Below are 99,423 nucleotides of genomic sequence, written 5' to 3' on the forward strand. Positions count from 1 at the left end.
TTTTTATAAAAATACAAAACAGGTGAAAAAAAGAGGTCGTCTACTTCTAGACGACCTCAATATATTGTAACTAAATTAAATCTTAGTTTTTAACTAATTTAAGTGTTCTAACAGCATCACCAGAATATAGTTTTGCTAAGTAGATACCTGTTTTTAATCCAGCAGCATCAATTGTTACTTCTTGACTATTAGGACTAAGAGTTTGTACTCTTTTTCCTAAAATATCATACACCTCGATAGTATCGATATTAGTATTTGCACCTTCTATGGTCCATGTACTATTTGATGGGTTTGGATATACTCTGAAGCTATCTAAATTAAAATCGTTCGTACTGAAAGCAGAACCACTTGCTCTAACAGTAAATCCTGTTCCCGGAGCTCTGGTAGTGCCATCATCATTTAAACGGATGTAGTACGTACTACCCATCATCACAGTTATAGCACTAGTACCAGGGTTACAGGCAATTTCTGTACCTGAACAATCACTAAATACAGAAACTTGAGGAGCAGTCGATTCTATAAAAAGTTCATTAGAATCCGCTACTACTTCGTACCACACATCATTTACGGTACCACTATCACATGAAGCACTTATTCCTGAATTTCCTGCACCAACATTTCCAAAAGGTACTGGTGTACCATCTAATGCTAAAGGAATAGCATCAGCACAGGTAGCGTTTACAACTGAAGAGCTATAGAAATAAAAATTATCGAAATAAATTGGACCAAAAGCAGAAGTACCACCAGCAGTTGCAATTTGAACGATTCTAATTTCATCTCTAGCTGCTGTTCCATTAGTAAAAGTACTAATATCTAAGTCTAATGTTAACCAATCTCCTACAGCAGCATCAACAGTTGCTAATGTTTCTATAGGAGGAATACCCGCACAATCAGAATTAGGACAATTTATAAGTAATAACTTTAAGAATTGTCCAGGCTCTAAAGAACCTTCAATATAAACGTCAAAAGCGAGTCTATCATAATCAGTTAAATCTAATCCTGGAACTCCAAAAAATTCATAGCCAATACCGCCACCAGCTCCATCAGCAGTTACTCGTCGAGTATCATCTGGTTCATCTATGGTAATATTTGTAAGTGCGCCACCGCCAAATGTTTGAATTCCAGAAAATACTACATCAGTATATTCTCCACTAAAAATAGAAACCACATCTTGAGCATTACGATCTGGCGCATCTGGTGCAGCAGCAGCAGGCGGCACAGGGCAAGCATCACAATTTGGCCCACCACAATCAACTTCTGTCTCACCATTATTGAGAATACCATCATTACATGTCTCTAGTGGCAATGCCTGACCGGCTACGGCAGTTATATTATCTATGTATAAGGTGAAATCTGTACCGTTATTCCATATTGGATTTGGTGCATTACCACCACTACCTGCCCAATTTGGGAAGAAACTAATTTGATCATATTCACCATTTGCAGTTGCCTGACCATCTAACATTTCATTAAAAGTAAAAGTAAGCGTAACCCATGAATCTGGGTCAGTATCAGTGTAAGTAGCCGCGGCTGTAGCATCAGGTGCTGTATCAATTAAATTGTCAAATACACGAGCTAACAAATTAAAGGTGTTACCTTCTGAATATACATCAACAGTTACTGTTAAATCCGATGTTAAATCCATCAAGTTATCTTGCATAATTAAGTTTGCCTGTTGCCAAGGGTCACCAGCAGATGAGGAAATAATTCTACCAACATTTGCAGAGGTATTTATTCCACTTGGGTTAGGATTGGTAACTACATCAAATCCACCAAGGCCATTTGCTGTAGACTGACTTACAGCTCCTTCAAAATCTTCTAAGTTGACTTGCGAAAGCCCGAAAAGTGGAACTAGCAGAATTAATAGAAAAGTAATTTTTTTCATAAAATTTTTGTGTTAAGTTAATTACGAACATCAAATATCATCAATTTGATAAAAAATCTCTACTTACGGCACCTATACAAAAACTATACAAAGGCGATTTATTTGTAGTTTTTACATTATGAAAAACCTTACGTCTGATTTATACGCCCATTCGTCGATTAAGTTATAAAAACAAGCATTAAACATAGGAATCAGAGTATGTTTTAATTTTTCAACAACTTAAGCTTGTCGTTATTATTTGCCACAACAAAAAGATTACCATTTGGGTTTTCTACAACATTTATATTCCTACTATCTGACGGTATATAAACACCGCTTTCTGTGGCAGGCATAAATTCGAAGTTGTTTTTACCATCACCTAAAAATAAAGCACCAAATCCTGCATCGTATCTTGTGGTTTCAACTTCTACTCCATAATGATTTCCTACTGTAATAATATCATTATAACCATCATTATTTACATCCATTACTAAAGATGATTTTATGGGCGAAATTTGCCCTTCAGACGGTAATGATTTCATAATAAATTCGCCATCTTCATTAATTAAAATAATACTTTCAAAACTTTTAATTTCGTAAACTACTGCGTCATCTACTTTATCTTCAGGCAGTATATCTATAAGCTTGGATGAGGCAAAACTGTGATAATCTTCAAACTTTTCTGCTACATAAGGCATTTGCTCACTTGTACATTCTCTTCCTCTTACTGGTACATAATCATTTTTATAAAATTTAGCTAAAACCACATCATTAGTTCCATTATTGTCAAAATCATTAGTGTACACTTTGAATGGATGTTCTTCGCTTGCTTTGAATTTATTATTCTTACCCAAATTCCCTATGATATAATCATCGTCACCATCACCATCTAAGTCTGAAGCAGTAATAGACCACCAAATACCTCGGGTATCATTCAAATTGTAATCATCAGATTTATCTATATATTTTCCATTTTCATTTCTAAATAACTTTATCTGCATCCATTCTCCTACAACAATTAAGTCTTCATCTTTATCGCCATCAACATCCGTAAATACTGCGTCTGTGACCATACCTATATTTTCTAATTCAGGCGCTATTTCCGTGTCAGCTTTTTTGAAATTCCCCTGATCATTTAAAAGTAAATAACTGGTAGCTGGAAATGTATATTTACCTGGGATCAATCGAGTACCAACAAATAAATCCAAATCTCCATCTCCATCAACATCAGCAGCTTTAACACATTGCGAACTCTGCTTTATATTTGGAAGTGCATTTAAGTTTTTTGTAAACACACCACTTCCGTCATTAATGTAAAGTCTGTCTCTAAAAGCATTATTACCAACCTGAAATTCATTACCGCCACTTGCTATATATAAATCCTTGTCTCCATCACCATCTGCATCAAAAAACAAAGAGCCTAAATCTTCAGAAATACTATCTTCTTTCCAAGGTTGAGAAACATTTAATAAAAATTTACCTTCGATAGTTTGAGTATATAAAATACCTGATTGATCCTTGGCTCCGCCAATAAATATATCTTCTAAACCATCACCATTGACATCAGCTGTGGCTGTAAAAGGTCCGTTTTGTGATAATCTATGAGGTAATAATATTTGTTCTTGCCAATCATCAAACTCATTTTCCTTGTGTTCAAAATCTAAACCAATGGATTTTGAATCTACTTCTTTAAATAATGTTTTCTTATTTTCTTTTGAAAGATTCACAGACTTTGCATCTGATATATTTGCCGTTATGGTTTCATTAGCTTCTACATCTTCAAAAATATTTACTTTACCATTAGGCCAAGTAACTTCAACTCTTTCGACTTCAGTATCCTTCCCAAGCCCAAAGAATAAGTCTGGTTCTACCGAAGAAATAAAACCTCTTGTAACTGTATTTTCTGCAATCTGGACACCTCCATTATGATATATTTTAGCTTTAGCGCCAATACCAAATTTATTATTGCCATCACCAACAATTTTTATTTTTAAAAAATTACCGTTGGCTTTATTTTCATAAATAAATGCTGGAGCATCTATATTGTTAGTTACTACATCTAAATCACCGTCGTTATCCAAATCGCCATAAGCCATTCCATTTGAAAAACTCGGTGTATCAAACCCCCAATTTTTAGCTACTTTTTCGAATTTGAAATTCCCTTTATTCTTAAACGCATAATTTGATACAGCTTGTGAAGGGGTTTCTTTACTCAACTTAAACAAATCTTCGGCAGTTGCAGTTTTACTTAAATCCCTTACTTTATTTCTATAGTCATTATTATCTACATCTTTTTTAATCCCATTTGAAACTAAGATATCTTTTAACCCATCATTATCAAGATCTACAAGTAAGCTCGCCCAACTCCAATCTGTATATGCCATACCAGCCATATTACCAATATCTGAAAACGTACCTAGACCTGTATTTATCTGTAGGGTATTTGCCATATATTGGTAATGAGCTCCAGCTTCAACCATAGTATTAAAAGCCTCTGTACTCATTGAGGCCATATTTGTTTTAGACCTGTAATGATCTTCTGGAGTCATATCGGTAGTGATTAAGTCAATCAATCCATCATTATTGATATCACCAGTATCTGAGCCCATACTTAATTGAGTAATATGTTTTAGTTTCTCATTGATTACATTAGTAAATGTGCCATCTCCATTATTGTAATACATAAAATCTGGCTCAGCATAATCATTTGCAACATATAAGTCCATCCACCCATCATTATTAAAATCTGATGCGTTAACACTTAATCCATAGGCAACATCTCTAGAAATTCCTACCTCTTCAGACACATCTCTATATCTTCCATTTTCATTTCTATACAAGCGATCTCTGAAATATTTGAATTGACTTCTTGGGATTTTATTAATCAATAACAGTTTTTTATCAGCAAGCTGATTTACCTGATACATATCTAAATCACCGTCATTATCCATATCAAAAAATACGGCTTGAGTTGAAAACCCAACATCGGCGAGACCATATCTTTGCGCCGATTCTGTAAAGGTTAAATCTTGATTATTAATGTATAGTAGATTTTTACGGTCTTTAGGTTTATCAGATGTTCCGTTGCGACTAACATAGATATCCAAATAACCATCAGCATTAACATCTGCCATAGTAACACCCCAAGTCCAGCCTGGGTTTATTGCAACTTTAGATTTTTTTGTAATGTCTTCAAATTGAAAATTACCTTTATTAAGATATAACCTATCATTTACTTGATTACCGCCAAAAAACACATCTGATAATCCATCATTGTTAATATCACCTATAGCTACGCCAGAGCCTACATAGATCTGACTATAATAATAATGGTTGAAATAAGTAGTCTCGTTAATTTTATTATTAAAATCTATACCTGTTTGTTCAGCTGGAAGCAAATTAAAACCACCAACTAATTCTTCAGGATATAAATTTCTTTTGGAATTATTGCAGGAATTAATAATTAAAAATAGAGTTGTAATGTATAGGAAATTCGGTTTTATACTCTTCATTCTCAAATGGCTTTTTATAACTAGTAAATATAATGAATTATGACGCTTTAAAACTTAAAAAAAGCCTAATTACTATTCATTAATATAGCAATTAGGCTTTAAAAAAATATAATAATTGTTTTACTAAAATTTTAAGTTCTCATGCTTATCCCATAAGCCCCAATATGCACCTACTTCGCCTTCTGGACCTACTTTCCACGACTCATCAAACGAAGAGAAATAGTAAATAGGAATATCGTTGGCATTTGTCCAATTTATAGTATCTATAAAGTATTTCATTGCTGCTTCTCCTCCAGCAATAGCACCTCGTAAACCACCACCTTGACTTGGCCAACCAGTTTCAGTAATGATGATTGGTTTTCCTTGTGCCGCATCTACGACTTGACCATACATGGCTTGCATATGCCCTAACGCATATTCGATTGGACAACCTTCCCAATATGGATATAAGTTTGCTAATACTACATCTGTGTTTTCAACTATAATAGGGTGGCGTGAAAACTCATAGTACGCATCAACATATCCCACAGGAATATCTAGGCCTGCCAAAGCCTCTTTTACTCTTCTTATGTAACCGATTAGCTCATCAAGTGTTAAGTCATTTCTATACAACACTTCATTACCAACTGCTGCTACATCAACATGACCCGCTTTTGCTAAAGCAATTAGTCCTTCAATTTCTCTTTCATTATCCTCTTTATCATCACCTAACCAGGCACCAACAAGTGTATTCATACCATGCTTCTTTGCCGCTATTGGTACAAACTCATTCCCTTCTATACAAGAAAACGAGCGAATAGCACCAGCATATGGTTTTAAAATTTTAACACGACGCTCTACTTGCTCCATACTGATATCATCTCCAGGTCTTTGACCATCTTCGTACATGCTGAAGCATATACCATGAATACCGTCTTCAAGCGTTTTACGCCATAGGGCTTTTAGTTCTTCTAATGAATATTTTGATAAATCAATACCTTGAGTAGCTATCTGACTATAGCCATCTTTTTTAAAATAGTATCCTTCTCTATATGACATTTTGTTTTATTTATTTGTTAGGGTAACTCTATTTAACTGTTACTAAATTTTCTCTATTTTTTATAAGTTGTGTTTTAATTTCTTCAGCTCGTTGTTCTGTAACACCATAATCTCGCATAACATACATTGCTATAATAGTTCCTACCATTGGGAAGAAACAGAAAAATGCATGTAAACCATCCACAGCAGATTGTTGTTCTATAGTTGGTAAATCTGGATTAAATCCTACTAACGTTACTATAAGACCACTAAGTCCACCAGCAATAGCAAAACCAACTTTCACCATCCACCAGTAAATGGCCCCAAAAACACCTTCGCGACGTAAGCCTGTATTTAATTCGTCTATATCAATGACATCTGCTGTCATTGACATCATTATTGTAAACAAGCTGCCTATTCCAAAAGAAAAGAATGGCAATGCAATAATATACATCCATGGTTTACCAGGTATAAATAAAAACCATAATAAAATATAGCCTATAACAGAAATCCCTTGAGAGATCATGAACGCCTTTCTCTTACCAAAAACTTTAGACATCCAAGTAACAACTGGTATCACGATAAATGTAGTACCAAGTGCACCGAGACAACCAAATAACGACACCCAATACCCACTTGCGGATGCGTCGCCATTAAATAATTTATATACTATTACAAAAAATGTTAGTGCAGCAACAGTATTGAAGGCGTTAAAAATAAAGAAGGTAGCTACACATAACTTTTTAAACTCTTTTATTTTGAATGCTTCTCTAAAACTCGAAAATATCTTATTTAAGCTCTTGGAGATATTTTTAATATCTATAGGTTCATAATCTTCATTAAGTGTTGATTTACTCTTAATGAATAGTGCCGGAACCATAGCACATATAGCACATGGTATTGCAACCCAAACTGCTAGTTGTCTCGCAGCTACTTCAGCTGAAGGGAACCAATTAGGGTCGTACATGATAATCCAAAATAATGGTGCAATTACCCAAGCCCATTGCCCTATCCATTGTGCCACTGCCATTATGTTGGTACGTTCATGAAAATCACTACTCATTTCATAACCCATGGCAACATATGGAACACTAAATATCGTAAGCCCAAAGTAAAATACAATTGACCATAAAAAGAAATACCAGAAATTATATTGTAAGGAGTTTTCTTTAAAAAGTTGCCACATGAAGATATACGAAATACCCATTAGGATTGCTCCTATAAAGACATATTGTCTTCTACGTCCCCATTTAGATTTTGTATTATCAGAAATGAAACCCATTATAGGGTCTGTGATAGCATCAAATATTCGTGGTAAGAAAAATATAATTCCCCACATCCATCCAGGAAAACCAAGGCTTTCAACTAATACAATCATGAAAATCCCAAGGATTGCAGGAAACATTTGATTGGCAAGCATGCCAATACCAAAGGCTATTTTTTGGCCTAAAGGAACTTTACCTTGATACATAACCGTTACTATTATGCTTCATTAATTTCTTTATAGTTGTTGTTTGAAAAATTTGATTAAAAAACACCTCTACAGTTTTTCTTAGTGTAAATTTTAATACGATCTACTTCTGTAGCTCCTGATGGAATTTCTTCTAGCTTTAGACCAGGGAAATTTTCTTCTTCATTCCATTTTTCAATAGTGGAGCTAAAAAATGAAGATGTGGAAGCATCTGCCTCATAGATAATTAAATCATACGCTTCACCTAAGTCTCCTCCAAAACGCGTTACTACTTGCCATTCTCCATCTCTTTTATAAGATGTATTTGTATGATCGGATTGTGGATAATATCTATCATCAGTAGGTCTAATCATTACCCATATGTCTTTACTATGATTCTCAGGGTAAACGCCCATAGTGAGAATACGACAGTTCACTGAATCCTGATCTATTGGTGAAATTACTTTAACTGAATTCACCGGACCACTTATTTCTAGCTTGTTACCCGTTGTAATTTGCTCAATTTGGCTATGACTATATCCAGCACCAGAATAACTTGTATACATTACCATTAAAACACCTAATATGCCTAATGGTACACCAACTTTAGTACTTACTAATCTAGCCTCAGAGCCTTTTCTTTTTATACTGCTTAATATTGCAATTATTATTAGAATAATTCCAATTAATAATATGATTTCCTTTGTTGACATTTTGATTTCGTATTTGTTAAAGGCAAAAAAACTACCTTTTATAATTTGTTACTTAACACTCACACTTTAGACATACTCTACAAATAATTTATAGTTTACCACGTCTTTGTTCAAGTTCTTCTTTAATTTCTTTAGCACGTGTTTCAGACAGACTGTATTTCCACATCACCCAAATTGCTAAGGCTGCTGTAACTACTGGAAAAACAATATCTGCAATTCTAAGGCTTACTAAAGTTTCTTCAGATTGTGTTGCTAAACCACCATCGAAACCAATAAATTGCAATACAAGACCTCCAAATACCAATGCTAAACCTTGGCCTAATTTTACAACCCACCAGTACAATGCACCAAAAGTTCCTTCTTTACGAGGCATACCATTTACCAATTCATCCAAATCACATACATCAGCCGTCATAGACATCATAAGTGTAAACAAACTTCCTAAACCAAAAGACATTAACGGAATAGGAATAAACATTAACCAAGGATTTTCTGGTGTGAAAGTCCACCATTTTATAATATAACCTACAATAGAAATTGCCGTTGCGATTATAAAGGCTTTCTTTTTACCCCATTTAGTTGCCATTGCAGATACTATTGGAATTACGAAGAAGGCGGAAACCAAAGCACCTATAGAACCAAACCAAGCCGGCCATGTTCCTGTTGCTCCATAATCACCATTAAATAGATAAAAAACAATGATGAAAAAACTAAAAGACGCTACGATTTGATAGCCATTGAATACTAAGAATGTAGCGCCACAAAGCTTCATAAATGGTTTGTTTTTTACAGCTTCACCAATACTAGCTATTAAATCTTTGAGGTTACTAAAGATAGAAGTTAATGACAGTTTTTTTCTGTCTTCCATATTTCCTGCATCAATTCCTCGGCAAAATATAGCTGGGAGTAATCCTAAAAGCAAACAGCCTAAACCAACATATAGTGCTAATGTTCTTATACCAATAGCCTGACTTTCAAAAAGGTTTTCATTTGGTATCATAGGCCAAAACCATGGTACAATAACCCAAGCAATTAAACCTACGGTTTGAGAAAACGCCATTAACTTGGTACGTTCATTATAATCTGTAGTCATTTCAAAACCAAGACCTACTAAAGGTGTAGCAAACATGGTATTACCAATTAAAAAGACTAAAGACATTATTAAGAAATACCAAAAATTAAAAGTCGCAGTATTATTTTCATCCATTTGCCAAAGCAAAACGAAAAATACAGCACTAAGAATAGCACCGGCGAATATATATGGTCTTCTACGTCCATATTTTGAACTCGTATTATCTGATATAAAACCCATTACAGGATCAGTAATGGCATCAAAAATTCGTGGCAATCCTCCTAATATACCAGCTTGAACAGGGTCCATTCCAAAAACTGTTAATAGGAAAAACATGAATACACCTAATGCACCAGGCAATAGGTTAAGCACTAAATGACCTGCACCGAAAGCAGCCTTTTGGCCTAAAGGCACTTTATCTACTGCAGCTGTTTTTTGGTTTGACATAGTTATTGATTTTTTAGTTAGTTAACATTATGGTTTGTAGTGCTTGCGCACTTATATGGATTTCTTTGATTTTGCCATTGAATGTGAGGTTAAATTTTTGGGGAGATTTGCCTTCATTGAAAGCAATAACTGCTATACTACCATCTGGATTTTGGGCAGCAGTAACTTGAAGTTGCTGATTTGGATTATCAACTTTTACCACTTCAGCATCAGGGCGAATATACTTGCTAAAATGAGCCATTACATAATACAATGGCGTATAGTAAACCTCATCTTTATCAGGATCTACTATTATTGGAGCGATACACCAATTCTTGAACCAATTTGGGCCACCTTGTTTGTCTAAAACCATATTCCAATCAACCCAACCGTCAACCCAATTGTTTAAACAACCAATTATATCGCGCGCATAACGGTTTACAGGTGAGTATTTTGGATGAAGGTATTTTTCTTCTTCACCAGCCCAATCCCAGCCCCAATCTGTTGCTTCTTTTTTCCAGTACCAAGGATCGTCTTGCCATACTGGTACCTCTGCGTCGATACAGCCTTCAGTTTCTATAAGATACTTGTTTGGTGCTTTAGCATGCGCATATTGTAAATCTTCTGGAAAGACCTCAAATGTACTTTCGTACCAATGTATTGCTGTACCATCATAATATTTAGAAGACGCTTCAGTCGCATACATTACATCTACCCATTCTTTAATACCGGCTCTATTTTGGTCATATCCTAAAATGATTTTATCGCCTTTACCATCTGCTTCAAGTTTTGGACCTAAATGATTTTGGACAAAATCGGTCATTTCTTCTGGTGTAAAGTGCATGCTTTCCCAGTTATTTCCGTTTCCATGTGGTTCATTTTCTACTGTAAAACCCCAAAGTGGAATTCCCTGCTCTTCATAAGCATCTACATATTTGGAGAAAAATAGTGCCCATGTGTCGTAATATTCTGGTAATAATTTTCCACCAACCCATTCATTATTATCTTTCATCCATGGCGGTGCAGTCCAAGGAGAAGCAAACAGCTTAAATCCATCTTTAGATGATGCCATGGCTTCTTTAATCATAGGGATTAAATCATCCATATCTTCTTTAACCGAAAAATCTTTAAGCTCTTTATCTGGTGTTGGTGTGTAAGAATATTGGTTTAATGAGAAGTCGCATGAATTCATATGTGTTCGACATAGTGAATAGTTTGCACCATCTTCAGCAAAATAGGCATTTATGATTTCGTCTCTATTTTTTTTGCTTAAACGGTTTAATAAATATGCCGAAGACTCAGTAAATGCACCTCCAAATCCGGTAATTTTTTGAAACCTTGTAGTTGTATCAATCTTAATGGTATCCGCTACGCCTTCTATGTCAGCTTTAAATTCGGTAATCTGGGTTAATTTATTTCCACTTTCGGAAGTTTCAAAAACTGTAACTTCTAATTGATTATCCTTTTCGCTACAACTCATTACTAATGCTAATAAACAGATGATGTGATACTTAATTGGTTTCATTTTATTAAAATTTTGGGCGAGTATTAATGTGTCGCCATGATTTCTTCTTTGGTTGGTGGCACCAATACATCTTTCATCAATTCTTCTTTGTCTCCATTATAGGTCTTTGTAATTGGCTTTCCACCTCGTGTTAATCCTTCAAAAATTCCCTTATCTACCAAATCCCAAATTGCATATTTCGCTTTACCCTCTAGTGTAAATAATCCGAAGTGGTTTTCTGATCCTTTTGAATTACGGGCATCTTTCCAACGTTCATTAAAAGCTTCGAAATAAAAACAAGAAATACCTGCTCTGTTAGTCCACTCACGCATTTGTTGATGGAATAAGCCTTCTTTGTACTCATCAGTTGCTCTTGACCCATTATTACCATAATGTCCATTAGATATTGAAGCCCATCCAGTTTCGCCAATATGCACTGGTTTATTTGCACCTATACTTTTCATATAATTGGTAACACTATCGTACTGGCGTTTTGAGAATTTAATAGAGCGTTCCATTGCCATCTCAATCTTGGTGATATCTGGCACATCTTTGTGTGCATCCGGAACACCCCAAAATTCAGGATTGTAATGTGTATTATGATAAGGGTAAGTATGCATTGAGATATAATCTACGGCTTTAATTAATTCGTCTAAAGCCTCTACGTGATATTTAGAATCTCCGCCGCCCCAAGATGAAAAATCATCCGAGCTTGTAATCCATAAATCTTTTGATAACTTACCTTCTGCTTTTAAATCTTGTAAATAATTAACCCATTTTAGGATTACATCAGGTTGAACATAATAGCTTGTTGCCCATTTTACCATGGCTTCATTACCTACAGCAATCACCTTAACAATATCTGGATACTTATTAGCCAAGGCAACAGCTCTATTGATTTCTCCTTCGTTATTAGGACTCTCAATATCATGGTTAGGTGCTTTATCTGTCCAAGCGTTTAAACAATCTATCCATGCACCTAGCATTACGTACATTTCAAAATTTGGATCTTCAGCTTTCAACTCTGAAATAGCTTTTAGAACATTAGATGCATGTGGTAATTTTGGCTGAACATTGTATGTTCTTAGCACTTTAATACCCATTGCTGAAAGAATCTTCATATCTTCCTTTAATTGCGGAATTGTAGGTTGACTATCTCTGGATTTCTTTCGATAACCTCCATAGGAAATAGCTAAATAATCTGGATTTCCTAATATATCCTTAGCACTCACTTTTTTTGTTGTCGGCATAATCTCCTCTTTTCGTTTTTGATTGCAAGCCATGATGAATACTACTAACATTAAATAAATTGGTATGTTGAGCTTCATCTTTTTCATCTTACTTTAGTATTTGTGGGTTGATATTTACTTTTATAGTTTCTATTTCTTCTGTTCTGCTGAATAGTTTATCACTCAATTCAGCATTTAACACTAAGCCATCTATAACTTCTGCCGAATCAGTATTGGCAATACTTATTTCTATACTATTAGCCTCAGAAATATTGTAAACTATTGGTACTTGACAATATGTAAATGCCAAATTATTCTTAGTTAACTCTAATGATTTTGATTCACCAGAAACAGTAATATATTGGAATGTTTTGCTAGACTCTAAGAACTCTTCTTTTCTTAGCAAGCAAGGGTTAAATGTTAGTTGTCCTTTGATGACAAATACACCTAACTCACCTATTCTACTCAAAATATCTTCTTTCACTTGTCCTGTCATTCCAGGTTGTTGTGCACCTTTGCCAGCAGGAGTGTGAGAATATGGATCTGTTGGGAACGCACCATATAACTGTGGTGGTTTATGAGCGCCAATTCCTTCATTGATTTCGTAATAGTGCTCTAATAATCGTCCTATAGTTTCTGCGCTTTCATTGTCTTCTACAGCTTTAATACAGCACTCAAATACTGCTAGTTGTAATTTTGAAACCATATGCCAGTAGATAGAACCTAAACCTTCATAGCCATAAAATGTCCCAGAACGACCGGTAAACGCTTTATGATTAAATGCTTCTTCATAGATGTCAAGAATATCTTCTAACTCTGCATTAACCAATTCAGTATAATTCTCGTTTAAGCCTTCAAGACCTTCTTTTAAGCTACCGCCATTATTAAAGTTTCCGTTAAAATGATAATCACCATTAACATCTTTTGTAATTACTTGACGATTACCATCTTCAATGAGGCTCATTAATAATTTTGAATTCTCCACTCGACTCTTGGAAATATTATTCTTTTCCATGAAACGTGGTAAATCTTTATTTGGATATAATAAGTAACTGTATTGATCAGGCCTAAATATTTTACTATTCTTCATACTGTCTAATGCTTCAAGAGCTTCAACAGAACTTAAATACCCTGAGCTTAAAGCTGCAACTTGACCTTCTAACATTTCTTCTAAATACGAAACTTTAACTTCGTCATCGTATATAGTAATTAGATTATAAGCGTGATGCATATTATCTTCTCTTCTATTCGCATCAATAGTGTGCTCTAAAAAGTTTAAGGTTGTATTAATAAAACTTAAGAGCTCTTCTTTATTTATAGATGTTTTGTAACCAGAAAATGCGTTATCGTAAATTTTGGTTCTATAATCACCACCTGCGTTACCTAAACCATCTAGTACAGATTTTCTGTCTTTATCTGATATACTATTAGCCAGAAGGTATTCATTATTTTTTAGTGTATTGTTCGTAGCGTCGAAGAATAGCTTTAATTCTTCAGAGATGTCAAATTCACTTGAATTTGAATCCTCAACTGTAGTATTAAAAAACTTTAGGAACCGTCTCAAATAATTTAGTGTAACCATTGATACACCATTACCAACTAAAGCATTATTTGCATCATTCCATTCAGGCCGTTGTGTATTTAACCAAATACCAGCTTCAGGAACAAAGTTAGAAACCTTTGCAAGTACAGTAGCTAAAATCTTCTCAATAAAATTTACTTTATGTATAAAGAAATTCTTATCTCTTAACAACGCACCATCAGCACCCAATTGCTCTCTTTTAACATGAATTTGCTCATCCGAAGCGTCATCAAAATCTATGGTGTCTTTAGGGTTTTTAAGTATGTCTGCATACGGTTTAATCCTGTAAGGTACGTTAGCGTAAACGAATAAATCCTTTTCGAAAAAACTAGATAATTTGCCTGGCTTATGGTCTTCAATAAACTCTAAAAATTTTAATAGGTAGATGATTTGGTGGTCACCCCAATAACCAATGTAAGACCATGGATCATCTGGTTCTATAGTTTCCCAATCAAAACCGTCTTTAGTTACACGGTATGGATTGTATCCATCAAAAGTTGTAGCATTAAGAAACTTGTGAATCATACTTTCTACAAACTCCGGATAAGCGTGTGCTAAAGCTTCCCAATTTTGAAAAATATCTCTCCAGTTACCCTCGTAATCTAAAACTTTAGAGCCATCTATTTCATTTCTGGTATTAATAGAAAACTTGTTCCAAGGTCGACTTGGATCTCCATGTCTTCTACTAAACTTAAGTGGCATATATTCTAGACAGAGCCTTCTGAAGTTTTTATCATCACTTGCATAGGCTATATCTCTTAAGTAAAATAAACTAAATGTCTCTGGTAAATCATTTAGTAAACCTTCTGATTTTGCAAATACTTTTTTATTGGCTTTTGCGATATAATTTTTAAAATCCCACTTTTCGATGGTATAGTTATCATCAAAGATTCCACCACGCATGATATTAAAAAGTGTATTTGAAAAATGTCTTGTATCTCTTTGACTATCTCTAGTTAATTGCAATGCGTCTGATGATGCATTAAGTGCTATTAATTTTTTTGTACCAGAATCTATATCATTATCTACTTTGTTAGAAAGAGCATCATCATTTTTAATTTCATGAATTAATTTTACTACATCACTATGGTCTTGGTTTACATTAGCGACAGTAATCCATTGTTCATGAGATTTACCTTGTAGTTGAATTTGAGCATTAATAAAATATGCTCCTTTTTCTGCTTTTACATCTATCTCTTCATTAATCTCACCTTGTGTTCTAAAATCGTCTAATTGTAATGACGAAACCAAATACTTAGGGTTTTCGAGACCTCTTGACCAAATCGTGTTTGCTTTAAGTGCTTCACTTGGTTCAGCTTTATCTACAATTATAGCACTAAGAGCAAAAATACCTAACCCGTATTCTTTTTCTAATTGATTGCGTTTGTAAGCATCAACAAGATTACTCACTCGTGTTTGGGTATCAGAAGGCACACCATATGGCAATACATTTTGTAATCCATCAAGAATTTTAATTCCCATTGATGAGTTACCGGTATTACTTAGTGTAGACTTTTTTACAAATCCGTAGATGTCACTAGAATTCCATTCGTAACGAAAACTAAGATTAAGACTATGGTTTATCTCTTCGAAAATAATTTTGTTGCCATAAATATTTTTGTAGAGATTACGAGACACATTATAAAGCCCTTGCTGTCTCATCGAGAAAGGCTCCCACAAATATTGATTGTCAATCCAGAAAATAGATTTGCTACCTGTTATTTCTGCCGATTCTGTAATCTTATCATCAGTATAATATGGAAATAAAGAGTATTCGCTATTTTTTCTTCCTGCAGAGACACCTCCATTACTTGATATAAACATCCAGTGGTTCGAATCACTAACGATACTCATGAAAAAAGGTCTCATTCTATCAACATTAGGGATTTTGAAAAACTCCTCGTTATTGATATTTACTATAGCTAGATTAGCTTCTTTATTCAATTCACCTAGTTCTTTTACAGCCAATGCCATTCTTTTAATTATAGATTTTGGATTATGAGAGATGAAATACGGCTTCAATAATGTGTTATTGTTAAAGCCGTATTTAATTTATTATTTGGTTATTGTTTTTTACAGTTGAATTATGTCATCAAAGTAATATATATCACCATCGCATGGTGCATTTCTTTCAAAGTAAATAATCATACTTTTAAAAGTTCCTGTAACCCCGGTAAAGTCGAAAGTTAATTCCTGCCATTCACCGACTTGCGTTATAGATGCTACCCTATCGAATGCTGGATTAACATTTGGGAAAGGCATAAACTCTAATCGCAATGTAACGTCAGTAATTTGAGTTTCAGCAAATACTTTCATTGTAAAAATTTTGCTAACTGCTGGATCGTTAAAATCTAAAGCAGTATTTAATTCTTGACCAAGACCAGCAAAAGTGAAACAGCCTGGTGTCTTTTCATATCTTTGAACACTACAACTAGGGTTAACAGCATCTTGAAGCGGATTAAGTACTACAAAACCAGCTGTATTTCCAAAAGCATCAAAAGTAGTAGCATCGTCAGAAGATAAGAATGTCCAATTTAAATTCCCATTTGCTGGATCAATATTTTCGGATGCTTCACAGTTAATAGTAAATGTATCTTCGAAAGTATCGGAGTTTCCATTATCATCAAAAGCGGTAAGCCTCACTGTAAATGTTCCGTTATCAAAAGTCACCTCTGGGCTTTCAACAGTAGATGTGGTACCATTACCAAAATCCCATAAGTAACTCGTGGCGTTATTAGAAATGTTACTAAACGTTATATCACGAGCAACAACTTCGCTAGTAAATAATGCTTCTAAACCTCCAAGGTTTACACCACTTTCGTTCTCTTCACATGACACAGCAAGTAGCGAAATTGAAATTGCAATTAAAAAAAGCTTTTGTATTGAATATTTATATAATTTCATGATTCTCTCTTTTTTTAGTTATAAACTCTTACATAGTCCACAAACATGCTTTGAGGAAATATCGTATCAGCATTAGGTGGTCCTGGTAAATTACCTCCAACAGCTACATTAAGCAGCATATAAAAAGGTCTATCAAACACCCATTCTCCCAATCCATTTGTTTCATCAGCTACGTCTTCTGGAGTAAGAGATTGATATAATACGTCATCTACATAAAAATTGATGCGCCCTGGACCCCATTCTATACCAAATATGTGAAAATCAGTATCAAAACGATTACCTTCTAAGACATATTCTTTTGATATAGATTCACCACCAGAGTACTCAGGTCCATGAATGGTACCAAAAATCTCACTTGGACTATCACCTAAGTATTCCATGATGTCTATTTCTCCTATAAAAGGCCATACTTCCGATGGACTGTCTGGTACACCAAGCATCCAAAATGCTGGCCAATACCCTTGTCCGTAAGGAACACGAATTCGAGCTTCAAATCGACCGTACTGCTGCTCAAATAAACCTTCAGTTTTTAACCTTGCTGATGTATAATCTGAACCTTCAAAACTCTCTTCTCGAGCCGTAATAATTAGTACTCCATTTTCTACTCTTACATTTTCTGGTCTATCGGTGTAGTATTGTAATTCGTTATTTCCCCATCCAGGTAGTCCTTGAGCAGAACCATCTCCTAAATCAAAAGTCCATCGCGATCTGTCTACAGAGCCTTCTGTATCAAAATTATCTTCCCAGATTAAGTTATTCAATGTTACTACTTCCTGAGTTTCGTCTAAATCACATGTAAAAAGTATCGTTAGTGAGGCTAATGCCAGTATACTTAGTGATTTGCTTTTATTAAATCTTATTTTCATTTTTAAATGTTTATCAAATTACCTTTTTACATACTATAGAAATACACATTATCAACCCATATGTCTGATATCGTACCATCAGAAACGAAGAATAATTGTCCTATACTTGAAAAATCAACTGCTCCTGAAAAGCTAGATAGAGGTATATCTAAGCTCAACCAACCATCACTATTTGTATTAGACAAGGCCGTAGAATTCAATATAAAATCTCCTCCTGCAACTGGTCCACCTGAGAAAGTTCCACTTTCTAATGATATTCTCATAAAATCAGATGCATCAACGTTTTCTCTAATATTAATATCTATATGTAAATGTGTTGTTGCACTAACATCTACTAATGGTACTGTTTCATATGTCCCTATACTTACAAAGTTTAATTGGGTGTAGTTGATTATATTATCTGGTGATCCATCTGGGAAATCTACACTAATATCTACATTATTTGGATCATTACCAGCACCTCCTTGTGTTGTTGCAAATAGGAAGAAGCCATTATAATGTCTTACTGGTTCATTTGTATAAGCATCACTAAATAATGATACTACATTTTGTGCATTTGCTGGCGGAATTGGAGCATGAGGAAATACACCGTTAGATGTTAACTCTATAGACCCATTCGCTTGAACACTCTGTAATGTAGCGTTTATTGTCGTAGTGCCTGATGAACCAACCACTGTGACTAATCCTGTTTCATCAACTGTTGCTACAGAACTGTTTGACGACTCATAATCAAAATATGATGGTGATGTATTCACAGTTATATTTTGCCCATCACTAGTGTTAAATGTTGATGATGTACCATCAATTTGCCTAGTAGTATCAACAAAAGATTGAATAACTTGATCTTGCCCATTAAGAATCTCTGCCTCAACTAAAAGATTTGTTCCTAAGGTTTCGAATCTAATTTCATCTAACCAAAACGTCCACCCAACTTCATTTCCATTTGGTCCATCACCCAAAATATCGAATCCACCTGCCGCAAATAAAAACATTCCTTTTTCCTGAACTAACTTAGAAGCATCAGGTATAGGAATAATATATTTTTGCCAAGTTGTCGTTAATTGAATATTGCTTCGGCTTGCTGGGAATTGACCATCTAAGAAATCAGTTCCAAAACCTACTTCACCAAGTGTTCCAGAAACTGAACCTCTTGCATAGAATGTAAGCGCATCATATTCTGTTAAGTTTCTTCCATTTCCACGGTCACGGAAAATACCTCCGATAAAACTACCATTTGGGTCATTAGAAGCGGGAACATCTATACGAATAGATGATGTGCCTTCAAATGCTACATTATCATCGGTTCCAAAACCTTCAGTATTTGCTCCACCAGCTGGGTCAAATGATATAAAAAACTCATCTGTTAATCCCACTGGGTTATCTGTGTATACTTCTGCAGTATTTGGGAAAGTTGCTAAAACCGCATCATCAGATATATCTCTATCGCAACTTACCACCGTAAATATTAAGGCTATCGCACTTAAAATCGTGTAATTTAAATTCTTCGTTTTCATTGCTTTTTATTTTCCTATATTAATATGTACATATGTTCTTATCTCCCATTCAGATCCATCAGGAAAACCAACAGGGCTTAAAGGCGGCACAGCATTGAAAGTTCCTGCAGGTACCGCTGTAGGCGAATATCTGTTAGAAAACTCATCTAAAGAACGCCATGTACCTCTGATACCGATTTTTGTACTAGGTAGTAAAAACCAATCAGGCTTTCCTACATTCAGTGATACATCTAACATTAATTGTAGAGGATACGTTAAGTTAAAATCTCTATGGTAATCAAATGGTCCCCAATCGTTAACCTTAACATGAGAATCAAAACTAAATTTCTTATAGATACCTCTTATGTTTCCTCCAAATCTCTTAATTAATCTGTCGCTATCTCCATTTGCTTGTCCATTTCCGTAGTAGAAGTTTCCAATAAGTCCTAAATCAGGGCTTAACTTAGATACCATTCTTGAGTGTACTTCCCATAAATCTTCAGCAGGCGCTGAATTTGGGAAAGCAAAGAATTGACGCGTAGCTAGGAAACCAATATGTGCATCCATCTGAGTTGGTAAATGACGATAAACAAAACCAAGATTCATTGCAAATTTCGCATCCTCTGATCTATCATTATCCCATTCGTACATCCAAGTACCTGGTGTTGGATCATATGTTAAAAGTATCTCACCTGCTGTTGTTTCTCTATTCCAACGCACTGCAAAAGGATCGTCAATTACATTACGTAATCTACCTGCTCCACCTACATTATTAGGCATTGGATCAACAAGTGGTTTTTGATATAAGAAGTTTGGTGCTATTTGGAATTTACCAGTACTATACGTCAAACCTGATAAAACGTTTACTTGGTTTCCACTTCCTGTATCTTTAAGTTTCCATCCGGTAAAAGTTTGAGTTTGGTCAGCTCCACCATTTGCAACTAGACCCATGTAAGCAGCTTGACCATACCAATTAAACTTTCCTCCTTGGTACATCACTTTGAACTTTCCACCCCAGTTATCGCTAGATTTAACTCTGTCTTGAAAAACAGTATAATTTCCTGGAGTTCCTGTAAAGTCTTGATAAGTCGTTCCGTTTAATGGACTACCAGCCCAGATACCACCTACCATGATGTCAAATTTACCTACCTCGCGTTCAACAACTAAGGTCGCTCTTTCTGTTGGGAAGGCAGGAATTATACCAGATCTAACTTGATTAGCGTCCAAAACACGTCTTCCACTGCCGTCTAATGTTATATCTGTTTCAAAATCTCTATGGTAAATACCTGTTACATCATAATTACCAAGTTTTTTATGGTACTTGAATAACATTGTTGGGTTAGCACCCCACCATAACTGTGGTCCAATTGCAGCTTTTAAACCATCAAAAACACCTTTACCATCTATCTCTGCACCTAAAATTTCACCACCATAAATGTCTAAGTTTGGACCATAATTTGCCTCTGGATATAAACCGAAGAAATCACCTTCATAACCCCAATGGTAATGACCAGTTCTGTAGAATGCTCTTAAATCGAACTCTTGAGTATTCCACTCAGCTTCAGCTTGGTAAAGTGTTACTCTATCCCCTTCATTTGTTATTTCATTAGTATTAGAATCTACAGTTAATCGTCTAGTGATTGTTTCGTAAAATATTTCGTCTATAGGATTTCTTGCCACATTTCCAACTGCATTAAACACTACCTCTGCTCTAACATTAGAAGCAGGCTTTCCTTCAATTCCAATGAAAAAGGATTGCATATGATCAAATCCTAATTGGTTAGGGTTAGCTTCTGGTTGTGTAGGATCTGGCGTTTCTGGTGTAGAGATTAAGCTTCCACCTGTACTGTATGTAGAAAAATTAGCAGATAATCTACTTAAACTTAGTTTTTCAGCATCTCCACCGCCAAGTGCTGCTTTATCACCTCTTGCTTTTAGAACAGCACCCATTAGGCTAATGTTCTTGAAATAGTTTTCCACAAAACCAGCGTCTACACCTTCATCATATGGATTAAGGTTATGAGCTTCTTTTAACGCATAATATGCTGCTCTTGGATATAATGTGTATAGACCTCTACTATTAGTTGGTCCTTTAGCACAAATACCAAACCACTCTTCGTTCATGTTATTTGCTCCAGGATAAGCTTCGTCTAACTTATAACCTCCTGCATTCCAAGTCGATTCTGTTTGATGTGTGTCAGCATCTTTTCTATCATCAAATCCAGCTTTCCACCATCCGTCTGAAAATTGGAACGTGAAACCACCTAAAGAATTCTGAGCTCCACCAACTCCTGCGGCATTAGCATAGATTTCTTCCCAATTTTTCACCATATAGTATGCTTGCATTTTTTGGTCTTCTTGTCTTTCTATTGCATTGAACGCATCAGAACCAAACTCAGTAAACATAATTGGCTTACCATACTCTTTCTTTACTCTATCGAAAGCATCGCCAAAAGATTCACCTCTATACATATTAGTACCGTAAATATCCACATCTGGACATTCTTCGGCAATTATATTTAAGAACAATAAATCACCATTACAAATTGCAACTGGGTGATTAGGATCAATCGCCTTCATTGCTTTGGTAGCCTCATTCATTAACTTGTACATAGGACGTCCTCTCAACTCACCAACAGCATTAATCTTTTCTTCACCATCAGGGAAATCTTCTGTCTCTGCACCTTGCCAAAATAAACCATAGTTATTTTCATTACCTATGAGATATAAAAGGATACCTGGCGTATTTTTGTACTCGGTAACCATATTGGTAATTTCAGACATTAGTATTTCTTTTGTGCGCTCATCGTTGTAGTCTGTGATTGGAGTCCACACTCCATCAATAGTTAATCCGTAACGACCAAAAGAGTCATTTAACATGGTGTAAATACCATAGTTTTCATAAATGTATTTTACCCACTTTGCAGGCACCCCAGTATACTGACGTATAACATTAACATTCATGTTTTGTAAAAGTGACATCTCGGCATCTAGGCCAGCCTTAATTATGTCATCTGATTTTTTGTAAAATTCTGCATTTACAACATTGGTACCGATAGGAACATAATCCCAATTCATACCATTCATCATAAAGTCTTTGCCGTCGACAACTAACTTAGCTCCATCTGGACCTTCCACTACTCTAACCTGTGATGATTGAGCAAAAACAGAAACTGTAATTAGCGTCAGTAATAAGCCAATGATTTTTTTCTTCATTATGTAATAGTTTAATTTGATTTTATTCAATCTTTACGTATCAACTTTGAGGTATTGATAATTTGATTGATTGATTTTTGCCGTATTGGTAAATTTAGAATAAAGTATTGCGAATTTGTCAAGATTATACCTCAATAAAAAACATACACTTTATTTTAATGTTTCAATTTATTTAAATTTCATTAAACAATAATTATAAACATCTGTTAAACAAACATTTACATATGTTAAAAAAAATAAAAAATTCCACATTTTTACCTTTTGTATAGGTAAAGTTGTGGAATTTTTGCAAAATGTTGTTGTTTTAGATTTCTAAAATATAATTTGTTAAGCTTGCTTCATGAGGTAATTCTATCTTTTTTCTCAATCGATATCGTTTAACTTCAACACTTCTATGTGAGATATTTAATAGTGGTGCAATTTCTTTAGAAGATAAATTTAATCTTAGATACGCACACAATTTTAAATCATTAGGGGTTAGCGTAGGATGCAGCTTTTTAATCTTCTTAAGGAAGTCTTTATCAGCATTATTAAATGCTTCTTCAAAAAATTTCCAATCTTCAGTATTATTTATGTTTTTATCAATAATTCTGATAATCTTATTTAGTTCTTTTCCGCCATTAAGACCATTTAATTCTTTCTTTAAGCCATTTAAAAATTCATTTTTACGAATCAAATTCATCGTAGATAAGCCAAGCTCTCTATTTTTGCTTTCAATATCCTGCCTTAGAGACTCATTCTTAAATTTCATTATTTGTCTTTCATTCTCCAATTCTCTTATCTCGAACTCTTTTTCTTTTGCTATTAATAATTTTTGCTTTTGCTTTTTGTAATAGATTCTATTAAGGTATTGAATTACTGCAGCTATAAGAATAAAAAACACAATGTATCCTATAATTGCTAAAGGTTTTAAGTGCCAAGGTTTTTCAATCTCGAACGGATAGGAGGCTGTGTTAGAGGACAAATTATCTCCTACTTTAGCATGAACTAAGAAGTTATAGTTACCATATGGCAAATTTTCGAACAGTGTATTAGATTTAGCACTCCAATCGCTCCAGTTATCATAAATACCTTCTAATTTGTATCGATATAGTGTAGGTGAAAATTTATTAAAGTTTGAAACACTATAGTCAAAGAACACATTATTCTGATTATTAAGTAAAACCGGTGAATCCTTTAATTGCAATGGCTTACTATCCTGATGCAATGTAGAATATTCCACACTGTTTAGAGAAATAGTGTGGTTTTTTTGTTCAAAATTATCTATATCTACCACAAAATATCCAAATGTGGTACCCAGTAAATAATTATTATCACCAATATGAAGTATGTTTTCAAACCCAAGTTTATTACTACGAAGATTACTTGGAAGATTTATCGTATTAACAATTGGGTTATCGGTTAACTTACCTGGTTCAATATATATTAATTGATTTCTAATAAAGCTCCATAACCTATTATTATCTTCATCATAAACAAATTTCCCTGAGACATAGTTCTCAGACTTAAATAAATCATTCAATAAATTGCTAACCTCAAATTCCATTTTTTCGGAATCATACTGGAATAATCCACCAACAAAACCGTAAAAAATCGTGTTATTAAATTTAATTAGACTTGAACCAATACCTTTTTCTACATTAAGCTTTTTATACTGTTTTATACTTAACAGGTCTTGTTCAAGATTTAGTTTATAGACACCCTTATATTCATGACTTACTAGCAGCTCATTATCACTGTTAAACTCGAAGTATCTTGAAGAGATGTCAAATCCATTGATTCTTTGTTTAAACTTCCAGGCATTGTTACTCGCTTTTTCTAATAGGCTTAAACCATTATAATTACCTTGAATGATTATATCATTCCTGCCAGGAATTGGTTTAATATTCCAAGTCCCTTTTTCAAAAGATATCTGTTTGGATGTATCATTATCAATTACAAAAGTTCCTTTATCATGACCACAAAACAACTGCCCTTGTAAGCGTTTTAAAAACCAAACTTGCCCCTTTGTTCCCTCTACTAATTTAAAATCGCCATTGCCATTTAAGGGTTTGTAAAACAGACCCTGATTTGTACCTATGTATAAATTATCTTCTGTTTTTTCTGCAGCATAAATAGTTCCTAGTTTTCCTTGACCATCTGTATAAACTCTGTAAGGTGAATTTAAGTTCAAAACATTAATACCATTATCTAGAGCTAACCATATATTACCAGAAATATCTTGATAAGTTGAGAGCACAGTATTATTTGATAAGCCATTATTTTTATTTATTTGAAATAATAAATCCCCGTTTGAACTTAATTTGATAACACCATTAGAAATTGTACCAAGTATAAAGTTACCATTGCGTAATCTTATACTATTATATACACTTACCTCTGAAAGCAAATCATTTGCAGAAATTTCCCATTTTTCTATTTCACCATCACTGTAGATATAGAATCCGCTTTCCTTAGTTTGAAATAAGTAGTTATTATCCTTTGTAAATATGTTTACAATTTCATTATTTGTGATTGAAGGCGCATCAGTGAATAGTTCGGCTTTGCCATTTTCGATTTTAAAAACCCCTTTATTCGCCTTCTGAAAATATATGGTAGATAGAACTTTAAATGCCTTAGTTATTCTGGTCTCAGATTCTATAACACTAAACGCATTATTAATCTTATTATATATGTAAATTCTATCTAATGATTGAAAAACAACAAACTCACTTAATGGTATAATATTCCAAAACTCTTCATCTTCTTTTAGCTTATTGTCAAATTTCTTTACTAAAGATGTATATCCAAGTTTTCCGAATTTGTCCTTTTCCCAATATCCAAAATCCATGTAGGAACCTGTATAAACTCTATTATCAATAACAGCAACTGACCTAATAATTGTATTGTTAGGTGATGCGTAAAGATTCCATTTCGCTCCATTATACTCAAGAAGTCCTTTATTATTAGCGATGTAAATACTCTCATCTTCTCCTTGACTAATGGACCAGTTTTGATCATCAGCCAAATACTGTTGAGGAGAAAATCTTTGAATTGGAGGGAGCTCTTGAGAATAAGTCGTCAAGAAAGAACAAAGAAAAATGAGAAGATATATGTATCTATTCATAACACCTTTTTAAATCTAAATAATTTTTGTTAAGGTAGTGAAAATTTGAAAACCCTTTATTAAATAATGCTTCAGAGAAAAGAAATAACGTTTTGTATAGTTATAGAAAAGTACATCAATTACCTATACAGTTTACAGGAGTTGTTAAAAACAAAAAAGCCGAAAACAAATGTTTTCGGCTTTTTGTACTGAAGGCGGGACTTGAACCCGCACGGCCATAATGGCCATTGGATTTTAAGTCCAACGTGTCTACCAATTCCACCACTTCAGCATTTTTGTTGCGGACAGCAACTTTAATTGGTATATATTTTAAAGAATAGAGCGAAAGACGGGATTTGAACCCGCGACCCTCACCTTGGCAAGGTGATGCTCTACCCCTGAGCTACTTTCGCAGTTTTTAAAGAACTATTCGCTATAAAAGCGGATGCAAATTTAAACTATTTCTTATAAATGCAAAGATTTTTTTAAAATAAATTAAACTTACTTAAGCTTGTTTTTTCTTTACTAACATGCGCTTAATTTCATTAAGCTTCATTAAGGCTTCTACTGGTGTGAGTGTATCTATATCCGTGTGAAGTATTTCTTCTTTTATTTCTTCGAGTAAAGGATCATCTAAATTAAAGAAACTCAATTGCATATCATCTTTAAGCGATTTAACTTTATCGGTAAGCTCTTCGCTAGAATGTGATTTTTCCAATTTAGACAAAATTTTATTGGCGCGTCTAATAACCTGCTGTGGCATGCCAGCCATCTTTGCAACATGAATACCAAAACTATGTTCGCTTCCACCTTCAACTAACTTGCGTACAAAAAGAACATTATCTTTTAATTCTTTAACTGCCACATTAAAATTCTTTATTCTATCAAAAGTATCGGTCATTTCATTCAACTCATGATAATGTGTAGCAAATAATGTTTTAGGCTTTGCAGGATGCTCATGCAAATATTCGCTAATTGCCCAAGCTATAGAAATGCCATCATAAGTACTTGTACCACGCCCAATCTCATCTAAAAGTACTAAACTTCGATCTGAAATATTATTCAAAATAGAGGCTGTTTCATTCATCTCTACCATAAAAGTAGATTCGCCCATTGAGATATTATCACTAGCTCCAACACGTGTAAATATTTTATCCACTAGTCCTATTCTAGCCTCTTTTGCTGGCACAAAACTTCCTATCTGAGCAAGAAGAACAATTAATGCCGTTTGTCTTAATATAGCTGATTTACCTGACATGTTTGGCCCAGTGATCATAATGATCTGCTGGGATTCTCTATCGAGATAAACGTCATTGGCTATGTACGATTCCCCTAATGGTAATTGCTTTTCTATTACAGGGTGACGCCCATCTTTAATTTCTAAATCAAAGCTATCATCAATCTGTGGATAATTATACTTATTTACTTTAGCAAGACTTGAAAACCCACACAAACAATCCAGCTGACCTATGAGTTGAGCATTCTGCTGAACTTGAACTATAAATTGGTGCATCCAAACAATTAATTCTGAAAATAGTTGTTGTTCGATAGCCAAAATACGTTCTTCAGCGCCTAAAATTTTTGCTTCGTATTCTTTTAATTCTTCGGTAATGTATCGTTCAGCATTTACTAAAGTTTGTTTGCGTATCCATTCTTCAGGTACTTTGTCTTTATGCGTATTACGGACTTCGATATAGTAGCCAAATACATTATTTGAAGCAATCTTTAAAGACGGAATACCTGTGCGTTCACTTTCACGTTCAAGCATGCTGTCTAAATAGTCTTTCCCAGATTTTGACAAACCTCTTAGTTCATCCAGTTCATGCGAAAAACCTTCGGCAATAGTTTTACCCTTCAATATATTTACTGGCGCTTCTTCATTAAGTGTTTGCTTAATTTTTTCGCGAAGCAAATCACAGTTGTTTAAATTATCACCTAAAACTTTCAAAGATTCGTTATCACAAGTTTCGGCCATAGATTTAATAGGCACAATAGCTTCTAAAGAATTTTTAAGCTGTATTACTTCTCTTGGGCTTACTTTGGTTGTTGCAATCTTTGATATTAAACGTTCTATATCACCAATATGCTTTATTTGCCCTTGAATCTTTTGAAGAATAGCCTCATTATCCAGTAAAAATTTAACGACTTCATGACGCTGCTTTATCTTGTCTGCATGCTTTAGAGGTAAGGCTAGCCATCGTTTTAAAGTACGACCACCCATGGCAGAAATGGTCTTATCAATAACATTTATTAAGGTTACTGCATTGGCGTTAGTAGAATGGTAAAGCTCAAGGTTACGAATAGTAAACTTGTCCATCCAAACGTATTCATCTGTTGCAATTCTTGATATTGAAGCAATATGCTCTAGTTTATTATGACGTGTTTCACTTAAATAATGTAATACTACACCAGAGGCAATAATGCCTTCATATAAATCTTCAATACCAAAACCTTTTAGGGTTTTTGTATTAAAATGTTTGGTTAAGGTTTCGTTTGCATAATCTGCCTGAAACACCCAATCTTCCAAATAAAACGTATGGAAATCTTCACCAAAAACCTCAGTAAACTCCTTTCTACATTTTTTTGAGATTAATACTTCACTTGGCCTAAAATTTTGAAGTAGCTTATCTACATATTCAGCATTGCCTTGTGAGGTTAAAAACTCACCTGTAGAAATATCTAAAAATGAAACACCAATATATTTTTTATCGAAATGTACCGCAGCTAAAAAGTTATTTGACTTTGAATGTAAAATGTCATCATTTAATGCTACACCAGGTGTTACTAATTCTGTAACACCGCGTTTCACAATCTTTTTAGTTTGTTTTGGATCTTCGAGCTGGTCACAAATAGCAACTCGCTCTCCTGCTCTTACCAACTTTGGCAAATAGGTGTTTAAAGAGTGATGCGGAAAACCTGCCAATTCAGTTTCGCTCTCACTTCCTGCACCACGTTTGGTAAGAATAATATCCAAAATCTTAGACGCCTTAACAGCATCACTCCCAAAAGTTTCATAGAAATCGCCAACTCTAAACAATAACAGAGCATCAGGATACTTTGCTTTAATGGCATTGTACTGCTTCATTAATGGTGTTTCTTTTTTTACTTTTTTTGCCAAGAGTTTTGTTTATTTTTGCCTCAACAGTTATGAGGAATGTAAGATTGCTAATGTAGCCAAATACCCTTGTTTTATAAAGCGAAAAAGACATAAGTTATCTACAAAATAGGTAAGATTTCAACATGAGAAAATTAAAAAATAGCGAATTAGACCGGTTGGATGTTTCTGCTTTTAAAAAAGCTAAGAAATCACCTATTATTATTGTACTCGATAATATAAGAAGTCTTAACAATATTGGTTCGGTATTTCGAACTAGTGATGCTTTTTTAATTGAAAAAATATATCTCTGTGGTATTACTGCTGCACCACCACATAACGATATACGAAAAACAGCTTTAGGCAGCACTGAAACTGTAGATTGGGAATACGCTGAATATACAATTGAGGTTATAGAACAACTAAAATCTAACGGTGTCAAAATTTGCGCTATTGAACAAGCAGAAAATGCCACAATGCTTAACGATTTTACTCCTGAATCAAATACTAAATATGCTTTTGTTTTTGGTAATGAAGTTAAAGGTGTACGGCAAGACGTTGTTAGTGCGAGTGATTATGTTATTGAAATACCACAATTTGGCACCAAACACTCTTTAAATATTTCCGTAAGCGTTGGTGTTGTGTTATGGGACGTGTTTTCGAAAATAAAAAATCTAAAATCTTTAATATGACTCACAAAAAATTATTCGCCATTTCATTGGGTATACTTGGTGTAGTAGTTATTCTGTTTTCAACTGGTTCTTCCGTATTAACCTATAACCTATTTGGAATTCCAGCAGGCAATCTCATCATTTGGATTGGTTTTATAGCCATTCAACTTGCAGTATTCAGTTTTCACAAAGGTTTTAAAGCTAGCAATTCTGTTGTGGGTAAATTAATTCGGAATTTGATGCGCATTTTAATCGGAATTTCGATCTTATGGTTTGGCATTGCATATATACTCTCTGGTAATATAGGATTTAATTTTAGTTGGGAAGCCTCGGGTTATCTTGGCAGCCCTAAAGCTTCAATACTATATTGGAAAATCATATACGTGTTAGTTGTAGCACCTGTAGTTCTCATGATCTCGTACTCTTTATTGCTATACTTTGAACGTCTTAAAGACACTAAATAATGTCTTCTGATAAACAGCCTTGGCCAACAAATGATGTCATGCAACAAATTTACGAGCAACATCTTTGGGGCGGCAATGATTTTGATTTTTATTCTGGTGAAGGTTCACATAATTTGGCTATTGTAAAGCCGTATATTGATTCAGTTATTACATTTCTTAAAAGTCATAATCAAGACCTAGCTATTTGTGATTTAGGTTGCGGTGATTTTAATATAGGTAAACAGCTTGTAGACTACTCTAAAAAGTACATAGCTATTGATATCGTCAAACCTCTTATTGAGAGAAATAGGTCATTATTTGAAGCTGATAATCTAGAATTTTTATGTTTAAATATTGCTAAAGATCAACTTCCAAAAGCAGATTGTGTGATTTTAAGACAAGTGCTTCAACATTTGTCAAATGCTGAAATTAAGGCTATTGTCGATAAGCTTTATAATTATAAATACATCATCTTAACGGAGCATATACCAAACGGTAATTTTATACCAAACAAAGATAAAATAGCATCTCAAGGTATTCGCTTAAAACAAAATAGTGGTGTGGACCTTTTGGTTGAACCTTTTAATTTGAAAATTGCAGACAAACACATATTAAATGAAGTTAAACTCGAAAATAATAAAGGTCGAATATTGACAACTCTTTTCTTTAGCAATTAGGTTTCGACTGCACTTCGACAGGCTCAGTGACCACGCTCAACCTAACTCAAAGATTTAATCACTTTATAGGAATCCAAATTTCCTCGTCGTTGTCTTGATTAGCGGGATTGTAACTCGGTGGTAAACGTTCAAAATGTGGTCTATGATCTAACTCAAATTCAGATTTCGGCAGCCAAGTAGAATGTATATACTGCCATTGCTTTATGAACTCCGGGATTGAGCCTTTAAAATCTATAACTAAATAATTCCCCGACGGTATTGTTAGAGTTTCTAAATCTTCTGGAATCGCATCAAAAGTATCTACCTCAACACCAATCCATTTTTCAAAAGACGTGCTGGGGTTGAAGTTCTTAAAATTAAAATCTTCATATTTTTGTAATGACAATGTATAAGGATCTTTTAGGGACTTTATGTCTTTTAGTCTTGGCATAAATCCCCGAGCTAATTGCGATGTCACTTGACCATTAGTTACAAAATTCGCATCAGCCTTTAATCCAACAATATTAAATGCTCTAGCTTCAACAATTTTATACTTCATCATTAATCTCATTTAGTATCCACAGATAATCTCCTCTATTTTTCACAAAATCTTTATCAGAAATATCAATAATTTTCACATTTAAATCGGTCTGAGATTTAAGGAACTCTAAATAACCCGAATTTATTTTTTCCAAATATTCGTTTTCAATATCCTTTTCGTATTTACGACCACGTTTTTTGATGTTTTCCTGAAGTCGTTTTGTGTTTTGGTAGAGATAAACGTATAAATCTGGTTTGGCAATATCCTTATATACTTGGTAAAACAGCTTTCTGTATAACAAAAATTCGTCCTCTGGCAAGGTTACTTTTGAGAATATCAGTGACTTATGTACATCATAATCGCTAACTATGAAATCTTTAAACAAATCCAGTTGAGATAAATCGTCGCTTATTTGCTGATAACGGTCAGCTAAAAACGACATTTCTAAAGTAAATGCATAACGCTCAGGTTCTTTGTAAAATTTTGGCAAAAACGGATTGTCAGCAAAGCGTTCTAATATGAGTTTTGCATTAAAATCTTGGGCGATTTTGCCAGCCAAACTCGTTTTTCCTGCCCCTATATTTCCTTCTATTGCTATGAAATTAAATTTGCTAAAGCTATACTCTTTCTTAGGGTTTTTCAACCAAATATTAATGGGTTCAATCTGAGAATCATCTTCGCATTCATCAAGTAAATCTCCAATCGATTTATTTAATGTAGGATGCTCAAAATCTTTAATGATATCATGTAATGGTTGTAAAACAAATTTGCGATTTTGCAATTCAGGATGCGGAATTGTTACTTGTTTTTCCTCTACTATTTCAGCATCATAAAACAAAATATCTAAATCAATTTCACGAGACTCGTAAGTAGTCTTCGTTCTTTTTAAACGTCCTAAATCGGACTCAATATTTTGTAATACTTTGAGTAACTTTTTGGGTTTTAAAGTGGTACTTACCTTAATACATGCGTTGTAGAAATCGTCACCTTCAAACCCTAAAGCAGGTGTATTGTACACCTTAGATATCTTCTGAATAATACCAACTTTTTCAAATATTGCGTTCAGAGCAGATTGCAAATACTGCAATTTGTTTCCTTTATTGCTGCCTAATGCGATATAAACTGTTTTGGTTGGTGTCATTAAAAACAAAATAACTAAAAGAAATATTATTAGTTTATCTTTACTTAAACTATTTATTAACCATTTTCAATGCCTCTTAAAGACAAGCTATTAGCACAGCGTATTTATTTATTACTTGGCGCGTTATTTATTACATCATTAGTTGTCTCTAATCTTATCTTTCAGAAGTTTTTTTACTGGTATCCTGTAGATATAGAAATCTTTGGGAGCAAACTTTTTGAAATATCTGTTGGTATTTTACCGTATCCTATTACATTTTTAATTACAGATTTAATAAGTGAAATCTATGGTAAAAAGCGTGCTAATGATGTTGTAATTGTTGGTATTTTCGCCTCTATATTTTCCCTACTCATTATATATGTGGGTAATATTGTGCCAGCTACTTCATGGTCTTATGTAGATGATGAGATGTATAAAACTGTTTTTGGCAACTCCGTCATAGCAGTATTTGCAAGTATGCTTACGTATTTGTTTGCTCAATTTGTAGATATTCAGATTTATCACTTTTGGAAGCGGTTAACAAAAGGTAAACACTTATGGCTGAGGAATAATTTTTCGACCTGGTTTTCACAATTTGTAGATACATTCACTATTGTATTTTTGCTTTGCTCATTCGAAATCATAGATTGGGCAAATTTTAAAGGACTATTGATAAGTGGGTTCCTTTTTAAAGTTCTTGTGGCTTTATTTGACACACCGTTTCTTTACCTTGGTGTGTATGTCTTTAGAAGGCGATTTAAGCTTGAAATAAACGAAGAGATAGAACTTCTTTAGTTTTACAAAAACCTCAAAATCTTTACAAACAATACTATTAAGACAACTATTCTTAACAACTGTGCGTAGATATTACTAAAGCTATAACTAATATCCTATGAAGAAAGTTCTCAAAATCGTTGTAATATCATTACTCATTTTTATCACAATTCTTATTGCAATTCCATTTTTCTTAGAATCTAAAATAGAAACTATTGTCAAGAATTATGCAGATAAAAATCTCAATGCTGATTTAAGTTTTGACACTATTAGTTTAAGCCTAATCAGTAGTTTTCCTAAGGCCGAAGTTAACATTGACAATCTCATAATAAATACTTACAGTCCATTTGAAGAGGAAACCCTAGCGACTGCAAAATCATTGTCTTTAGATATGGCAATAAAAGAACTATTTAAAGGTTCTGATGAGGCTTTAGTGGTTAATGAAATTATAGCCGATGAATTATTACTTTCCTTAAAAACAAATGAAAAAGGCTCAACAAATTATGATATTTTAAAAACTGATGAAAATGAAGTTTCTAAATCAGAATCTTCATCAGCTTTTAGTTTTGACATCAAAAACTACAAGATTAACAATAGCGCATTTACGTATATAGATGAAGGTGCTAATACCAATATTCATCTTACCGAAATAAATCATTATGGAAAAGGAATTTTCTCAGCAGAGCAATCTGAATTAGACACTAACACCGAAGCCAGAATTAGCATTTCTATTGACAGCACAGAATATTTAAGTAATAACACCTTAAAACTTGCTGCTTTAATCGGTTTGGATTTAGAAGAAGAAACATATTCCTTTAAAGAAAATGAAGGCTTCATTAATGCACTGCCATTAGAATTTCAGGGTTTTGTACAAATAGTTGAGAATGGACAACAAGTAGATATTAGCTTTAAAAACCCTGAATCGTCTTTTAAAGACTTTCTTGCAGTTATCCCTAAAGAATATGCTAAGAATATTGAAAATGTAAGCACCACCGGAAACTTTAAAGTAAATGGCACAATTAAAGGTTTAATTTCTGAAGAAACCATTCCAACTTTAGACATAAATATGCAATCTCAGGATGCATCATTTAAATATCCCGATTTACCAAAACGCGTGACCAATATTAATATTGATGCCTCAATTAAAAATAAAACTGGCAAAACCGAAGACACTTACATAGATGTAAATAAACTTAATTTTAGAATAGATGAAGATGTCTTTAAGTCTGAAGCTCATATTAGAGATTTAACAGGCAGCGTATTGGTCAATGCTAATTTAGATGGTGTATTAAACTTAGCAAATATTACAAAAGCGTATCCTATAGAGTTAGATAATCAGCTCAGCGGAATTTTAAAAGGGAAATTGAATACCGCTTTTGATATGGATGCTATAGAAACTAGTGCATACCAACGTATTAAAAACAACGGAAGTGTCTCTGTTAGCAATTTTATTTTTTCCTCTGAAGATATTGTAAACCCCATCCAGATTAACAAAGCTGATTTAACCTTTAATCCTAAAACCGTAAGTTTAAACAATTTTGATGCCTTGACGGGTAAAAGTGATTTTTCAGCTACAGGAACAATTACTAATCTATTAGGGTTTTTGTTGAGTGATAAAAAGCTGCAAGGAAATTTTAAAGTCAACTCTAATGTATTTGCTATTTCAGATTTTATGGTCGAAGATACCGCTGCGACAGAAACTTCGAATAAAACATCATCTGATGATGAATCATTAAAGATTCCTGATTTTTTAGATTGCACGATAACTGCTGATGCTAAGACAGTAATCTATGATAATTTGAACCTTAAAAACGTTAAGGGTCAATTATTAATTAAAGACCAAAATGCCACACTAAAAAATATGACTACAGACTTGTTTAAGGGTCAGTTTGGTATTTCGGGCAATGTATCTACAAAAGAGACTAAGCCTAAATTTAATATGCAGTTAGGGATGCAAGAGTTTGATATTTCTCAATCTTTCAAAGATTTAGAACTGTTAGAAACTTTAGCCCCAATTGCTAAAGTCTTACAAGGAAAATTAAATTCCACCATCAATATAAGTGGTTTATTGGATCAAGAGTTTAGACCAGATTTAACTACTATATCAGGTGATGCTTTAGCAGAAATCTTAACAACAAAAATCACCGCTACACAAAGTAAGATATTGTCTGCTTTAGGTAAAGAGTTAGGTTTTATTGACCTTGATAAGATTGATTTAAAAGACTTAAAAACCAAACTAAGTTTTGATAATGGTCAAGTGTCTGTAAAACCATTCACTATCAATTATGAAGATATTCCTATTACGGTATCTGGAACTCATAGTTTCACAAACAACATTAATTATAAAGCCGAGTTGCAAGTACCTGCTAAGTATTTGGGCTCTGAGGTTAATAGATTAATTGGTAAAATAAATGATTCGGAAGTCGATAAAATTTCAATACCTGTTATTGCTGATATTAGTGGAACTTTTAAAAGTCCTAAAGTAAATACAGATTTAAGTAGTGGCATCACGAATCTCACTAAGCAACTTATCGAAATTCAGAAAGACAAACTAATTGGTAAAGGCAAGGACAAAATTAATGACTTGTTAGGTGGTCTTCTAGGCGACAAAAAACCTGATGATTCTGAAGCCGTAGATTCAACAAGCCTTAATAAAATTGACACCACCAAAACCTCTGTAAAAGACCCAATAAAAAATGTTCTTGGTAATATTCTAAAAGGTAAAAAGAAAGGAAAAGATTCAACTGAGAATTAATTCGGTTGTTATCCTCATCAATTTCTTTTACAATAATTCGTTTATTTCATAAAAGATAGTATCTTTGCAAACTCTTTTAGAGATTATTAAAATAATTAAAGGATATGATCAAAATAGAAATCAAAGAAGGCGAAAACATAGAAAGAGCTCTTAAAAGATATAAGCGTAAGCATAGAAATGTGCAAATCATGCAAAATTTAAGAGAATCTCGTTATTTCACTAAACCTTCTGTTAAGCGTAGAAGAGAAATTCAAAAAGCGCAGTACATCCAAACTCTAAGAGACCAAGAAGATATATAACTAATATTACCCTCAATATATAAGCGACCACTAGTTGGTCGCTTTTTTTTGCACTAATTTTTGCTAACCCTGTAAGGATGTTTTTGCTTTTACTACAAAAGCAACATGATTTTACTATTTGCTTTACTCGGAATTTCTACCTCTATTATTGGAGCACTACCATTAGGAGCTTCAAATATTGCTGTAATAAATACAACCATAAAGCAAAATCTAAAGCAAGCTTTAAAAATTGCAATTACTGCAGGTGTAGCAGAAGTTTTATTATCTGTTTATGCACTTAACTATAATATGATGGTTAAGGATTTCTTTAGCACCAATCAATGGGTACAAGTCTTACTTGCCATTACTTTATTGGGTATCGGTGGTTTATTATTCTTTAAAAAAGATAAATCTAATAGTACACCTAAATCAAAATCGTCAGCTTTAAAGTCTAAGTATGCAACTGGCTTTTTACTTGGCTTATTAAATCCGCCAGTATTAATATATTGGTTATTGGTTTATGGTATTATTAATAGTAAAGTAGCTATGCTTACTATCTCTTCGCCAGTAGCACAATTATTTGGCTTTTTTATAGGTGTATATCTTGGTAAGACTCTTACACTTTACTTTTATGGAAAGTTTAGTGTTTATATGATGAGAAAGTTTAGTAATGTCAACCAAATTATAAATAAAGTTACTGGTTCATTATTAGTCTCGGTCGGTATGCTACAATTTGCAAAACTGTATTTTGTCTAAATACCTATTTCAACTACCAAGCCTTCATTAGCTCGAACATTAAAAACGGTAGCATCGTCAAAGATTAAGTATTGCCCTTTTATACCAACAAGTTTACCTGAATATTGTAATAGCTTTTTAAGATTTAGACTATTTGGTTTTTCGGGATATTTAATGACCGGAAAATGTAATAGTGTCTCTTCATTATAATCTATAAAAAATTCCTTTGCCTCATCAGGTATATAAGCTTTCAATTTTTCTCGCCAATTTTTAAGATCTACATCTTCGATATCGTTCTTCAACATTTTTCGCCAATTCGTTTTATCAGCGACATGATCTTTTAAAGCTACCTCAGTAATACCTGCCAAATACCTATTTGGCACTTCAACTATTTCAATAGCTTCATGGGCACCTTGGTCAATCCATCGTGTTGGTACTTGGCTCTTACGCGTCACTCCAACTTTGACATTACTTGAATTTGCTAAGTAAACGATATGAGCCTTCAATTGAACTTTTTTCTCGTACTCTAGATCTCTATCTTCTATACCTAAATGCGCTTTACTTAATTCTGGTCTCATTATCCATTCACCTGCATCAGGCTTATCAAAGAAGCAACTTCTACAAAAGCCCTGTCTATAAATAGGTCTGTCTAAACCGCAACTTAAACACTGTTCTCCAACCAGCCTAAGACTAATAGATTTATCTAAAAGCTGATTCATATGGATGAAGTCATTCTCAAAAACCAAATAATACTGAATTGGCTTAAGAAATTCTGTTTGCATTTTGGTTAGTACACCTGTGTAAACCATAGAAGAATTTTAGTATTTTTAGCACTGCTAAATTAGCCAAAAAATGCCAATTCCTATTGTAAATTCTATTGCTTCGTGGTTTTTAAAAAAGCGATTTCATCAGATTGAATTGTTTTTAAAATACCCTAACGAAGTGCAAAACGAATTACTCTTTAGCTTATTAAAACACGCTAAGGATACTGAAGTTGGTAAGCAATACGATTTTGCTTCAATCAAAACATACAAAGAGTTTAACCAACGTGTGCCTGTAGTAAATTATGAAGACATACAACCAAATATTGAACGCTCAAGATTAGGAGAACAAAACATTTTTTGGCCAAAACCTATTAAGTGGTTCGCGAAATCTAGCGGAACAACAAATGCTAAAAGCAAGTTTATACCTGTAAGTACTGAATCTTTAGAAGATTGCCACTACGCTGCAAGCAAAGATTTGCTTTGCATGTATTTGAACAACAATGAAGATTCACAGTTATTTACTGGAAAAAGCTTAAGACTTGGTGGCAGCAAAGAACTCTACAAAGAAAATGGGACTGTCTTCGGCGACCTTAGTGCAATTTTAATTGACAATATGCCCTTTTGGGCTGAGTTTAGCAGTACACCAAGTAGTAAGGTGTCTTTAATGAGCGAGTGGGAAACTAAAATGCAAGCTATAGTTGAAGAAACTATTGAAGAAAATGTTACAAGTCTTGCTGGCGTGCCTTCTTGGATGCTGGTACTACTTAACAATATTTTAGATCGTACAGAAAAAAATAACCTCTTCGATATATGGCCAAACCTTGAAGTCTATTTTCATGGCGGTGTTAGTTTCAATCCATATATTGAACAGTATAGAGCGATACTACCGTCCAAAGAATTTAAATATTACGAAATCTATAATGCCTCAGAAGGTTTTTTTGCTATTCAGGACCAAAACTATTCTGGAGATTTATTGCTAATGCTCGATTACGGTATTTTTTATGAATTTATTCCAATGGATACTTATGGTACAAAACACCAGAAGGTAATTCCGTTAAGTGATGTTGAGCTCCATAAAAACTACGCAGTTATTATTACCACAAATGCAGGCTTATGGCGCTATAAGATTGGTGATACAGTACGTTTTGTTAGCCTAAAACCACATCGTATCAAGGTGTCTGGCCGAACAAAGCATCATATTAATGCTTTTGGTGAGGAGTTAATTATAGAAAACGCAGAAGACGCTTTAAAAAAAGTATGCAAACGAACAAAGGCTGAAATCGTCGATTATACTGCTGCTCCTATTTTTATGCAAGGCAAAGAAAAAGGTGCACATGAGTGGATTATTGAATTCAAAAAACCACCAGAGAATATGGCATATTTTGAAGAGTTATTTGACAATGCATTGAAAGCTCTAAACTCTGACTATGAAGCTAAGCGTTATAATAATATGACCCTCAAAAAGCCAAAAATTCATAGTGCAAGAGAAAATCTTTTTTATGATTGGCTTAAAGCCAACAATAAACTTGGTGGTCAACATAAAGTTCCTAGATTATCTAACACCAGAAATTATATTGATGAGCTTCTAAAGATGGACAAATAAAACAGTTTATCCTGAATATTTACCTCTTAATTTTTTATACCGAATAATTCTACATCTCGACTAAGATAATTTGAAGAAAGAATTTCAACCAATACTTTTATCATCATACTGACCGCATTTATTACAGTTAATTAATTCAACAATAAAAAACCCATGAAAATTTTCATGGGTTTTTAGTTTTTATACTTCAATTTATACTAAGAAACTGCTTTTAACTTTTTAAGTGTTGACTTCGTTAATTTTTCTTCAGCATAATTTTTAGTAACGCTTAATTTAGTTTCACCAGAACCTGGTAAATTAAACATTGCATCTGTTAAAATTTCTTCGCATAACGATCGTAAACCTCTTGCTCCTAGCTTATATTCAATGGCTTTAGACACTATAAATTCTAAAGCACCTTCAGTAATAGACAGCTCTACATCATCCATTGCAAACAACTTTTTGTATTGCTTAACAATGGCATTTTTAGGCTCAGTCAAAATAGCTCTTAACGTTTTACCATCTAATGGGTCCATATGAGTTAATACTGGAAGACGGCCAATAATTTCAGGAATTAGACCAAAATCTTTTAGGTCTTTTGGTATAATATATTGTAGAATGTTATCATTATCTACATTATCATCCGAGCTAATAGAACTATATCCTATGGCTTGCATGTTTAGACGCTTAGTAATAACACGTTCAATACCGTCAAAAGCACCACCTGCAATAAATAAAATATGCTCTGTATTAACCTCTATAAACTTTTGATCAGGATGTTTACGACCACCTTTTGGCGGCACATTAACAACTGTACCTTCTAATAATTTTAATAATGCTTGCTGAACGCCTTCACCTGAAACATCTCTAGTAATTGATGGGTTATCACTTTTGCGTGCAATTTTATCTATCTCGTCGATAAACACAATACCGCGCTCAGCTTTTTCTAAGTTATAATCTGCGGCTTGTAATAAACGTGTTAGGATACTTTCTACATCTTCACCAACATATCCAGCTTCTGTTAATACAGTAGCATCAACAATAGCCAAAGGTACATTAAGCATTCTAGCCACTGTTTTTGCCATTAGAGTTTTACCAGTTCCGGTTTGTCCAACCATAATGATATTACTCTTCTGAATCTCTATATCGTCATCAGTTGGTGCTTGTAATAATCGTTTGTAGTGATTATATACAGCAACAGACATAACGCGTTTGGTATGCTCTTGACCTATAATGTATTCGTCTAAAAATGCCTTGATTTCTTTAGGCTTCTTAAGCATTAACTCTGCGCTTAAGTCAGAATTATTACTTTGCTTAGACTCTTCTATAACAATCCCATTTGCTTGAGTAATACAACGATCACAAATGTGAGCATCTAACCCAGCGATGAGTAAATTTGTTTCTGGCTTTTTCCTACCACAAAATGAACATTCTAATTCTTCCTTTGCCATAATTTTAATTCAATTAGGTTGTTTTAGTCGTAAAAGCTATTATTACTTTCTACCTAAAACCTCATCAATCATACCATATTCTAGAGCCTCGTCGGATTTCATCCAATAATCTCTATCCGAATCTTTTTCAACCTGTTCATAAGGTTTACCTGAATGACTAGATATAATATTATATAATTCTTCCTTTACCTTTATAGTCTCACGCACAGCTATCTCCATATCTGAAACTTGACCTTGAGTTCCACTCATGGGTTGATGAATCATGACTCTTGAATGTTTTAAAGCCGAACGCTTACCTTTTTCACCAGCACACAATAAAACAGCTGCCATAGATGCTGCAATACCTGTACATATTGTAGCTACATCTGGTTTTACAAACTGCATAGTATCGTAAATACCTAACCCTGCATACACTGAACCACCTGGCGAGTTAATATAAATTTGAATGTCTTTTGAAGCATCTACACTTTGAAGAAATAGCAATTGTGCTTGAATGATATTAGCCACTTGGTCATTTACTCCAGTACCTAAGAAAATAATACGATCCATCATTAGCCTTGAGAATACATCAAAAATGGCGATGTTCATTTGACGTTCTTCTATAATATTTGGCGTCAAATTAGTTGGATACATACTTTGTATAATCTTACTGTAATAATTACTATTTATTCCTTGATCTTTGGTTGCAAATTTTTCAAATTCTTTTCCGAAATCCATATTTTAAATTCTGTTTGTCGTTAAATTATTAAGGCGTGGGATCAATTGATTCCACGCCTTAAAGATACAATTTATATTACTAAATGATTAACTGTAAAATTCTTTTACAAAATCATCATAACTTATTTCTTTTGTCTTAAGATTAGCTTCTTTTTTGTAAAGTTCTAATAGTTTTTGACTCATTAATTGTTCAGATAAACGTTTTACCTCATCTTGGTTAGAAAGGATACGAGCCGCAATATCTTCTAATTCTTTTTCTGAAGGATTCATCTGACCAAATTGTGCCATTTGCGCCTTAATCATATCCATAGAATACGCTTTTAAGTCTTCAAACTGAACTTGAAGCTTATTATCATTAATAATTTTAGCCTCGATTAATTGATAACGCATACTTTTTTCAGACTTCTCATATTCTTCTTTAGCCTGCTCTTCAGTCATTGGCTCTTCACCAGAAGTTTGCATCCATTTTTGTAAGAATTCTGATGGCAAGTCAAATTTTGTACTATCCACCAGATATTCGGTTACATCATTCAATAACTTTTGGTCACCTTGTTGCGCAAATTGTTTTTCAGAATCTTCCTTGATTTTAGCTTTTAATTCTGTTACTGAGGTTACAACCTTTGCTCCAAATATCTTATCGAACAACTCTTGGTCTAAATCTGCAAGCTCTCTTGTATTAACTTCTGAAACTTCAAAATTAACCTCAACGTTTAAGCTGTGCGCATCATCATGAGACACTTTTAAGAATGTCATTAAATCATGACTATCGTTAAATAATCCTTTCGTTTTTAAAGTAATAACATCACCAACTTTAGCTCCAACGAACTTCTTAGCATTAGTCTTTCCTTTTACTTTGTCTAAAGTTATTGTAGCAACGTTTTCTATACCTTCTGCTTCATTAGTAAACTTTCCAGTAATTTCAGAATCTTCTGCAACTTCTGTTTGAGACACTAACTTACCATATTGCTTTTGAATGTGCTCCACTTGGTTGTCAATCATCTTTTTATCGGCGATGATGTTATAATGTGTTATAGCTTTTTTGCCTTTTAGTTTCACATCAAACTCTGGTGCAAGACCAAGTTCAAATTCAAAAGAAAAAGAATCAGCATTCCAATCTAAATCGTCTTGTGGTTTTGGCAATGGATTACCTAATACATCTAGTTTTTCTTCAACTAAGTATTTTCCTAGCGCATCTTGAAGCAATTTATTTACTTCATCAACTAGCACAGCTTTACCATATTGCTTTTTAACCATTCCCATTGGTACATGACCTTTACGAAATCCTGGAATGTTAGCAGACTTACGATAATCCGATAAGATTTTTTCTACTTTATCGCTATAATCTTCTTTCGCGATATCAACTTTAACAACTGCATTTAAAGCATCAATGTCTTCTCTTGTAATATTCATTGTAATACATACTAAAATTGGGGTGCAAAAGTACATATTTTTTCACAAGCCAACAATAGAATAAGTAATTGATTTTAAATGATAAAATCAATTACGGCTTCAAAAAAGTCTTTTGAATTTTCGGCATGCAACCAATGTCCTGCATTTGCAATAGTCTGAATTTTAGCATCGGTGAAATGACGATGTATTAATGCTTCATCAGAAACACCAATATACTCTGACTTATCGCCTCTTAAAAATAGTGTCGGTTTAGAAAATGTTGCATGAATGTCTAACGCCTCACCTACTTCTGACACATTATCTTTTAATACAGGTAAGTTAATACGTAATCCTAGCTGTCCTTTTTCTACCCAATATAAGTTTTTAAGTAAAAACATGCGTGTGCCTATTTCTGGCACATAATTTTCTAAAACTTTATCTGCTTGCCCTCGAGATTTTATCTGAGAAAAGTCTAATGAAGATAATCCTTCTAAAATAGCATCATGATGAATTGGATAATAACGTGGTGAAATGTCTGCAATAATTAATTTATCTACAAGACTAGGATATTTTGTAGCAAAAGCCATAGCAGTTTTGCCACCCATAGAATGCCCTAAAAGTATAATTTCTTTGAGGTCATTTTCATCGCAAAAAGCCTTTAAATCTTCGACCATAAGATCGTAATCAAACTTATCAGAATGAAAGCTTCTACCATGATTACGCTGATCTACTAAATGTACTTGAAAATTATGCTCAGAAAACTTTCGGCCTAGGGTTTTCCAGTTATCACCCATACCTAAAAACCCATGCAAAATCACGAAGGGTTTACCTTCTCCAAAACTATTGCTGTGTAACTTCATGACAATCTATGCAAATACATTTGTATTACATTTTCAACACCCAGATAAAGACTTTCAGAGATTAAAGCGTGACCAATTGAAACTTCTAATAAGCCTTCAATATTATCTTTAAAGAACTTGATATTATCTAATGATAAATCATGACCTGCATTAACACCTAAACCAATCTTATTTGCTAGTTCAGCACAATCTGTATAAGGTTTTATTGCGTCTTCATTTCCCTGTTGGTATTCATGTGCAAATGCCTCAGTATATAATTCTATACGATCTGTACCTGTCACTTTTGCACCTTCAATCTGTTCCAAAACTGGGTCTACAAAAATTGAAGTTCTGATATCATTACGCTTAAACTCAGAAATAACTTCTATTAAAAAATCTTTATGTTTTAGTGTATCCCAACCTGCATTAGAGGTTATTGCATCAACACTATCCGGAACCAAGGTAACTTGTGTAGGTTGAGTTTCCAATACCAAATCTATAAACTTTGGTATAGGATTACCTTCAATATTATATTCGGTATGTACAATTGGTTTTAAATCTCGAGCATCTTGATAACGTATATGTCGTTCATCTGGTCTTGGATGTATCGTTACACCTTCAGCTCCAAATCGTTGAACATCTTTTGCAAATTGAACAACATTTGGCACATCGCCACCTCTACTATTTCTTAGCGTTGCTATCTTATTAATATTAACACTCAGTTTGGTCATTTTTCTTGGTATTGAATCACAAAAATACAAAGTACAACACGCAATTTCTCTTTATTTTTAATTAATTTGCAGTTGTATATTTAAGCCTTATGCAGTTAGAGAAATTTATAATAAATGATATTAAACCTTTACATGTTGATGAAACAATTGGTGACTTACAGCAACTGTTTAATCAGCTTACATATTCTCATATTCCTATTAAAAAAGAAGACGTTTATATTGGCTGCATTCCTGAAACTGACGCCCATTGTTTTGACTCCAATAAATCTATAACCGACTGTTTATATACAGCAGAAGGCTTTTTTGTTAGAGCATCAACGAACTGGTTAGATGTACTAGAATCTTTTGCACAAAACAACAGTAATATCATGCCTGTTTTGGATGCGAACAACAAATATCTTGGGTATTATGAACTTAATGATATCATTGGTCTTTTTAATGACACACCCTTCTTTTCAGAACCTGGTGGTATTTTAATTGTGGAAAAAGGAATTCAGGATTATTCTTTTAGTGAAATAAGTCAAATCGTTGAATCAAACAATGCGAAATTACTTGGCGCATTTATATCTAAAATCGAAAACGACCTTGTTCAGATTACGCTAAAGATTAGTAATACGAGTCTTAATGACGTTATTCAAACCTTTAGACGTTACAGTTATAATATCTTGGCCGGTTACGAAGACGATAGTTATATAAAGAGTTTAAAAGACCGCTCGAAATATCTCGATAAATACCTAAATATTTAACTTATGAAGGTTGCAATTTATGGTCAAAATTACGCTAACGAAAACAATACTAAAGCTTTCGAAGTACTTGTTACCGCTTTAAAGAATTATAATGTTAACACTTTTGTTGAATCTCAATTTTTAAGCCTTCAGAAGAATATACTCCATAATGATAGGACATTAGAATCGTTTACTGTACTTGACAATTCTTATGATTTACTAATAAGTATTGGTGGTGATGGTACAATACTAAGGGCAATTACCTTTGTAAGAAATTTAGATATCCCTATTGTTGGTATTAACACAGGAAGATTAGGATTTTTAGCAACTGTACAAACCAATGAGATTGAAGATGCATTAGTTGATATTTTCAATAAAAAATACAAGTTATCTGAGAGATCTGTATTATCTGTTGAGGTTGATCCAATAAATAATATGCTTATTGAGACAAATTTTGCTTTAAATGAAATTACCATAAGTCGAAAAAATACCACCTCGATGATAACCGTTGAAACTCACTTAGATGAGGAGTATCTTACATCGTATTGGGCAGATGGTCTTATTCTTTCTACTCCAACTGGTTCTACTGGATATAGTTTAAGTTGTGGTGGTCCAGTAATTTCTCCAGAAGCTAATAATTTTGTACTTACACCCATTGCACCTCATAATCTAAATGCAAGACCCTTAGTAATTCCTGATAAGACAGAAGTTAAATTAAAAGTTAACGGTAGAGAAGATCAATTTCTCTTATCTCTCGATTCACGTATTATTACGCTCCCCAACACTTCAGTAGTTAAAATAAAAAAGGCATCATTTTATATAAAAATGGTAGAACTTTTAGATGAAAGCTTTATAGATACGCTCCGAAAAAAAATGCTTTGGGGCGAAGATCGAAGAAATTAGGCAATAAATAGCCATAAATCCAGTTTTCTGTAAGACAATTTGTATCAAATTGTTAAAGACTCATCTTAATTATTATATTTGCAAACTTTTGAAGATTTATGAGGTATTTACTGCTGTTTTTAACCATTGTGTTTAGTTACCAAACTAGTAGTGCACAAATCTATGAGATTGGTGTTTTTGCTGGTGGAAGTAATTTTATTGGTGATGTAGGTTCTACAAACTATATTTCTCCAAATCAAGCAGCTATTGGAGCAATTTTGAAATGGAATCGAAGTCCTCGTCATTCTTTCAGAGTATCCGCAATTTTTACTAATATTGAAGCTGTAGACTCAAAATCAGATGACCCTAGACGCCAACAGCGTAATTATGGTTTTAGAAATGGATTGTTTGAAGTTTCAGCAGGTATAGAGTTTACATTTTTCGATTTTAACTTACATGAAATAAGCCTTAAAGGTACGCCCTACTTGTACACTGGGATATCTTTAGCTAGACACGAGAATTTTTTCTTTGATAACAATGGTGTTTTAACATCAGAAAATACAAATAGCTGGGCTTATGGAATACCTATGGTACTTGGTTATAAAGTACTAATTAGTCCACATTTAGTCTTAGGCGCCGAGATTGGAGCCCGTTTTACATTTTCAGACGAGTTAGACGGAAGCGTGCCTGATGCAGATTTTAGGCAGCAATTTAGTTTTGGTAATACAAATAGTAATGACTGGTACACGTTTACAGGTTTGACATTAACCTATACATTTGGACAAAAACCTTGTTATTGTAACTTTTAATGCATGAATCTAAGAGACCTCGTTGATATCACCAAATTACCTAATCACATTGCAGTGATAATGGATGGTAATGGTCGTTGGGCTAAACAAAAAGGTTTGATGAGAGTAATAGGTCATGAAAATGGCACAAAGGCTGTTCGTGAAACAGTAGAAGCATGTGCGGAGCTTGGTGTAAAACATTTAACACTTTATGCATTTTCTACAGAAAACTGGAATAGACCTAAATTAGAGGTTCAAACCTTAATGAAACTTTTGGTTAAATCATTAAAAAAGGAAATCAAAACACTTCAGGACAACAAAATTAAGCTTACAGCCATAGGATCATTAAAAGACTTACCTAAAAAGGCTTTTGAAGAGTTGAAATATGTTCAAGAAAAAACAAAAGATAATGAACATATGACATTAACTCTAGCACTTAGCTACGGTTCTCGGGAAGAAATTGTTAATGTTGTTAAAGAATTGTCAGTTAAAGTTAAAAATAATATAATTTCATCTGAAAGTATTGATGAATCAATTATAAATAAGCATCTTTACACGCAAAATTTACCAGATGTAGATTTGCTAATTCGCACTAGTGGAGAGCAACGGATTAGCAATTTTTTATTGTGGCAAATTGCATACGCGGAATTATATTTTACAGATATTTTTTGGCCCGATTTTAAGAAAGAACATCTTATTGAAGCTATTAAAAATTATCAAAATAGAGAACGAAGATTTGGAAAAACAAGCGAACAGCTTACTTAAAAGCATCACTTTGGAGCCTTTGAAGAAACTATACACCATAATTATACTTTTTATTTTATTCTCGACCCAAAATACATTTGGTCAAGATGATAAAAAATATACCATCAACGATATCATAGTGACAGGAAATACTGCTTTTAATGCACGTACAATAATCACTTACTCAAGACTCAAGAAAGGACAAGAAGTTTCATTTGGCGGTGACAAAATTGGAGATGCTGTTAAAAAACTTTGGGGCTCTAACCTTTTTAGTGAAATTGATATTTATTTTACAAATATTACAGATGATGATAAAGTTGATATAGAAATTAATCTTTCGGACTTACCAGAATTAAAAGAAGTAAAAGTTCAGGGTGTTAAAAAAGGAAAAATTGACGAAATTCTTGATGAAAACAATTTAAAACAACGTGTTAAAGTTACCGAAAATCTGATAACTACAACTCGAAACTATCTCACTAATAAGTATAAGAAAAAAGGGTTTCTCAACACCAAGGTTAATGTTACAACCTCAGAAGTGAAAAATGATTCTGTTGAGAAAAAGCAAGTAAACATGCTTATAAATATAGATAAAGGTAACAAGGTTAAGATAAAATCTATAACATTTAATGGCAATGAAAAGCTTAAAGCCAAAAAGCTTAGAAAAGCCATGAAAAATACTAAAAAGAAGAATCCTATAAGATTGCTCAAACGCTCCAAATACGTTGAAGAAAATTATAAAGAAGATTTAGTTAGTATAATAGACAAATACAAGGAAAATGGATTTAGAGATGCACGTATTATTAAAGATTCTATAATATATAATAATGATAAAACTATTAGTCTTGTTATTGATGTTGAGGAAGGTGAAAAATACACGTTTGGTAAAATAGATTTTGTTGGTAATACCGTGTACACGGATGAGTTCTTATCTCGAATACTTAGAATAGAAGAAGGCGACACATACAATGGAATTGAATTAAAGAAGCGTATTGCAAATGAAGAAAAACCAGACGGCATTGATTTAACTAATGTCTATCAAAATACGGGTTATATGTTCTCATCAATTAACCCTGTTGAAGTAAGTGCAGATGGCAATGTGATTGATTTGGAAATAAGGATTACAGAAGGAAAACCAGCATATTTTAACAGTGTTACTGTAAAAGGTAATGATATTACCAATGACCATGTTATTTATAGAGAGATACGTACAAGACCTGGTGAACTTTACAGTAGAGCAAATATAATTAGAACAATCAGAGAACTAGGTCAACTAGGTTTCTTTAATGCTCAAGCCATTGTACCAGACATAAAGAATCCTAACCCAGTTGATGGCACGTTAGATATTGAGTATACGGTTGAAGAACAAGGTTCTAGCCAGATAGAGCTTCAAGGCGGATATGGCGGAGGAGGTTTTATAGGAACCCTTGGACTATCATTCAATAATTTTTCTTTAAGAAATATTTTTAATGGTGAGGCGTACAGTCCTGTTCCGAGAGGTGATGGACAAAGCGTAGCATTACGATTACAGGCAAGTCAATTCTTTCAGACTTACAGCCTTTCCTTTACCGAACCATGGTTAGGCGGAAAAAAGCCGTTTCAACTGTCAACATCATTATCCTATTCACGTCAGTTTTTATTTGATCCTAATACTAGACGTGCGGACCGTAGTAGAAGTTTTAATATTATTGGTGCAACGCTTGGGGTTTCTACTAGACTTAAATCACCAGATGATTATTTTCTGCTATCTCAGGCATTGAGTTTTCAAAATTATGATTTAAATAACTATAACACAGGGTTATTTACTTTTGGAAACGGTAGTTCTAATAACTTGTCGTACACTATTGGTCTCACTCGTAATAACACTTATAATGACCCGATATTTCCAACTGGTGGATCAAACTTTTCTGCATCTGTAAAATTATCCTTTCCATATTCATTATTAAATGGTGTGGATTATGAAGCACTTAAAAATGAACGCGATGGTCTAGATCCAATTGCAGATTCTGAAAGAATTGCAGAAATAGATCAGCAGCGATTTAATTGGTTAGAATTTTATAAAATAAAATTTAAAGCGGATTGGTATACATCAATTACTAAAATAGGCAAATATGATTTAGTCCTAAGACCTAGTGCTGAGTTTGGATTTTTAGGTGCTTATAATAATGATAGAGGTGTTATCCCATTTGAGCGTTTCTTCTTAGGCGGTGATGGACTTGGTAATTTTGCCCTTGATGGTCGAGAAGTTATACAATTAAGAGGTTATCCAAACCAATCCTTAACTCCATTGAACGAAGAAACTGGTGGAGCTTCAACTGATGGAGGTTCTATTTATAATAAATTTTCACTTGAGCTTCGCTATCCAGTTACTTTAGGTCAAGGTGCCAAAATATATTTGTTATCCTTTGTTGAAGGTGGAGTATCTGTAAATAACTTTAGAGATTTTAATCCATTTAATCTAAAGCGCTCTGCGGGGTTTGGTGTGCGGATTTTTATGCCTGCATTTGGATTATTAGGTATTGACTTTGGTCATGGATTTGACCCATTACCAGGTTTAACACAAAAAAATGGCTGGGAAACTCATTTCATTATTGGGCAACAATTTTAACTTTGGCACGATATTTTCTAACAGCTTAATAACATTTCGTAATGGTGTTAAAATTTTTAAGAATATATTTCGTTTATTTGAAGTACCATCTATGTTTAATAAACATGGAGTTATCAAAAAACCGAATCAATTAAATAAAATATACATCTATGAAATATAGAGTTCTTTACATATTGGCAATAGTTGGTCTAATTACATATAGTAGTTATGCGCAACGCGGTGTTAGAATTGGTTATATCGACACGGAATATATTCTTCAAAATATTCCGAATTATCAAGAAGCTACTTCTCAGTTAGAGACTAAACTAACAAAATGGAAATCAGAGATTGAAAAACAGCTTGCAGATATAGAAACAAAGAAAAAATCTTTGGAAAATGAAAAAGTACTTTTAACCAAAGAACTTTATGAGGAAAGACTTGAAGATATATCTTATGAAGAAGCAGAAGTTCTAGATTATCAGCAAAAAAGATTTGGCCCTGGCGGAGATATGGTGATTCAACGTAGACAATTAGTTCAACCTGTTCAAGATCAAATTTATGCTGCAGTTAAAGAAATTGCAGAAAATAGAAAATACGATTTTATTTTTGATAAAAATGCTGATTTTTTAATGTTATACTCAGCAGAGCGCTACGATATAAGTGAGCAAGTTTTAAAAATAATTACGCGAGCTAATAAGAGAGAACAAGCAAAAACTAAGCAAGAAAGACGCGAGTTAGAGAAAGAAGAAGCAGTACCTGAAGTAAATGATTCGAAAGATGAACGTGCTAAAGCACTTGAAGAACGCAAAGCACAACGTAAAGCAGAGTTAGAAGAAAAACGTTTAGAACGCGAAAAAGCGTTAGAAGAACGCAGACAAAAACAAAAAGAAGCTAGAGAAGCTAAAAAGAGAGAAGCTGAAGAAAGACGTCAGAAAGTAATTGATGCAAGAAATAAAAAGAATTCAGATAAAGAGACTGCAACGCAGGTAAAAGATTCTGCAACAAGTAAACTAAATGAAAAATCAGCAAGTGTTAAGAAGACAGACTCAACAAATGCGAAATCTGGCTCAACAAAACCATTAACAGCTGAAGAGAAACGACAGAAAGCTTTAAAAGATAGAGAGGCTAGAAAAAAAGCACTTGAAGACCGTAAAAAGAAAATTTTAGAACAACGTAAAAAAGCCAGAGAAGAACGATTAAAGCAGTTGAGAAAAAATGATTCCATCAGAAAGGCAAAAGCCAATGGAAACGATGGTAATTAAGGATTAATAATAACATAAAAACACGTAAATACTAAATTAAAAATGAAACGATTAAAAACACTTTTATTAGCAATTGTACTTTTTGTTGGAGGAACAAGTTTGAGTAGTGCTCAAAGTAAGATTGCGCATATTAACCTTGGAGAGGTTATTACTGCTATGCCTGAATACAAGACTGCTCAAGCTGAAATAGAAAAGTTGAATAATACATACAATACTGAAATTCAAGCATCTTTAAAGGAATTGCAAGATAAGGTAAAGCAATATACTGCAGAAGGTCCTACTCAAACTGACGAAGAGAATAAAAAGCGTCAGGCTGAAGTTCAAGGTATGGAGCAAAGTCTAGCTGTGTATCAACAGCAAGCTCAACAAGACATCCAGAAACAAGAGCTTGATAAGATAAAGCCTATTAGAGAAAAAGCTCAAGCCGCTGTTAAAAAAGTAGCAACTGCATTAGGATATGATTATGTACTAGACTTAACAACTTTAGTTGTTGCTACTGGTAAAGATATTACTGCTGATGTAAAAAAAGAATTAGGTATTTAAAAATAAATACTTTTTAAAACATTAATATCAAAGCCGCTTTTTTGAAAGTGGCTTTTTATTTTTGTAAAATGCAAAATAAACCTATTGGCATATTTGATTCTGGTGTTGGAGGCACATCTATTTTTAAAGAAATACATGCGTTATTACCAAATGAAGATTGCATTTACCTAGCAGACAGTAAAAATGCACCATACGGCAATAGGTCGAAAGAAGATATACTACAACTTTGTATCAAGAATACCGAATTTCTACTTCATAGAAATTGTAAACTCATAGTTGTGGCTTGTAATACCGCCACAACAAATGCTATTTCATATTTAAGAGAACATTACGATATTCCTTTTATAGGAATTGAACCTGCTATCAAACCAGCTGCTCTAAACACAAAAACTAAGACGGTAGGTATTTTAGCAACTAAAGGCACACTAAGTAGTCTACTGTTTCACAAAACCAGTGACTTATATGCTAGCGGCATTACCATTGTTGAGCAAATTGGAGAAGGTATTGTACCACTTATAGAATCTGGTCAATTACACTCTGATAGAATGGAAAGCTTACTGGAAAAGTACTTAGAACCAATGTTAGAGCAACAAATAGATTACTTAGTGTTAGGCTGTACTCACTATCCATACCTTATCCCTATCCTTAATAAATTACTGCCGGAAAATGTTACAATTATAGATTCTGGTTTGGCAGTCGCAAAACAAACCAAAACCATTTTAGATGCAAATGATTTGCTTAATGGAAGTAATAATAAACCTAATATTCAGTTTTATTCTAATACAGATACAGAAGTTCTAAAATCTATTTTAGGAGGTAGTTTTAAGGTTGAATATTTAGACTTTTAAGCATCTTTTTATTCTTCCTTAAACCAACTTGAATATTTCACATAGTTATTGGCGATTCTGTCTATTTCTCCTGAGATAAGTTCTTTACTAATATCTTTTACTTTTTTAGCAGGGACACCAGCATAAATACTTCCAGATTCTACAATTGTATTTTGAGTAACAACCGCGCCAGCAGCAATTATACTATTAGATTCAACCACGCAATCGTCCATTACAATGCTACCCATACCTATTAAAACATTATCCTTTATGGTACAGCCATGCACGATTGCATTATGTCCTATAGATACATTATTACCAATAGTTGTTGGTGATTTTTGGTATGTAGCATGTATTACTGCTCCATCTTGCACATTAACTTTATCACCTATTTTGATATAATGTACATCACCACGAATTACAGCATTAAACCAAACACTGCATTCTTTTCCTATAGTTACTTCACCAACTATAGTAGCATTATCAGCAATAAAACAATCTTTTGAAATTTCTGGATGGATTCCTCGTACAGGCTTTATAATTGGCATAGTTAAAAATATATGCTTAAAATTATTTAAAATATGCTAATAACTCGGCTTTTTTAGAGGCAGATACCATAATTTCCTTTCCATTGCTTAAAATAACGCTTCCTCCTTTGCCTTTTACATATTTTACTACCTCATTTACATTTACCAAATAACTTTTATGTACACGCGCAAAATTGGCATCTTTTAGGCTTTCTTGAATGTACTTAAGTGTCTTGCTAACGAGTTTTTTCTTATTATTATTAAGATAGATTTCTGTATAATTATCATCGGCCTTACAATACATAATACTTGCTGTTTCTAATATTTCAAATCCATCTTGTTGAGGGATAGTAATCTTAGTAGTTATTGGGTTTGTTTTCGGAATTAAAACCTGGTCTTGTAATTCTTGCTCTTTGGTATGTATTTCTGTAACATAGTCAACCGCTTTTATAAGTTCATCGATAGAAATTGGTTTCATTAAATAGTAAGATGCATGAGCATTTAATGCATCCATTGCATAGTGATTATAAGCTGTTACAAAAATGGTTTGAAAATCTACATCGCCAACTTTATCTAGTAAATCAAATGCATTACCATATGGCATTTCTACATCTAAAAACACAACATCCAAATCGTTATTTCTAACTAAAACTAATGCTTCATTTACATTTTCTGCTTCACCAACAACATTAATATTTGGGCAATACTTCTCCAAGTAGTTTTTTAAAATATCTCTACTTGTTTTTTCGTCTTCGACAATAATTGCATTAAGTTTCATATATCAATCAATCTTTTTTTAAAGTTACAATGACTTTAGTACCTACATCTTCTGTTTGCCGATAATCTTCTATTACCACTGCAACTCTATCCTGATACATCGTATTAAGTATTTGTATTCGCTCTTTAATATTACTTAAACCTTTGGATTTGTGTTTCTTTTGATTATCGGTCTTTAAGGCTTTAGAGCGTTTACGGCCAACACCATCATCAATTATAGTAATCGAAATTTCTTCGCTTGACAAAGGTTCAATATTAACTTTTAAAATTCCTTTGTCTTCCTTGTATCGCAATCCGTGCCAAACCGCATTTTCTATATATGGCTGTAAAAGCATTGGCGGGATTTCAAAAGCTTCAATGTCAATTTTCTCGTCTATTTCAATACTGTAATCAAACTTATCTTTAAATCTAAAATGCTCTAATTTGGTATACAATTCAAGAAGTTCGATTTCTTTTTTAAGTGGTATAAAATCTTCTTCACTATTTTCGAGTACTGCGCGCATTAAAAATGAAAAATCAGATAAGTACTTATTTGCAGTTCGCTCATCGTTGGATGCTATGAAACTATTTACAGAGTTTAACGCATTAAATATAAAATGCGGATTCATCTGACTTCTTAATGATTTTAGAGCCAAAAGGTTATTAGCGAGTTTTTGCTCTTTAATGTACTTATATGTGAAAAATGCCGCTATAAATATCAACAGAAAACCGCCTATTAATGAGTATATGACTATTTGCTGATTTTTATTTCTAGCAATTGTAAGTTCATAGTTTTTCCTGTTTAGTTCTCTGTCGTTTTCAAGGCTTGTTATCCTGTTTTGACTCTCAGAAATAGAACGTGTTAACCGTGCATTCTGAGCAATTTCTTGCAGCTTTTTTATATATAGCTCATCTACTGAAGCTACAAAATCTTCAAATGCTAATTTTGCTTTATCGTACTCACCTAAATTTTCGTAGGCGTCTACTTTTTTACGAAGCGCATCATTCTTAGTTTCTAAATCTTCTCGTTTATCGGCTTCGGCAATACTCTTATCTAAAAACGGTATGGCTTCATCAAAATTCTTTTGTAGTATTAATGCATTCCCTATTTTATAATTCTGCTTTTGTGGAGATAATGGACTAGCATTGGACACTATTGAATCTTTCTCTATTTCTTTTAAATCCTCAATAACCTCTTTACGTAATGATATTTCATCATCGTAATTTTGGATGACATTATTAAACTCAGCAACTGTAACTTTTTCTTCCAAGGAGCGTTGTTTACTTTCGTTTTCGGCTGAACTTAATGAGCTTTTAAAGAATGTCTCGGCTTGTTGTGTGTCTCCTTGCATATTATACCCCTGAGCAATTTTGGAGTTAAAGTCCGTAATTTTTGGGGCTATGTTATTATTGGTCGCTACCAGTAATCCTTTTTGGTAATTGGTAATTGCGCCATTTGTATTATTCTGTTTTAAAAGCACATCTCCCAACCCTTCGTAATATTCAGTCTTCTGATAGTTGCTTAATCGGTTAGCATCAAACCTATTATATACCTGAATACTTTCAGAATAATTTTCGTCAAGCATATAGGCTTGCGCTAATTTTAATTTTAGTGAATTTGAGGTTTTATTCTGAAGCGCTATTTTATAATTTGTAATTGCTAAATCGTACTGTTTCCAAAAAACATATAAGTCACCTAAAGTTTCATAAGCTTCAGCATTTTGCGACTGAGACGTACTTTTATCTAAAGCATCAGCAATGAATTGTATGCTACGCTCTGCATCTCTTTTAAGATAATTATCAGCCGAGTCTATTAACTGAATAAATTCCTCAACCTTTCTCTTTCGCTTATCTTTTTGAGAGGGGTTTTTTTGTTGTTGTTGAACTTCGATTATAAGACGATCATCACTCTTAATAGTATGGAAAACAGTTATAAAGTTTTTATGACTTATTATAAGCTGATCACCGATCTTGACTTTTACTCTAAAGTTTCCATCATAACTCGTGGTTACATAAGAACCTCCATTAACTTGTATGGTAGCGTCTATGATTGGCTGGTACGAGAGTTCTTCACGCACTAAACCTCTTACAGTAAAATATTCATCTTCCTGTATAGTAGTATCGCTCTGCGAAAAACCAACCTGAAACATTAAGGTTAGAGCCAAAAAAAGTCCTAAAGATTTTAATCCAAATTGCAATCCAATAATTCTTAAATTTCAATAAACTTACTATGTTTAATTGACTATAAAAAATTTGTATTACTGTCTATAAGCCAAAAATGACCTTAAAATGGTGATTTCACTAATTCATATGGCTCATATACTAACCAAAACTACGGATTTAAGGATTTGTGTTTTTTTCTTAAGAACTAATATCAGTACAAAAAAAATGCCTTGAAAATAATCAAGGCACTTGTATTTAGTTAATTGCAGGGCAATTACAATCGTACTTTTCTCGCCTGCAGTTAAAATTATAACCTAAGGTAATCTGGTGAAAACCACCTGTATTAAAGTTAATGGTATTTGCTTGATAAGAATAAGTGTAAGCAAATGTAAATTGTTTATAATCTACACCTATAAAGGGTGTAAAATATTGTAGCTTTTGACTACTAACACTATTACCTTCCAAAAATTGCGCACCGTCTAAACTACGTCTGTAAGATAGTCCACCCCAAACTTTACCAAAATCTACTTCTCTATAGACTTTTGCATTAAAATCTATTGTAGACTCTTCAGTTGCATCTCTGTACATATACATTATTGAAGGTTCAAAACTCCAATCACTACCATATTTTTGAAATACGTTACCAAGTGACACTAAATATGTTCTTAAATTATTAAACACAAAACCTTGTTGGTTAAAGTTGATTCCTTCATTGTTAAGAATGTTTTTAGCAGTAACATGCGCATAAAAATCTAAGAAATGATAGGACATCCCAACATCTATATTAAAATTGGTAGCACTTTGTTCAATTCCAGCAATTAATTGATCAAATTGCCCTGGTGCTAAAAAGCTGGTCTCATCTAACTTATACTGAATAAATCCAGCACTTAAACCAAACGAAATCATATTTAAGTCTACCTCATTTCTAGAAAGTAATAAGTGATGTGCATAAGTGACGTAAGCTCCTGTATTAGAATGAAATCCGTTTTCGTCATTATAAACTATAGCCCCAATAGCTGATGGACCATCACCCAGTCTACTATGCGCACTAAGTGTTTGTAAACTTGGAGCATCATCTACTCCAAACCATTGCTGTCTAGCTGTGAGTCTAACTTTAGCACAATTTGCTACACCTGCCATTGAAGGATGTAATAGGTAATAGTTATCTGTTAAGTAATCGGAATATACAGGTATACCTTCTTGAGAGAACCCAATAAAGGATAACATTCCGGTTAAAGCAACTATACATATTTTTTTTAGTTTCATATGTGTTTTATCGTTTTAATGAGAAATGAGAAGTAAATGTTCGCATTTCATTATTAGTAGGTTCTGTATACTCTAATCTAAACCAATAATCGCTTGATGGCATATTATTACCTTGAAAGGTACCATCCCAGCCAGGACTGGTAGGACTGATTTGTTTTAAGAGTTTTCCATAACGGTCAAATATATAAATTTTTGCACTAGGTTGTGCTCCTATTCCTGCAATATTCCAAGTATCATTAGTACCATCACCATTTGGTGTGAAGAACTTAGGAAAATCTATAACTACAACTGTTTCCATGACTACCCCACAACCTTGTACATCTCTTACTCTTACAACATGTTCGCCTCCAGTGACATTAGTAAACACATTGTCTAACTGCCATGCACCATTATCAAGACTAAACTCATAAGTGCTAATTCCTGTAGCGTTTACGGTAATTACATTGTTCCCAATAAATGCTTCTGATGTAACTCTAATATCAAATGTTGTTGGGTCTGGTAAGCTACTTTCTGTGACTGTAGTACTTACAGAAAACATACACATGGTTATATTATCCGTTGCAATAACCTCATAATCTCCTCCTTGAATCGGTGTAAGTGTAGAACCTGTTTGTAATGGTAATATTTCACCATTTAAAAACCACTCAAAAGTATGATCTGCGCCTGATAATCCTGTGTCTAAAACAAGTGGAACATCAACAACTGCTCCTTGGTCGCTTAAACATAAAATATAATTAGGGTCTAGTTCAAAAACAGGCAACGGATTCACAGTTAATGTTACCGGCTCAACTTCGAAACAAATATTTGGGCTTATATTATTACTTACTCTTACCCAAACTATTTGAGGGTTGGTGAGGTTTTCGTATAAATTTGGTAATTGACTTGTGTCTGTAATTGGATTATAATTAATAGCTTCATTTTCTGTAAAATGGTATGTTATTGTATAATCTGCAGGGTCTTGTCCATCTAGTACTTCATCTTGAATATCGTCAAAATTAAATTGTGCAATATCATCTCCGATTATATTATCATCACAAATCTGAAAATCTAAAGGTTCACCATCACTATTTGCCTGTGCACCTTCCAAAACCTCAACAAAAAATGAACCTGTATTAGAACATAACACCCCATTTGGTGTTGTTATATTGGTTATCGCATAGAATATCTCTTGTACATCAACTATTGTATTGGTAAATGCGCTTGGATCTGGAACTTCCGTTAAGTCTAAGTTATCTGCGCCTTGTTGGGTTGTATGATATGTGACATTAAATAGCAGTGGGTCTTGACCATTTAAAATATCATCACGCCTTTGCGTTAGGTCAAATTCAAAAAATCCGTCAGTGTTGTTCTCGCACTCTTCTATTGGCGGAATATCTGTGGTAATTATTGGCAATGGGTTTACCGTAATATCAAAATCTACTATAGCGAAACAACCAGTAGATGTATCTAGTACTCTTACATAAATAGTTTCTGTTGGATTTGTATTATTATATACTGCAGGTGTCGTTATTTCATTTGCCGTAACATTATTAAGTGCATCGTCAAAATCCAAAAAGTATGTTGCTGATAGATTTGGTATCCCATCAAAAATAAAAACCTCATTCTGAGTTAAATTAAACTCCTCCACCAAATCACCTATAGTAACATCATCACAAACTATAATATCTACGGATTCTGTATCCGTTCTAGGTGTTGGATTAATCGTCCTTAATTCAAAACTTCCTGCACCTTCGCATGTGTTATCATCATCATTTTCTACTCTAAAGAAAATCTCTTGAACAAAGGGTGATGCAGTGTTAACATGATTTGAAATATCGGCTATAGGATTTGATTCACTTGCCGCATCTGCTGCATTTTGGTAAAAATCTACTGATATATTCTGATTAATTGGAAACAATGCTAGAATTGAAGCCTCAGCGCTGCTAAAATCAAAAACCGTAATACCATCAATGATATTGTCATCAACTCTTGTATCATCACATTCTTCAAAAGGTGCTATCGCAAAAGTGTTAGGCAACTGACCTGTTAGGGCAATTAATTCTAATTGTGCTATTCTTATACAACCTTCATTATTCTCAATACGAACATAAACCTGATTTCCTATTGCATCTGCATTTGAAAAACTAAGCGCATTCGTGATAGGGCTTGTACCTGATTCTGCATCTGCTAATGTTGTATAATATGTAAATACTTCATCGGTAATTGTATTCACAATCAATTGATCTGCTTGAGTCAAATTAAAATCTGAAATCGCATCTGTAGAGTCCGTATCAAACTCATCGCATTGCTCTAATTGAACCATGGCATTATCTAAAACAGGCAGTGGGTTCACTACTAAATTTAAAGTACTGACTTCAAAACAATCCGGATTATCAATATTAGTGACACGCGCCCAAACTTGGTCGTTATTTGCGACTGCATTAACATATGGTATAGCAGAGTTTATGGCTATTGTTGGATCTCCATTTATTGCTTCAGGTTGGGTTTCAAAATATGTTACCGTAAATTGTGATGGGTCCTGACCATTTAAAATAAATAGATCTCTCGTAGATAAGGTAAATTCAACAAAACCATTAGTATCATCTCCATCTGCGTCGTCATCACATAATTCATAGGTATCTGCAGTTGCCGTCGGTTGGTCAAATACATCAATCATAAAACTTGTAAAAGCAGAACAATCTGTGTTATTTATATTTTCGATTCGTACCCAAATGATATCTTGATCGTATGCCACAAGATTTGTAAAAGTATCTGGTAAGGGATTTGTTGTTGAACTCGTCATGGCTTCTGCTTCCTCTAAATGAAATGAGACTTCAAACTGCATTGGATCCTGAGTCAATAACACATCGGCTCTCAATGCATCTAGATTAAAGTCCCAAAAACCATCATTATTGTCATCGCAAATTAATTGATCAATAACCGTGTTGGCTAATGGAATTACATCGACTACTAGAGTTATGTCAGATACTGCATAACAACCACTATTTCCATTATTTTCAACTCGAGCGAAAATCGATTCAATATTTGCAGTACCATTAGTATGAAGGTTTGGTAAAGGATTTAATCCCAAGTCGGCATCATTGAACGTAGGATGGTAACTAACTGTAAAATCTAATGGATTTTGTGTCCCTAAAACATCGTCATTTATCGTTGATAAATTAAACTCAACAAATCCATTAGTGTCATCACCATCTAAATCATTATCGCACAATTGAAACGTAACATCTTGTGCAGTTACAAAACCTGAAACCGTTAATGTAAATGTGTCTTCAACAGGACATGTACCTACCCCAGCAGCAACACTGTTATTTGTAACACGAACTGTAATTATTTCGGGCATAGTGGAATTGGTGTAATTTGCAGGGTCGGTAATAAGTCGACCGCCGACATCAAAATATTCTGCCTGTACATCTGATTGAGCACCAATAACCAATGGGCTATTAAGAGTTAAATCAAAAACCTCAGTATTATCGCCATCCGTCTCACAAGCCACTAAATCCCTAGGAGGGCTTTCAAGTATAGGCTGATTAACAAATTGAACTTCAGCCTCCTCAGTAGACTGACAACTAGAACTACCAAAGCTAATAGTAACGGCATAGGTACCATCACCACCAAAAGGTCCTGTAGATGGTACAATCAATGACGGTCCTGTTTCACCTGGAATAGGATTGACCAGATCTGGTAATTTAAACCATTCAAAGGTAGCCGTGGGATCTGTAACTGCCGTATCTAATGTAACAGCTGTATCTCCACAACCAGGGCGACCAGATGCTACGGTAAAATCTGGTATATTACCTCCAAGTCCTGAGAAACTACCTGCTTCAATAAAAACTGCTGAATCAAACAACCGGTCTCCTTGATCGGCAATTACTAATTTTATTTCGTATTGTACATTTGGTATAACTACAGCTGTTGCATTAAAAACAACTGTTCTCCCTCCATAATTTGTATCTCCTAAATCATAGCCATCAAAAAAATCTGGATTATTTGCTGTACATAAAATTGCGCCACCAGGGCCTCGAACATCAGGCCTAACATTAATTGTACTTACGGGATCATTAGAAACTGGTACTCGTGCTAAGTTGGTGAAATTGGTGGTGCCTACCCTTCTTAATAAGAAGGCAAATGAATCTGCAAAATTGCACTCATCATTCATATTATACTCTTCAGACGCCATTAAATAATTAAAACTAAAATTATTTGAAGACGGAGTAAATGTAAAAGATACAGAAGTAGCATCACCTGTGTTTATAACCCCTAGAGCTGCTTCCAGATCTGTATCACCAGGTAGACCAAGAACATTACTATTTACACCAGGTATAACAGTATTACCAGCTTGAAAGGCATTACCAGAAGTTAAAATTAAACCATTCTCAAAGGGAAAATTACTACCTACTGGTCTTTTGAAAAAGCCATAACTTTTAGTTGTTAAATCGGTAGGTCCTCCTAAAGCAACTTCGTTAAAATCCTCTAATAAAGCGCAATTACTATTTATTAATACTGAGGTAACTAATTCTTCTAGATTAAAAGATGATTCGGGATCTGAAGCATCATTTACAGTAATTAATTGAGCGAAAGAATTGAAATTAACTAAAAAAAAGAAAATGATTGTAAAAGCCTTTGCTTTCAAAATATATTTTGAATGAAGTTTTTTCATCAATACGGGCTTTTTTTTTAAGGGATCGAAATTTAGTTAAATAAAATGACAACTAAAGTTAAAATTCGTTGTAAACCATCTTAAATAGATAACGTATCGTTTTCATATTTCATATTTTTGCAAAAAAAAAGAAATGACCATTACAGATATAACGATTCGGCCAACCTCAAACGAGACTATTATAAAGTTTGAAGCTAATCGATTTCTAACGCAGCATAATAGCTATGAGTTTAATAATATTGATGACGCTGCTATTTCACCCTTAGCGCAACAATTATTTTACCTACCATTTGTTAAGAAAGTGTATATCACATCAAATTTTGTAGCCATTGAACGCTATAATATTGTTGAATGGTCGGATGTTCAGGATGAAGTTGCCGTACAAATTAAGAACTACTTAAATAGCGATGGTATAGTTATTAAAGAAGATACATCTAAACCAAAAAATGCGGTCACGGTATATGCAGAGAGCACACCCAATCCTAGTGTTCTTAAGTTTGTATCAAACAAACCATTGGTGGGCCAAATATGTGAGTTTGGGTCTATAGATGAATCTAAAAATTCACCTTTAGCTATAGCATTGTTCCAATTTCCTTTTGTAAAAAGTGTATTTATGGATAAAAACTACATTTCCATAACTAAATACGATGTTGCGGAGTGGCCTGAAATTACGAATCAATTAAGAGGATTCATCAAGACTTATATTGAAGAAGGTAAACCAGTTTTGAATGCTCCTATTACACAGCAAAAACAGGTAAATGAAGAAAAAGCAGAGCAACATTTTGAATCATTAGACGATACCTCTAAGAACATCGTTAATATTTTAGAAGAATATGTGAAACCAGCAGTTGCTAGCGACGGCGGAAATATAGAATTTAGATCTTATGACCCAGAAACTAAAAAGGTTGAAGTATTATTACAAGGCGCCTGTAGCGGATGCCCATCGTCAACATTTACTCTAAAAAATGGGATTGAAAATATGCTAAAAGAAATGTTGGGAGACCAAAATCTTACCGTCTCAGCAATAAATGGTTAAAACGAAAGTTTTATTCAAATATAATTTAACAATTTATTGGCATTATTTTTGCATTCATTAAACTTTAAAAAAACTAAGTTCGTAAATCGAATTTTTCAACCTTATATATTAAAATATAAATATTATAAATTATGAATAAGAAAACTTTTTTAACTGGTTTAAGCACTTTACTAATAACTATTTTTTCTTTCAGTCAGGGTTTAACAAGTATAGATGTATCAACAGAAAAACTCTACATGTCGTCTGATGTTAGTAAACCCATTGATGCTTTAGGCAGTCCTTACATAAATGAGAATTTTTTACCAGTAAAAATCAAAGGTTACGATAATGTATTATACACAGGTAGATATAACGCATACAATGGAGAGATGGAAATAAATCTCGGAACAAAGATCATTGCATTAGATAAGACACAACCTTATGAGGTTACATTTACGCAAAACAATAAAAATTATAAGACGTTTAATTTTATTTCTAAAACTGGTGTTGCCAAAAGTGGATTTTTAAATGTAATAGACAGTGCAACTACACATTCCTTATTAAAAGAAGAGACAATACGCTTTGTAGATAAGGTACCTGCTGCTACGAGTTATCAAAGAGATAAGCCAGCAAAGTTTATCGCTAATGAGTCAAATTATTACCTTAAAGTAGGTGATAAAATTACACCTGTACCTACAAGAAAAAAGGATTTATTAAAATCTTATGCAAAAGATGCAAAGAAAATTAAATCGTATTTAAAGGATAATAAAGTTTCCTTAAAAAAGGAAGAAGACATAAAAAAACTTGCTTTATATTTAGCTAGTTTATAGCAATTTTATAAAAAATTTCATACTTAAAGATGGTTGGTTTTCTAACCATCTTTTTTTAACTTCTTTAAAATGGAAATACAAGATTGGATAGATAAAGGATATGACCTAATTATTGACTTTGGACCAAAACTAATCGCTGCTTTTCTAATATGGATTATTGGAGGCTTTTTAGTAAGATTCGTTACAAATACAGCGCGAAAAATAATGACAAAACAAGACTATGACATTAGCTTAGTTAAGTTTTTATCTAATCTTATTTACTGGTCATTAAAGATTTTATTAATTGTAGTCATTCTATCTACAGTTGGTATCGAGACTACGTCTTTTGCAGCTATATTAGCTGCTGCTGGTTTGGCGATTGGCATGGCTCTACAAGGTTCTTTAGGGAATTTTGCCGGTGGTGTACTGATTATGATTTTTAAGCCTTTTAAAATTGGAGACTTAGTTGAAGCACAAGGTGAAATCGGCGTTGTAAAAGAAATTGAAATTTTTACAACTAAACTTACTGGTTTATCCAATAAAGAAATTATTCTGCCTAACGCTACTTTGTCTAATGGAACTATCATAAACTACACGACTGAAGGCACGCGTAGAGTAGATTTAGTTATTGGTGTTAGTTATGATGCAGATATTAAACAAACTAAAGACGTAATGATGAATGTCCTGACATCTCACCCAAAAGTACTAACTGATATTGCACCGACTGTCGATGTGTTAGAGCTTGCAGACAGCTCTGTTAATTTTGCTGTTAGACCTTGGTGTAAAACCGAAGATTACTGGGATGTGTATTTTGGCATTACTGAAAATATAAAATTAGCGCTTGATAAAGCAGGAATTGAAATTCCTTATCCTCATACAGTAGAAATTAAAAAACAAGGTTAATTCTGTAATTAAGGCTTGTAAATCAAATGCAACTAATTGTTATTTACCTTTTGGATTTTACAGCCACAAAGTCTTTTAAATAATAAGGTTCAAAATAAGCGACATCTTCAAAGTCACTTATTTTGAACTTTTTATTTGCCATTATAGCCATTGTGGAGGCTGACGGTAATTTATTATCTACAAATTTTGCGTTTTGATGCTTAATAACTTGTTTAGTTTTTTCGACACCATTACCTAAAAAATAGACATTTTGATGTTGCAATTCTGAAGCAAAGCTATCTTCGTCTATTAGTTCTGCATTTACATCTCTGACTAGTTCATAGTTAGCATCTAGAATTGCAGAATAGACTTCCATTCGTCTTGCATCTAGCATGGGTATAATTATGCCTTCTGTAATTGTAATTTGATGGGCTAGAGCTTCTAATGTTGAGACTGAAATCAATGGCTTATTTAATGCGTAACAAAGCCCTTTTGCAGCAGAAACTCCAATTCTTAATCCTGTATAAGATCCTGGACCTTTACTTATTGCAATTGCATCCAGTTCGTGTTTAGACATTTTAGCAGTTTCTAAAACATCGTTAATAAATACGTGAAGTTTTTCGGCATGAGAATAACCAGAATTATTATCCTCTTTTAAAACCAAAATCTCCTCATCTTTAGATAAGGAGACTGAACAATTGGTTGTACTTGTTTCTATATTTAGAATTAGCGCCATTGCTTATTCTTCATCACTTTCTTCTGGTGAAGATTTTGATTTGTTTTTGTTTTCAACCTTATCTCCAGGCTTCAAAGTTTTAGATACCATATTATATGGTCCAGTAATAATTTTATCACCTTCTTTTAATCCTGAAATAATTTCAATATTAGTGTCGTCTTGTATACCAGTTTTTACAACTCTTAACTTTGCAACATTGTTTTCATTTACAAATACACATTCAAACTTTTCTTCTTCTTTAGAAGAATCATCTTCATCCACATCTCCTTCTACCTTTGCGCCATAAATTTTCTTTGTAGATGTTGTATCTGTTTTTATAACAATTGCACTAATAGGGACTGCAACAGCTTTTTCTCTTTTATCTGTAATTATATCTACTGTAGCTGTCATACCTGGTCTGAAAGGCGAGTAACTTTCAGGCTTACCTTCTGTTAATTCAGCATATGAGTCCTCTAAAATTCTGACTTTAACCTTGAAATTGGTAACCTGATCCGCAGCCAACGTACCAGCAGCTGAATTAGCAATTTCAGTTACTATTCCTTTAAACTCCTTTTTCAAATAAGCGTCCACTTCAACAATTGTTGTATCTCCGATATTTACTTTAACAATATCATTCTCATTAACATCTACCTCAACTTCCATATTGTTTAGGTTGGCAACACGTAAAATCTCTGTACCAGCCATTTGCTGTGTACCTACAACTCGCTCTCCTAGCTCAACACTAAGCAATGAAATTGTACCACTCATTGGCGCATAAATTGTTGTTCTGCCTAGGTTATCTCTCGCTTCGTTAACTGATGCTCCAGCACTTTGCACACTGTAATATGCAGAACTTTTGCCTGCTTCAGCGGTTTCGTAAGTGGCTACTGCTCTATCCCAATCTGCCCTTGAAATTACACCTTTTTCAAAAAGTGCTTTATTTCTATCGTAGTCAGCTTTAGCTTGTTTTAATGTTGCCTCTGCTTGTTCAAGACTTGCCTTAACATTCTGATATGTTGCTTGAGACCTATTTAACGCAGATTGAATTAAATCCGGATTTACACGTACTAAAAGGTCTCCTTTTTGTACTTGTTGTCCTTCCTTAAATGGCAATTCTAGTATCTCACCAGATACTTCACTCGAGATTTTAACCTCAACCTCTGGTTGAATCTTACCTGTTGCAGAAACTGTTTCAATAACTTCTTTTAATGCTACATTTTTAGTGGTTACCTGTTTGAAATTTCCTTTTTTTCCAAACATTCCAGTAGATTTACCTACAACTAAAAGCAGAAGTATTGCTGCAAAAGCTATCAGTACTATTTTTAATGTTCTACTCATTTTTAAAATTTTAATTCTGTGGCTGGTATACCAAAATACAATTCTAAGACTTTAAGTCTAAAAATGTAATCGTATTTGGCCGTATTTAAGTTGATTTTTGAATTATCGTATCTCAATTTAGCTTGGCTAAAATCGAAGGCATTCGTTAAACCTTCATCATATCTAGCCTTTGCATATTGGTACGCAAGTTCTTGAGATTCTAATGCTTTTTCAGCTGCTTCATAAGCTTTTAAGGTACCTTTAGCATCTACATACGCTTGATAAACTGTAGATTCTAAATCTAACTCCGCTTGCTCTAGCTGATATTTGCTACGCTCAAGATTTATCTTATTTCGTTTTACATTGGCCCTAGTGTTAAACCCATTAAATATTGGGATGTTAAGACTAAAACCATAATTTACACCATCATTGGTATATAACTGATCGATAAATGAATCTGCAGGAACCTCAATCGTAGATGTATTAGGGAATTCGGCTACAACGGATTGCCCTGTTCCTTGCACTACACCTATTTGTTGCGTAACAGTTGGGTTATTTGGATCTACGACTTGCGTAAAACTTGGTGCATCTGCATATCGAGTATTATAGCCAAAAAATGCCGATAGTGTTGGTAAATATGCTCCTCGAGAAATTTGTAAGTCTTTCTTTGCTAATTCTACATTCTGCTCTGCAATTCTAATCTCCGAACGATTTTCTTTTGCTTTTGCTATAATCTCTGAAGCCGATGCATCAGATATAGAATCTACAATTCCATAGCCTTCATCCTCTATATCAAAATTTTCATAATCCTTTATCAATAATACTTGCGCTAAGCTTATTAGAGATATTTTAATTTGGTTTTCTGCATTAACAATAGATTGTTGTTCACTTGCATCTGTTGCTTTTATTTCTAACAAATCACCTTGAGGAAGTGTACCAACATCAACTAACTCTTCAGTTTGTTTGATTTGTTGTTTGGTAACTTGATTTTGAGATATTAATACTTCCAAGTTCGCTTTGTTTAAAAGTACTTGCAAATAACTATTGGCTACAAGTAAAGAGATATCATCTTTCATTTTAGATAGACGATACTGACTTGCTAACTTCGAGATTTTTGCTCTTTGTGCAGTTCTATAGTTTCTAAGGCCATCAAAAACCGTATAGCCAACATTAATATTACCAGAAGCAGACAAAAACGTTGTAGTCTGTGCATTATTTGTTAACGGGTTAAAACTAAGACCTGTATTCTCATTAACACCTGATGAGGCATTAAAAGATGGTAAGAAATTGCCCAATGCTGTTAAACTTTCAAGGTCTGCAGTATCGACATCTAGTTCGCTCTGCTTAATTGAAATGTTATTTTCCAAGGCGTGTTCAACGCACTCTCTCAGTGTCCACTTTTTTTGAGCATTTACATTTAATCCAAAAATAAATGCTACTATAATTATGATTGATTTTTTCATGATATGTGCTATATGTCTATATAAATGTTAAAGTGTTACAGAAAATGAAATTAATTTCGTCCAGCATATGCTGGTGGTCCTTGCAATTGATTCCACACTTTTATTTTATCTGTATCCGAAATACCACTTTTAACTTCTACAAAAATGCCATTACTAATTCCTAATTCAACATCTTTTTTCTCGAACTTCTGGTCTCCAACCTCAATTTCTACAAATGGTTTTTTGGTTTCAGGGTCGTATTGTACTAAAGCTTCCTTTATAGCCAACACGTCTTCTGCCTTGTCTAAAATAATAGAAGCATTTGCGCTTAAACCTGCTCTGATGAATGTAGAATCTATACTCTCTAACGAACCTTCAATTTCAAACTGAATTGCTCCATTTTCAGCAATACCTTTAGGTGCAATATAATCTAACACAGCGTCAAATTTGTGATTTTCAATTGCACCAACAGTAATTTCAAGAGGTAAACCTTCTTTAATTTTTCCAACTTCACTCTCATCCACTTTTCCTTCAAAAATCATTTTAGTGACATCGGCTAATGAAGCTATGGATGTACCTTCATTAAAATTATTAGCTTCAATAACTTGGTTACCTTCTTTTACAGGGACGTCTAACACCATACCTGATACAGTTGCTCTAACCTGTGTTTGAGCTATGCTTCCCAGACCTGACGTCGTACCAGTTTTAATGATATCGTAATTCTGTCTTGACTGTCTGACGTCAATTCGTGATTGCTCAACTCTTTGTTTTGCTTGAAGGTATGTATTATTAACCTGGTCGAAATCGTTAGCTGAAATGACACCTTTATCAAACAATTGCTTTTGTCTGTCGTAAATTGCTTTTTGGGTTTTAAAATTAATCTCAGCTGTTTGCAATGCTGTTTGATTAGAAGCAATATTATTTTTTGCACTAGTTAACGAAGAGACATTTGGTATTACTCTAATTTTTGCAATTAAATCACCTTCTTTAACAAACTGTCCTGCTTCTACATAAACCTCTTCTATAACTCCAGAAATATTTGGTTTTATTAAAATCTCTTCTTCAGGAACAATACTTCCTGTAGCAACAGTGTTAACTACTATTGTTTCTTTAGAAGCCATTTGTGTTGTGTATGTTACTGGGTCTTCTTGATTTTTGCGCCATAGGTAAAATAATGCTACGCCAAATACTAGGACTATAGCAATTAATACGATTACGGTGGTGGTTCTTTTCATGATTGAGATATGATATAACTTTATAAATTTATTCGATTCTTAATGCGTCTACAGGTTTCATTTTTGTAGCGCGATTGGCAGGAATTAATCCAGCTAAAAGTCCTGCGAGGACTAAAATTGTAAGCGCTATAACTACAACTGTCATATTTACACTTGGATTAGCAAAATTTTCTACTGGACCAACACTATCTAAAATAGAGTTCATTCCCCAAATCACTGCAGCTGCAAATGCAACACCTACCATTCCAGATAGAATAGTTAGGATTAAGCTCTCTTGTAAAATTTGCCCTTTAATAGACCAAGGAGTAGCTCCTAAGGCTCGCCTTACTCCTATTTCTTTTGTTCGCTCTTTAACAACTATAAGCATAATGTTATTGATGCCTATAACTCCAGAAGTTAAAACTAAAATCCCAACAAAATAGCCTACGATTGCGAGGATACTGAATAATCCATTTATGCGTCCAAACTGCTCTGATAAATCAAAATGACCGATAGCCCTATCATCTTCAGGATGAACAGTATGTCTAGATTTCATTAATGTAAATATGCGTTCTTTGATACTTGTAATTGGCACATTATCAGTAGCGGTAAGCGCAAACCAACTTACGCGGTCTCCAAAATTAAATGCTTGACTAAATGTTGTAAAAGGGATAAAAATAGTATTTGCCTCTTCTTCAGAATCCCCTTGAGAGTTAGCCATCTTAAACGTACCAACTACTAGGAAATTAACACCATTGATCTTTATGTAAGATCCAATAACGTCTTCATCTTTATCATATAAACCAGCTACCACATCAGGCCCAATGACACAAATTTTACGTTTTGCATTTATATCTGAATAACTTAAAAATCTACCCTCAATGATATCCATTGGTTTTTGCTTAATAAACTCAGGATAATCACCATAGATTTCGAAAGCACCAGTTTTTGTACCTCTTATAACATTATTTGCACCTTGAAATCCTCCAAGTTGGTTTCTTGGAGATATATATTTTAACTCAGGAAATGCTTCTCTTAGTGCAGCAACATCATCTGTTTTGTATCTAAAAAATCTTGCTTTTGGTAATCCTTTATATGGTTTTGATGTCCCTCGAGACCACATAAACATCGAGTTGGTAGCAAAATTTCCAAAATCAGCAGTAACACCATTTCTTAAACCATTAGTAAGTGCTAAGAGTAATACTAAAATTGTAATTCCCCAAAATACTCCAAATGCAGTAAGTAGCGTTCTTACTTTATTGGCATTAAGCGCTTCTAATATTTCGTCCCAGCGGTCTTTGTTGAACATACTACTCGTCTCTTAATGCTACTATAGGTTTAATTTTTGCTGCTCTATAGGCAGGTAAAAAGCCAGCAAAAGCACCAGCAGCTACCAAAATAAATACAGTTGTAATGGCTGTGCCAAAATCGACTTGTGGAAATTTAATAAATGGGCTGTCAACTTGAGGTCCGACTAATTCTAGTAATGCTAATCCAGCAGTTAGACCAAATAACCCAGAAAACATTGTTACAAAAATCGCCTCTTGTAAAATCATTCCGATTATTGAAGCTGGAACAGCTCCTAAAGCTTTGCGTATACCAATTTCTTTAGTGCGTTCTTTAACAATAATTATCATAATATTTCCAACACCTACTACCCCTGCTATAATTGTGCCTATACCAATAAACCAAAATACGGCTTTGATGGTGTCGATTAATGAGTAAATTTTCTCTGCTTCTTCAAGAGTATTATTAACTCTAACTGCTGCCGTGTCATCAGGTGAGATAATGTGCTTTTCTTTTAAATCTCTTTCGATAGCTTCTGTCACATTTTTTGAAAGCGCTACCGCTTCATCAAAGTTTTTAGACATCTTTACTGTAAAAGACATATTTCGTATATCATCACCACCATTAAAAGCCATACGCGCAGATGTAAGTGGCAAAAATACTTGACTTTCTTCTCGCTCACCACCTGGGTCGAAATAAACACCAACTACTTTATACGAAATACCAAAAATAGAAATGTATTTATCTATTGGGTCTTCATCTTTAAATATATCTTGCTTTACCTTATTCCCAATAACAGCAACCTTCTTAGCCTCATTAATATCAGATTGGTTTATAAACCTTCCGTTTCCAATATCAGCATTTTCTATAAACTGATTGTCTGGTAATACGCCTTGAACTCTATAATTCCCAGTTTCGTTCTTGTATGTTATTTGTCCGCCCCAAATGCTATAATTTGCTGTTCTATATTCTAAATAGTCGTCGTAATTATCTGTAATGAGTGCAAAATCTTCGTCTTTAAGCTGAATGCGTCTTCCTGGATTTAATCCTTTATAACCTTTTGTTGTTCTTCGTGTTCTGACAAATATTTCGTTTGTAGCATCTTGCTGAAACTCTGTAGTTACTCCATTTTCAATACCTGAGCTAAAACCAAGAAGAATTACTAGAATAAAAATACCCGAAGCTACTGATAGACCAGTCAAAAAGGTACGGAGTTTATTTTTCCGTAGTGTTTCGAATATTTCTTGCCAGCGCTCTACATTAAACATATTGTTGTGCTCTTACTTGTTCTACCGGACTATCGTTTATAATAATCCCATCTTTAAGATTAACTATACGCTTTGTCATGTGGGCAATATCGTCCTCATGCGTTACAACTAAAATGGTCTTGCCTTCATCATTAATACCTTGTATTAAATCCATTACTTCATAAGAAGTCGTTGTGTCTAATGCTCCTGTAGGCTCATCTGCCAATAATACTTTTGGTTCGCTTGCTAATGCTCGTGCAATTGCAACGCGTTGCTTTTGCCCACCAGACAGTTCACTTGGCAAATGGTGAGACCAATCTGCTAGGCCAACTTTTTCTAGATAATGATGTGCTTTTTCTATACGTTCTTTTCTTGACATCCCTTTATAATACATGGGCAACGCCACATTATCAACTGCAGATTTATAGTTTATAAGATTGAATGATTGAAAAATAAATCCAAGAAATTCATTACGGTATTTAGCAGCTACTTTCTCATTTAAGTTTTTAATTGGAACACCATCGAGAACATAACTACCTTGATCAGCTTCATCTAACATACCCAATATATTAAGCAGTGTAGATTTCCCAGAACCAGATGATCCCATTATAGAAACTAACTCACCTTCTTTTACATCGAAATTTATTCCCTTCAAAACATGAAGCGAATTGCTACCCATATGATAGGATTTGTGCAAGTCTTTGATTTGAATCATAGCAATGGTTAGTTAAATCGTACAATATTACACAAAAGCTGAGCTGGTTAGTGCTAAGTATTTGTTAAGAATTAACTTTTTGATTAATATTTATAAGACGTCTAAACTGCAACATTGTTACAGTAAAACTGGAGAAATTTATGACGCTTTTTTTCTGAAGAATTTCCAATAGATCATATACCCTATGCCACCAACCAAAATATAAGGTACAGCCATTAAAAACATAATGCCATCATTTATACCTTCAGCAGCTGATTGATCTTCTCCACTTTCTAAAACAGCTCTACACATAGCACATTGCGCCAAACTGTCTGATACTAGAATGAGACTAAATATTAATATCAATATGATGCGTTTAAAATTTAGCATTTAAGTATAATAAGGTGAAATCATGATGTAAACGACTACGCCTGTTACAGCTACATATAGCCATAATGGAAATGTAATTTTAGCTATTTTCTTGTGGCGCTCAAAGTTATTGGTAATTGCTCTAACATATGTTATTAATACAAATGGAATTATAATTATTGATAGAAGTATGTGCGTAATTAGGATAAAGAAATACACATATTTAATAAGTCCTTCACCACCAAATTTGGTGCTATCACTAGTCATATGGTAAGCGACATACATAACCAAGAAAGAAACCGAAAGCGCTATTGCTAACTTCATCAAGTTTTCGTGCAACTTTCTTCTACCATTTTTAATGGCTACGACAGCAATAATCAAAACAATTGCAGTTAAAGCATTAACTGAAGCATATATTGGTGGTAAAAAAGATAGTGGTTCTACATCAAAACCTAATCGTCGTAAGTTAACACCAAATAACGCGGCTACTGCCAATGGAATTATAATAGATAAAGCTATAATCCATTTGTTATACTTTTTTTCTTTGTCAATGTTTACATTACTCATATTACTCCTTTAATAATTTGGCTATATCTTCTTTTAAGATACTAATTTCTTGAGGTATGCCTTCGTCATCAACACCTTCAGCTTCAGAAACAATTCCATTATAGTAAATTAATGGATTATCTGGCGACTTTAACCGTGAACGTATGTATCCTTCTTTATCAATAAGTGCAAAATTCCCTGAGTGTTCAAAACCTCCATCTACCAATTCGTTTTTTGCGGTGTATAGATAAAACCCTTCGTTTGCTAATTTGTAAATGGTATCTTCATCACCTGTCATTAAATGCCAATTCGGATTTGTTATGCCATATTTTTCTGCATAGGCTTTTAATACTTCAGGGGTATCTATTTCAGGCATTATCGTAAATGACGCTACCCCAAAATTGTTCTGATAATCTTTAAAATGATTTTGAATTTGTACTAAGTTACTATTCATCCTAGGACAAATTGTAGGACATGTCGTAAAAAAAAACTCTACTAAGTAGACTTTACCTAAATAATCTTCATTCGTGATTGTAGTTCCGTTTTGATCAGTAAAACTAAATGCAGGTACTTTACGATTTCCGCCTGTTCCGTCTGGTATATATACTAAATCTGATGTATTCTTTTTTGAAGACGTCGTCGTTTTTGTTGTTACAGATTTGCTTCTGCTTTCATCTCTAGTAACATCAGAATTAGATAATCGGTCGATAATTCGAGGTATAAAAATAATTCCGAATACCAAGATTATAAATGCAATACCTATGTAGGAGTAATTGGTTTTATTAGCCATAACTAGTTCTTTATATCTTCTGCTCTTCGAGTAGTAGAATCAAATTTTCCTTTTCGTTTTTGTCGATATTCAGTAAACAAGATGCGCATATCTTCACTCATTTTATTTTTAATAACCGACACATCAATACTATCGTATGCACTTAAAGATTTTACAGGTTTATTTTCTTCAACTTCTTTATCATCTCTATCATCTATTCTTCCGCGTTGCTTCAAATCTTTATCAATTATAAAAATATCTTCGGTAGAATAATTGTCTTTTAACGGTTTTTCAATTTTTAGACTTCTGTGAAGTTCCTTAATCTGTTCTTTTGAACCATAGACATAATGCCAAAACCGTAAATCTTCATAGGTAGCAATTTCTTTCTGTAGCTTTTCAACTTCGGCTTTAGAGCCATCAACTGAAATTAATACAACCTGAAATTTTTTAAACCCTTTAAACTTATCATAGACTAGCTCTTTAAGATTTGATACTGCAATAGAATTTTCTAAAGGATTTGTTCCCAAAAATCCAAGAACGGTAATATGATCTGCTAGTTCTATTTTATCTTCAGAATTAGATGAGAAAACTTCAATTTCGGAAACATTTTCATTTACAACATCTAATGGAATATAATTATGCTTTGCGGGATAAAGCATCAATAAAAAAGCAACTGGCAAAAAGAAAAGAATGCTTAGTATAATATTCCGTTTCGAGTTATGTCTTTTCATCTGCTTGTAATTATTTACTATTTATATCAGATGTAATTTACCAAAGATCATTGTCGTTAAAATCAACGATTTTCTTCGGTTAATTTCATATTGCAAAAATAAAAAAGGTGGTTTAGAAAAACCACCTTTTAATATGATATTAACTCGCATTTGAGTTTAAAAATCTCTCTTAATTAATGGGTCGTTGGTAAAGTAAACATCATGTACATAACCACCTTCTTGTAATAGAATGAAAATAAGATAACAGATTAAGAATACTGCTGTCCAAACCACCATACGTCTCAGTGCGCTAGTTTCATCACGCATGTGCATAAAATCCCAGGTAATGTAATAGGCCTTAACAATCGTTAATATTATGAAGATTAAGTTTAAAGGCTTCATATAAATAAAAGGCGAAAAAATTATATTTCCTATAGTTGCAAAGAAGCCACCTTCAAAAGGTGTCATCCAAGGTGTTAATAAACCTTCAGGCTTATATATACCCAAAACAACTTCGACTGCAGTTACAAGTGTTAAGAATGCTAATACACCCCAAATTTTTTGGGTGTTAGACTTAAATTTCCAAAGTCCTCTAAAGATTTCTAATTTATGTGCGTGTGCCATGTGATGCTATTGTTCTAATAATTAAACTAGGTAGAAGAATGTAAATACAAATACCCAAACTAAATCTACAAAGTGCCAGTATAAACCAACCTTTTCGACCATTTCATAATGTCCTCGTCTCTCGTAAGTTCCTAATATAACGTTGAAGAATATAATGATGTTGATAACAACTCCCGAAAATACGTGGAAACCGTGGAATCCTGTTATGAAAAAGAAGAAATCAGCGAATAAAGATGTACCATATTCATTGACTTTAAGGTTTGCACCTTTAACAACGAGTTTTCCGTTTTCTTTTATTTGTCTTAAAGATTCTTCTCTTGATAATACAGTCTTTTCTCCGTCCTCGATAATTTGAGTACGTACTAAAATATTTGAATTAGCTTCTAAGCCTTGGTAAATCTCATTAACTGAATATGGTGGAAGAGATTCTTCTTGCACAAACCATAGACCGCTCTTGCGCTCATGTTGTGCTCTGTCTGTAGCTTGAGTAATTGCAAATTCGTCAATTGAAATACGCTTAAACTTTTCTTTACCATCAACCGAAACATATTCTCCAAACTGAAGAATATTACCTCCTTTAGTCTGGACAGCTCCATAGTCTCCTTGGATAAATGTTGCCCATTCCCAAGCTTGAGAACCAACGAATATTGCACCTCCAATAATAGTTAGGAACATGTATAAGGTTACTTTGGCTTTATTCATATGATGACCAGCATCTACAGCTAATACCATAGTTACCGAAGACATGATAAGAATAAACGTCATGAAAGCTACATAGATCATTGGTAATTCTTGACCATGCAAAAACGGAACGTGGGTAAACACCTCATCGGCAATTGGCCATTCTTCTATAAACTTAAATCTTGAAAAACCGTAGGCTGCTAAAAAACCAGAGAAGGTTAAGGCATCAGAAACGATGAAAAACCACATCATCATTTTTCCATAACTTGCTTTTAGTGGCTTATTTCCGCCACCCCAAGTTTTGCCTTCTGTACCAGTAGTTGCTACTGTAGTATCCATATAACGAATTTAATTTTTAAGATGTCACAAAAGTAACTATTTTATTGATTTTGAGAAATACCATTCTTCAAATTTTGAATGAAAATTTCTGCTTCAATTTAATATCAATTTTAATCCTTCAAATATCTGTTTTTATTTACTTAAAAAAATACAGGAATAAAAACAGACAAACCCAAAGAATATCAACAAAATGCCAAAAATTACCAGCCAATTCTAATCCTAACATATTGTCTGCTGTATACTTTTGTTTGAAATGATTATAAATAACAACACCTATGCAAAATAAGCCCACAGCAACGTGTGCCAAATGCACTGCTGCTATTAAATAAATATAGGTTACTGTAATATTGCTCGATGGTCCTGTAAAATAATAACCGCCTTTAATCATTTGATTAAACCCTTCAAATTGATTAAATATAAATACAACTCCTAACACAAAGGTTATCACTAACCACGTTGCAGTTGTGGTTCGGTCTCCTCTTTTCAGTGCATTTTTGGCTAAAATGTAGGTAATGCTACTTACAATAATAACTGCAATACTGATTAAGAACGCTTGAGGTAACTCGTAATTACTTAACCAATCTTCATTAAGTCGCTGTTTTTTACTTACAATAAATGCACTTATCCAACCAGCAAAAGACATGATTAGAGATCCAATCCCAAACCAAAGCATCATCTTTTTTGAGCGTATTTCCTTTTCTTCCTGTGTTCCTTCTGTTAAATCCATATTAGCTTAAAAATTTATCTGCTACGTATACAATTTGTAGTAATGTTATATAAGTTACGCTTGAGAGCATGAGTTGTTTTGCTGCTTTTGGCGTTCTTAGTTTAAAAAGTTGTAGTGCATAATACACCATAACTAGACCTAATAAGAATACGATTATTGCACCAACAATAGATAATTTTAAATCTCCTGTAAAACCAAATACAGGAATTATTGAGGCAATCAATGTCCAAATGGTATACATTATAATCTGAACTGCTGTGGCTTTATCTGGCTTACCTGTTGGCAACATAAAAAAGCCTCCTTTTTTATAATCGTCGTGCAAAAACCAACCTATGGCCCAAAAATGTGGGAACTGCCAAAAAAACTGTATTGCAAATAAGGTTCCGGGTTCGATACCAAAATCGCCACGGGCAGCAACCCAACCTAGCATAAACGGAATCGCTCCCGGTATTGCGCCAACAAAAACAGCAATTGGTGTTTTTGTTTTTAGTGGCGTATACATGCATGTATAGATGAATATTGAAATTGCACCATACATGGCTGTCTTTGGATTAATTGTGTATAATGTAATAATCCCGGCTAGTGTAAACAGAACCGCAATAATAAACGCCGTAGTTACAGACATGCGACCTGCAGGAATAGGTCTGTTTTTAGTACGATCCATCAATGCGTCTAGGTCTTTTTCAATAACTTGATTAAACGCATTAGATGCACCAACCATAAAATAACCACCAATAGCTAAGAGAGCAAGTGTTTTTATATTAACAATATCTGCTCCTAAAAAATAACCAGCAATAGACGAAAACACCACACTTATGGACAATCCCATTTTAGTGATTTCTTTGAAATCTATCCAGATTGAAGCAGCAGAAATCGTTGTTTTTATTGTACTCAATTGCATTGAATTTTGCGACTGCAAAGATAACTTGAAAATTAATGACGAACAACCTAATACTCAGTTATTCGCTTATATAAATTGGTTTTATGCAAGAATGCGTGATTTCGAGAGACTTTTGGATTTTAGTAGTAAATTTATTAATCCTAAACGTATACGATTAACGATTTATAGGAGTTTGAAGGAACAGACATAAAAAAGGCAACCAAAATTGGTTGCCTTTTTATTTAGAGTTATTTGACAATGAAGCGTTGCCTTATGGTTTTAGAGTTGTTAATTATTTGAATAATATAAACACCTTTACTCAATGCAGATACATTAAGTGTGTGACTCAACTGACCAGAACTTACGCGTTGCCCTAAAAGGTTATAAACAGAATAGGTGCTTTCCTCACCAATAACACCTTTAACATTAAGTACACCATTAGTTACAGGGTTAGGATACAAACTTAAATCTATATTTTCATTATCGATAAGATCATTAGAATCTGAAACATCAGCATCTGGTTTTGTATTGGTATTAAGACGTGCAGCAGGAACAATCACAGTATAGTCTTCAACTTCCCAGAAGTCAATACTTCCAGGTTCACTAAAGAATGCCCCACAAGGACTTATTGGTTCATCATTAATTACTAGAGGTCCCGTATCCAAATAAATTCTCATTCTAGTAGGGCCAGGAATTGCAGATTCAGGTATTTGGATTATGTTATTGTTATATATAACCTCAGGTCCTTCTTGAGGTAAGTTAAGAATACCAAATACCCCATCTTGATTCCAATCAATAGCAACAACTGTCCTCCAAGCTGGAGAAATATTAACATTCCAATCAATCTGTAAAAAATTAGGAATCTCCCTACTTAGAACAGTGCTAATGTTTGTAAAATCTTGATAATGGGTCGGATTAGACGTTGATTGATTATTTATACTCCCCATAACAACGTTTGTTATGTAATACCCAGGCAAATGATTTGGGTCATTTATACTTGGAAATGGATTCATTACAACACAATAATTACTTTGCGTAATATTGATATTATCTACGGCTACATCACTCATTTCATTCTGAGCATTAGTACGTTTAAACCTTAAACGTATTTCTTCACCAGAATATTGAGATAAATTGACATTAGCTGTAAACCAACCCTGACCATCAGGTCGTTTCTTAAACCATATCTCAGACCAACTTAAACCATCATTATTACTAATCTCTAAACTTAATCTGTTTCCATTCCGTACGCCTTGCATATAATAATCAAAGTTAAGTGTTACGGCATTTACATTTGTTAAGTCAATACACGGTGAGTTTAAAATAGCCACTTGTAATATTGGCGGTATTCCTACAGCATCTGTAGCTGGTGTATACATATAATATGTAGAACCGTTACTACCTCCGCTAGGGCCAGTATTTGGAGTACCTCCAGAATTACGTATCCAATCTAAATCGTCGTTTGTAGAGTTGGTCCAATCACCCATCGAGCTTTCAAAACCCTCTTGGTAATCTGGCGCTACTGTTGTAGAACAATTCTCTGGGGTACATGGAAGGTTTATTGGAACATCAAAAGAGACTATTTGATCTCCTAAGGTATCATTATCTAGAGCATTGGCACCTACACCAACACCACGATTGGCAAATACAGACCAGATTAAACATTGATAATCTCCCAAACCATCATCTGAAATATTTCTATCAGCAGCTAAGATAGCATCGCGACCAGTTACAAAATTCATGTCATCAAATGGGGTTTCATTCAAGGATTCTATAATCATTTTCATTGCTATATTATTTCCACCTGTACCATTATACCAATCTGTATCAAAACCTTTTGCGTCAATTAACGCCCACGTTAAGTCCCACAAAATGGTGGCCCAACCAAAACCAACTTCATTTGCTTCCCAACTTCCCTGTATATCAGCATATGTAAATGTATTCCCATTTAACATGTCTGTTGAGTATGGTTGTAAGCGAATACCAGGCCCGTTGATTGGATAGTTCCTAACATAATTTCCTACCGGTCTTAAATCGCTTCCATTATCATTAGGATCTATTGTCAAAATCAAACCAAACCAATCGCTCCAACCTTCTCCCATTTGTTCCTTACTATGCAGTGTAAAATCTGTTTCATTTGTAGTTCCAACAAGTCTTGTTGATATACCATGTGCATACTCATGTGCAACTATTAAACCAGAAAATCCAACATCTCCATTTGGCGGAAGTACATTTGGCTCATAAAGATGAATATATGGACTGATACCTTCGGGTGCTGGCGTGAATTGAGCAAATACAACTTCAGAGCTTACCAATTGACTTTGGGCAAACACTTCAACATCATCATTTCCTGTACCACCTCTATTAAAATTGTCTTGTTGAAAATTTCCACTTAGCTCATTAAAACCATGGTGATAAGATATGTCGTGAGACATATTTAACCAATAAAATGCATTAACTATTGCTGCGTTTTGATTATCTAAAGCAGTTGATGAAGCATTTACAAAATAATTAAAAAATAGATTATGTGGGTCAGAAGGTGGTGGAGAATATCCAATATCTGGACCATCTTCTGCTCCAATCCAGGTATTATTACCTCTAGTAGTATTATAGGTTACTCCGGCGATATCATGCCAACCGCATGGAGAAGCCAATGGACTCTGCTCGTTCCCGACTATTGTTTGCGTAAAATTAGCATACAATGGGCTTTCCTCTGGTATAGCATATACAGTGTACATAGTATTGCTATTATTTATATCAAAAATGGTTGAATTATATGAATCCGTTTCTTCATGCAAAATAGGCCCAACAAAGGCTTTAGTTTCAGTATTTGTTTCTGGCTCATCCCATTTACAATAAAGACTTTGGTTTTTACTATCAACTAATTCCCCTGTACTCGCATCTATTCTATCCTTCCAAAGTACATGTGTTTTTGCATCCAAGATATCTATAGACCATACCAACCGTAAGGTCTCACCGACTTTTACATACTCTAAATCTGCTATAATAGGTCTACTAGAAAAATTACGATTTTCAAAAGTTATTTTATACGGTGATTTATTGTTTTTAGTAAAATTTGACCTCTCCATTTTATGGTGGCTAAAACTTTTATTTAATGCTATTTCAGGAGTAATAGTTGGACTTGTAACACTTATCTTATCTTTTATTCCAGAGATAAACCCAATATGACTTCGGGTTATTTCTCCATTTCTAAGTGTAAGCTTTAGGCGACCCAGAGCAATAGGCGTGTTATTATAAAACTGTTGCACATTCACATGTTGCACATCAGGATTTATGGAAGGGCTTACGTCAATAATTTTCCATTCTGCTAAATCTGCTTTATCAAATTTAGATGTTGTAGAAAGCTCATTAATAAATTTTGATACAATGGGTTCAATATCCTTTTGAGCATAAAAGCTCATTGAACATAACATTGAGAAGAGGCATAAAATGTAGGTTTTCTTCATAATTAAAAGTTTTAAAAATTAAACTAATACTTAGAAGAAATAATTTTAGACCGATTAAAAGCATTTCTTGATAAGATGTAATTAAAGTTACTAAAAAATACAACTACATCAACATCAACATCAATATATCAAAGTCTAAAAATCATTATACCAGTTAAATAAGTCGGTACGCACACCAAAGCTTATCCAAGTGGTATTTGTGCGCGTAGTAATGTTGGTTTCGACAGTTGGATCGAAATTTCTGTAATTGATATTTGTGAAGACTCTTAAATTACTCACCGGGTTTATAATATAACCAGCCATTAACTCTCCGTGAAAAACGGTGGTGTTATTTCCTTGACCAATTTCAATACCTGTATCTGATGGCCTGTCGTTTTCATTTCCAAATATATCACCACCATAATAGAAGTTATCCGTTCCATCTCTAAAATCAAAACCGCGCTCTCCAAAAATGAGCTTTGCATCCGCAAACCAACGTTTGTAGTTATAGCGTCCTATTAAAACCAGCTCTCTAAAATTATTACCCCATAAATGCGCCATTGACTGATTTTTATGCGCATAGTTAAGCACTATAGTATTATGAGAATAGGTATACGGACGCACTTGGTTATACTCGGCTTGTAGTAATAGTCCATCTACATTAAATGCGTTGAAATATTTTGCGCCAATCTGAAAACCAAACTTGTTTCTCCAACTTTTATTTCCATCTCTAATATCTGATATAGAAAATTCGTCAATAATAAATTGACCATAGAGATTCACTTTATTATTCCATTTGTACTTTCCAGATAAACCAATAACAGCATTACCTGCATCTTGACCAGTATTAAACTCCGCTGCTCTCAGAAAAATAATCGGATTTAAGAAGCTAGCTTCAAAACCTCTGTTATCAATGTTCGAAGAAATTACAGATTCAAAAAAACCAAGATTAAGGCGTTTAGAGACATTCCAACTTAAATAATGGTTAGCTACATATTTAGTTAAAAAAGAACCATCTGGTCGTATTACAGCATCACGAACATCTTTGTTCCACATCCAAGTACTGGTATATTTAATTTTCCAGAACTTTAAGTTCGTTTTTAAAAATGTTGACGGACTCGCCACATCACTTTGAAATAATGAACGGTAACCATCCCCTGTAAAGTTTTTTCCATGGCCAAACTGTATATTTAAAAACTTAGCTGGCGTATACGATAAGTAGGCCTCTGCTACAGGATAATCGTAAGAATCATCTTTGAATCGCTTGGCTATTCCACGTCCAGGAATAATTGCTGGGTCTGGACCAAAGGCTTTAAGACTTTCAGCATACTCATTAAAATACTCAGCAAATCGCCCTTGACTCTCGTAAAAAGATGTTGTAAAATTAAAGCGCTTACCTATACCTGCTTGTATAAAAACACCTCGAGTATTATTGTAGGTACTAAAATCAGCTTCAGAATCACTACCAACTTGTACATCTAAAACTGGATCAATGGTGAACCAATAATCTTTGCCTTGCACTTGTACTAAATGCTCATCCCATAGTTTACGGCCTAACCATGTAGTTGAATTCTTGGATAAGTTCTCTTTTTCTGCTTTAAAGTCGTAATACGGTGCAACCTCATCATATAAAAAGGGTTTGGCAGCAGTATGTGCATTTGTACCTATAGCATTCATATTAGCATCAAAACGCGCATAATAATTATGTGTAAACGGAATATTTAGCTGACTGCTATATTCAAGCCTTTCATAAGGTTTTAGGGAGTTATTAATGCTATCTATTTCGTTAGACAACACTGCATTTAGATTATCATCCTTAGTTTTAGATTTATTTAAATCAGTCACTTGGTCATCTAGCTCTAATTCTGAAGGTACTGATAAAGGAATATTAATTTTGGTGGAATATTGCACATACGTTGGCTTACCATCGTACTCAGCTGGTGTAATCACTGGAAGCGCATTAAAAACACGTTGGGTTTCAGATTTTAATTCTTCGTATGCAGCATCCATAAAAATAATCTGAAATCGTCCTTCTTCATCAACTTCAAAAAGTAATTTTATATCGCCTTTGTAATTCTCTTCTGAAACGTTTTCAGGAATTTTAAAATTTTCAAAAATGAAGTTGTGCAATTGAAACCTCAAACACTCCTTTAATTCTTCTATCGATTTTGATTCACACCCAGGAAATATTGGCGGTTTTTGATAATTGATTTCGTTTTGAGAAATGCTTTTAAAGGAGGAAAGACTTAGTAGTAAAACAAGAATATACCGCATAGGTGATTCATCTTAATTTAGTAATCGAAAGATACTATTTTTTTAATGGTAGATAAAAACAAAAACCGTTATTTCTCAATAACGGTTTACTGCTCGATTTATGATTGAAGAATTTAATTCTCTACTTTAAACTTAATTGGTAAACTATACGAAACTGTCACGGGTTTATCTTTTTGAATACCTGGTTGCATTTTTGGTATTATATTTAAGACTCTTGAGGCTTCTTCTTCTAATTTTGGATGCGGTGCTCTTGATTGAATATCTATAACCTGTCCGTTTTTATCAATTTTAAATTGAGCATAAATTTTTTGTACCCCTGACAACCCGCATTCAGAAGCAAGTTCAGTGTTGAACTTTTTCTGTACTAACTTGGCAATTTTGTCAGACATACATTTCTTTTTTTTAGAATTTGTTTTAAACTTCTCACAGCCTGGGTATACAGGCACATACTCAATTGCAACAAAAGGAACAATTATATCATCATCGACAGGATTGTCTATATCAAGATCTGAATCTCCTGGTTCTAGTGGCTCTGAAATTGGCTCAGTTTCATCAGGTGTAAGAAGTTCTTCCTTTAAATCTTTAAAATCATCTTCCTTGGTAACATAGACATCATTCAACTTTATAATCTTTTTTTGAACAGGTTCTAGTTTCACCTCAGTTTTTTGCTCAACAACTTTGTCAATAGTTATTTCGATTGTGTCATCGTCAATTTCTGGCTGAACCATTGCAATGGCATTACTCTCAAACTGCATTTCAAATAAGGCATGTGTTCCTAGTAAACATAGGATTAACCCAATTTGAAAATACAGCGTGGAGTTTTTTTGTAAATTAACCTCATGTTTTTGAGATGTTTTTACATTAACAGGGCTCTGACCAGCACTATTAATGTTCTGACTTTGTTTTTTCATAATATTTAAAAATTAAAATGTTAATATTATGTAAAAGTCACAAGAAGCATACCAAAACAAAAAATCCCGTCCAATTAATTTTGAACGGGATTTTACTATTACAGTATAGTCTATTTCTTAATCTTGTACTTGGAATAAAATTGGTAACGAATAAGGTACAGTTACTGCTTTACCTCTTTGCTTACCTGGTTGCATTTTTGGTAATAAGCCAATTACACGCTTAGCTTCTTTCTCCAGTCCAGGGTGTGGAGCTCTTGCACCAACATTTACTATTCTTCCTGTTTTATCTATTTTAAAAAACACACTAATACGTTGTCTTCCTGATAAACCTAAATCACTAGCCAAATCTGTATTAAATTTTTTGTTTACAAACTTCGCCACTTTTTCTGACATACATTTTTTCTTTGCTGCATTACCTTTCTTCCTTTCACATCCAGGAAAAATAGGCACGTTTTCAATAACGGCAAAGGGAACCTCAATATCTTCCTCTACTTCTTCTACTTCTACTTCTTCTACTTCAACAATTTCTGCATCTTGCTCAGTTTCTGTAGACTCAATAACTGTTTCTTCTACTTCTTCTTCATCTTCTACCACTTCAATCACCTCAGGCGCAGCTGGCGGTGGTGGCGGTGGTGGCGGTGGTGTTACTAACTGTTCTGTAATTGGCACTTCTTCTTCTAATTCATCATCTAGATTAAGACCGTCTAAAGCAATATCGCTTCGATCATAAGTCTTGTAGTTAATAGCCAAATTAGTTACAAGTAACATCAACACTAAACCAACAGCAAAGTAAATAGAGCTGTTACGGCTTACATCGGATTTTGGATTCTTTTTAGGTTCCATATGTTTAAAATTAAGAGTTGCTAATTTAATTAATTAATCCTTAAAAAAACAAGGCTTATTGTTATTTTAACTTAAGATTGTTGTAATATATAACAATAATCGTACCACAAACGACACCTAAACAATTGGCTAATAGGTCGTAATTATCATATGTTCTTAGTGGGTTTACACGTTCTTGAATTAACTCGAGAATAATTCCAAAAATTAATGTGCCAATAAATGTTATGAAGATACCTCTTTTGAATTTTGATTTGAGCACATAAAATGCCCATAAAAAAGACAATGCTACATAAGCTATGAAATGGAATATTTTATCCTCAAAAACAAAATTGGTTTTAGGTAAGATTCCACTCGGATTACCTAAACTAAAATAAACTAATACAATAGTATAACTTATTGCTGTAAAGAGATACGTTTTAGGATTTTTAAGCACTAATAAGAGCTTTGTAATCTTCTGCTGACATTAAATCTTCTACCTGAGATTCATCTGAAAATTTTAGCTTAATCATCCATCCGGCTCCGTAAGGATCAGAATTAACCAATTCTGGTTCGTCTTCTAAGGTTTCATTAAATTCAACAATTTCTCCACTCAAGGGTAAAAATAAATCAGAAACTGTTTTTACAGCTTCAACTGTACCAAACACTTCTTCAGCATCGAGGGTTTCATCCAAAGTTTCTACTTCGACATAGACAATGTCACCAAGTTCTCCTTGAGCAAAATCTGTAATGCCAATTGTTGCTGTATCACCTTCTATTTTAACCCATTCGTGATCTTTGGTATACTTTAAATCCGCCGGAATATTCATATTGATTCTAATTTGTTTTTGCTTAGCAAATGTAATTTTTTAAATGATGTTTGTCAATATTAATTTCCAAAATTATATCGTAATGTAAACCCAGAACGAATTGAGGTTTGTGGAAAGGACGTTGAGATTGCAAAATCAGAGAACGAATAGTCGAAAAAGAAAATTCCGGTTAGGTTTCTATCAAAAGCATACTCGGCATTTAATTTAGCACTCCAAATTGTTTGCCCTGCAGTAATTTGATTATTTTCTAGATCAAGGTATCTAATAATTGTTAGGTTATCTCTAACATTTGCATCTAAGGTAACGTTTAAATCACTACCCACGTTACCACCTCTTCGTGAACTTAGTTTTTTAAAGAGTCTAACATTCTTAATTCTATAACCAAGACCCAAGGTATATTCTTTACTTTGTTCTTCTGTCATAAGATTATTATCAAAACTTAACAATAATAAACGACTTGTTCTAACCTCAGCAGTCAATTGAAGAGAATTTTTCATAGTTGCCTCTATACGAACTAATGGACTAAAACTTTCTTCAAGATTAATACTACTAAATAGCGTTTCACTCTTAAAGTTACCACCTTGATCAAGTTCTGTTGGGTTTAGAGGATCGAAATCTAAGTTGGTTCTAAACTGATTAATACTGTATGTCGAACGATACCCATGTTGCAAAGAGAAACGTTTAAAATTCTTTCTAAACCAAGGTAATTTCATTAAACCTGTGTACTTAATTTGCCAATTAGGAATTGGAACATCTCTGAAGGCTCCCAAACTCACCTTATCTGGATTACTACCATGGTAGGCCGATAAAAATGCTGGTAATAGTACTTGTTGACTATTTTTACCATAACCTAGCGGAAATCCATCAGGGTCTAAATTTGCAGGGTTATTGATATCAATGCCAGCATTAGTTGCTAGTCTATTGGCAATTATTATTCTATTAGCTCTAAATTCATCAAAGGCAGCGGAAGCGTTTTCATCACTTTTGCTAAATGCAGTTCCGATTAATGATGTAGAAATATTAAAGTTTCCGAATGTATTGGGTGTTAATGAACGATAATCCAATACACCATCGGTACCAAATTGGCCTTGAGCGTCTAAGAAATCTTCAACTCTAAAATTCTCGGCAAAATTTTCTTGATAATTTCTACTTCCAATTAAATCAATTTTTAAATCGCGCATTGGCTCTAGATTGGCTGTAAAATCTAGCCTTCTATCTGTATTCTCTGTATACTGCTGGTTAAATTCTGGGAACAAGGTTAACCATCCATTTTGTGCTACACGCTGTCTAATATCTCGTTGACTACCAAATGTAAATCCTAGAGATGGTCTTGCTGTGCCAATAAAACCAGGAGTATTTAAATATCCAGGTAAAAAGGTTCCATTATTTTCTACATAGTTAATATTAACACGTTTAATCATGGTCAATACATCCAAAAATGCATTTCCTATTTTCTTACCTGTACTCTTTTTACTTTGTGGTGTACTTGGTGTGTTAGCTCTGTTACTTCCTGCTCTACGTGATGTATTTCGCCTTACATTATTATTAGCCTTTTTAATACCGAGTTCTTTATATAAAGACTCCATATTAAGTGTTGTATTTATGGTGTGCGTATTAGAATTTTGAATGGTATTACCAAGATTAAAAGTTCCTAAGACATTTCCATTAATGTCTGTTTGCTCAAAATTTAGGTTCAAATCTGATCCTTTTTGCCATCTAAAATCACTATTATAGGTATAGGTTGTTTTGAAGAAACTCAAAATCGGAATTTTATTCAACGGCAGCTCGTAGTTAACCAGTAATTGTTGATTCTGAATATTAGGGTCTCCAACATCAAAGAAACCATCCCAAATATTTAATTCAGGGTCTTGGCGACCATTTAATCTATCATCAATAAAGTAATTACGGACAATGTTGTTGTTACTTGCTGTATAATTTAGACTTAAATTATCAGTTAAGTTATAATTAAATGCATACTGAAAGTCAAACGTGTAATTGCGCCTAAACACTTCTTCTATTCCAATATTATTACCAACGAGTGCTACTTCTCTAAACCTCTGACTATTAAAGTCTCTATTGATATCTGTATTTATTGAGAAGTTTGTAGGTAATAAATTAACATTAAAATCTTTGAGAATTTTCCAATACCTACCTGTAAATAAAGAATCGTTTTTCTTAAACGGTTCAAGCTTCTTTTGTTGAAACCCATGAGAATAGTTAACGCCAGCTCTTATGTTTTGTTGAAGTGATTGTTCTATTTCAAAATCACGATGTTCAATTTTATTATTTGAATAATTAAAAGTAAAGTTTTCCACGTCATAAAAACGTGGTGTCTTATCTGTTGTTCGCTGTTTCTTAACACCAATAAAGTTGATGCTTCTTCGCTTTGTATAATTCTCGGATTGCCGCTCTATTTGCCTTGCCTCTTCAGCGGATTGCGCAGCATTTACACGAGATTCTAAGGTTAAGTCATTATAAAAAGCATCAAACTGAGGTGTAATTAATTCTTCTCCTTGCGAATAGTTTAATGGTAAATTAATACCCCATTTTTTTGGTAGTAATTGTCCTAATCTCACGTTAGTAACTACATCGTAGCCAATAACATCTTCTCTGCTTCGTTCATTAGGGTTTTGTTCTAAACCACCAAAACCAATAGTACTCCGTTTTCCTGATGCACTTATGGTTGCAAAATCAGCAAAGTTTGTATCCATCGCCATAATGGCTGCCCAACCGCCTTCATTCTCTAAGTCAGACATACGTAATTCATTAAACCAAACCTCACCACAAGCAGGTGTCCTTAATTTACCAGAATGCTTAAGTCCAACCATAAGTACTCTAACATTTCCAAAATTAGGATTTCCTTTTATAGCAACTCGAGTGTTTTCGATACCAAATACATTATTACCATCTTCATCTTCTGGGAATTCAGGAACAGAATTATCACTAAGCTCACCGTTAATCACATTATAATACGTTGGGTTTTCATTAGCTAAAGTCTGATCGGCAATGCCCCGTGCTTTTATCTCTTGAAAAATTGATAATGGTATATTAATTTCATTCTCTTCAGGCCATATGCGACGCTCTTGTGATACGTTGTCTGTAATTAATTCACTGTTCTTAAGAGGTATTTCAACCTGGTAAAAGTTATCTGTGAAATCATTACCTAATCTTATAAAAGCAACTAATTCATCATCTTCTAAAGTCTGATTCTCTTGAGATTCAGCATGCAAAAACATTCTAAGTTTTTTATATTGACGCATGTCAAGACTTATGTTTTTAAATACTCCTCTTGAATCTGTGTCAACCAAATTACATGCTTCAAGAACTAAAGATTGTTCGTTTTGACGAATAACATTATTATTATTGTTAAGTTCCTCGCGTCTAACTCCAGGAGGAATAACATAATTGCCGTCATTTTCTTGAATGCCAATTATAGCCACATTGAACTCTGCATCAGGACTATTGTTACTAGTATCATTGTCCAAGTCTTGCGTAAAGCGTCTCCAATCGCTACGAACCAAATCCAAAGTCGCAAAACGCATTACGGTATTCTCTACGAAATCAGTTAAGTATAATCTAGCAAAACGCACAGAACGAATATCAGTAATTCCTCCAATTGCTCTTGTCGGCTCAGAAATAGGCATTCTAAATTGATACCAAGTCACATCTCTAGTTGTACCGTTTGGTAATGTTACTGCTGCAACTTTTATATCATTAATTCTTGGGTTATTTTCATTTAACGTATTAGGTGTAATATCTATTTCGTACTCAAAATAACTATCAATAGTATTCATGGTATTATCTCTATTGATATCTTCAACATCTGGCTGTGTTGTATTACCTCTATTGGTTTGAGAGAATTCGTCTGGTGTGTTACCCTCAAAACCATTATAAAAGCGGTAACGTTCAAAAATATTTCCTGGAGTATTTAAAAAATAAGAATAGTTATCTAATGATGGGTCAGGGCCAAAATCTAAAGTTTGTGCTGCTTGTTGCTCTAGGAAATTTACAAGGCCTTGCTCCTCTGCATCATCGTATCCATCAAACCCCACGTCTTGATTAACGCGCTCTTGTCCTGTTGTTCCAAATGTATAAATCAACGATTGGTTTTGAGGTACGGCATAAGGTGTTTGAAGCGTTAAATTCTGAAGAAAATCAATATTGCCATCTTCTGGTAATCCGTTTTCAAATTGTTTTTTACCATCTTTAAGAACGTCCTCAGAAATATTACCTAAATTGATAGTTATTTTACCACCTGGATTTGTAGGATTATCTAAAAATGGATCTTGCACCCAAAATTCAATATACTCCACATTGGCCTGCTCGAAATTTGTAGATGTAATTTGTCTTGTAATACCTGCCCAACTGTCATTTGGGTTTAACGCTTGGTTATTGGCAGCTGATGGATCAAAATTATATGGTCCTCTTTCGGTTGGGTAATATGCCAAATCCAAGGTATTCACCACAGCCAATTGTCCCTGTACTAAATCGATCTCTGGGAATATCTCTCTTATAAAAACTCGTCTTGTATATAAATCTGAAATATCATTATCCGTTATTTCTGATGGTCGTTGTGGCCCATAGAAAATAGGATCAATTGTATACCAGTTCAGAAACGCACGGTCAAATCCGTTTTGTATACCTGGGTCATCTTCACCACCTTGCGCATAAACTCTACCTAATTCTCGTGGTCTACTCGATAATGACCAAGACAAAGGTGATAATAAATCTATATTACCTTGAGTACCTTCAAAATCATCAATATAAGCCGTAGCTTCACCATTAAAATCTGTTCCCTTTGGTGCGCCGGGAGCCAAATATGCAAATTCTCCTCTAACTGAGAAATTAGATGGCACATCAGTATCAATATTTGGTAGCTTATTTACAAGCCTAGTAAAGAATGGGACTTCGGTAGCAAAGTTTCCATTTATTCCAAAAATAGTGTTGTTAATTGGTTCAGAGTCGAAGTTAGCTTTTTGCGTAATTGGTCGTTCATTCAGATTTAAAAATGTACCACCGATTAAAAAGTTCTCATTAAATTGGTGCTCTACATTAATACCTGCAAAACGTCTAGTTTGCTGACCAAATAGTGCATTATTTTCGACCGATACGTTAATCGGTGTATTGGACGCTTTTAATCCTTCATCTAATATTTCAACTCTTCCTGCAGCATAATTAACAACATAGTCGACACCTTCAACTAATACTTGTCCATTTGCTGTTACTCTTACCGAACCACGTGCTGCATTAAATGGAATAGGAATACCGCCGCTCCCGCTATTACTTTTAAAACGCCCTTTTATTTGGAATTTATTCTTTTCAGAATCATCTAAGGCCTGAGTTTTGGTAGTGCTATATAGCAAATCATAAACATACTTAGCCTGATTGGGGTTATATGAACTAGGGTCGTCATAATCTTCCGTTGGACCATTAGGATCTGATAATACATCGAACAGGTAGTTACCAAATGGTTGTACTTTGGTGAAAATGATTTTACCATTCTGAACGAGTATGGTTTGGCCATTTACAAAATCGAAGAAACCATCACCACCTTCTTGTGGATCTCCATTAAAATTTAATCGGTCTAAATGAAACAATCTAATTAAAGGTGTTTCTTCAATTTCGGTATCGTCCGTTGGTGTGGATGTATTATTATCATACAATTGCGGGAATGGTACAGGAACACCATTAACTTCCGCTGGCGTAATATAGTTTAACGGTGAAGCTTCTGTGTAAAAAATGTTTAATCGAAAATCTTCTTGTGATAACTGAAATGCTCCCGTGTCGTAAATATTTTTCATCATCAAATCCCAAATAGGCTCATCTACTGCAACCACAGCACTCTTGAGCATTTTCAGGATTAAACTTTGGTTGTTTACTACTTGATTTCCATTATTACCCGTTTGAACATCCGTAGCATCTACCCCATCATTGGCAAACTCACCAACCTGAAATACTTGTCCGTTTATGGTATATTGAAAAGCAACTGCTAATACTTCATCATTTAGTAATCTTTGATTTAACGAAATATAACCTAGTTGGGTATTGAGTGTATAATCTTGACCTTGGTTAAGCTTACGTGCACTTTCTAAAATACCATAATCAAATCCTTCATTTACCTGAACATTAACTCCACTTTGAACATTAGTAATATCACGAACATTATCATTTAATTCTGATATAGCAGCTCCAATATTTGTAGGATCAAAGTTATTGTTTCCATTGTCAGGTAAACTCGTGGTTGGCACATTTACAAAATCTGGAGGAGCTGTGTCTAATCCTATACGCTCTGCTTCACCTAAATCTTGGAACGCTACAACGTTTCTTACATTTTGCGTTTGGTTATTTCTATTTGTCACCCAAACTTCAAGCCTTGTAATTTGAATGTTGTTACTTATATATGGATAAGTAAGCATTGCCCTGTCGTAATTCTGCTCAAAATATTGCGCTAAAAAGAAGTGGCGATTCTCATCATAGTCTCGCGCAAAAAACTCAAACTCTTCTAAGGTTCCACCTCCTTGTGCGGTAACAGAACGTGATTCGGACTGCTGTTCTGAAAACACAGCAGTAACTGTAGTTTTGCCAAATTGCAATTGTGTTTTTACACCAAACAAGCTTTGGGCACCAGTGATTAATGAGCTATTAAGCGGCATATTAACATTACCTATCTCTATCTTCTGGATAATATCGTCTTCTGTTGGTGTATACTCTAACTTTACAAGATTTTGAAAATCAAAGGTGCGCTCAGTATCGTACTGTGCATTAACCTGAAGCCTTGTTCCAACAGTACCGGTTAAACTCATACTAATCCGTTGGTCAAAATCGAAGGTAAAATTACTTCTATTTCTCGGTGTAAATGTTGGATTATCCTGCTGAGAAAAAAGCACTCCCAAATCTATATCAACAGATCCTTGAGGAATAACAGTTATTTTATTTCCTCCAAATATTGTTTCAAAAAAATCTGAATTGACATAAAAATCCGGTAACAAGTTTTTCTGTGCGTCTTCACTTCCTTCTTTCTGACCGGCAGTTGCGTCTATCTTTTCTTTGTAATAGGCATTTAATTGCTCGCGCAATACTAATCTTTGAAATTCTTCAGGAGTTAATATCAATGGATAATTAATATTAAACTTTCCAATTTTCTCGGTATATATGTATCTATTTAAAATAGGGTCATACGTGTATTTCGACTGAATACTACCAACTTGTGGGAGTTTTATATCTCCAAATGCAAATGTTGTTTTGGTTGAGTCTTGAGCCGCCGGATTGGTCTGAGCAAACATTACTCCAAAACAAAGTATACCTACTACAGATAGGCATAATTTCAATTTTGTTAATAAGGAAGAGTTATTAGTATTGGTCGAATTCAAATGTTTTATAAATTTTTTAAAGCGTTTTTAATTAAGGATTCTACATTAGCATCTGGTGTTTGTGATATTAATTTATCGATTACTTTTTCAGACTGCTTTTTGTTAAAACCTAAAACTTCTAATGCAGATAACGCTTCACTTTTGTTAGTATTGTTCTGGGTTACGGAAACTTCGTCTATTCCATAAACCTTTAACACTTTATCTTTTAAATCCAAGATTACACGCTGGGCAGTTTTTGCACCTATTCCTTTTACTGACTGAATCAAGCTAACATTACTTGATGCTATAGCTTCTTTAATTTCATCAGGATTAAGTGATGAAAGCATTGTACGTGCAGTACTGGCTCCTACACCACTAACAGAAATAAGGAGTTTAAATATTTCTCGTTCTGTTTTTGTAGAAAAACCATATAGCGTATGCGAATCTTCTTTAACTTGAAGATAGGCGTATAATTTTAGATGTTCTCTATCTGGTATTTGCCCAAAAGTATGCAATGAAATATTGAGCAAATAACCCACACCATTGCAATCAATAACTACATCTGTTGGATTCTTCTCAACAAGCTTTCCCTCTATGTGTGTAATCATGTAGTTAATAAAAAGTTAATGCCTCCAAATGTAATAAAATTATTGAGACTTAAAAGCCTTAAATATAGGAATAAACTTACCCTAAAAAATGAAAGAAAAAACCTGAGCATTAAAGGCGTGAATACCATAAAACATAGGATGATTTTGAGACTTTAAAACGACATCATCTTATAAATGGTAATTTTTATATGTTTAACGGCAAATTACCTTTTTTGCTTTCGCATCTCCCGTTCTTGTGCATCTATTACAGCAATTGCAGTCATATTGACAATTTCGTCTACACTTGCACCTAGTTGTAATATGTGAGCTGGTTTTCTTAAGCCCATCATGATTGGCCCTATTGACTCAGCTTTATTTAACTCTTTAAGTAGTTTATAGGTAATATTTGCTGACTCTAAATTTGGAAACACAAGTGTGTTTACTTTATGTCCTGCTAACTTAGAAAATGGAAAAATATCTTGAAGCATTTCTGAGTTTAAAGCAAAGTCTGTTTGAAGTTCTCCATCAACTATCATATTTGGATTTGTTCTGTGAAGATACTTGACCGCATCTCTTACTTTCTTAGTTCTCTCATTATCTGAAGATCCAAAATTTGAATATGAAATCATTGCAATAACAGGTTCTATACCAAACATTTTTGCTGCAACTGATGTCATTTGAGCAATCTTAGCTAAGTCTTTAGAGCTAGGATCTATATTAATCGCAGTATCACTTAAAAACATTGGACCACGTTGGGTCATCATCACATTGGTGGTAGCAATTCTACTTACACCTTTTGCAACTCCAATAAGTTCTAACATTGGTTTTACAACACTAGGATAACTTCTAGAATAGCCAGAAATAAGTGCATCTGCATCACCTTCATTTACCATCATTGCTGCAAAATAATTACGCTCACGCATTACCTTTTGAGCAGAATACTTTGTAACACCATTTCGGTAGTGTTTTTTCCAATACGCCTCAGCATATTTATTTTTCCTTTGAACTTCTTCGTCAGATTTTGGGTCTATAATCAAGACATCTGCATCAAATTCTATCTCCTCCATTAAGTCAAGGATAGTTTTTCTACGACCTAATAAAATAGGAACAGCAACACCTTCTTCGTAAACAATCTGTGCGGCCTTTAATACATCTAGTTGGTCTGCTTCTGCAAATACAACACGCTTTGGATTTGTACGTGCCCTATTTAACAACAAGCGAACAAGCTTGTTATCTGACCCTAATCGTTCTAATAAGGTATTTCTATATTTTTCCCAATCTTCGATAGGTTGCTTCGCAACACCACTTTCCATTGCGGCTTTAGCAACCGCTGGAGGTACTTCAGCAATAAGTCTTGGATCGAATGGTTTTGGAATAATATAATCTTTACCAAAAGTTAACCTTGTTTCACCATAAGCTATATTTACTTGTTCAGGCACAGGTTCTTTTGCAAGTTGAGATAAGGCTTTAACAGCCGCCATTTTCATGGCTTCGTTAATTTTTGTAGCTCTTACATCTAATGCGCCTCTGAAAATAAATGGAAACCCTAAGACATTATTAACCTGATTAGGATGATCGCTACGACCTGTTGCCATAATGATATCATCTCTTGTATCTACTGCAATTTTGTATCTAATCTCAGGATCTGGATTAGCCATAGCAAAAACAACAGGATTTTTTGCCATTGTTTTTAGCATTTCAGGTGTAACAATATCGGCCATAGATAAACCTATAAATACATCGGCATCAACCATGGCTTCTTCTAAAGTATTTATATCTCTATGAGTGGCGAATTCAGCTTTTTGAGCAGTAAGGTTTTCTCTATCCTTTCTAATAACTCCTTTGCTATCAAGCATTACAATATGCTCTGATTTAGCTCCAAAAGCCTTATATAGTCTTGTACAAGAAATTGCTGCGGCTCCTGCGCCGCTAACGGTAATTTTTACTTTATCAATATCTTTTTCGGCAAGCTCTAAGGCATTAAGTAATGCTGCAGCAGAAATTATAGCGGTACCATGTTGATCATCATGCATTACTGGAATATCCAACTCTTCTTTAAGACGTCTTTCGATTTCAAAAGCTTCAGGTGCTTTGATATCTTCAAGATTAATCCCACCAAAAGTCGGCGCAATATTTTTAACCGTTTCAATAAATTCATCTACGTTTTCAGTATCTACTTCAATATCAAAAACATCAATACCTGCGAAAATTTTAAAAAGTAGTCCTTTACCTTCCATTACAGGTTTAGAAGCTTCAGGACCAATATTCCCAAGACCTAATACAGCAGTACCATTAGATATTACAGCTACTAAATTACCCTTAGTAGTGTATTTATAAACATTCTCTTTGTCCTTATCTATCTCTAAGCAAGGTTCGGCTACACCTGGTGAGTATGCTAATGACAAATCACGTTGAGAAGCATATTTTTTAGTTGGAACTATTTTTATTTTACCTGGGGTTGGTTTAGCGTGGTAGACTAAAGCTTCTCTTCTTTTACTTTCCTTGCTCATAATTTGAAACTAAATTAAGCGACAAAGATAAGGATTGTCTTAGTTAATCTTTTAAAAAGTTAATGTTACGAGTAAGTCCTTTAAACTTAGTTCGTTTTATCGCAGATTTTTTAAATACTTTTCTAAACGTATCTTCAGTTATTTCTTCCCAATCTCTTTTTGTCATGGACAATAATTCTGGGTGTGGATTAAATAATGGCTCTTGATGTGGTTGGCTAAATCTGTTCCAAGGACAAACATCCTGGCAAACATCGCACCCAAACATCCAATCATCAAACTTCCCTTTAAACGCGTTAGGAATATTATCCTTAAGCTCAATAGTAAAATAAGAAATACATTTACTACCGTCTACAACAAACGGATTAACAATAGCTTCGGTTGGGCATGCATCAATACAAGCAGTGCAGGTGCCACAGTGATCGGTTGTTGGTGTATCGTAATCCAACTCTAAATCTATGATGAGTTCTGCAATGAAATAGAAAGAGCCTATTTTTTGAGTTAATAGATTGCTGTGCTTACCTATCCAACCCAATCCAGATTTTGCAGCCCATACCTTATCTAATACTGGAGCAGAATCTACAAATGCACGTCCATTAACTTCTCCAATTTCATTTTGAATTGTATATAGTAGCTCTTTTAATTTGTCTTTAATGACGAAGTGATAATCAGTGCCATAAGCGTACTTAGACACCTTAAAGGTGTTTTGACATTGCGTCTCTTTCGGAAAATAATTTAAAAGTAAAGAGACAACACTTTTAGAACCTTCAACAAGTTTTGTTGGATCTAATCGCTTATCGAAATGGTTTTCCATGTAGCGCATTTCGCCATGCATGTTTTTATTAAGCCAAGCTTCAAGTCTTGGTGCTTCCTCTTCTAAAAACTCGGCCTTACTAATACCACAAGACAAAAAACCGAGGCGCTTTGCTTCGGTTTTAATTAATTCTGTGTATTTGCTTCTATTATTCAAAATAAACCACCTTGTGTTGGTCCTTTTATTTTTCCTAAATGTTTGTAAGCCTGCTCTGTAACTTCACGTCCACGGGGCGTTCTCATAATAAATCCTTGTTGGATTAAAAACGGTTCGTAGACTTCTTCAATAGTTTCAGAACTTTCGCTTACTGCTGTTGCTAGTGTTGTAATGCCAACAGGACCACCTTTAAATTTCTCTATTATAGTGGTTAGTATTTTATTATCCATTTCATCTAAACCATGTGCATCAACATTTAATGCTTCTAAAGCATATTTGGCAATAGCGATGTCTATATTTCCATCGCCTTTTATTTGCGCAAAATCTCTAACTCGTCGCAATAATGCATTAGCTATCCTAGGTGTACCTCTACTTCGTCCTGCTATTTCTATTGCGGCTTCCATGGTAATTGGCATGTTTAATATTGAAGCGCTTCGCTGTACAATTGTAGTTAAGAGTTCGGTATTGTAATATTGAAGTCTACTACTTATACCAAAACGTGCACGCATTGGAGCAGTTAATAAGCCCGAACGTGTTGTTGCACCGACAAGAGTAAATGGTGCCAAATTAATCTGAACAGTACGTGCATTGGGTCCAGATTCAATCATGATATCAATCTTATAATCTTCCATTGCAGAATATAAATACTCTTCTACAATTGGACTTAGTCGGTGGATTTCATCTATGAACAAGACATCCCGTTCTTCAAGATTGGTAAGCAAACCAGCTAAATCTCCAGGTTTATCCAAAACAGGACCAGAGGTAACTTTAATTCCCACATCTAATTCATTTGCTAAAATATGTGCTAAAGTTGTTTTTCCCAATCCGGGAGGCCCATGAAATAAAGTATGGTCTAATGCTTCACTTCTAAGATTAGCTGCTTGAACAAAAATCTGAAGATTTTCTAGAACTTTATCCTGACCTGTAAAGTCTTCAAAAGACAATGGTCTTAATCGTTTTTCAACATCAAGCTCCTCAGGAGAATAATTTTCGTTAGTAGGATTTAGGTTTTCGTTCATATAAAACAAATATAACGAAAAAGCCTTTCTGAATTCAGAAAGGCTTTTCAATTATACTATTAAACTTACACTAATGGTGTAGTTCTTCTTCTCCGTCTTTCATCGGTACATTTTGAGGCACAAAGTCTTCGTCATGACCTGGTTTACTATAATCATAAGACCAACGGTAAACATGTGGTATTGCTCCTGGCCAGTTCCCATGCATATGCTCAACAGGTGCTGTCCACTCTAAAGTATTAGATCTCCA

General features: G+C 33.9%; 73 protein-coding genes, 2 tRNA genes and 1 pseudogene. 19 read left to right on the plus strand and 57 right to left on the minus strand.

What is annotated here, in order from left to right; genetic code table 11:
• Positions 1-82: 82 nt before the first annotated feature.
• From ED556_RS12460 to mutS, 17 genes are all read right to left on the minus strand, one after another.
• Positions 83-1,885 (minus strand): T9SS type A sorting domain-containing protein, encoded by a 1,803-nt coding sequence (locus ED556_RS12460; RefSeq protein WP_296324342.1) that lies wholly within the window; start codon positions 1,883-1,885, stop codon positions 83-85.
• Positions 1,886-2,088: 203 nt separating this feature from the next.
• Positions 2,089-5,376, minus strand: a complete 3,288-nt coding sequence (locus tag ED556_RS12465; RefSeq protein ID WP_296324344.1) for a VCBS repeat-containing protein — start codon at positions 5,374-5,376, stop codon at positions 2,089-2,091.
• A gap of 123 nt (positions 5,377-5,499) precedes the next feature.
• The gene (locus tag ED556_RS12470) at positions 5,500-6,414 is read right to left on the minus strand and encodes a glycosyl hydrolase family 17 protein (protein WP_296324347.1); all 915 of its coding nucleotides are present in this window, start codon (positions 6,412-6,414) and stop codon (positions 5,500-5,502) included.
• Between the two features lie 28 nt (positions 6,415-6,442).
• On the minus strand, positions 6,443-7,864 hold the full coding sequence (locus tag ED556_RS12475; RefSeq protein ID WP_296324350.1) for an MFS transporter: 1,422 nt from the start codon (positions 7,862-7,864) through the stop codon (positions 6,443-6,445).
• 56 nt (positions 7,865-7,920) lie between these two features.
• Complete coding sequence (locus ED556_RS12480; RefSeq protein ID WP_296324352.1) at positions 7,921-8,556, minus strand: hypothetical protein; 636 nt, start codon at positions 8,554-8,556, stop codon at positions 7,921-7,923.
• 88 nt (positions 8,557-8,644) lie between these two features.
• Positions 8,645-10,075, minus strand: a complete 1,431-nt coding sequence (locus ED556_RS12485) for an MFS transporter (RefSeq protein ID WP_296324355.1) — start codon at positions 10,073-10,075, stop codon at positions 8,645-8,647.
• Positions 10,076-10,088: 13 nt separating this feature from the next.
• A complete protein-coding gene (locus ED556_RS12490) occupies positions 10,089-11,579 on the minus strand; it encodes a glycoside hydrolase family 30 protein (RefSeq protein WP_296324358.1) in 1,491 nt (496 codons plus the stop codon).
• A 23-nt stretch (positions 11,580-11,602) separates the two neighbouring features.
• Positions 11,603-12,886, minus strand: coding sequence for a glycosyl hydrolase family 17 protein (locus tag ED556_RS12495; RefSeq protein ID WP_296324362.1), 1,284 nt, complete (start codon positions 12,884-12,886; stop codon positions 11,603-11,605).
• 10 nt (positions 12,887-12,896) lie between these two features.
• Positions 12,897-16,343, minus strand: coding sequence for a hypothetical protein (locus ED556_RS12500; protein WP_296324562.1), 3,447 nt, complete (start codon positions 16,341-16,343; stop codon positions 12,897-12,899).
• A 99-nt stretch (positions 16,344-16,442) separates the two neighbouring features.
• Positions 16,443-17,273 (minus strand): PKD domain-containing protein, encoded by an 831-nt coding sequence (locus ED556_RS12505; RefSeq protein ID WP_296324365.1) that lies wholly within the window; start codon positions 17,271-17,273, stop codon positions 16,443-16,445.
• A 14-nt stretch (positions 17,274-17,287) separates the two neighbouring features.
• A complete protein-coding gene (locus ED556_RS12510; RefSeq protein ID WP_296324368.1) occupies positions 17,288-18,139 on the minus strand; it encodes a glycoside hydrolase family 16 protein in 852 nt (283 codons plus the stop codon).
• Positions 18,140-18,165: 26 nt separating this feature from the next.
• Positions 18,166-19,653 carry an Ig-like domain-containing protein gene (locus ED556_RS12515; RefSeq protein WP_296324371.1) on the minus strand — a complete coding sequence of 496 codons (1,488 nt, stop codon included), beginning with the start codon at positions 19,651-19,653 and terminating at the stop codon, positions 18,166-18,168.
• A gap of 6 nt (positions 19,654-19,659) precedes the next feature.
• On the minus strand, positions 19,660-22,848 hold the full coding sequence (locus ED556_RS12520) for a glycoside hydrolase family 2 TIM barrel-domain containing protein (RefSeq protein ID WP_296324374.1): 3,189 nt from the start codon (positions 22,846-22,848) through the stop codon (positions 19,660-19,662).
• Between the two features lie 304 nt (positions 22,849-23,152).
• Positions 23,153-25,954 carry a triple tyrosine motif-containing protein gene (locus tag ED556_RS12525; protein WP_296324377.1) on the minus strand — a complete coding sequence of 934 codons (2,802 nt, stop codon included), beginning with the start codon at positions 25,952-25,954 and terminating at the stop codon, positions 23,153-23,155.
• A 186-nt stretch (positions 25,955-26,140) separates the two neighbouring features.
• Positions 26,141-26,225 (minus strand) — tRNA-Leu (locus tag ED556_RS12530).
• A 49-nt stretch (positions 26,226-26,274) separates the two neighbouring features.
• Positions 26,275-26,346 (minus strand) — tRNA-Gly (locus ED556_RS12535).
• A gap of 92 nt (positions 26,347-26,438) precedes the next feature.
• Positions 26,439-29,051 (minus strand): DNA mismatch repair protein MutS, encoded by a 2,613-nt coding sequence (mutS, locus tag ED556_RS12540; protein ID WP_296324379.1) that lies wholly within the window; start codon positions 29,049-29,051, stop codon positions 26,439-26,441.
• Between the two features lie 122 nt (positions 29,052-29,173).
• On the opposite strand from mutS, the gene ED556_RS12545 reads away from it, so the two are divergent.
• From ED556_RS12545 to ED556_RS12555, 3 genes are read left to right on the plus strand one after another with little or no spacing between them, the layout of a single operon-like run.
• On the plus strand, positions 29,174-29,719 hold the full coding sequence (locus ED556_RS12545) for an RNA methyltransferase (protein WP_296324382.1): 546 nt from the start codon (positions 29,174-29,176) through the stop codon (positions 29,717-29,719).
• A complete protein-coding gene (locus ED556_RS12550) occupies positions 29,716-30,162 on the plus strand; it encodes a hypothetical protein (RefSeq protein WP_296324385.1) in 447 nt (148 codons plus the stop codon). Before ED556_RS12545 ends, ED556_RS12550 begins: the two co-directional genes overlap by 4 nt.
• On the plus strand, positions 30,162-30,818 hold the full coding sequence (locus ED556_RS12555) for a class I SAM-dependent methyltransferase (RefSeq protein ID WP_296324387.1): 657 nt from the start codon (positions 30,162-30,164) through the stop codon (positions 30,816-30,818). The genes ED556_RS12550 and ED556_RS12555 overlap by 1 nt, the downstream gene beginning before the upstream one ends.
• 58 nt (positions 30,819-30,876) lie before the next feature.
• Here ED556_RS12555 and ED556_RS12560 read toward each other — a convergent pair whose 3' ends face one another.
• Both ED556_RS12560 and folK read right to left on the minus strand, forming a co-directional pair.
• Positions 30,877-31,359, minus strand: coding sequence for a GyrI-like domain-containing protein (locus ED556_RS12560; protein ID WP_296324390.1), 483 nt, complete (start codon positions 31,357-31,359; stop codon positions 30,877-30,879).
• On the minus strand, positions 31,346-32,479 hold the full coding sequence (gene folK / locus ED556_RS12565) for a 2-amino-4-hydroxy-6-hydroxymethyldihydropteridine diphosphokinase (RefSeq protein WP_296324391.1): 1,134 nt from the start codon (positions 32,477-32,479) through the stop codon (positions 31,346-31,348). The genes ED556_RS12560 and folK overlap by 14 nt, the downstream gene beginning before the upstream one ends.
• A gap of 69 nt (positions 32,480-32,548) precedes the next feature.
• Between folK and ED556_RS12570 the strand changes: the two genes are divergently transcribed.
• From ED556_RS12570 to ED556_RS12585, 4 genes are all read left to right on the plus strand, one after another.
• Positions 32,549-33,253, plus strand: coding sequence for a queuosine precursor transporter (locus ED556_RS12570; protein WP_296324394.1), 705 nt, complete (start codon positions 32,549-32,551; stop codon positions 33,251-33,253).
• Positions 33,254-33,350: 97 nt separating this feature from the next.
• Positions 33,351-35,987 carry an AsmA family protein gene (locus ED556_RS12575; RefSeq protein ID WP_296324396.1) on the plus strand — a complete coding sequence of 879 codons (2,637 nt, stop codon included), beginning with the start codon at positions 33,351-33,353 and terminating at the stop codon, positions 35,985-35,987.
• 104 nt (positions 35,988-36,091) lie between these two features.
• Positions 36,092-36,286 (plus strand): 30S ribosomal protein S21, encoded by a 195-nt coding sequence (gene rpsU / locus ED556_RS12580; RefSeq protein WP_296324400.1) that lies wholly within the window; start codon positions 36,092-36,094, stop codon positions 36,284-36,286.
• A gap of 105 nt (positions 36,287-36,391) precedes the next feature.
• Positions 36,392-37,021 (plus strand): LysE family transporter, encoded by a 630-nt coding sequence (locus ED556_RS12585; protein WP_296324403.1) that lies wholly within the window; start codon positions 36,392-36,394, stop codon positions 37,019-37,021.
• Here the strand turns inward: ED556_RS12585 and ED556_RS12590 are convergent.
• Positions 37,018-37,809: a DUF2797 domain-containing protein gene (locus tag ED556_RS12590; RefSeq protein WP_296324405.1), complete on the minus strand. Its 792-nt coding sequence runs from the start codon at positions 37,807-37,809 to the stop codon at positions 37,018-37,020. The genes ED556_RS12585 and ED556_RS12590 overlap by 4 nt on opposite strands.
• 43 nt (positions 37,810-37,852) lie before the next feature.
• Between ED556_RS12590 and ED556_RS12595 the strand changes: the two genes are divergently transcribed.
• Positions 37,853-39,367 (plus strand): GH3 auxin-responsive promoter family protein, encoded by a 1,515-nt coding sequence (locus tag ED556_RS12595; protein ID WP_296324408.1) that lies wholly within the window; start codon positions 37,853-37,855, stop codon positions 39,365-39,367.
• Between the two features lie 197 nt (positions 39,368-39,564).
• Here ED556_RS12595 and clpX read toward each other — a convergent pair whose 3' ends face one another.
• The 5 genes from clpX to ED556_RS12620 all read right to left on the minus strand — a co-directional run bounded on the left by clpX (position 39,565) and on the right by ED556_RS12620 (position 44,473).
• Positions 39,565-40,797 (minus strand): ATP-dependent Clp protease ATP-binding subunit ClpX, encoded by a 1,233-nt coding sequence (clpX, locus tag ED556_RS12600; RefSeq protein ID WP_296324411.1) that lies wholly within the window; start codon positions 40,795-40,797, stop codon positions 39,565-39,567.
• A 42-nt stretch (positions 40,798-40,839) separates the two neighbouring features.
• Positions 40,840-41,514 carry an ATP-dependent Clp endopeptidase proteolytic subunit ClpP gene (gene clpP / locus ED556_RS12605; RefSeq protein WP_296324414.1) on the minus strand — a complete coding sequence of 225 codons (675 nt, stop codon included), beginning with the start codon at positions 41,512-41,514 and terminating at the stop codon, positions 40,840-40,842.
• An 87-nt stretch (positions 41,515-41,601) separates the two neighbouring features.
• Entirely contained in the window at positions 41,602-42,924 is a 1,323-nt protein-coding gene (gene tig, locus ED556_RS12610; RefSeq protein ID WP_296324564.1) for a trigger factor, read from the minus strand.
• Between the two features lie 74 nt (positions 42,925-42,998).
• Positions 42,999-43,763: an alpha/beta fold hydrolase gene (locus tag ED556_RS12615; protein ID WP_296324416.1), complete on the minus strand. Its 765-nt coding sequence runs from the start codon at positions 43,761-43,763 to the stop codon at positions 42,999-43,001.
• Positions 43,760-44,473: a pyridoxine 5'-phosphate synthase gene (locus ED556_RS12620; protein WP_296324419.1), complete on the minus strand. Its 714-nt coding sequence runs from the start codon at positions 44,471-44,473 to the stop codon at positions 43,760-43,762. Before ED556_RS12620 ends, ED556_RS12615 begins: the two co-directional genes overlap by 4 nt.
• Before the next feature lie 89 nt (positions 44,474-44,562).
• Here ED556_RS12620 and ED556_RS12625 point away from each other — a divergent pair, with 89 nt between their 5' ends.
• The 8 genes from ED556_RS12625 (at position 44,563) to murI (ending at position 52,849) form a co-directional block, all read left to right on the plus strand.
• The gene (locus tag ED556_RS12625; RefSeq protein WP_296324422.1) at positions 44,563-45,219 is read left to right on the plus strand and encodes a CBS domain-containing protein; all 657 of its coding nucleotides are present in this window, start codon (positions 44,563-44,565) and stop codon (positions 45,217-45,219) included.
• Positions 45,220-45,222: 3 nt separating this feature from the next.
• On the plus strand, positions 45,223-46,101 hold the full coding sequence (locus ED556_RS12630; protein ID WP_296324425.1) for an NAD kinase: 879 nt from the start codon (positions 45,223-45,225) through the stop codon (positions 46,099-46,101).
• Between the two features lie 98 nt (positions 46,102-46,199).
• Positions 46,200-46,889, plus strand: a complete 690-nt coding sequence (locus ED556_RS12635) for a DUF6089 family protein (RefSeq protein ID WP_296324428.1) — start codon at positions 46,200-46,202, stop codon at positions 46,887-46,889.
• A 3-nt stretch (positions 46,890-46,892) separates the two neighbouring features.
• Positions 46,893-47,633: an isoprenyl transferase gene (locus tag ED556_RS12640; protein ID WP_296324432.1), complete on the plus strand. Its 741-nt coding sequence runs from the start codon at positions 46,893-46,895 to the stop codon at positions 47,631-47,633.
• Positions 47,566-50,217 (plus strand): POTRA domain-containing protein, encoded by a 2,652-nt coding sequence (locus ED556_RS12645; RefSeq protein WP_296324435.1) that lies wholly within the window; start codon positions 47,566-47,568, stop codon positions 50,215-50,217. Before ED556_RS12640 ends, ED556_RS12645 begins: the two co-directional genes overlap by 68 nt.
• Positions 50,218-50,366: 149 nt before the next feature.
• Entirely contained in the window at positions 50,367-51,458 is a 1,092-nt protein-coding gene (locus ED556_RS12650; protein ID WP_296324438.1) for an OmpH family outer membrane protein, read from the plus strand.
• Between the two features lie 42 nt (positions 51,459-51,500).
• Positions 51,501-52,001, plus strand: a complete 501-nt coding sequence (locus ED556_RS12655) for an OmpH family outer membrane protein (RefSeq protein ID WP_296324442.1) — start codon at positions 51,501-51,503, stop codon at positions 51,999-52,001.
• A 68-nt stretch (positions 52,002-52,069) separates the two neighbouring features.
• Positions 52,070-52,849: a glutamate racemase gene (gene murI, locus ED556_RS12660; protein WP_296324444.1), complete on the plus strand. Its 780-nt coding sequence runs from the start codon at positions 52,070-52,072 to the stop codon at positions 52,847-52,849.
• A gap of 8 nt (positions 52,850-52,857) precedes the next feature.
• On the opposite strand, the gene ED556_RS12665 is transcribed toward murI, so the two are convergent.
• The 5 genes from ED556_RS12665 to ED556_RS12685 form a co-directional block, all read right to left on the minus strand.
• The gene (locus ED556_RS12665) at positions 52,858-53,376 is read right to left on the minus strand and encodes a gamma carbonic anhydrase family protein (RefSeq protein ID WP_296324445.1); all 519 of its coding nucleotides are present in this window, start codon (positions 53,374-53,376) and stop codon (positions 52,858-52,860) included.
• Between the two features lie 22 nt (positions 53,377-53,398).
• Positions 53,399-54,133, minus strand: coding sequence for a LytTR family DNA-binding domain-containing protein (locus tag ED556_RS12670; RefSeq protein WP_296324448.1), 735 nt, complete (start codon positions 54,131-54,133; stop codon positions 53,399-53,401).
• 7 nt (positions 54,134-54,140) lie between these two features.
• Positions 54,141-56,276, minus strand: coding sequence for a histidine kinase (locus ED556_RS12675; protein WP_296324451.1), 2,136 nt, complete (start codon positions 56,274-56,276; stop codon positions 54,141-54,143).
• A gap of 253 nt (positions 56,277-56,529) precedes the next feature.
• Positions 56,530-57,540: a type IX secretion system membrane protein PorP/SprF gene (locus ED556_RS12680; protein WP_296324454.1), complete on the minus strand. Its 1,011-nt coding sequence runs from the start codon at positions 57,538-57,540 to the stop codon at positions 56,530-56,532.
• Between the two features lie 7 nt (positions 57,541-57,547).
• Positions 57,548-62,197 (minus strand): T9SS type B sorting domain-containing protein, encoded by a 4,650-nt coding sequence (locus ED556_RS12685; protein WP_296324458.1) that lies wholly within the window; start codon positions 62,195-62,197, stop codon positions 57,548-57,550.
• 133 nt (positions 62,198-62,330) lie between these two features.
• Here ED556_RS12685 and ED556_RS12690 point away from each other — a divergent pair, with 133 nt between their 5' ends.
• The 3 genes from ED556_RS12690 (at position 62,331) to ED556_RS12700 (ending at position 64,924) form a co-directional block, all read left to right on the plus strand.
• Positions 62,331-63,233 (plus strand): NifU family protein, encoded by a 903-nt coding sequence (locus ED556_RS12690; RefSeq protein ID WP_296324460.1) that lies wholly within the window; start codon positions 62,331-62,333, stop codon positions 63,231-63,233.
• 131 nt (positions 63,234-63,364) lie between these two features.
• On the plus strand, positions 63,365-64,042 hold the full coding sequence (locus tag ED556_RS12695) for a hypothetical protein (RefSeq protein ID WP_296324463.1): 678 nt from the start codon (positions 63,365-63,367) through the stop codon (positions 64,040-64,042).
• Between the two features lie 69 nt (positions 64,043-64,111).
• Positions 64,112-64,924, plus strand: a complete 813-nt coding sequence (locus tag ED556_RS12700; protein ID WP_296324466.1) for a mechanosensitive ion channel domain-containing protein — start codon at positions 64,112-64,114, stop codon at positions 64,922-64,924.
• Between the two features lie 43 nt (positions 64,925-64,967).
• Here the strand turns inward: ED556_RS12700 and tsaB are convergent, their stop codons facing one another.
• From tsaB to ED556_RS12835, 27 genes and pseudogenes are all read right to left on the minus strand, one after another.
• Positions 64,968-65,639 carry a tRNA (adenosine(37)-N6)-threonylcarbamoyltransferase complex dimerization subunit type 1 TsaB gene (gene tsaB / locus ED556_RS12705; RefSeq protein ID WP_296324469.1) on the minus strand — a complete coding sequence of 224 codons (672 nt, stop codon included), beginning with the start codon at positions 65,637-65,639 and terminating at the stop codon, positions 64,968-64,970.
• A gap of 3 nt (positions 65,640-65,642) precedes the next feature.
• Complete coding sequence (locus ED556_RS12710; protein WP_296324472.1) at positions 65,643-66,956, minus strand: efflux RND transporter periplasmic adaptor subunit; 1,314 nt, start codon at positions 66,954-66,956, stop codon at positions 65,643-65,645.
• A 2-nt stretch (positions 66,957-66,958) separates the two neighbouring features.
• Complete coding sequence (locus ED556_RS12715) at positions 66,959-68,398, minus strand: TolC family protein (protein ID WP_296324475.1); 1,440 nt, start codon at positions 68,396-68,398, stop codon at positions 66,959-66,961.
• A gap of 50 nt (positions 68,399-68,448) precedes the next feature.
• On the minus strand, positions 68,449-69,612 hold the full coding sequence (locus tag ED556_RS12720) for an efflux RND transporter periplasmic adaptor subunit (RefSeq protein ID WP_296324478.1): 1,164 nt from the start codon (positions 69,610-69,612) through the stop codon (positions 68,449-68,451).
• A gap of 28 nt (positions 69,613-69,640) precedes the next feature.
• Entirely contained in the window at positions 69,641-70,900 is a 1,260-nt protein-coding gene (locus ED556_RS12725; RefSeq protein ID WP_296324482.1) for an ABC transporter permease, read from the minus strand.
• 1 nt (position 70,901) lies between these two features.
• On the minus strand, positions 70,902-72,146 hold the full coding sequence (locus ED556_RS12730; protein WP_296324485.1) for an ABC transporter permease: 1,245 nt from the start codon (positions 72,144-72,146) through the stop codon (positions 70,902-70,904).
• Positions 72,139-72,840, minus strand: a complete 702-nt coding sequence (locus tag ED556_RS12735; RefSeq protein WP_296324488.1) for an ABC transporter ATP-binding protein — start codon at positions 72,838-72,840, stop codon at positions 72,139-72,141. The genes ED556_RS12730 and ED556_RS12735 overlap by 8 nt, the downstream gene beginning before the upstream one ends.
• Before the next feature lie 138 nt (positions 72,841-72,978).
• Positions 72,979-73,209, minus strand: a complete 231-nt coding sequence (locus tag ED556_RS12740; protein ID WP_296324491.1) for a hypothetical protein — start codon at positions 73,207-73,209, stop codon at positions 72,979-72,981.
• Positions 73,210-73,755: a DUF420 domain-containing protein gene (locus ED556_RS12745; RefSeq protein ID WP_296324494.1), complete on the minus strand. Its 546-nt coding sequence runs from the start codon at positions 73,753-73,755 to the stop codon at positions 73,210-73,212. It lies immediately after the preceding gene.
• A 1-nt stretch (position 73,756) separates the two neighbouring features.
• Positions 73,757-74,524 (minus strand): SCO family protein, encoded by a 768-nt coding sequence (locus ED556_RS12750; protein ID WP_296324496.1) that lies wholly within the window; start codon positions 74,522-74,524, stop codon positions 73,757-73,759.
• A 2-nt stretch (positions 74,525-74,526) separates the two neighbouring features.
• Positions 74,527-75,234, minus strand: coding sequence for a hypothetical protein (locus ED556_RS12755; RefSeq protein WP_296324499.1), 708 nt, complete (start codon positions 75,232-75,234; stop codon positions 74,527-74,529).
• 156 nt (positions 75,235-75,390) lie between these two features.
• Entirely contained in the window at positions 75,391-75,837 is a 447-nt protein-coding gene (locus tag ED556_RS12760; protein ID WP_296324502.1) for a cytochrome C oxidase subunit IV family protein, read from the minus strand.
• Positions 75,838-75,858: 21 nt separating this feature from the next.
• Positions 75,859-76,857: a cytochrome c oxidase subunit 3 gene (locus ED556_RS12765; protein ID WP_296324505.1), complete on the minus strand. Its 999-nt coding sequence runs from the start codon at positions 76,855-76,857 to the stop codon at positions 75,859-75,861.
• Positions 76,858-76,993: 136 nt separating this feature from the next.
• Positions 76,994-77,584 (minus strand): cytochrome c oxidase subunit 3, encoded by a 591-nt coding sequence (locus ED556_RS12770; protein WP_296324508.1) that lies wholly within the window; start codon positions 77,582-77,584, stop codon positions 76,994-76,996.
• 1 nt (position 77,585) lies between these two features.
• Positions 77,586-78,485: a heme o synthase gene (gene cyoE, locus ED556_RS12775; protein ID WP_296324511.1), complete on the minus strand. Its 900-nt coding sequence runs from the start codon at positions 78,483-78,485 to the stop codon at positions 77,586-77,588.
• Between the two features lie 227 nt (positions 78,486-78,712).
• Positions 78,713-81,931 (minus strand): M36 family metallopeptidase, encoded by a 3,219-nt coding sequence (locus ED556_RS12780; RefSeq protein ID WP_296324514.1) that lies wholly within the window; start codon positions 81,929-81,931, stop codon positions 78,713-78,715.
• A gap of 135 nt (positions 81,932-82,066) precedes the next feature.
• Positions 82,067-84,184, minus strand: coding sequence for a gliding motility protein RemB (locus ED556_RS12785; RefSeq protein ID WP_296324516.1), 2,118 nt, complete (start codon positions 84,182-84,184; stop codon positions 82,067-82,069).
• A gap of 113 nt (positions 84,185-84,297) precedes the next feature.
• Positions 84,298-85,095 carry an energy transducer TonB gene (locus ED556_RS12790; protein WP_296324519.1) on the minus strand — a complete coding sequence of 266 codons (798 nt, stop codon included), beginning with the start codon at positions 85,093-85,095 and terminating at the stop codon, positions 84,298-84,300.
• A gap of 117 nt (positions 85,096-85,212) precedes the next feature.
• The gene (locus ED556_RS12795; RefSeq protein ID WP_296324522.1) at positions 85,213-85,938 is read right to left on the minus strand and encodes an energy transducer TonB; all 726 of its coding nucleotides are present in this window, start codon (positions 85,936-85,938) and stop codon (positions 85,213-85,215) included.
• 61 nt (positions 85,939-85,999) lie between these two features.
• Positions 86,000-86,371 carry a VanZ family protein gene (locus tag ED556_RS12800; RefSeq protein ID WP_296324525.1) on the minus strand — a complete coding sequence of 124 codons (372 nt, stop codon included), beginning with the start codon at positions 86,369-86,371 and terminating at the stop codon, positions 86,000-86,002.
• Positions 86,364-86,744: a glycine cleavage system protein GcvH gene (gene gcvH / locus ED556_RS12805; protein WP_296324528.1), complete on the minus strand. Its 381-nt coding sequence runs from the start codon at positions 86,742-86,744 to the stop codon at positions 86,364-86,366. Before gcvH ends, ED556_RS12800 begins: the two co-directional genes overlap by 8 nt.
• A gap of 59 nt (positions 86,745-86,803) precedes the next feature.
• Positions 86,804-94,072, minus strand: a complete 7,269-nt coding sequence (gene sprA, locus ED556_RS12810; protein ID WP_366663755.1) for a cell surface protein SprA — start codon at positions 94,070-94,072, stop codon at positions 86,804-86,806.
• A 47-nt stretch (positions 94,073-94,119) separates the two neighbouring features.
• Entirely contained in the window at positions 94,120-94,701 is a 582-nt protein-coding gene (gene ruvA, locus ED556_RS12815; protein WP_296324530.1) for a Holliday junction branch migration protein RuvA, read from the minus strand.
• 203 nt (positions 94,702-94,904) lie between these two features.
• On the minus strand, positions 94,905-97,190 hold the full coding sequence (locus ED556_RS12820) for an NADP-dependent malic enzyme (protein WP_296324533.1): 2,286 nt from the start codon (positions 97,188-97,190) through the stop codon (positions 94,905-94,907).
• A 43-nt stretch (positions 97,191-97,233) separates the two neighbouring features.
• Complete coding sequence (gene queG, locus ED556_RS12825) at positions 97,234-98,157, minus strand: tRNA epoxyqueuosine(34) reductase QueG (protein WP_296324536.1); 924 nt, start codon at positions 98,155-98,157, stop codon at positions 97,234-97,236.
• Positions 98,154-99,176 carry a Holliday junction branch migration DNA helicase RuvB gene (gene ruvB, locus ED556_RS12830; RefSeq protein ID WP_296324539.1) on the minus strand — a complete coding sequence of 341 codons (1,023 nt, stop codon included), beginning with the start codon at positions 99,174-99,176 and terminating at the stop codon, positions 98,154-98,156. The genes queG and ruvB overlap by 4 nt, the downstream gene beginning before the upstream one ends.
• 70 nt (positions 99,177-99,246) lie before the next feature.
• Positions 99,247-99,423: pseudogene (locus tag ED556_RS12835) on the minus strand (cytochrome c oxidase subunit I); the annotation flags it as partial.

Origin of the sequence: Winogradskyella sp., from assembly GCF_003712105.1 — a bacterium.
Classification (GTDB): domain Bacteria; phylum Bacteroidota; class Bacteroidia; order Flavobacteriales; family Flavobacteriaceae; genus Winogradskyella.

Coding starts and splice junctions, on each gene's coding strand:
- ED556_RS12685 (WP_296324458.1), bottom strand. CDS start 62,197: ATGAAAAAACTTCATTCAAAATATATTTTGAAAGCAAAGGCTTTTACA.
- ED556_RS12525 (WP_296324377.1), bottom strand. CDS start 25,954: ATGAATAGATACATATATCTTCTCATTTTTCTTTGTTCTTTCTTGACG.
- ED556_RS12820 (WP_296324533.1), bottom strand. CDS start 97,190: ATGAGCAAGGAAAGTAAAAGAAGAGAAGCTTTAGTCTACCACGCTAAA.
- ED556_RS12640 (WP_296324432.1), top strand. CDS start 46,893: ATGAATCTAAGAGACCTCGTTGATATCACCAAATTACCTAATCACATT.
- ED556_RS12560 (WP_296324390.1), bottom strand. CDS start 31,359: ATGATGAAGTATAAAATTGTTGAAGCTAGAGCATTTAATATTGTTGGA.
- ED556_RS12575 (WP_296324396.1), top strand. CDS start 33,351: ATGAAGAAAGTTCTCAAAATCGTTGTAATATCATTACTCATTTTTATC.
- tig (WP_296324564.1), bottom strand. CDS start 42,924: ATGAATATTACAAGAGAAGACATTGATGCTTTAAATGCAGTTGTTAAA.
- gcvH (WP_296324528.1), bottom strand. CDS start 86,744: ATGAATATTCCGGCGGATTTAAAGTATACCAAAGATCACGAATGGGTT.
- ED556_RS12480 (WP_296324352.1), bottom strand. CDS start 8,556: ATGTCAACAAAGGAAATCATATTATTAATTGGAATTATTCTAATAATA.
- rpsU (WP_296324400.1), top strand. CDS start 36,092: ATGATCAAAATAGAAATCAAAGAAGGCGAAAACATAGAAAGAGCTCTT.
- ED556_RS12585 (WP_296324403.1), top strand. CDS start 36,392: ATGATTTTACTATTTGCTTTACTCGGAATTTCTACCTCTATTATTGGA.
- ED556_RS12650 (WP_296324438.1), top strand. CDS start 50,367: ATGAAATATAGAGTTCTTTACATATTGGCAATAGTTGGTCTAATTACA.
- ED556_RS12735 (WP_296324488.1), bottom strand. CDS start 72,840: ATGATTCAAATCAAAGACTTGCACAAATCCTATCATATGGGTAGCAAT.
- ED556_RS12760 (WP_296324502.1), bottom strand. CDS start 75,837: ATGGCACACGCACATAAATTAGAAATCTTTAGAGGACTTTGGAAATTT.
- ruvB (WP_296324539.1), bottom strand. CDS start 99,176: ATGAACGAAAACCTAAATCCTACTAACGAAAATTATTCTCCTGAGGAG.
- ED556_RS12695 (WP_296324463.1), top strand. CDS start 63,365: ATGAATAAGAAAACTTTTTTAACTGGTTTAAGCACTTTACTAATAACT.
- ED556_RS12755 (WP_296324499.1), bottom strand. CDS start 75,234: ATGAAAAGACATAACTCGAAACGGAATATTATACTAAGCATTCTTTTC.
- ED556_RS12595 (WP_296324408.1), top strand. CDS start 37,853: ATGCCAATTCCTATTGTAAATTCTATTGCTTCGTGGTTTTTAAAAAAG.
- ED556_RS12665 (WP_296324445.1), bottom strand. CDS start 53,376: ATGCCAATTATAAAGCCTGTACGAGGAATCCATCCAGAAATTTCAAAA.
- ED556_RS12765 (WP_296324505.1), bottom strand. CDS start 76,857: ATGGATACTACAGTAGCAACTACTGGTACAGAAGGCAAAACTTGGGGT.
- ED556_RS12550 (WP_296324385.1), top strand. CDS start 29,716: ATGACTCACAAAAAATTATTCGCCATTTCATTGGGTATACTTGGTGTA.
- murI (WP_296324444.1), top strand. CDS start 52,070: ATGCAAAATAAACCTATTGGCATATTTGATTCTGGTGTTGGAGGCACA.
- ED556_RS12545 (WP_296324382.1), top strand. CDS start 29,174: ATGAGAAAATTAAAAAATAGCGAATTAGACCGGTTGGATGTTTCTGCT.
- ED556_RS12515 (WP_296324371.1), bottom strand. CDS start 19,653: ATGAAAACGAAGAATTTAAATTACACGATTTTAAGTGCGATAGCCTTA.
- ED556_RS12635 (WP_296324428.1), top strand. CDS start 46,200: ATGAGGTATTTACTGCTGTTTTTAACCATTGTGTTTAGTTACCAAACT.
- folK (WP_296324391.1), bottom strand. CDS start 32,479: ATGACACCAACCAAAACAGTTTATATCGCATTAGGCAGCAATAAAGGA.
- ED556_RS12670 (WP_296324448.1), bottom strand. CDS start 54,133: ATGAAACTTAATGCAATTATTGTCGAAGACGAAAAAACAAGTAGAGAT.
- ED556_RS12795 (WP_296324522.1), bottom strand. CDS start 85,938: ATGGAACCTAAAAAGAATCCAAAATCCGATGTAAGCCGTAACAGCTCT.
- ED556_RS12485 (WP_296324355.1), bottom strand. CDS start 10,075: ATGTCAAACCAAAAAACAGCTGCAGTAGATAAAGTGCCTTTAGGCCAA.
- ED556_RS12730 (WP_296324485.1), bottom strand. CDS start 72,146: ATGTTTAATGTAGAGCGCTGGCAAGAAATATTCGAAACACTACGGAAA.
- ED556_RS12470 (WP_296324347.1), bottom strand. CDS start 6,414: ATGTCATATAGAGAAGGATACTATTTTAAAAAAGATGGCTATAGTCAG.
- ED556_RS12570 (WP_296324394.1), top strand. CDS start 32,549: ATGCCTCTTAAAGACAAGCTATTAGCACAGCGTATTTATTTATTACTT.
- clpX (WP_296324411.1), bottom strand. CDS start 40,797: ATGGCAAAGGAAGAATTAGAATGTTCATTTTGTGGTAGGAAAAAGCCA.
- ED556_RS12625 (WP_296324422.1), top strand. CDS start 44,563: ATGCAGTTAGAGAAATTTATAATAAATGATATTAAACCTTTACATGTT.
- ED556_RS12785 (WP_296324516.1), bottom strand. CDS start 84,184: ATGCGGTATATTCTTGTTTTACTACTAAGTCTTTCCTCCTTTAAAAGC.
- tsaB (WP_296324469.1), bottom strand. CDS start 65,639: ATGGCGCTAATTCTAAATATAGAAACAAGTACAACCAATTGTTCAGTC.
- ED556_RS12655 (WP_296324442.1), top strand. CDS start 51,501: ATGAAACGATTAAAAACACTTTTATTAGCAATTGTACTTTTTGTTGGA.
- ED556_RS12590 (WP_296324405.1), bottom strand. CDS start 37,809: ATGGTTTACACAGGTGTACTAACCAAAATGCAAACAGAATTTCTTAAG.
- ED556_RS12700 (WP_296324466.1), top strand. CDS start 64,112: ATGGAAATACAAGATTGGATAGATAAAGGATATGACCTAATTATTGAC.
- ED556_RS12720 (WP_296324478.1), bottom strand. CDS start 69,612: ATGAAAAGAACCACCACCGTAATCGTATTAATTGCTATAGTCCTAGTA.
- ED556_RS12465 (WP_296324344.1), bottom strand. CDS start 5,376: ATGAAGAGTATAAAACCGAATTTCCTATACATTACAACTCTATTTTTA.
- cyoE (WP_296324511.1), bottom strand. CDS start 78,485: ATGCAATTGAGTACAATAAAAACAACGATTTCTGCTGCTTCAATCTGG.
- ED556_RS12505 (WP_296324365.1), bottom strand. CDS start 17,273: ATGAAATTATATAAATATTCAATACAAAAGCTTTTTTTAATTGCAATT.
- ED556_RS12500 (WP_296324562.1), bottom strand. CDS start 16,343: ATGGCATTGGCTGTAAAAGAACTAGGTGAATTGAATAAAGAAGCTAAT.
- ruvA (WP_296324530.1), bottom strand. CDS start 94,701: ATGATTACACACATAGAGGGAAAGCTTGTTGAGAAGAATCCAACAGAT.
- ED556_RS12780 (WP_296324514.1), bottom strand. CDS start 81,931: ATGAAGAAAACCTACATTTTATGCCTCTTCTCAATGTTATGTTCAATG.
- ED556_RS12740 (WP_296324491.1), bottom strand. CDS start 73,209: ATGCTAAATTTTAAACGCATCATATTGATATTAATATTTAGTCTCATT.
- ED556_RS12475 (WP_296324350.1), bottom strand. CDS start 7,864: ATGTATCAAGGTAAAGTTCCTTTAGGCCAAAAAATAGCCTTTGGTATT.
- ED556_RS12750 (WP_296324496.1), bottom strand. CDS start 74,524: ATGGCTAATAAAACCAATTACTCCTACATAGGTATTGCATTTATAATC.
- ED556_RS12715 (WP_296324475.1), bottom strand. CDS start 68,398: ATGAAAAAATCAATCATAATTATAGTAGCATTTATTTTTGGATTAAAT.
- ED556_RS12630 (WP_296324425.1), top strand. CDS start 45,223: ATGAAGGTTGCAATTTATGGTCAAAATTACGCTAACGAAAACAATACT.
- clpP (WP_296324414.1), bottom strand. CDS start 41,514: ATGGATTTCGGAAAAGAATTTGAAAAATTTGCAACCAAAGATCAAGGA.
- ED556_RS12790 (WP_296324519.1), bottom strand. CDS start 85,095: ATGAAAAAACAAAGTCAGAACATTAATAGTGCTGGTCAGAGCCCTGTT.
- ED556_RS12520 (WP_296324374.1), bottom strand. CDS start 22,848: ATGAAGAAAAAAATCATTGGCTTATTACTGACGCTAATTACAGTTTCT.
- ED556_RS12620 (WP_296324419.1), bottom strand. CDS start 44,473: ATGACCAAACTGAGTGTTAATATTAATAAGATAGCAACGCTAAGAAAT.
- ED556_RS12710 (WP_296324472.1), bottom strand. CDS start 66,956: ATGAGTAGAACATTAAAAATAGTACTGATAGCTTTTGCAGCAATACTT.
- ED556_RS12495 (WP_296324362.1), bottom strand. CDS start 12,886: ATGAAGCTCAACATACCAATTTATTTAATGTTAGTAGTATTCATCATG.
- ED556_RS12615 (WP_296324416.1), bottom strand. CDS start 43,763: ATGAAGTTACACAGCAATAGTTTTGGAGAAGGTAAACCCTTCGTGATT.
- ED556_RS12770 (WP_296324508.1), bottom strand. CDS start 77,584: ATGGATTTAACAGAAGGAACACAGGAAGAAAAGGAAATACGCTCAAAA.
- ED556_RS12510 (WP_296324368.1), bottom strand. CDS start 18,139: ATGAAAATAAGATTTAATAAAAGCAAATCACTAAGTATACTGGCATTA.
- ED556_RS12460 (WP_296324342.1), bottom strand. CDS start 1,885: ATGAAAAAAATTACTTTTCTATTAATTCTGCTAGTTCCACTTTTCGGG.
- ED556_RS12490 (WP_296324358.1), bottom strand. CDS start 11,579: ATGAAACCAATTAAGTATCACATCATCTGTTTATTAGCATTAGTAATG.
- ED556_RS12555 (WP_296324387.1), top strand. CDS start 30,162: ATGTCTTCTGATAAACAGCCTTGGCCAACAAATGATGTCATGCAACAA.
- ED556_RS12680 (WP_296324454.1), bottom strand. CDS start 57,540: ATGAAACTAAAAAAAATATGTATAGTTGCTTTAACCGGAATGTTATCC.
- ED556_RS12725 (WP_296324482.1), bottom strand. CDS start 70,900: ATGTTCAACAAAGACCGCTGGGACGAAATATTAGAAGCGCTTAATGCC.
- ED556_RS12690 (WP_296324460.1), top strand. CDS start 62,331: ATGACCATTACAGATATAACGATTCGGCCAACCTCAAACGAGACTATT.
- ED556_RS12745 (WP_296324494.1), bottom strand. CDS start 73,755: ATGAGTAATGTAAACATTGACAAAGAAAAAAAGTATAACAAATGGATT.